This window comes from Rhizobium glycinendophyticum, from assembly GCF_006443685.1.
Lineage (GTDB): Bacteria > Pseudomonadota > Alphaproteobacteria > Rhizobiales > Rhizobiaceae > Allorhizobium > Allorhizobium glycinendophyticum.
Genome location: NZ_VFYP01000001.1, coordinates 2,076,998 through 2,191,236 on the forward strand (window position 1 = coordinate 2,076,998; position 114,239 = coordinate 2,191,236).

At 61.8% G+C, this 114,239-nt stretch carries 108 protein-coding genes, 1 tRNA gene and 2 pseudogenes (1 of these 111 cut by a window edge); 48 read left to right on the forward strand and 63 right to left on the reverse strand.

Translation table 11 applies throughout. The features are described from left to right. Positions 1-28: 28 nt before the first annotated feature. Positions 29-1,429: a MocR-like pyridoxine biosynthesis transcription factor PdxR gene (pdxR, locus tag FJQ55_RS10195; protein WP_140827650.1), complete on the reverse strand. Its 1,401-nt coding sequence runs from the start codon at positions 1,427-1,429 to the stop codon at positions 29-31. 64 nt (positions 1,430-1,493) lie between these two features. Here pdxR and FJQ55_RS10200 point away from each other — a divergent pair, with 64 nt between their 5' ends. Further along, positions 1,494-2,228 carry a pyridoxamine 5'-phosphate oxidase family protein gene (locus FJQ55_RS10200; RefSeq protein WP_140827652.1) on the forward strand — a complete coding sequence of 245 codons (735 nt, stop codon included), beginning with the start codon at positions 1,494-1,496 and terminating at the stop codon, positions 2,226-2,228. Between the two features lie 54 nt (positions 2,229-2,282). On the opposite strand, the gene FJQ55_RS10205 is transcribed toward FJQ55_RS10200, so the two are convergent. The 5 genes from FJQ55_RS10205 to FJQ55_RS10225 all read right to left on the reverse strand — a co-directional run bounded on the left by FJQ55_RS10205 (position 2,283) and on the right by FJQ55_RS10225 (position 4,897). Further along, positions 2,283-2,765, reverse strand: coding sequence for an SRPBCC family protein (locus FJQ55_RS10205; RefSeq protein WP_140827654.1), 483 nt, complete (start codon positions 2,763-2,765; stop codon positions 2,283-2,285). Continuing rightward, positions 2,762-3,073: an ArsR/SmtB family transcription factor gene (locus FJQ55_RS10210; protein WP_140827656.1), complete on the reverse strand. Its 312-nt coding sequence runs from the start codon at positions 3,071-3,073 to the stop codon at positions 2,762-2,764. Before FJQ55_RS10210 ends, FJQ55_RS10205 begins: the two co-directional genes overlap by 4 nt. Before the next feature lie 117 nt (positions 3,074-3,190). Then, positions 3,191-3,634: an acyl-CoA thioesterase gene (locus FJQ55_RS10215; RefSeq protein WP_140827658.1), complete on the reverse strand. Its 444-nt coding sequence runs from the start codon at positions 3,632-3,634 to the stop codon at positions 3,191-3,193. A 52-nt stretch (positions 3,635-3,686) separates the two neighbouring features. Further along, entirely contained in the window at positions 3,687-4,583 is an 897-nt protein-coding gene (locus tag FJQ55_RS10220; RefSeq protein WP_140827660.1) for a LysR family transcriptional regulator, read from the reverse strand. A gap of 59 nt (positions 4,584-4,642) precedes the next feature. After that, positions 4,643-4,897 carry a hypothetical protein gene (locus FJQ55_RS10225; RefSeq protein ID WP_140827662.1) on the reverse strand — a complete coding sequence of 85 codons (255 nt, stop codon included), beginning with the start codon at positions 4,895-4,897 and terminating at the stop codon, positions 4,643-4,645. A gap of 83 nt (positions 4,898-4,980) precedes the next feature. Between FJQ55_RS10225 and FJQ55_RS10230 the strand changes: the two genes are divergently transcribed. The 3 genes from FJQ55_RS10230 (at position 4,981) to FJQ55_RS10240 (ending at position 7,369) form a co-directional block, all read left to right on the forward strand. Beyond that, positions 4,981-5,208: a hypothetical protein gene (locus FJQ55_RS10230; protein WP_246085066.1), complete on the forward strand. Its 228-nt coding sequence runs from the start codon at positions 4,981-4,983 to the stop codon at positions 5,206-5,208. A gap of 320 nt (positions 5,209-5,528) precedes the next feature. Next, positions 5,529-6,554, forward strand: coding sequence for a GlxA family transcriptional regulator (locus tag FJQ55_RS10235; protein ID WP_140827664.1), 1,026 nt, complete (start codon positions 5,529-5,531; stop codon positions 6,552-6,554). Between the two features lie 533 nt (positions 6,555-7,087). After that, positions 7,088-7,369, forward strand: a complete 282-nt coding sequence (locus tag FJQ55_RS10240; RefSeq protein ID WP_140827666.1) for a ribbon-helix-helix domain-containing protein — start codon at positions 7,088-7,090, stop codon at positions 7,367-7,369. A gap of 92 nt (positions 7,370-7,461) precedes the next feature. Here the strand turns inward: FJQ55_RS10240 and FJQ55_RS10245 are convergent, their stop codons facing one another. From FJQ55_RS10245 to FJQ55_RS10265, 5 genes are all read right to left on the reverse strand, one after another. Next, a complete protein-coding gene (locus tag FJQ55_RS10245) occupies positions 7,462-8,454 on the reverse strand; it encodes a hypothetical protein (RefSeq protein WP_140827668.1) in 993 nt (330 codons plus the stop codon). 174 nt (positions 8,455-8,628) lie between these two features. Beyond that, on the reverse strand, positions 8,629-9,450 hold the full coding sequence (locus tag FJQ55_RS10250) for a sulfite exporter TauE/SafE family protein (RefSeq protein ID WP_140827670.1): 822 nt from the start codon (positions 9,448-9,450) through the stop codon (positions 8,629-8,631). A gap of 282 nt (positions 9,451-9,732) precedes the next feature. Beyond that, positions 9,733-10,149, reverse strand: a complete 417-nt coding sequence (locus FJQ55_RS10255) for a hypothetical protein (RefSeq protein ID WP_140827672.1) — start codon at positions 10,147-10,149, stop codon at positions 9,733-9,735. An 82-nt stretch (positions 10,150-10,231) separates the two neighbouring features. Continuing rightward, positions 10,232-11,044 carry a hypothetical protein gene (locus FJQ55_RS10260; RefSeq protein ID WP_140827674.1) on the reverse strand — a complete coding sequence of 271 codons (813 nt, stop codon included), beginning with the start codon at positions 11,042-11,044 and terminating at the stop codon, positions 10,232-10,234. A 154-nt stretch (positions 11,045-11,198) separates the two neighbouring features. Further along, positions 11,199-13,004, reverse strand: a complete 1,806-nt coding sequence (locus tag FJQ55_RS10265) for a methyl-accepting chemotaxis protein (RefSeq protein ID WP_140827676.1) — start codon at positions 13,002-13,004, stop codon at positions 11,199-11,201. Between the two features lie 182 nt (positions 13,005-13,186). On the opposite strand from FJQ55_RS10265, the gene FJQ55_RS10270 reads away from it, so the two are divergent. Beyond that, positions 13,187-13,588 carry an acyl-CoA thioesterase gene (locus FJQ55_RS10270; RefSeq protein WP_140827678.1) on the forward strand — a complete coding sequence of 134 codons (402 nt, stop codon included), beginning with the start codon at positions 13,187-13,189 and terminating at the stop codon, positions 13,586-13,588. A 33-nt stretch (positions 13,589-13,621) separates the two neighbouring features. Here FJQ55_RS10270 and FJQ55_RS10275 read toward each other — a convergent pair whose 3' ends face one another. Continuing rightward, positions 13,622-13,972: a DMT family protein gene (locus FJQ55_RS10275; protein ID WP_062284523.1), complete on the reverse strand. Its 351-nt coding sequence runs from the start codon at positions 13,970-13,972 to the stop codon at positions 13,622-13,624. 364 nt (positions 13,973-14,336) lie between these two features. On the opposite strand from FJQ55_RS10275, the gene FJQ55_RS10280 reads away from it, so the two are divergent. Beyond that, positions 14,337-16,310: a putative bifunctional diguanylate cyclase/phosphodiesterase gene (locus tag FJQ55_RS10280; RefSeq protein WP_246085067.1), complete on the forward strand. Its 1,974-nt coding sequence runs from the start codon at positions 14,337-14,339 to the stop codon at positions 16,308-16,310. Positions 16,311-16,350: 40 nt separating this feature from the next. Here FJQ55_RS10280 and FJQ55_RS10285 read toward each other — a convergent pair whose 3' ends face one another. After that, positions 16,351-17,175, reverse strand: coding sequence for a hypothetical protein (locus FJQ55_RS10285; protein WP_140827682.1), 825 nt, complete (start codon positions 17,173-17,175; stop codon positions 16,351-16,353). Between the two features lie 311 nt (positions 17,176-17,486). Between FJQ55_RS10285 and uvrB the strand changes: the two genes are divergently transcribed. Then, complete coding sequence (gene uvrB / locus FJQ55_RS10290) at positions 17,487-20,510, forward strand: excinuclease ABC subunit UvrB (protein WP_140827684.1); 3,024 nt, start codon at positions 17,487-17,489, stop codon at positions 20,508-20,510. A gap of 483 nt (positions 20,511-20,993) precedes the next feature. Here uvrB and FJQ55_RS10295 read toward each other — a convergent pair whose 3' ends face one another. Next, positions 20,994-22,454 carry a hypothetical protein gene (locus tag FJQ55_RS10295; protein ID WP_140827686.1) on the reverse strand — a complete coding sequence of 487 codons (1,461 nt, stop codon included), beginning with the start codon at positions 22,452-22,454 and terminating at the stop codon, positions 20,994-20,996. A gap of 1,245 nt (positions 22,455-23,699) precedes the next feature. Between FJQ55_RS10295 and FJQ55_RS10300 the strand changes: the two genes are divergently transcribed. Then, on the forward strand, positions 23,700-24,320 hold the full coding sequence (locus tag FJQ55_RS10300; RefSeq protein WP_140827688.1) for a hypothetical protein: 621 nt from the start codon (positions 23,700-23,702) through the stop codon (positions 24,318-24,320). 290 nt (positions 24,321-24,610) lie between these two features. Here the strand turns inward: FJQ55_RS10300 and FJQ55_RS10305 are convergent, their stop codons facing one another. Continuing rightward, a complete protein-coding gene (locus FJQ55_RS10305; protein WP_062281162.1) occupies positions 24,611-25,216 on the reverse strand; it encodes a J domain-containing protein in 606 nt (201 codons plus the stop codon). 492 nt (positions 25,217-25,708) lie between these two features. On the opposite strand from FJQ55_RS10305, the gene FJQ55_RS10310 reads away from it, so the two are divergent. Beyond that, complete coding sequence (locus tag FJQ55_RS10310) at positions 25,709-25,921, forward strand: cold-shock protein (protein ID WP_140827690.1); 213 nt, start codon at positions 25,709-25,711, stop codon at positions 25,919-25,921. Between the two features lie 81 nt (positions 25,922-26,002). Here FJQ55_RS10310 and dusA read toward each other — a convergent pair whose 3' ends face one another. After that, positions 26,003-26,989, reverse strand: coding sequence for a tRNA dihydrouridine(20/20a) synthase DusA (dusA, locus tag FJQ55_RS10315; protein WP_246085068.1), 987 nt, complete (start codon positions 26,987-26,989; stop codon positions 26,003-26,005). A 510-nt stretch (positions 26,990-27,499) separates the two neighbouring features. On the opposite strand from dusA, the pseudogene FJQ55_RS10320 reads away from it, so the two are divergent. The 9 genes and pseudogenes from FJQ55_RS10320 to FJQ55_RS10360 form a co-directional block, all read left to right on the forward strand. Continuing rightward, positions 27,500-27,620: pseudogene (locus tag FJQ55_RS10320) on the forward strand (ATP-binding protein); the annotation flags it as partial. Further along, a pseudogene (locus FJQ55_RS23670) lies at positions 27,607-27,741 on the forward strand (integrase); the annotation flags it as partial. The pseudogenes FJQ55_RS10320 and FJQ55_RS23670, both read left to right, overlap by 14 nt. Before the next feature lie 105 nt (positions 27,742-27,846). After that, on the forward strand, positions 27,847-28,521 hold the full coding sequence (locus FJQ55_RS10325; RefSeq protein WP_140827694.1) for a response regulator: 675 nt from the start codon (positions 27,847-27,849) through the stop codon (positions 28,519-28,521). 47 nt (positions 28,522-28,568) lie between these two features. After that, positions 28,569-30,485, forward strand: a complete 1,917-nt coding sequence (locus FJQ55_RS10330) for a sensor histidine kinase (protein WP_140827696.1) — start codon at positions 28,569-28,571, stop codon at positions 30,483-30,485. Positions 30,486-31,083: 598 nt separating this feature from the next. After that, positions 31,084-32,973 carry a mechanosensitive ion channel family protein gene (locus tag FJQ55_RS10340; protein ID WP_140827698.1) on the forward strand — a complete coding sequence of 630 codons (1,890 nt, stop codon included), beginning with the start codon at positions 31,084-31,086 and terminating at the stop codon, positions 32,971-32,973. Between the two features lie 100 nt (positions 32,974-33,073). Continuing rightward, positions 33,074-34,201 carry an alpha/beta hydrolase gene (locus tag FJQ55_RS10345; RefSeq protein WP_161596974.1) on the forward strand — a complete coding sequence of 376 codons (1,128 nt, stop codon included), beginning with the start codon at positions 33,074-33,076 and terminating at the stop codon, positions 34,199-34,201. A 34-nt stretch (positions 34,202-34,235) separates the two neighbouring features. Next, complete coding sequence (locus tag FJQ55_RS10350) at positions 34,236-34,514, forward strand: EF-hand domain-containing protein (RefSeq protein WP_161596975.1); 279 nt, start codon at positions 34,236-34,238, stop codon at positions 34,512-34,514. A gap of 34 nt (positions 34,515-34,548) precedes the next feature. Continuing rightward, positions 34,549-35,658: an efflux RND transporter periplasmic adaptor subunit gene (locus FJQ55_RS10355; protein WP_140827704.1), complete on the forward strand. Its 1,110-nt coding sequence runs from the start codon at positions 34,549-34,551 to the stop codon at positions 35,656-35,658. Positions 35,659-35,690: 32 nt separating this feature from the next. Then, entirely contained in the window at positions 35,691-38,822 is a 3,132-nt protein-coding gene (locus FJQ55_RS10360; RefSeq protein WP_140827706.1) for an efflux RND transporter permease subunit, read from the forward strand. Positions 38,823-39,196: 374 nt separating this feature from the next. On the opposite strand, the gene FJQ55_RS10365 is transcribed toward FJQ55_RS10360, so the two are convergent. From FJQ55_RS10365 to FJQ55_RS10380, 4 genes are all read right to left on the reverse strand, one after another. After that, positions 39,197-39,817 carry a tyrosine-protein phosphatase gene (locus FJQ55_RS10365; RefSeq protein ID WP_140827708.1) on the reverse strand — a complete coding sequence of 207 codons (621 nt, stop codon included), beginning with the start codon at positions 39,815-39,817 and terminating at the stop codon, positions 39,197-39,199. Positions 39,818-40,072: 255 nt separating this feature from the next. Further along, the gene (locus FJQ55_RS10370) at positions 40,073-40,510 is read right to left on the reverse strand and encodes a DUF1489 family protein (RefSeq protein ID WP_140827709.1); all 438 of its coding nucleotides are present in this window, start codon (positions 40,508-40,510) and stop codon (positions 40,073-40,075) included. 164 nt (positions 40,511-40,674) lie between these two features. Continuing rightward, positions 40,675-42,075, reverse strand: a complete 1,401-nt coding sequence (locus FJQ55_RS10375) for an L-serine ammonia-lyase (RefSeq protein ID WP_140827711.1) — start codon at positions 42,073-42,075, stop codon at positions 40,675-40,677. Positions 42,076-42,423: 348 nt separating this feature from the next. Continuing rightward, positions 42,424-42,606, reverse strand: coding sequence for a hypothetical protein (locus FJQ55_RS10380; protein ID WP_140827713.1), 183 nt, complete (start codon positions 42,604-42,606; stop codon positions 42,424-42,426). A gap of 55 nt (positions 42,607-42,661) precedes the next feature. Here FJQ55_RS10380 and FJQ55_RS10385 point away from each other — a divergent pair, with 55 nt between their 5' ends. The 3 genes from FJQ55_RS10385 (at position 42,662) to FJQ55_RS10395 (ending at position 44,971) form a co-directional block, all read left to right on the forward strand. Beyond that, the gene (locus FJQ55_RS10385) at positions 42,662-43,354 is read left to right on the forward strand and encodes a DUF599 domain-containing protein (RefSeq protein WP_140827715.1); all 693 of its coding nucleotides are present in this window, start codon (positions 42,662-42,664) and stop codon (positions 43,352-43,354) included. Positions 43,355-43,487: 133 nt separating this feature from the next. Continuing rightward, positions 43,488-44,480: an acetyltransferase domain-containing protein gene (locus tag FJQ55_RS10390; RefSeq protein WP_246085069.1), complete on the forward strand. Its 993-nt coding sequence runs from the start codon at positions 43,488-43,490 to the stop codon at positions 44,478-44,480. Between the two features lie 14 nt (positions 44,481-44,494). Further along, entirely contained in the window at positions 44,495-44,971 is a 477-nt protein-coding gene (locus tag FJQ55_RS10395) for a methyltransferase family protein (RefSeq protein WP_140827719.1), read from the forward strand. A gap of 32 nt (positions 44,972-45,003) precedes the next feature. Here the strand turns inward: FJQ55_RS10395 and FJQ55_RS10400 are convergent, their stop codons facing one another. Further along, positions 45,004-45,390 (reverse strand): MerR family transcriptional regulator, encoded by a 387-nt coding sequence (locus FJQ55_RS10400; protein ID WP_062278418.1) that lies wholly within the window; start codon positions 45,388-45,390, stop codon positions 45,004-45,006. Positions 45,391-45,457: 67 nt separating this feature from the next. Further along, positions 45,458-46,870 carry a magnesium transporter gene (gene mgtE, locus FJQ55_RS10405; protein WP_140827721.1) on the reverse strand — a complete coding sequence of 471 codons (1,413 nt, stop codon included), beginning with the start codon at positions 46,868-46,870 and terminating at the stop codon, positions 45,458-45,460. Between the two features lie 188 nt (positions 46,871-47,058). Between mgtE and FJQ55_RS10410 the strand changes: the two genes are divergently transcribed. Together FJQ55_RS10410 and FJQ55_RS10415 are read left to right on the forward strand one after the other, a co-directional pair. Beyond that, entirely contained in the window at positions 47,059-47,553 is a 495-nt protein-coding gene (locus FJQ55_RS10410) for a peptide deformylase (RefSeq protein WP_140827723.1), read from the forward strand. A gap of 70 nt (positions 47,554-47,623) precedes the next feature. After that, complete coding sequence (locus FJQ55_RS10415) at positions 47,624-48,121, forward strand: BON domain-containing protein (protein ID WP_140827725.1); 498 nt, start codon at positions 47,624-47,626, stop codon at positions 48,119-48,121. Between the two features lie 106 nt (positions 48,122-48,227). On the opposite strand, the gene FJQ55_RS10420 is transcribed toward FJQ55_RS10415, so the two are convergent. Next, on the reverse strand, positions 48,228-48,806 hold the full coding sequence (locus FJQ55_RS10420) for a transglutaminase-like cysteine peptidase (RefSeq protein WP_140827727.1): 579 nt from the start codon (positions 48,804-48,806) through the stop codon (positions 48,228-48,230). Between the two features lie 411 nt (positions 48,807-49,217). On the opposite strand from FJQ55_RS10420, the gene FJQ55_RS23870 reads away from it, so the two are divergent. Further along, the gene (locus tag FJQ55_RS23870) at positions 49,218-50,171 is read left to right on the forward strand and encodes a hypothetical protein (protein WP_140827729.1); all 954 of its coding nucleotides are present in this window, start codon (positions 49,218-49,220) and stop codon (positions 50,169-50,171) included. Positions 50,172-50,410: 239 nt separating this feature from the next. Here the strand turns inward: FJQ55_RS23870 and FJQ55_RS10430 are convergent. Beyond that, a tRNA-Leu gene (locus tag FJQ55_RS10430) sits at positions 50,411-50,495 on the reverse strand. Positions 50,496-50,708: 213 nt separating this feature from the next. On the opposite strand from FJQ55_RS10430, the gene lipB reads away from it, so the two are divergent. Continuing rightward, the gene (gene lipB / locus FJQ55_RS10435) at positions 50,709-51,425 is read left to right on the forward strand and encodes a lipoyl(octanoyl) transferase LipB (RefSeq protein WP_140827731.1); all 717 of its coding nucleotides are present in this window, start codon (positions 50,709-50,711) and stop codon (positions 51,423-51,425) included. Positions 51,426-51,442: 17 nt separating this feature from the next. Here lipB and FJQ55_RS10440 read toward each other — a convergent pair whose 3' ends face one another. Continuing rightward, positions 51,443-51,880 (reverse strand): helix-turn-helix domain-containing protein, encoded by a 438-nt coding sequence (locus FJQ55_RS10440; RefSeq protein WP_140827733.1) that lies wholly within the window; start codon positions 51,878-51,880, stop codon positions 51,443-51,445. 315 nt (positions 51,881-52,195) lie between these two features. On the opposite strand from FJQ55_RS10440, the gene FJQ55_RS10445 reads away from it, so the two are divergent. The 12 genes from FJQ55_RS10445 to FJQ55_RS10500 all read left to right on the forward strand — a co-directional run bounded on the left by FJQ55_RS10445 (position 52,196) and on the right by FJQ55_RS10500 (position 61,149). Further along, positions 52,196-53,128: a DMT family transporter gene (locus FJQ55_RS10445; RefSeq protein ID WP_140827735.1), complete on the forward strand. Its 933-nt coding sequence runs from the start codon at positions 52,196-52,198 to the stop codon at positions 53,126-53,128. A 108-nt stretch (positions 53,129-53,236) separates the two neighbouring features. Continuing rightward, positions 53,237-54,508 (forward strand): zinc metalloprotease, encoded by a 1,272-nt coding sequence (locus FJQ55_RS10450; RefSeq protein WP_140827737.1) that lies wholly within the window; start codon positions 53,237-53,239, stop codon positions 54,506-54,508. Between the two features lie 57 nt (positions 54,509-54,565). Continuing rightward, entirely contained in the window at positions 54,566-55,183 is a 618-nt protein-coding gene (locus FJQ55_RS10455; RefSeq protein ID WP_140827738.1) for a GNAT family N-acetyltransferase, read from the forward strand. Between the two features lie 100 nt (positions 55,184-55,283). Further along, on the forward strand, positions 55,284-56,411 hold the full coding sequence (locus FJQ55_RS10460; protein WP_140827740.1) for an S-(hydroxymethyl)glutathione dehydrogenase/class III alcohol dehydrogenase: 1,128 nt from the start codon (positions 55,284-55,286) through the stop codon (positions 56,409-56,411). Next, entirely contained in the window at positions 56,408-56,863 is a 456-nt protein-coding gene (locus FJQ55_RS10465) for a GNAT family N-acetyltransferase (RefSeq protein WP_140827741.1), read from the forward strand. Before FJQ55_RS10460 ends, FJQ55_RS10465 begins: the two co-directional genes overlap by 4 nt. A 166-nt stretch (positions 56,864-57,029) precedes the next feature. After that, positions 57,030-57,227, forward strand: coding sequence for a BrnT family toxin (locus FJQ55_RS23980; RefSeq protein ID WP_425467514.1), 198 nt, complete (start codon positions 57,030-57,032; stop codon positions 57,225-57,227). Continuing rightward, positions 57,193-57,450 (forward strand): BrnA antitoxin family protein, encoded by a 258-nt coding sequence (locus FJQ55_RS10475; protein WP_140827742.1) that lies wholly within the window; start codon positions 57,193-57,195, stop codon positions 57,448-57,450. The genes FJQ55_RS23980 and FJQ55_RS10475 overlap by 35 nt, the downstream gene beginning before the upstream one ends. Positions 57,451-57,454: 4 nt before the next feature. Continuing rightward, entirely contained in the window at positions 57,455-57,901 is a 447-nt protein-coding gene (locus FJQ55_RS10480) for a YaiI/YqxD family protein (RefSeq protein ID WP_140827743.1), read from the forward strand. A gap of 47 nt (positions 57,902-57,948) precedes the next feature. Beyond that, a complete protein-coding gene (locus tag FJQ55_RS10485; RefSeq protein ID WP_140827745.1) occupies positions 57,949-58,593 on the forward strand; it encodes a DUF1345 domain-containing protein in 645 nt (214 codons plus the stop codon). 26 nt (positions 58,594-58,619) lie between these two features. Next, the gene (gene fghA / locus FJQ55_RS10490) at positions 58,620-59,459 is read left to right on the forward strand and encodes an S-formylglutathione hydrolase (RefSeq protein WP_140827746.1); all 840 of its coding nucleotides are present in this window, start codon (positions 58,620-58,622) and stop codon (positions 59,457-59,459) included. 164 nt (positions 59,460-59,623) lie between these two features. Further along, a complete protein-coding gene (locus FJQ55_RS10495; protein WP_140827747.1) occupies positions 59,624-60,220 on the forward strand; it encodes a TetR/AcrR family transcriptional regulator in 597 nt (198 codons plus the stop codon). Further along, on the forward strand, positions 60,217-61,149 hold the full coding sequence (locus tag FJQ55_RS10500) for a DMT family transporter (protein ID WP_140827748.1): 933 nt from the start codon (positions 60,217-60,219) through the stop codon (positions 61,147-61,149). Before FJQ55_RS10495 ends, FJQ55_RS10500 begins: the two co-directional genes overlap by 4 nt. A 3-nt stretch (positions 61,150-61,152) precedes the next feature. Here FJQ55_RS10500 and FJQ55_RS10505 read toward each other — a convergent pair whose 3' ends face one another. The 9 genes from FJQ55_RS10505 to FJQ55_RS10545 all read right to left on the reverse strand — a co-directional run bounded on the left by FJQ55_RS10505 (position 61,153) and on the right by FJQ55_RS10545 (position 73,004). Then, positions 61,153-62,760 carry a glycoside hydrolase family 43 protein gene (locus FJQ55_RS10505; RefSeq protein ID WP_140827749.1) on the reverse strand — a complete coding sequence of 536 codons (1,608 nt, stop codon included), beginning with the start codon at positions 62,758-62,760 and terminating at the stop codon, positions 61,153-61,155. A 194-nt stretch (positions 62,761-62,954) separates the two neighbouring features. Continuing rightward, the gene (gene mgrA / locus FJQ55_RS10510; protein ID WP_140827750.1) at positions 62,955-64,007 is read right to left on the reverse strand and encodes an L-glyceraldehyde 3-phosphate reductase; all 1,053 of its coding nucleotides are present in this window, start codon (positions 64,005-64,007) and stop codon (positions 62,955-62,957) included. Positions 64,008-64,147: 140 nt separating this feature from the next. Beyond that, positions 64,148-65,281 carry a Gfo/Idh/MocA family protein gene (locus tag FJQ55_RS10515; RefSeq protein WP_140827752.1) on the reverse strand — a complete coding sequence of 378 codons (1,134 nt, stop codon included), beginning with the start codon at positions 65,279-65,281 and terminating at the stop codon, positions 64,148-64,150. Positions 65,282-65,308: 27 nt separating this feature from the next. Beyond that, on the reverse strand, positions 65,309-66,070 hold the full coding sequence (locus tag FJQ55_RS10520) for a sugar phosphate isomerase/epimerase family protein (protein WP_140827753.1): 762 nt from the start codon (positions 66,068-66,070) through the stop codon (positions 65,309-65,311). Positions 66,071-66,133: 63 nt separating this feature from the next. Next, positions 66,134-68,593: a beta-mannosidase gene (locus FJQ55_RS10525; RefSeq protein ID WP_140827754.1), complete on the reverse strand. Its 2,460-nt coding sequence runs from the start codon at positions 68,591-68,593 to the stop codon at positions 66,134-66,136. A gap of 63 nt (positions 68,594-68,656) precedes the next feature. After that, positions 68,657-69,745, reverse strand: a complete 1,089-nt coding sequence (locus FJQ55_RS10530) for an ABC transporter ATP-binding protein (RefSeq protein ID WP_140827755.1) — start codon at positions 69,743-69,745, stop codon at positions 68,657-68,659. Between the two features lie 4 nt (positions 69,746-69,749). Next, positions 69,750-70,709 (reverse strand): carbohydrate ABC transporter permease, encoded by a 960-nt coding sequence (locus tag FJQ55_RS10535; RefSeq protein ID WP_140827756.1) that lies wholly within the window; start codon positions 70,707-70,709, stop codon positions 69,750-69,752. Next, complete coding sequence (locus FJQ55_RS10540; protein ID WP_140827758.1) at positions 70,702-71,604, reverse strand: carbohydrate ABC transporter permease; 903 nt, start codon at positions 71,602-71,604, stop codon at positions 70,702-70,704. Before FJQ55_RS10540 ends, FJQ55_RS10535 begins: the two co-directional genes overlap by 8 nt. 164 nt (positions 71,605-71,768) lie before the next feature. Beyond that, positions 71,769-73,004 (reverse strand): ABC transporter substrate-binding protein, encoded by a 1,236-nt coding sequence (locus tag FJQ55_RS10545; RefSeq protein WP_140827759.1) that lies wholly within the window; start codon positions 73,002-73,004, stop codon positions 71,769-71,771. Between the two features lie 448 nt (positions 73,005-73,452). On the opposite strand from FJQ55_RS10545, the gene FJQ55_RS10550 reads away from it, so the two are divergent. Continuing rightward, entirely contained in the window at positions 73,453-74,484 is a 1,032-nt protein-coding gene (locus FJQ55_RS10550; protein ID WP_246085070.1) for a LacI family transcriptional regulator, read from the forward strand. 59 nt (positions 74,485-74,543) lie between these two features. On the opposite strand, the gene FJQ55_RS10555 is transcribed toward FJQ55_RS10550, so the two are convergent. The 10 genes from FJQ55_RS10555 to ccoN form a co-directional block, all read right to left on the reverse strand. Then, the gene (locus FJQ55_RS10555; protein ID WP_140827760.1) at positions 74,544-75,722 is read right to left on the reverse strand and encodes a GGDEF domain-containing protein; all 1,179 of its coding nucleotides are present in this window, start codon (positions 75,720-75,722) and stop codon (positions 74,544-74,546) included. 246 nt (positions 75,723-75,968) lie between these two features. Further along, complete coding sequence (gene gndA, locus FJQ55_RS10560; RefSeq protein WP_140827761.1) at positions 75,969-77,390, reverse strand: NADP-dependent phosphogluconate dehydrogenase; 1,422 nt, start codon at positions 77,388-77,390, stop codon at positions 75,969-75,971. Positions 77,391-77,487: 97 nt separating this feature from the next. After that, positions 77,488-77,643, reverse strand: a complete 156-nt coding sequence (gene ccoS / locus FJQ55_RS10565) for a cbb3-type cytochrome oxidase assembly protein CcoS (protein ID WP_140827762.1) — start codon at positions 77,641-77,643, stop codon at positions 77,488-77,490. After that, entirely contained in the window at positions 77,640-79,949 is a 2,310-nt protein-coding gene (locus FJQ55_RS10570; protein WP_140827764.1) for a cation-translocating P-type ATPase, read from the reverse strand. Before FJQ55_RS10570 ends, ccoS begins: the two co-directional genes overlap by 4 nt. Before the next feature lie 2 nt (positions 79,950-79,951). Continuing rightward, positions 79,952-80,440, reverse strand: a complete 489-nt coding sequence (locus FJQ55_RS10575) for a FixH family protein (RefSeq protein ID WP_140827765.1) — start codon at positions 80,438-80,440, stop codon at positions 79,952-79,954. Further along, positions 80,437-82,023, reverse strand: a complete 1,587-nt coding sequence (ccoG, locus tag FJQ55_RS10580; RefSeq protein ID WP_140827767.1) for a cytochrome c oxidase accessory protein CcoG — start codon at positions 82,021-82,023, stop codon at positions 80,437-80,439. Before ccoG ends, FJQ55_RS10575 begins: the two co-directional genes overlap by 4 nt. 178 nt (positions 82,024-82,201) lie before the next feature. Continuing rightward, positions 82,202-83,068, reverse strand: coding sequence for a cytochrome-c oxidase, cbb3-type subunit III (gene ccoP / locus FJQ55_RS10585; protein WP_140827769.1), 867 nt, complete (start codon positions 83,066-83,068; stop codon positions 82,202-82,204). Between the two features lie 3 nt (positions 83,069-83,071). Continuing rightward, positions 83,072-83,224 carry a CcoQ/FixQ family Cbb3-type cytochrome c oxidase assembly chaperone gene (locus FJQ55_RS10590; protein WP_062278494.1) on the reverse strand — a complete coding sequence of 51 codons (153 nt, stop codon included), beginning with the start codon at positions 83,222-83,224 and terminating at the stop codon, positions 83,072-83,074. A 10-nt stretch (positions 83,225-83,234) separates the two neighbouring features. Then, positions 83,235-83,966, reverse strand: a complete 732-nt coding sequence (gene ccoO, locus FJQ55_RS10595; protein WP_140827771.1) for a cytochrome-c oxidase, cbb3-type subunit II — start codon at positions 83,964-83,966, stop codon at positions 83,235-83,237. A gap of 14 nt (positions 83,967-83,980) precedes the next feature. Continuing rightward, positions 83,981-85,618, reverse strand: coding sequence for a cytochrome-c oxidase, cbb3-type subunit I (ccoN, locus tag FJQ55_RS10600; RefSeq protein ID WP_140827773.1), 1,638 nt, complete (start codon positions 85,616-85,618; stop codon positions 83,981-83,983). Positions 85,619-85,892: 274 nt separating this feature from the next. On the opposite strand from ccoN, the gene FJQ55_RS10605 reads away from it, so the two are divergent. Next, the gene (locus FJQ55_RS10605) at positions 85,893-86,423 is read left to right on the forward strand and encodes a hemerythrin domain-containing protein (RefSeq protein ID WP_246085071.1); all 531 of its coding nucleotides are present in this window, start codon (positions 85,893-85,895) and stop codon (positions 86,421-86,423) included. Positions 86,424-86,442: 19 nt separating this feature from the next. Here the strand turns inward: FJQ55_RS10605 and FJQ55_RS10610 are convergent, their stop codons facing one another. The 8 genes from FJQ55_RS10610 to hemN form a co-directional block, all read right to left on the reverse strand. Beyond that, positions 86,443-87,108 (reverse strand): PAS domain-containing protein, encoded by a 666-nt coding sequence (locus FJQ55_RS10610; protein ID WP_246085072.1) that lies wholly within the window; start codon positions 87,106-87,108, stop codon positions 86,443-86,445. Positions 87,109-87,345: 237 nt separating this feature from the next. After that, positions 87,346-88,269, reverse strand: a complete 924-nt coding sequence (locus tag FJQ55_RS10615) for a lipid A biosynthesis lauroyl acyltransferase (RefSeq protein WP_208758208.1) — start codon at positions 88,267-88,269, stop codon at positions 87,346-87,348. Positions 88,270-88,279: 10 nt separating this feature from the next. Beyond that, positions 88,280-89,308, reverse strand: coding sequence for a zinc-binding dehydrogenase (locus tag FJQ55_RS10620; RefSeq protein WP_140827779.1), 1,029 nt, complete (start codon positions 89,306-89,308; stop codon positions 88,280-88,282). A 162-nt stretch (positions 89,309-89,470) separates the two neighbouring features. Further along, positions 89,471-90,760, reverse strand: a complete 1,290-nt coding sequence (locus tag FJQ55_RS10625; protein WP_140827781.1) for a beta-ketoacyl-ACP synthase — start codon at positions 90,758-90,760, stop codon at positions 89,471-89,473. A gap of 12 nt (positions 90,761-90,772) precedes the next feature. Further along, on the reverse strand, positions 90,773-91,975 hold the full coding sequence (locus FJQ55_RS10630; protein ID WP_140827783.1) for a beta-ketoacyl-ACP synthase: 1,203 nt from the start codon (positions 91,973-91,975) through the stop codon (positions 90,773-90,775). A 104-nt stretch (positions 91,976-92,079) separates the two neighbouring features. Then, positions 92,080-92,553: a 3-hydroxyacyl-ACP dehydratase FabZ family protein gene (locus tag FJQ55_RS10635; protein WP_140827785.1), complete on the reverse strand. Its 474-nt coding sequence runs from the start codon at positions 92,551-92,553 to the stop codon at positions 92,080-92,082. Between the two features lie 27 nt (positions 92,554-92,580). Beyond that, positions 92,581-92,859: an acyl carrier protein gene (locus FJQ55_RS10640; RefSeq protein ID WP_027675812.1), complete on the reverse strand. Its 279-nt coding sequence runs from the start codon at positions 92,857-92,859 to the stop codon at positions 92,581-92,583. A gap of 105 nt (positions 92,860-92,964) precedes the next feature. Continuing rightward, positions 92,965-94,314 (reverse strand): oxygen-independent coproporphyrinogen III oxidase, encoded by a 1,350-nt coding sequence (gene hemN / locus FJQ55_RS10645; protein WP_140827787.1) that lies wholly within the window; start codon positions 94,312-94,314, stop codon positions 92,965-92,967. A 188-nt stretch (positions 94,315-94,502) separates the two neighbouring features. Between hemN and FJQ55_RS10650 the strand changes: the two genes are divergently transcribed. Then, a complete protein-coding gene (locus FJQ55_RS10650; RefSeq protein ID WP_140827789.1) occupies positions 94,503-95,228 on the forward strand; it encodes a Crp/Fnr family transcriptional regulator in 726 nt (241 codons plus the stop codon). 13 nt (positions 95,229-95,241) lie between these two features. Here FJQ55_RS10650 and FJQ55_RS10655 read toward each other — a convergent pair whose 3' ends face one another. The 5 genes from FJQ55_RS10655 to cobA all read right to left on the reverse strand — a co-directional run bounded on the left by FJQ55_RS10655 (position 95,242) and on the right by cobA (position 99,918). After that, complete coding sequence (locus tag FJQ55_RS10655) at positions 95,242-95,664, reverse strand: L,D-transpeptidase (protein ID WP_140827791.1); 423 nt, start codon at positions 95,662-95,664, stop codon at positions 95,242-95,244. A gap of 122 nt (positions 95,665-95,786) precedes the next feature. Continuing rightward, positions 95,787-96,761, reverse strand: a complete 975-nt coding sequence (gene cbiB, locus FJQ55_RS10660; RefSeq protein ID WP_140827793.1) for an adenosylcobinamide-phosphate synthase CbiB — start codon at positions 96,759-96,761, stop codon at positions 95,787-95,789. Positions 96,762-96,764: 3 nt separating this feature from the next. Next, entirely contained in the window at positions 96,765-97,763 is a 999-nt protein-coding gene (gene cobD / locus FJQ55_RS10665) for a threonine-phosphate decarboxylase CobD (protein WP_140827795.1), read from the reverse strand. Then, positions 97,760-99,064 carry a cobyrinic acid a,c-diamide synthase CobB gene (locus FJQ55_RS10670; RefSeq protein WP_140827797.1) on the reverse strand — a complete coding sequence of 435 codons (1,305 nt, stop codon included), beginning with the start codon at positions 99,062-99,064 and terminating at the stop codon, positions 97,760-97,762. The genes cobD and FJQ55_RS10670 overlap by 4 nt, the downstream gene beginning before the upstream one ends. Beyond that, complete coding sequence (gene cobA, locus FJQ55_RS10675) at positions 99,061-99,918, reverse strand: uroporphyrinogen-III C-methyltransferase (protein ID WP_208758194.1); 858 nt, start codon at positions 99,916-99,918, stop codon at positions 99,061-99,063. The genes FJQ55_RS10670 and cobA overlap by 4 nt, the downstream gene beginning before the upstream one ends. 107 nt (positions 99,919-100,025) lie before the next feature. On the opposite strand from cobA, the gene FJQ55_RS10680 reads away from it, so the two are divergent. Further along, entirely contained in the window at positions 100,026-101,156 is a 1,131-nt protein-coding gene (locus FJQ55_RS10680; protein ID WP_140827799.1) for a cobalt-precorrin-5B (C(1))-methyltransferase, read from the forward strand. Beyond that, positions 101,146-101,862, forward strand: a complete 717-nt coding sequence (locus FJQ55_RS10685; protein WP_208758195.1) for a cobalt-precorrin-6A reductase — start codon at positions 101,146-101,148, stop codon at positions 101,860-101,862. The genes FJQ55_RS10680 and FJQ55_RS10685 overlap by 11 nt, the downstream gene beginning before the upstream one ends. Positions 101,863-101,874: 12 nt before the next feature. Here the strand turns inward: FJQ55_RS10685 and FJQ55_RS10690 are convergent, their stop codons facing one another. Next, positions 101,875-105,306, reverse strand: coding sequence for a DUF3971 domain-containing protein (locus FJQ55_RS10690; protein ID WP_140827801.1), 3,432 nt, complete (start codon positions 105,304-105,306; stop codon positions 101,875-101,877). 122 nt (positions 105,307-105,428) lie between these two features. Between FJQ55_RS10690 and bcp the strand changes: the two genes are divergently transcribed. The 6 genes from bcp to FJQ55_RS10720 all read left to right on the forward strand — a co-directional run bounded on the left by bcp (position 105,429) and on the right by FJQ55_RS10720 (position 110,926). Next, on the forward strand, positions 105,429-105,896 hold the full coding sequence (gene bcp / locus FJQ55_RS10695) for a thioredoxin-dependent thiol peroxidase (protein WP_140827803.1): 468 nt from the start codon (positions 105,429-105,431) through the stop codon (positions 105,894-105,896). Further along, entirely contained in the window at positions 105,896-106,741 is an 846-nt protein-coding gene (locus tag FJQ55_RS10700; protein ID WP_140827804.1) for a ferritin-like domain-containing protein, read from the forward strand. Before bcp ends, FJQ55_RS10700 begins: the two co-directional genes overlap by 1 nt. A gap of 89 nt (positions 106,742-106,830) precedes the next feature. Beyond that, complete coding sequence (locus tag FJQ55_RS10705; RefSeq protein WP_425467532.1) at positions 106,831-108,177, forward strand: M23 family metallopeptidase; 1,347 nt, start codon at positions 106,831-106,833, stop codon at positions 108,175-108,177. 48 nt (positions 108,178-108,225) lie between these two features. Next, positions 108,226-108,849 (forward strand): LysE family translocator, encoded by a 624-nt coding sequence (locus FJQ55_RS10710; RefSeq protein ID WP_140827806.1) that lies wholly within the window; start codon positions 108,226-108,228, stop codon positions 108,847-108,849. Between the two features lie 145 nt (positions 108,850-108,994). Continuing rightward, a complete protein-coding gene (locus tag FJQ55_RS10715; protein WP_140827807.1) occupies positions 108,995-110,512 on the forward strand; it encodes a DEAD/DEAH box helicase in 1,518 nt (505 codons plus the stop codon). Between the two features lie 6 nt (positions 110,513-110,518). Further along, the gene (locus FJQ55_RS10720; RefSeq protein WP_140827809.1) at positions 110,519-110,926 is read left to right on the forward strand and encodes an NUDIX domain-containing protein; all 408 of its coding nucleotides are present in this window, start codon (positions 110,519-110,521) and stop codon (positions 110,924-110,926) included. On the opposite strand, the gene FJQ55_RS10725 is transcribed toward FJQ55_RS10720, so the two are convergent. The 5 genes in view from FJQ55_RS10725 to FJQ55_RS10745 are tightly spaced (at most 2 nt apart) and all read right to left on the reverse strand, a layout consistent with a single transcriptional unit that may run on beyond the window. Beyond that, positions 110,914-111,249: a TfoX/Sxy family protein gene (locus FJQ55_RS10725; RefSeq protein ID WP_140827811.1), complete on the reverse strand. Its 336-nt coding sequence runs from the start codon at positions 111,247-111,249 to the stop codon at positions 110,914-110,916. The two genes, FJQ55_RS10720 and FJQ55_RS10725, sit on opposite strands and share 13 nt — an antisense overlap. A 2-nt stretch (positions 111,250-111,251) precedes the next feature. After that, on the reverse strand, positions 111,252-112,907 hold the full coding sequence (locus FJQ55_RS10730) for an NTP transferase domain-containing protein (protein ID WP_140827813.1): 1,656 nt from the start codon (positions 112,905-112,907) through the stop codon (positions 111,252-111,254). After that, positions 112,904-113,611 carry an XdhC family protein gene (locus tag FJQ55_RS10735; protein ID WP_140827815.1) on the reverse strand — a complete coding sequence of 236 codons (708 nt, stop codon included), beginning with the start codon at positions 113,609-113,611 and terminating at the stop codon, positions 112,904-112,906. The genes FJQ55_RS10730 and FJQ55_RS10735 overlap by 4 nt, the downstream gene beginning before the upstream one ends. Continuing rightward, positions 113,611-113,940: an XdhC family protein gene (locus FJQ55_RS10740; RefSeq protein WP_140827817.1), complete on the reverse strand. Its 330-nt coding sequence runs from the start codon at positions 113,938-113,940 to the stop codon at positions 113,611-113,613. The genes FJQ55_RS10735 and FJQ55_RS10740 overlap by 1 nt, the downstream gene beginning before the upstream one ends. After that, a protein-coding gene (locus tag FJQ55_RS10745) for a vWA domain-containing protein (RefSeq protein ID WP_140827818.1) crosses the window boundary here: on the reverse strand, positions 113,937-114,239 show its end. 975 nt of this gene lie beyond the right edge of the window; 303 of the gene's 1,278 nt are visible here — the last part of the coding sequence; the start codon falls outside the window, past its right edge; the stop codon is at positions 113,937-113,939. Before FJQ55_RS10745 ends, FJQ55_RS10740 begins: the two co-directional genes overlap by 4 nt.

Genomic DNA, 114,239 nt, shown 5'->3' on the forward strand with positions numbered 1-114,239 from the left:
AAGCGGTCAAGATGACGTTCGCGGCCCCTCAAAGCCCCGCCACGAACCGCCGCGCCGCCTGCGCCAGCACTTGCGGCTCAAACCCCGAAAACCCCACCACCAGCCCCCGCCGCTCCGTCGGCCCGGCATAAAGCGGCGACAGCGCCTTGACCCCGAAACCGACGGCGCGTGCCTGATGCGCCAGCGCAACATCGTCTTCCGCGCCGTCGAGTTCTGCCACCAGATGCAGCCCCTGTTCCGGCACGCTCACCGTCAGCCGATCGCAACGCAGCGCCTCCACCAGCGCATCCCGCGCCGCCTTCACCCGCTTGCGCGCCCGCTTGATATGCGCCGAAAAATGCCCGTCGCGCAGAAATTCGGTGAGCGCATCCTCTGCCAGCGTCGAGGGAAAACGATCCGTTAGCCGGCGAATGGTCAGCACGCGCTCACGCAAGGCCCGGGGCACCACTAGATAGCCGATGCGAAAGCCGGGCAGCAGCGTCTTGGAAAACGTGCCGACATAGATCACCCGCCCCGAGCCATCGATCCCCTGCAGCGCGCTCAAGGGCGGCCCGGCAAAGCGGAACTCGCTGTCGTAATCATCCTCGATGATATAGGCGCCCGTAGCCCGCGCCCAGTCGATGAGCGCCAGACGCCTGGCCATCGATAGCGTCACACCCAGCGGATATTGATGCGACGGCGTCACATAGACCGCCTTCGCCTCCGGCCGCGCCGCAATCCCTGCGGCCACATCGATCCCCTCGCCATCGACGGGCACCGGCGTCACGGAGAGCCCCGTGCCCTCGAACAGTTCCCGCGCCGCCACATAACACGGATCCTCGATCCAGACGGGATCGCCGGGTTTCAAAAGCGCCCTGACCGCCAAATCCAGCCCCTGCTGCGTGCCCGCCGTCATGATCACCTGATCCGGCTCGCAATTCACCCCGCGCGCCGCCTTGAGGTAAGCTGCGACCTCGACCCTGAGCGCCAGGCTGCCGGCCGGGTCGTTGTAATGAAAATGCCGCGCCGATGGCTGCGTCAGATGCCGGTTCATCAGCATGCGAAAAATCCGGAGCGTCGTCTCGTCCGCCGTCGAGCAGCCGAGCGAACCGGGCAGCGGCGGCTTTGCCTCCTCGGCCTCGATCGCCTGCGGCTCGGGTGCTGCCGGCAACAACGGCACGGCCCCGGCCACATAAGTCCCCGCCCCCACCCGCGCCTCGGCAAAGCCGTCCGCCACCAGCATCTCGTAAGCCGCAACCGCCGCCCCGCGCGAAATGCCGAAGCGTCCGGCAATGTCCCGCGTCGTCGGCAGCTTGTCGCCGGGCTTCATCTGGCCGCTCTCGATCAGCCCGCGCAGCGCCCGATAGAGCGCCAGTCGCCTCGGTCCCTTGGCCGGCAGCATCGGCGTGCTGGCAGACCAGTCGGAATTGGTTCGCAGTTTTTGCATCATGGTGGATCTTCTTGGGACCAATTGATCCGACTATCCCTGCCGCATCAGCCGTCAGGAGGCAAGCATGAACGACAGACCCGATCCGCAATCCTTCCCCGTCACCCCGCGCAACCGGGCAAAACGCCTGCACGAGCGCGCAGCCTACGACCGTGAGGCCGTCTATGCCGTGCTCGATGCGGCCCTGCTCTGTCACGTCGCCTATGTCATCGACGGCCAGCCCTATTGCACGCCGACCATCCACTGGCGCGAGGGCGACTGGCTGTTCTGGCACGGCTCGTCGGCGAGCCGCATGCTGAAGAGCCAGAAGGCCGGTATCCCCGTCTGCCTCACCGTCGCCCATCTCGATGGCCTGGTGCTCGCCCGCTCCGGCTTCCACCATTCTGCCAACTACCGCTCCGCAATGTGCTTCGGCACCGCCCACATCATCGATGACCCGCAGGAGAAGGCCGAGGCGCTCAAAGCCGTCGTCGACCGCTTCTATCCCGGCCGCACCGCCGTTTTGCGCGAAAACGACCCGCAGGAAGCCAAGGGCACCATGGTCATCGGCATGCGCATCGAGGAGGCCTCGGCCAAGGTCCGCACGGGCGGTGTCTCCGACGACCCGGCCGATATCGACGCCCGTGTCTGGGCCGGCGTCATCCCGGTTGAGACCCGCCTGCGCGCCCCCGAGATCTGCCCCAAGGTCCCCGAAGGCGTGACTTATCCCGAGCACCTCGCCCACTTCCAGGAAGGCCGACGGCTGGACGAGGTCCTGGCGGAAAGTCAGGCGCTCTACGAAGCCGCCCTCGATCGCACATGAAAATCCCGGATGTGGCGGTTCTCGATGCCGCCCCATCCGACCCATGCGGCGCAATCAACCCCGCCCGGCAAACCCGGCATAGATCGCGAGCAGCCCCGTCCAGCCGCCCTCGGCCTCCAAGATCGTCCGCGTCCGCTCGGCGGCAGCGCCGAAATTCTCGATCAGCCGGTGTTCGAAATCGACCTGCGTCTCTTTCTCCGACAGCGCCGTGAACACCACCTCCACCTCGGTCAGAAGCTCAGGATCGAAGACCCAGTCGCCGTTGATCTGCCAGGAGAGCACCAGCCGCCCCGGCCGGTCGTAAACCAGCACCCGGCCCCAGTCGCATTCTTCGCCCTCGTTGCCGATCTCGTACCAGCGCCCGCCGGCGAAGGGCTCGATGACGACCGTCTTTGCCCCGCTCTTGGTCAGCGAATGCGTCTTCAGCCACCAGTCGCCCATGCCGGCGGAAAACACGTCGAAGGCCCGTTCGCGGCCCGCCTTGACGGTAAACCGCTTGACGATCGGCGCGGGCTTGATCTGCGGATGTTCGTTCATCTCTCGTCCCCTTCTTCGACGGCCCGTTGAAAGGCCGCCAGTTGCTGATCCCAGAACTGATCGAGCCAAGCGCGCAGCGGCCCGAGCCCGTTCGGATCGATCGCATAGATCCGCCGACGCCCCTCCGCCCGGTCCGCGACCAGCCCCGCCGCCTTCAAGACCTTGAGATGCTGCGACACCGCCGGCTGCGACACGGGGACGACCCGCGCGAGATCGGCGACGGTCTGTGGCCGCGCCGCGATCTTCTCGAACAGATCGCGCCGGGTATCGTCGGCCAGGGCCTGAAGGATTTTCAAATGATAAGCCATGACTTATAATAAGCATGAACTTATGACACTGGCAAGCCCCATGAAGCGGGCGGGCATCGCCAGACACCCAACCCTCTGATTGATAATGCGATCTGATTGATGACGAGGATGAAGGCGTTAAGCCTGTCCCGCCTGCATCCAGCTCTCGAGCTTCGCCCGCTGCGCCTGCGAAAACGCATGCGACTTGCGCGTCGTCTGGTCGAAATGCACCACCACGGTCTCGGCCGACGCACACAATTTGCCGTTCTGGAACACGGCCTGTTCCATGGTCACGGAAGATCGCCCGACCTTGGTCACCCGCGTGCCGATCTCCACCGTTCCCGGCCACAGCACCTCGGCGATGTAATTGATGTCCAGCTTGGCGAGCACGAAGGAAAAGCCCTCCTCCAGCAGCCTGGCATCGGCCTTGAAGATCAACTCCACCCGACCCGTTTCGAGGAAGGTCGCATAAACAGCGTTGTTGACATGCCCCTGCCGGTCCGTATCGCCGTAGCGCAGCTTGTCATAGGCCTGGCCGGCAAAATCCTCGAGCCGCAACCCCTGCCCCTTGTCATCCGTCATGCCCAGCCAAACCTTATTCGCTATTTCGCCAATTCCCGAACTGCCTTGCAGCTCACGCCGCCATGCCGATCATCTCGGAAAAGGCGTAACGCACGCTGTCGGCCACGGCCTGGATCGTCTCCGACGTGTCCTTGCCAATCAAAAGCCGGACCTCGAAGGAGCCGAGCTCCGGCAGGCCGTGTTTGGCCCCGAGCGCCGTCATGTCGTCGGTGAGGTAGCTGCGCGGCAGGGGCGCGACCGCCAGATCCGCGATCACCGCCGCGCGCTGCGCCATCGTATGGGCCGAAAGATAGGCGATCCGATACGGCCGCTTGTCCTTCTCCAGACGCGACAGAGCATCCGCCCGCCAGCAGCAGCCGTCTTCCCAGATCGATACGGGCAGCGGATCGCGCAGATGTGCGGTGCCGCATTTCGCACCGGCCCAGACCAGTTGCTCCTGATGGATCACCTCGCCTTCATGCACCACCGTTCCCGGCGCACAATTGACCAGCGTCAGATCCAGCCGCTGCTCGGCCAGTCGCCGGCGCAGTCCGCCTGATGTATCGACCGTCAGGTCGACCATGATCAGCGGATAGAGCTCGGCAAAGCGCCTGAGAATCGTCGGCATGAAGCGCTCGCCGATATCGTCGGGCGCGCCCAGCCGCACGACCCCCTTCATCTCCGGCATGCGAAACCGCCCGACCGCCTCGTTTGACAGCGCGAGCATCCGCCGCGCATAGGGCAAGAGCACCTCCCCGCTTTCCGTCAGCGTCACGGAGCGCGCATCGCGCAGGAAAAGCGTCACGTTCAGCTGCTCCTCCAGCTTCTTGATCTGCATCGACACTGCCGACGGCGTGCGGAACACCCGGTCGGCGGCCGTGGTGAAACCGCCGGTCTCGGCGATCGCAACGAAGGTCCGAAGCACGTCATTGTCAAGAAGCGGAAGCGGCTGGCGAAGCATCAGGGTCATGGCGGAGCGCCTTCAGAAAAATTGAACCTGAAGACGATACAATCGCGTTTGATTGAATGTCAATCCGGATGCAAGCTGTTTTCCATCACCCCAACAGGAGACCGGCCATGACGCACCAGACGCTTCTCCGCCCTGTCGCGCAGACTTTTCCCCAGACTGCCCCCCAGGCATTGTTGCATCTCTTCGCCGCCCTGGCACTCGACCGGGCGCAGGGTGTGGCAATCGATCAGATCAACGCCTTGCCCGGCCACCTGCGTCGCGATCTCGGCCTCGCCGACGCCCTTCAATCCATAACGTTTGCGAATGAACCGCATAAATAACATTCGTTGGAGTGATGGAACATTGAAGCGCATAACACCACCACCCGAAAGGGAATCCCAAGGAAAGGACGACCGCCATGACCCTGTTGCACTATGACACCCCCTTCCGCATCTCGCAGACCGCGCCATCCAGCGCATCCCTCGCCCGCCGCTGGGCGCACTTCGTCGTCCGCACCTTGGGCGACCTTGCCCGGCACGCAGCCGATGCGCAGCGTCGCCGCAGCGATCAGCGGGCGCTGGATGCTTTGCCGCTCGATCTTCGCAAGGATATCGGCTGGCCTGCAGGCGACATCCACCGCCTCTGAGTGGCAAAATCGGACAGGCCGCGACACGACCCGAGGGCCGCGTCGCAAAGGGACGAAATCCGCTTCAATGCCCCCGCAACCGCAGCGCTCCCCAAAAAGCTGATTTTTCAACGCACTTGCCGATCTTGATCGCCGTCAAGTCCGGCTTCATCCGGTCGCAGGCGGAAAGAATCCCGAAAATGTCGCTTTTTAGCGAAAAGGAATACTTCCGCGCCGCGCGATTTCATGACAATGTCGCAGAACGAACATCCCCGGACCCGTTTCCAGTCGAGCATGCGACAAAACACGGGAACGACCAAACGGGAAAACTGGGCACCATCATGAGCAAGCAACCGACGCAGACCAAGAAGCGTTCGCTCGTCTTCTTCCTCGTACCGCATTTCACCCTCCTGCCCTTTGCCGGCGCCATCGAGACGTTGCGCATCGCAAACCGCATGCTGGGTTATGCCGCCTATGAATGGCGCCTCGCCTCGGTCGATGGCCAGAAGGTCTATTCCTCTTCCGGCATCGGCATCGAGGTGAATTCCTCGCTCGCCGACGAGCGCCGCTTCCTCGGCGGCGAAAACCGCCCGAACATGGCGATCGTCTGTTCCGGCATCTATGTCGAGGAATTCAACAACAAGTCGGTCAATGCCTGGCTGCGCGAGGCCTATAACCGCAATGTCGCCGTCGGCTCCCTCTGTACGGGCGCCCATGTGCTCGCCCAGGCCGGCCTGTTGAACGGCAAGCGCTGCGCCATCCATTGGGAAAACCTGCCGGGCTTCTCCGAAACCTTCCCGCAGGCGGAAGTCTATGCCGACCTCTACGAAGTCGACGGCAATCTCTACACCTGCGCGGGCGGCACGGCCTCGCTCGACATGATGCTGAACCTGATCGGCCAGGATTTTGGCGAAGGCCTGGTCAACCGCGTCTGCGAACAGCACCTGACAGACCGCGTCCGCTCCGCCAACGACCGCCAGCGGCTTCCGCTGCGCGCCCGTCTCGGCGTGCAGAATTCCAAGGTGCTGCAGATCATCGAGCTGATGGAAGCCAATCTCTCAGAGCCGCTGTCGCTCCTGGAAATCGCCGACGACGCCGGCCTCTCGCGCCGCCAGATCGAGCGCCTGTTCAGACAGGAAATGGGCCGCTCCCCCGCCCGCTACTATCTCGAAATCCGCCTCGACCGTGCCCGCCATCTGCTGGTCCAGTCCTCCATGCCCGTCGTCGAAGTCGCCGTCGCCTGCGGCTTCGTCTCCGCCTCCCACTTCTCCAAGTGTTACCGCGAACTCTACAACCGCTCCCCCCAGCAGGAGCGCGCCGAACGCAAGCTCACCATGTCGAGCAATCGGACGGGGGTTGTGGTGTAAGCCGCAACACACCAAGGGCGCGCCGAGGTTAAGCCCTCCCCCTTGTGGGGAGGGTTTGGGAGGGGCCTTTGCCCGCAGCACCCACACCTAATCAGATTCTACGGGACGCGAAGCAGCCCACGTCACCCCTCATCCTGAGGTGCCCTGCGATAGCAGGGCCTCGAAGGACCGGGGCCCCGACATACCCCACCCGCCCTCGTCCTTCGAGGGTCGCTTTCGCTCCCACCTCAGGATGAGGGCTGACCGTTAGCGGCACCCGATCTCCCCCCTTGAGGGGGAGATGGCCAGCAGGCCAGAGGGGGGCACCCCACGGCAGGACGGCGCCCCCCCAACCTCCCCCTTGGACGGCGAGGTCGCGCGGAACGCGCGGGTGGGGTGACCTCGCGCCACCCACCACCGTTCACCCCACCCCGGAACTACGCTCCGACCCTCCCCCTCAAGGGGAGGGTGTCAGCCACCAGACTCCCCGCAACAGACTGCAATTCCCGCCGCAGCCATGCTACACTAAGCCGCTTACCGCATGGAGACCGGCCATGGCCCCCACTGAAAAACGCGCCTTCGACCTGCCACCCGAGCAGTCGGACTACATCGATCGCCTCGTCGAGTCCGGCACCTATGCCTCGGCGAGCGACGTGGTCCGCGCCGGCCTGACCGCCCTCCAGAACCAGCAGGAATCGCTCGAACACTGGCTCCGCGAAGATGTCGCCCCCGTCTACGACGCCATGAAGGAAAACCCCGACCGAGCCGTCCCGGCAGAAACGGTTTTCGCGCGGCTGAGGGCACGTCACGAAACCCGCGTGAAACCCTCAAAATGAAGCCCCGCGATGTCGTCTTCGCGCCGGAAGCGGAAGCCTCATCATCGTAAATCTTCAGATGAATCTTGCACTGTTTCTCTACTTTAAGGGACTTAGGGAACAGGCCGACACGCAGACTTTAACGGAAGACTATACATGGTACAGGAGGGAGCGATTCCGACTTGTTCGATAGCTGTTTCGCCAGGAATTTCGGCAAGTGTTCCATTTTCGAGCCTTATTAGCAGCCTTGAATCAGAGATCAAAGGGAATGCCGATGAAATCCAACTTGGAGATACAGGTTCGCCGTCCACAACCTCTGTGATTGACCAAGTTGTGCGATAGCCTCTGCCGTCGTCTCCACCGCCTTGGCCAATACAAAAAAATGTGCCACGAAATTGGTGATACTGGCACCCGACATACGAAAGTGAGCTGCTTAATTTCGACAATTTTCCCTTCGCATCAACTCCATAGAGGTTAGGCGAACGTCTCTCAAAGGGCACGGAAAAGTCTACAGCAACTATCGTCAAGCCGTCATGGCTGTCGTTCGACATACTGGATACGAGCAAGTCTGCTGAACAGCAGATCCGATTGGCACGCTCTCCTGAGATCTGCTGCAACTCGAATTTTCGCGGAAATTCCCCCACATCGCTGCGAAACAGATCCCTCGGGTCGTAACTGATGGCGTAGTACCCCTCCTCGGACGCCGAGATTTTGAAAATGGAATTCGCGAAAGTGCGCTCCGTTCGGCAATTTCCGCTGTAGTCACAAACATCAACTCTGTACTGACCTTCGCCCGATTGATTTTCACGCTTTTTGTTGTTCAGCAAAATGAAGATGCTGCTGTGGTTTGCGACCACTTGAGCAACCACAAATCCATCTGGGGAATAGGTAAACGCTCGTCCGCCTCGAAAAGGAGTAAAAGTCAGCATGTTGGTCGGGGGCTCGGCTTTGAACTCGTAGTCCACAATCATGCCGTCGATAATCCATGCTGATCTCAGCGATCGGATAATAGGAGAAAGGGGCTCAGGCGGCGGTGCGTCGAGCTGCATTAGAACGTAGAAGCTGAGGGAAACAGCAGCAACGAAGAACAAAAGATGCTTCTTCAAGACGTATCCCCTTCAGCAAAAGGATCACCAGCGTGCTGAATATGACTCACAAGCACGGTCGACTTCCACGATAGGACTAGCCCGACCAGCTACCGAAAATTTTACTTGTCAGATGAGCGCATTGTCAATCAAGCGCAACCTGGACGTTTTGGAGCTTGGATGGCGATCTCCCCCTCACCCCACCAAACTCCAGAAAAACCGCGCTGACACAAACAACAAAAACACCGCAAAGCCCACCTCCAGCTGCCGCTTCTTGAGCTTGTGCGCCAGCTGCGCGCCATAGGGCGTGACCAGCATGGCAATCGGAAAAATCACCGCAAAGGCGATCCAGTTGACGAAGCCGGTGGAAAAGGGCGGCAGGCCGGACTCGCCCCAGCCGGCATAGACGAAGCCGAGAAAGGCCGGGATCGAGATTAAGACGCCGACGCCCGAAGACGTCGCCACCGCCTGGTGGATCGGCCGTCCGTAGAGCGTCATGAAGGTGTTGTTGAACACGCCGCCGCCGACCCCCATCAGCCCGGAAAACAGCCCGATCGCGGTGCCGACGAGGAAACGCGAGGGCTGGCCGGGCAGCTCCGTGCCGAGATGAAACCGGTTGGAGAGAAAGAGCATGCGCGCCGCCAGCACCAGTCCCATGACCGCGAAGAACAGCCGCAAGCCCGCACTCGACACATAGGCCGCGACCACGGTCGCGAGAAGCGCCCCGAGCGGCACGGCAACCACCCAGCCCTTCAGCAGCGCCGTATCGACCGCCCCGCGCTTCTGGTGCGCCCGAAACGATCGGATCGAGGTCGGCACGATCAGGGCCGTCGAGGTGCCGACAGCGAGATGCATGATCACATGCTCGGGGATTCCGGCATAACCGAACACCTGGTAGAACACCGGCACCAGCACCGCGCCCCCGCCAATGCCGAACACGCCCGCCAGCAGCCCGGCCACGCCGCCGGCAATCGCCAGCATGGCGGCAAAGAGGAGAATATCGGCAATCGGTGGCATGGCACTCTCCGGCAGGAATCAAGACCATCCATCCGGACGGTCATCGGGACTGAGAGCCGCAAGGCGCGTCGCAGAAGCGGACGATGGACGCAGGGCTCGCGACACTCACGCCTCTAGTTGGCCCCGCCCCCGATCGCAAGCCCACCCACGCCCCACCCGGTACGCCTCCCGCCCGGGCGGTGACCACGTCGCCTCCACTTCCACCGCACCCATACGACCGGTCAGAGGTTTTCCACGCATCTTCCAGATCCCCAATCGCCGCCGCCTGCACCCGGCATGCCCTTATTCGATGATGAGGAAGACTTCTCCGATCCGCGTTGCAGGCTTGAGCACGAGCAGCGTCTCGGGCCCTATCTCTTCTCCGCGAAAAATGTCGAACATCCGCTGGTCTTGAAACGACGTTCGCGAACGCCCGGATCGGAAGGAACAGCCATCACCACAGTCAATTTTTAGATCACCGCTCTCGCGCGTGTCCTGCCAATGCAGCCGAACGGAGATTTCGACGCTTGAGCCCACGTCGAAAATAGGTTTGCACCACTGGTCGATCCGGCATCGGGCCACACCGACAATGGGATCCTCCATGGCATCTAACAGGACGACGGTCTGAACCCGCCGCTCAAGGCGGCCGATTTCCGCAGCGAGTGACCACGTCAGCCCGAAAGCGATACCGGCCACTACTACGAATAAAAGACGCAACATCAATAGTTTGCCCGCCGTCCGCGTACATTTCCAGATCCGGTCATGAAGCAAATTTGCTCAGTAGAAAATGGCAAACACCGGATCACCGGCAGTTCCGCTTGTCGAGATAGAGCGAACAGTCCTTGCCCGCCGGCGCGCGCGCAACCGATGGCGCCGCTGCCGCGCGCCGTGGCGTCACCGGTGCCGGATCACTCATCCCGGAATTGCCGCTATCGACCGAAAGCGGCAGGATCCCGCCCTCTTCGGGCGCCTCCGCCACGGCATCGGCCACCTGCACCGCCGCTGCCCTCGCGCCGGCCGGTGGCGCCCCGCTCGGCCCCGTCACGATCTCCGTCGGCTCGTCAAAACCGATACCGTCGACCACGGGCTGGCTCGTCTGCCCCTCGGCCATCGCCATCGCTCCGCCTTGCGTCACGATCTGTGGCTGCACGCCCTCCGTCTCGCGATACCCATCCGCCACGGCATCGCCGGACGACATCTCCGCCGAGGCAGAGTCGCTCGGCGCCTGGGCAACACCCAGCTCCCCGTCTATATTGACGCCGCCTTCAGGGATCGCCATCGCCGTCTGGCGCGGAGGCTCCGCAGCGATCTCCGGCTGTGCAGGCGCAGCCGCTGCCAGATTGGGCGTATTGAGATAATCGATCCCGGCACTTCCGCCATTCGCCGCCGTGGCGGGTGGCGCATAGGCGACGGCCTCGGGCGAAACCGCGCCCACCCGGCCGATCAGAACCCGTCCATCGCGCTTGTCAACGCGGCCAACCAAAACGTCGCCCTTTTGCGGCCCGCCGACATCGGCAAGCGGGATGCGGTCGCTGCCGGAACAGCCGGCAGTGGACAGGGCCAGAACCGCGACTGCCGTCAAGCGGCAGCAAAGGGACGAAAACACAGAACTCATTTCACCCTCGATGGCCCGCAATGGGACAACTACAGGCAGCATAATATAGACCGGCTTAACGCGCCATGAACGGAAGATGGCGGCCTATGGCGCAGCAAAAAGGGCCGGCAGATCGCTCCGCCGGCCCCCGTCCAGGCGCAAATTCATGCCCGCCTCAGGCGGCCTGCCGCGCCGCCTCACCGGCATTCACTCTGAGCCGCGACAAAAGCTGGCGCAGCTTGTGGCTCTCTTCCGCCAGCGATTGCCCGGCAGCCGAAGTCTCTTCCACCATGGCGGCGTTCTGTTGCGTCATCTGATCCATGTGGTTGACGGAGGTGTTGATCTCGGCAAGGCCCGTTGCCTGCTCTTTCGCCGCCGTCGCAATCGTGTCGACGCTGTCGTTCACCCGGTTCACCAGCTGCTCGATCTCCAGCAGCGCCTCCCCGGTCGCCCGCACAAGACCAACGCCGGTATCCACCTCATGCGCCGACGCGCTGATCAGCACCTTGATCTCTTTGGCCGCATTGGCCGAGCGCTGAGCGAGTTCCCGCACCTCTTGCGCCACCACGGCAAAGCCGCGCCCGGCTTCGCCCGCCCGCGCCGCCTCGACACCGGCATTGAGCGCGAGCAGATTGGTCTGGAAGGCGATTTCGTCGATCACGGTGATGATCTGGCTGATCTTCTGCGACGAGCCCTCGATCCGCCCCATGGCATCGACCGCATTGCGCACGATCTCACCGGAGCGGTTGGCGCTGGTCTTCGTCTCCGCAACCATCTGGCGTGCCTCATTGGCCCGCTCGGCCGCCGTCCGCACCGTCGCCGTGATCTCGTCGAGAGCCGCCGCCGTTTCTTCAAGTGCGGCCGCCTGCTGCTCGGTGCGCCGCGACAGGTTGTGGGTTGCCTCGCTGATGTGACCGGCGCTTGATGTCACCACGTCACTGCTCTGGTTGATCGACACGAGCACACTGCCGAGAGATTGGACCGCCCGGTTGAAGTCGGCCCGCAGCTTTTCATAGTCGGCACCGATCGTTCCGATCTGCACCGTCAGATCGCCGTCGGCCAGCTGCTCCAGGGCCGCGCCAATGGCATCGATCGCCTGGGCCTGCCGCTCTGCCGATGTCCGCAACTGCGCCTCGTTGCGCGCCCGCTCGCCGTTCAGGCTGTCCTGCTGGACCACCTCCCGCTCGCGCATCTCGATCCGCTCGCGCACACTGTCGCGCAGCACCTGCAGCGTCTGCGCCATGCCGCCGATCTCGTCGCTCCGTTCGGTATCGGTGATGGCGGTATCAACGCGTTCGCCGGCAATGTCGCTCATCGCGGTCTTCAGCCGATTGATCGGCTGCACCACGCTGCGCACCACCATGGCCGCACAAAACAGGATGGCAAGAATGGCAACCCCGATGATGACGCCATATTCGGTCGCCGTCTGGCGAAACAGCGCCGCCAGATCATCCGAATAGACGCCGGTGCCGACGATCCAGCCCCAGGGTTCGAAACCGATGACATGGCTGAACTTCTCGACTGGCGCCTCGAAACCCGGCTTCGGCCAGTAATAGTCGACGAAACCTTCCTTGTTGGCCTTCACCACATTGACGAATTCGACGAAGAGGTGCTTGCCGTTCGGATCCTTGTTCTGGCTCAGATCCTTGCCGTTCAGTTCCGGCTTGATCGGATGCATCACCATTTTTGGCTGCATGTCGTTGATCCACAGATAGCCGTCCGGAGCATAACGCATGGCCGCGACCACATCCTTCGCCCTCTCCTGCGCCTCGGCGCGGGTCAGGCTGCCCTCCTGCTCCATCTTGTAGTACTTGTTGAAGATGGCGATGGCATTGTCGTTGATCTGCGCCAGCCCCGCGCGCCGCTCATGAGTCAAAGCGTCATAGGCGTTGAACAGGCTATAGGTCAGCGTTGCAACGAGAACGCTTAAGGCAATGGCGACGAGAGCATAAAGTCGAACCGACAGGGATAGGGATTTCATCTGGACCTCGGGCTTTGCGTCAAAATTGCCTAAAGTGTTATATTTGCGCCTTCTGTTTCTCTAAATTTCTGACTGCGAATTCTGAGGGGTTCAAAGTGATGGATGAAAATTGACAGTTTGCGCCGATGAAGGGAGCGGTCTCTCCTCGGGGCTGCAAACACGATACAGGATTCGAACACACCATGACCCTCTCCTCCACCACCGCCGCTCCGAAAGGTGAACTCACCTTGCGCACACTCGCCATGCCGGCCGACGCAAATGCCGCAGGCGACATCTTTGGCGGATGGGTCATGGCGCAAATGGACTTGGCCTGCGGTATCCGTTCGGCTGAACGTGCGCGTGGTCGCGTCGTGACGAAAGCCGTCCAGGAAATGGCCTTCGCGCTACCGGTGAAGATCGGCGATACGCTCTGCGTCTATACCGACATCAGCCACGTCGGTCGCAGCTCCATGACGCTGAAGGTAGAAACCTGGGCGCAGCGTTATCTGACGCATGTGATGGAAAAAGTCACGGAAGCGACCTTCGTCATGGTCGCGCTCGATGCCGATGGCAAGCCGACGCCGGTGCCAGCGCTTCAAGTGTAAGTGGCGCGAACCCTCCGGCCCCCTCCGCCGTCATCACCCCCGGAAGACAAAAGCCGCCCCGGCCGCGATCAGCGCGAAGCCGATTGCGTGGTTGATCGTCAGGCTTTCCTTCAGGAAGAAGACCGAGAAGCCGGAAAACACGATCAGCGTGATCACTTCCTGCATCGTCTTCAGTTGCGCGGCCGAATAAACCTCGGATCCGATGCGGTTGGCCGGTACCGCCAGGCAGTATTCGAAGAAGGCAATGCCCCAGCTGGCGACGATGGCAATCCAGAGCGCCGACGTCTTGTATTTGAGATGGCCGTACCAGGCGAAGGTCATGAAGATATTCGAGGCGGAGAGAAGCAGGATGGGCCAAAGGGCAGCGGGAGAAAATGTGGGCATGTGAACACCGAGGCGGGAGTGGAGACACGTGAAAACGGCACTTGCCGAGTCTGGTTCCATCATCGCGGTTTTTGCAAGGCGGGCCAAGCAGGACCGCGGATTTTGCCCGTGTCGTTGCGCGGCCGCCGCTGACGCACCCCATTAGCGAGAAGGCCCCGTTTCGCCTGAGCCCGAACAACCACAAATGGTCTGCACCAAAGAAAGGTGCAAATCGGCCGCCCCAAGAATTGGTCCGTTATTTTTAGCAAAATACCGGACCAAGCTGTAACTGGCCGTTAAATCACTGCTGTTATTGCTTGATTATTGCGATTAGGTTGGGCGTTTGAGTATGGATTTTCGACGAAGCCGAACTGGCGAATTTCCCTTGGCGGTCCTGCAAGCGCAGGTGGCGGACATCCAGCGCGGCCATCGCTCCACCCTCCTCTACAACTTCATCTCCCTTACCTTCGTCATGCTGATCCTCCACCTCGACGGTGGTTTGGACTGGCCGGTCTTTGCCTGGTTTACCATCTCCCTGGTCGTTATCGCAGCGCGTGCCTGGCTGATGCGCGACCTCATGCGCAAGGGTCTCAGCCGGTCGGATCCGAAGCGATGCCTCGGCATCCTGTCATTCGGCGCCCTTGCCCTCGGCTTGTCCTGGGCTGCCCTTCCCTTTGTCCTTCCCGACTTCGCACCGCTCGGCCAGCACACACCGCTGATGATTATCATGGGTGGCATGGCGACCGGATCGATCGTCAAGCAGATTGGCTACACGCCGCTGGCACTCGCTTATGCCGTCCCGATCCTGGGTGCGCTGATCGTCAGCCTGCTGCGCCACGGCGAGCCGAATGACCTGCTCATCGGCGCCTGCCTGACGCTGCTGATCACCGTCTTCATCCGCCGCAGCATCTGGGCCCAGCACATTTTCATCAACAGCCAGGTCGCGCGTCATGAGGCCACCGCCCTCGCTGACAGCCTCACCCGGGCCAACAGTGACATCCTGCGCCAGAACACCCGCCTCGAGGCCCTGGCCAACCGCGACATGCTGACGGGACTGGCGAACCGCATGTTCTTCCATGGACGCCTACATGGCGACATCGCCCGTGCCGCCGTAATCGGCGAGACAGTGGCGCTGCTCATCTTCGATGTCGAACGCTTCCAGGCGATCAACGACACGCTCGGCCACAGTGCAGGCGACGCGCTCCTGCGTGAGATGGGGACAAGGCTGGAGAAAATCGTTGGCGATGGCAGCCTGATCGCCCGCCTCGGAGGCGACGAATTTGCGGTGATTGTCTCCGGTCAAGACGCTGTCCGACGCGCAAGGAGCCATGCTGCCCGTGTACTCGAAGAAAGCCGCAAGCCGATCAATTTTGGCAAACACCGCGCCACTGTCGGCCTGAGCGTCGGCTTGGCCGCATATCCCGACCATGCGGCAACTGCGGAAGAACTGCTCGTCAGCGCCGACATGGCTCTTTACGAAGCCAAGCGCGGCGACCGCCGCAAGCTTGGCGAATTCGATCCCGAACTCCGCCGCAATGCCGAGCGTAAGCGCCTGATCGAGCAGGACCTGGGAGCGGCGATCGAAACCGGCGCTCTCGGTGCCTGGTTTCAACCGCAGCTCGACCTCACCTCCCGCCGAATCACCGGCTTCGAGGCCCTGGTCCGCTGGCACCATCCGCAGCTCGGCTTCATCGCGCCACCTGATATCGTCAACGCCGCCCAGGCCATGCATCTCTCCGAACGCCTTACGGCCCGCATTGCCGCCGACGCCTGCATCCTCGCGCGACAGCTGCCGGCGCTGGGCCTGGACGGCGCGACGGTGGCCCTCAATGTTTCGCCACGCGAATTCGCCCTCTATTCCGTCGCCGACATGCTGGAGGAAGTGACCGCCATCCACGCAGTCTCTCCCTCGGCGCTGGAAATCGAAATCACTGAGGAAGCCATCCTCGACCCCGCCCTCGCCGATGCGCAGCTGAAAAGGCTCGAGGAAGCCGGCTACAAGCTCGCCGTCGACGATTTCGGCATGGGCCATTCCTCGCTTGCCAACCTGATCAGCCTGAAGGTCGACCGGCTGAAGATCGACCGAAGCTTCGTCAAGGACGTGGCGCGCAGCGAAACCAACCAGAAGCTGGTCACCGCCATGGTCAGCCTCGGCCAGTCTCTCGGCCTCGACATCGTCGTCGAAGGCGTGGAGACTGCCGAAGACGCCGCAGTTCTCGCCCGCCTCGGCTGCACCATGGCCCAAGGCTATCTCTTCGCCCGCCCCATGCCCCCCAAGGCGCTTTCCACCTGGATCGCCGAACACCGGGCAACGGTCGTCAAACGCCGGCGCAAGACGGGCCATCTGTCGGTGGCGTAAAACAACACTGGCTTCATTCGCACGCGGACACGCGGAAACTTCAGACGCGTCGTACGGCCGCAATGGCCTCGATAATTCCCACCAACCTTGACGCGAACGGTCGCAGATGTCGGTCGACATCAAGATCCCGCACTGGCCACTCCGAATCCCAGCCAAAGCGTGGTAACGGAAGCAGCACGAATGCATCCGATCCCCTGATCGCGACCTGCGGCAGATCCTCCAGCTTGAGTGTCAGCAGGGCATCGATCGCGCTTGCCAGGCCGGGCAATCGGATGCTGGCGGAAGCCCAATCGGTGGTGACGAAGTCATAGGCCCAGCGTCCAAGATGCGTCGTGTTGGGTATAGGTACCAGTCTCTCCGGCAGCACCGTGCCACGCCAGAGCGAGCGTTCGCGTAGCGGCCGTCGCAGTGCCGCGAAGTCGCCCGGAAACGCATTGGAAACCGGGGTCCAGATGATCAGGCCACGAAACGTTGTCTCTGGGTTATCACCCGGTGAATGGCTCAGCACCGCCTGTGTCACCGAGAAGGGAACGCCGCGCAGTGAGCCCTCGATGTGAAAATCACAGTCGGTCTTATCACGCGGTACGAGATAGTGACCCGGCATCCGCGCGATTTGAGGCGCCGGTTGCCTGGTGACGATCGACCATTTGTCGAGAGTCGGCAGAAGCAATGGCAAGATTGCAATGTACAAGTCGGTCTGGAGGCGCCGCTGCTTCGCCGCCATGACCATGAACAAGGGCATTACTCCTAGCAAGGCCGAGAAGACCGCAGCAAAAAAGATCTCCGGATCGGACCGGAGATAGCTTATCCCGAGGCCGACACCACACATCGACACGAAGACGCCCCAACCGCAGACCTGCAGCATCCGCACCTGCCGAAGCTGGATGGCCCGTTCCGCACTATGGTCGCCAACCGCCGACCGGACTGCAGCCCAGTCCGGTTGCGTAGAACTCGGGTGGTTCGAAGGCGAGTGAGCGGGATCTATGTGCGGGCTCCCTTGGGTTGCAGCCGCACTATGCGGAACCCCGCCAGGCTTCGCAACTGATCCTTGCGTCGATCTGGAGTTCACCCCTCCTGCCACCACCCTGGCAACAGCCCGCCATCCCGTTGCGTTTTCGTTCTGATTTCGCCGCCCCGCCCCTTCCCTTTGCCGCCGCCCTTCTCCATATTCCGGCCATGGCCAAATCTCCCAAATCCTCCGCCCCCTCGACTGGTTTCGAGGAAGCCCCGCAAGCCTCCTTCGAAGGCGCGCCCCTGTCGGGTTCCGTCTCCGACTGGGTGAAGCAATTGGAGGCTGAAGCGGAAGCTTCCACGGTCGAGAGCCAGCGTGAACTCGCCTCGAAAGCCGGCAAACATCGCAAGAAGATCGAGGTGGAAGCCCGCCGCCATGCGGAGAAGGTGGCGCTGGAGAAGGCAACCACCAAACCCACCGCCAAGAACACCACCGCGCAAAAAACCTCCCGCGGCGTGTCGATCGGCGCCTCCTCCGACCCCAAGACCCGCGCCGCCGCCGGCCTCAACCCGATCGCCGGCATGGACGTCTCCCTTGAGGAAGCCGAATCGCTCGCCCCCGGCGCCGTCACCGCCACGGTCGACGCCCTGTCCAAGCTGATCGAAAGCGGCAACCCGCTGTTCAAGAACGGCGAGCTCTGGATGCCGCACCGCCCGGCCCGCCCGGCGAAATCAGAAGGCGGCGTCAAGATCCGCATGGCCTCCGACTTCGAGCCCGCCGGCGACCAGCCGACCGCCATCAAGGACCTCGTCGAGGGCCTCAAGAACGACGACCGCACCCAGGTCCTGCTCGGCGTCACCGGCTCCGGCAAGACCTTCACCATGGCCAAGGTGATCGAGGCGACCCAGCGCCCGGCCGTCATCCTCGCGCCCAACAAGACGCTCGCCGCCCAGCTCTATTCCGAGTTCAAGAACTTCTTCCCCGACAACGCGGTCGAATATTTCGTCTCCTATTACGACTACTACCAGCCGGAAGCCTATGTGCCGCGCTCGGATACCTTCATCGAGAAGGAATCGTCGATCAACGAACAGATCGACCGCATGCGCCACGCCGCCACCCGCGCCATCCTCGAGCGCGACGACTGCATCATCGTCGCCTCCGTCTCCTGCATCTATGGTATCGGCTCGGTCGAAACCTACACCGCCATGACCTTCCAGATGTCGGTCGGCGACCGCATCGACCAGCGCCAGTTGCTCGCCGACCTCGTCGCCCAGCAATACAAGCGCCAGGACATCAATTTCGTCCGCGGCTCCTTCCGGGTGCGCGGCGACACGATCGAACTCTTCCCCGCCCACTTGGAGGATGCCGCCTGGCGCATCACCCTCTTCGGCGACGAGATCGAAAGCATCACCGAATTCGACCCGCTCACCGGCAAGAAGACCGGCGACATGAAATCGGTGAAGATCTACGCCAACAGCCACTATGTCACGCCGCGCCCGGCCCTCAACGGCGCCATCAAGGCGATCAAGGAAGAGCTGAAGCTCCGCCTCGCCGAACTCGAAAAGGGCGGCCGCCTGCTCGAAGCCCAGCGGCTGGAACAGCGCACCCGCTACGACATCGAAATGCTCGAAGCCACCGGCTCCTGCGCCGGCATCGAGAACTATTCGCGTTACCTCACCGGCCGCAAACCCGGCGAGCCGCCGCCGACGCTCTTCGAATACATCCCCGACAACGCGCTGCTCTTCATCGACGAAAGTCACGTCTCCGTCTCCCAGATCGGCGGCATGTATCGCGGCGACTTCCGCCGCAAGGCGACGCTCGCTGAATACGGCTTCCGCCTGCCCTCCTGCATGGACAACCGGCCCTTGCGCTTCGAGGAATGGGACGCCATGCGCCCGCAGACGATCGCCGTCTCCGCCACCCCCGGCAGCTGGGAAATGGAGGAATCCGGCGGCGTCTTTGCCGAACAGGTCATCCGCCCCACGGGCCTCATCGACCCGCCGGTCGAGATCCGTCCCGCAAAATCCCAGGTCGACGACGTGCTCGGCGAAATCCGCGAAACCGCGCAAAAGGGCTACCGCACCCTCGTCACCGTGCTCACCAAGCGCATGGCCGAAGACTTGACCGAATACCTGCATGAACAGGGCGTGCGCGTCCGCTATATGCACTCGGACATCGACACGCTGGAGCGCATCGAGATCATCCGTGATCTTCGCCTCGGCGCCTTCGACGTTCTCGTCGGCATCAACCTCTTGCGCGAAGGCCTCGACATCCCCGAATGCGGCTTCGTCGCCATCCTTGATGCCGACAAGGAAGGTTTCCTCCGCTCGGAAACCTCGCTGGTCCAGACCATCGGCCGCGCCGCGCGAAACGTCGACGGCAAGGTCATCCTCTATGCCGACCAGATCACCGGCTCGATGCAGCGCGCCATGGACGAGACCGCCCGCCGCCGCGAAAAGCAGATGGCCTACAACATCGAGCACGGCATCACCCCGGAATCCGTCAAGGCCCGCATCTCCGACATCCTGGACTCGGTCTACGAACGCGACCACGTCCGCGCCGACATCTCGGGGGTATCAGGCGGCAAGGGCTTCGCCGATGGCGGCCACCTCGTCGGCAACAACCTCCAGGCCCATCTCAACGCGCTGGAAAAGTCCATGCGCGACGCCGCCGCCGACCTCGACTTCGAAAAGGCCGCCCGCCTCCGCGACGAAATCAAACGCCTCAAAGCCGCCGAACTCGCCACCATGGACGATCCCATGGCGAGACAGGAGGCGAAGGCGGTGGAAGGTGGCAAGGGCCGCAGCACCCCCCTTCTCCCCGCTGGCGGGGAGAAGGTGCCCGATAGGGCGGATGAGGGGCAGCCCCGCATCTCCCCCTCCGGCCGCAACAAATCCGGCGCCCCCGAGGGCAAGGGCAGCTATTTCTCCAAACCCCATCTCGACGACATGGGCGCCGACGGCGCCGTACCCATGCCGACATCCGGCCCGGGAAGCTCCTATTTCCGCAAGAATACCCTCGACGAAATGACCGTCGGCCGCACCGAAAAACCGGTGACCGGCAAGATCCCGGAGAAGCCGCCAGGCACAACCAGCCCCCTCCCCCCTGTGGGGAGGGTTGGGGAGGGGAATCCCGACGACCCCCGCCCCATCATCCGCGCCCGCTCCGGCGCCGGCTCCTACGAGGACCCGGGCGACGGCAAGCGCAAGGCCAGGACGAAGGGGAAGACGGGGCGACCGGGGCGGTGACGTACTCTCCCCCCTTGCGGGGGAGAACGGAATTTCAGCATCTTAGCACAGCTAAGTGCTAGAAATTCCACGAGAGGGGCATAAGCGGTCACCATGCAAGACCTGGCAAGCCTGCTCTCTGATATCCTGAGCTAGATTACCGCCGGCTGGCGTAGGCCTTCTCGCAGCGTGAGGTGGACGGTGCGGGGTGTGACGGCGGCGTTGGTGGTTGGGTTTGTGTAGGTGCTGTGGGGGACGTAAATCGCATCACCAAAGATAACTTTTTCCGCTCCCGATAACTGGCTCCAGCCCGGCTGTTTAGCAGATACGGTTCTCAAAGCCCAACTTTAAGGAAGGCAGAATATATGATAGCAAATCTACTGACGAGCAAAAATAAGTAATGCTTGAAAAAACAGCCCTGTGCAAATAATTGATTTTCGTTCCATCTATCGACCAAAGAACATGTTGAAGCCGTTACATAATGCGCAAGAAATGAAATTCCGCTCAATCTGACTGCGATATATAATCAAATAATTCAGCTATTCTACCTTTGGCCTCTTCGCTCAAACTCATTTGCCACGAATCGATACCTCGATGGAGCTTTACGAGCGGGGAAAGATTAAAATTGAAATTGTCACACTGCTCTATCGTGTTTTCAAGCTTGCTCATTTCAGTCTCAAATTTTTCCTCCGATAGACATGCATAAATTAGACAATACATAGCGACGATGCTCACAGACATCGGCGTACCATGACGAATATCGAGGCTGCCAAGGAGATATTTCGCACCCTCAAGATCAGACGCTAAAAAACACGCCATAGCTTTGTTGATAATCGAAAATGGTCTTGAGGCGCCAGCTTCTTGAGCGCGGGAATAGTACTCAAATGCCGAAATTCCATCTCCTGATTCAAGAAATTCATTAGCTTTTCGCGTGAGAGTATTTGCCTCTGTGCTTTCACGCGAGATCTGGCTGCTATCAGAAGTCCCTTGCTCAAGCTGCTCGCGGAGCTTCAATGCAGACTGATTGTTAGGCTGCAAATCTAAAGCATACTCGACATCCAAAAGCGCGCCAGCTCGGTCACCCGAAAGGTACTTCGCTTTAGATCGACCTATATAGAGTGTATACATCGCAGGAGAATCTTCGATCTTTCGATCGTAAAGCGAAATGGCCTTATGATACTCGCCAATCCTGATTAACTGCCTAATAGAAAGCTCCTCATCTTCTGTTTCATCTTTATTTTTGCTTTTAATATTTTTCTCAATAGCTGACTTGGTCAACTCTTCCTGAAGCGACTCGATGATTGTGGTCTTTAACTTTTTGTCTTCGTCTTGGATCGCCTGAAATTCACGATCAGCAATCTCGAGCAGCCCAGCTAGTGCAATGAACTTTCTCTGAAGTGACGAAGGGAGCCCAGACTGATTTTTATATTGTATATCGTGTTCGATCTCGGCCCAAGCGTGTTGCAGGACAGTTCGAACTTGTATTTCACACTTCAAATCGGAGAACCTGACAAACTCTGGTAGTTTTATCCTCTCCGAGTCCAGCCTTACGATGAAATGGATGCTTTGGTAACCGAACTTACCATCCTTGAAGCGCTCCTCTCCGACGTCGCGCCGCTCCACTATCTCGAAGTGCCGGTCGATAAAACTGCATACAATATCCACATCCTTCAACGTGTAAGTAATAATCCTTACACCTGACAAGTCCGTGATTTCTCGGAATGGATCGCGATACCTTGGTCCATTGTCAGAGTTTTTCTTACGGGCCTTGCGCGAGAAACTGTCTACACTCTTCGCTCTGCCTTCGATGATATGTACTGGAATTCCTTCTTCCCTAAATGAAACCTCAATTATCCTTCGGGTCTCATCGCAAAGACTCACGTATTTGTGTCGCGCAGAAGTGTACTCCTCGATGGACCTTAGTACTGAAGCTTCAAAATCTCCGCCTGATACAATGCCGTCCATGTATTCCTCGCTAAATCTATTAGGATAAAATTAATCATAATCACTTCTTCGGGTCAACCTGTGGTTTATCTCTCTTGCCATCGATGTAAGTGACGCCAACCTTCCCCGAGCCCCATTTGCGAAATCTGAGGTTTAGCTCCGATCGGGCCAATTACTCTCAAAGCCTTAGCGCGAGGTCGATCTCCCAGCCCCCCTCATCCGCCCTTCGGGCACCTTCTCCCCGCAGGCGGGGAGAAGGCCGAGACGGCCACCGCTTGCGCCCCCCCCCCTCTCCCCGCCTGCGGGGAGAGGGCAGGGTGAGGGGCAAAGGCCACAAACGCGGCATCAGTGGCAAAAAAGGGGGACGACTTCGAGAGATTCCCCAACAAAATCAAACGCGCACACATTTTTTCATCCCCGCCCATTCTTCCTCCCGTAGACTCAGCTCCGTCCCGCCCTCGGATACACCTGACGATGCGATGTCAGGCGAGGCGGGGCCGGCGCCGGGGTGGAGGGTTGTCGCAGACCTGAAGTCCCGGCCCGCTGCAACGGTCTCCCTCTGGACGTGGGGCTGGATACGAAGATGACGGGGTCGGATGCCCCGGAGTTGGATACCCCGATCGGAAGGACGTGCCTCAGAGGCACACAGACAAGGCGCCAATGCTGTCGCGAACATCCAGACAGCGGGGCGAACAAAACGGCGGGGATGATGGACGATCGCCAATGATCGAAAAACATCCCCCGGGCGAGGGTCCCGGTCGGAATGGTGCACCATCCGGCGGGAACCTCCCGGGCCACCGGCCAGGCTGACGCAGAACACTCTTCGGAGGTGACTGCCAAGCCGGACCCTACGCCCGGTCGAACGTCGGACATCCTCGGGCCTGACCCGAGGACCGACGCCCGTCGCCGCCTTGCCAGAGAGACGCATGCAGCGGGAAAAGACGCCGAACGAGGCGCCGGAAGGAGCCACATAAACTACTTAGACAGGTTGCTTCTGGCGCCTCGTCCGAGACAAGTTTCAAGCCACCCGGAGGGAGACGATCCCGACCGGCGGCGAAGCATGCGGCGACCTATTTCCTCCCTCGCGGGGGGTGAAAGCGAAATCGAGGAATTGGCCCGATCAGGGCCAAATCTCAGATTTCGCAAGAGGGGGGCTCGGTAAGGTGAGCACCAACGGAACGCCGCCCCTCTCTTGGAAAATCAGAAGTTTAGGCGGCTTGCGCTCGCCTAAGCCTTCGACTTCCGTTCTCACCCGCAAGGGGGGAGATGAGCCCCGCCACCTTCCGCAATTCCCTATTTCGCCAATTCCCGAAACACCGAAAGGATCCCGACATGCCAGACCGACAAACGACCAAAGCGCCCGTCCCCGAACCGCTTACGCTGCGCCTGCTGCGCGACACCTTCGACAAACACGGCATCCCACTGCGCTGCCCGCGCCGCCAATGCCGGCGCAGCCGGCACTGCAGCGGCGCGGCACTCAGAACGGCGGCCCAGATCAACGCAGACGAAAGGCTGCCGCCCTGCGCCCTCAATGCCGACCCCGAGCGGCGCCGGCAGTTCCTGACCTGGGCAGCGGACATTCTGCCGCCACTTGATGACAGCACCGTCCCCGGCACATGGCCGGACGACACCAAAGCCGCCAACCACCTTCGCCAGGCGCTGGCGATCGTCGCGCGCATCCACAGCCGCCCCGGCCCGCATCCGGAGAGCGAAGGCAAGGCGCTGGCCGCCTGGCATGCCACGGACCCGGACCCTGAAGTCACCGCCCTCTGCCACCGCATCTGGCGCCACGCCAGGGTCGAGAACCGCTCAGCCGCCACATCGAGTGGTGTTCCTTCGCGTCGCCAGGATGCCTCCAGCCAGGCCCCCCAGGAGCCGCACGCATGACGGCGACGGTCCGACGCGCCCTCTCAAGGGAAGCGCGGTTTTTCGCCGCCGAGCCCCTCACCTTCGGGCGGGCGCGGCAGTGCCCCTCGAAGCACGCGGTCTCCGCTCTCCCCACCTGTGGGGGAGATGTCGGCGCAGCCGACAGAGGGGGGTATGCCGCAGGCAAGGGCTGCCGCCAACGGGACCGCCGGGCTAAGCCCTCCCCCTTGTGGGGAGGGTTTGGGAGGGGAAAGTGGGGAGGGTTTGAGCGGGGAAAGTGGGGAGGGTTTGAGCGGGGAAAGGAAGCCCCCCTACTCCGCCGCCTTCGGCAGATCCTCGGCCTCCACGCCGGGCGCCAGCGGCTCCATCTCGTAGGAATAGCCCTCCAGCATGGTATAGGCCCGCTCGATCGCGGCGATCTGCGCCTCGGCATTCTTGATCGCATCGGTAATCGACTGGGCCCGGGCGCGCAGCATCGAGCCGAGCACGTCGGCATCGGGCCGGCGGCCGAGCCGGTCGAGATGTTTGCGCACCCGCGCCCGGTGGCGCTCCAGCTCGAGAATGTGGAAACGGGCTTTGAGAATATCGTCGGTCAGCTTGCGGCGCAGGCCGGCCACCGGGTCGAAGGACCCCGGCTCGCGCTCGTCGAGGATCATGTCGTTGATCAGCGTCTCCAGGACCATGACGCCCTTGAGATCGGCGGGTTCGGCAAGCTGCGGATCATAACCCGTGTCGTCGAACACCCGCCGGCGTACCGGATCCTTCAACAGCTCGTAACAGGTGGAAATCTTCGCAAAGGCCTCGGCATCGCCGCCGCCATCGGGATGGGCGCTCTTGGCGAGCTTGCGATAGGCCGCCTTGATCGCGGCCTCGTCGGCATCGCGCGCCACGCCGAGGAGCTCGTAAGGGTCGATCATCGCGGCACCCGTTTTCGCCATACTCATCCACTCCCGCGTCCGCCCGGTTCTGCCCTGCCCCCGACCCATCCTCCCCTAAACCGGGATGGAGGCCGCTTCAAGACGGAACACCGCGCCGTCCCCGGCGGCGTTTGTGCCAGCCGAAGGTGGTCCGGTCCCGGAACGGCGGCGGCATGGCATCGTTACCACCCATCAAATCCCAAGGAATTCAGGTCCTTGGCGCAATTTTCCGCCCCGGACTGTGACTTTTCATACTTGCCAAGATTTCGAAATGACCCTACCTCTTATGGCGTTCGGGCAGCAATGATCCCGGAGACTGGACTGACTTGTATCGACCGCAGCTGCGGTCATGGGGGCCTTCTCCCGCCGGTAGACGTTCTTTCCCCGTTATCGCGATCCCTCGACGGTTCCGTTTCGGCGGAACTTCAACCAGCCGCTTCCGGTCCGCCGGCCGTGGCGAAGACGACCAACACGGGAATAAGGAACTCTCCCATGGCCACCAAGGGCACCGTTAAATTCTTCAACCAGGACAAGGGTTTTGGCTTCATCACCCCGGAAGGCGGCGCAAAGGACGTGTTCGTGCACATCTCCGCGCTCCAGGCTTCCGGCATGCAGACCCTGCAGGATGGCCAGCAGGTCACCTTCGACACCGAGCCGGATCGCATGGGCAAGGGCCCAAAGGCCGTCAACATCCAGTCTGCCTGATCCAAGATTTCGAATGGCGTCCCCCCGGGACGCCATTTTTGCTTCTGGGGCCAAAAAAACGCCGGAATGCAGGTCCAGAATCTATTCCGCAGCCGCTGGTCCGCTGGCAGCCATCTGTGTCTTAGGACCACCGGCAATGTCGACCGCCGCAAAGGCCTCGGCAATCAGTTGCGGCGACACGCCCGGCTTTGTCGCCTCCGACGACAGGATCTGCCGGTAACGCCGCGCACCCGCATAGCCCTGGAACAGCCCAACCATGTGCCGCGTGACGTGGTTCAGCCGCCCGCCCGACGCGATCACCCGCTCCGCATAGGCGATCATCGCATCGCAGACCCGGTCCCAGTCGACCGGCTTCGCCGGCTCCCGGTAGATGCGGGCATCCACTTCGGTCAAAAGCGTCGCATTGTGATAGCTCGCCCGCCCGAGCATGACGCCATCCATGACGGCCAGATGCTCTACGGCCTGATCGAGATCAGCAATCCCGCCGTTTATGCCGAGAAAGACGCCCGGGTTCTCCCGCTTCATCCGATAGACCAGCTCATAATCCAGCGGCGGAATCTCGCGATTTTCCTTTGGGCTCAGGCCTTTCAGCCAGGCCTTGCGCGCATGGATCCAGATCGCGTCAGCCCCAGCCCCAATAATCCGGGCCAAGAAATCGGGAAGCACCGCCTCCGGCTCCTGCTCATCCACCCCGATCCGGCACTTGACCGTTACCGGCACCGTCGCCACCTTCTTCATGGCGGACACACAGGCTTCCACCACCTCGGGCGTCTGCATCAGACAGGCGCCAAAGGTCCCCGACTGGACCCGGTCCGACGGGCAGCCGACATTGAGGTTGATCTCATCATAACCGTAATCGGATGCGATCTTCACCGCCTCGACCAGCTTGCCCGGATCAGATCCACCGAGCTGCAGCGCGACGGGATGCTCCTCGCGGTTGAACGACAGGAGCTTGTCGCGAGGCCCGTGAAGGATCGCATCTGCCACCGCCATCTCGGTATACAGGAGTGCACGGGACGAGAGCTGCCGGTGGAAGAAGCGGCAATGCCGATCCGTCCAGTCGATCATAGGTGCAACGGCAAAAACGGGAGCTTTGAAATAACTGGAGTTGTGTTTCACTACAGACACTTACGGCACTTTCTTTATCGTCTCATTTGCGCTTGTTCGGCGTCAATTCCGCCGATTTCGGTGCTAGACATTGGCACAATGTACCAATTCGTTTTCATCTACCAACTGAGGCGCGATCAGAGGCATTATCACGGCTCGCAAGCCAAGGATGGCAGCATCGGCCACATGGCACGAGTGCGGGTTGCCCGGGAAGGCCAAGCCTATCACGAGACCGAGACCTTTGACAGACGTCCGACGGCTGCAGCCTGGGTTTCAAGACGAGAACGGGACCTCTTCAAGACCCCGAGCCGTTGCCGATCTCAAAATGATGGTCCGACCACTTTGGCCAAAGCCACTGAGCGCTACACCGAAGAAACCATCAAGGATATTGGGCGCACAAGAGCGCAGGTCCTCACGGCGATCAGGAACGACGGCAATGCCGCTACGACACCGACCGGAAGAATGCGCCAGAACCTCAGCTTCAGCGAATGGCCTCTGTCTTCGGTGACGACAAAATGACGACCGATCTGTCGACCGCCTCACCCACCGTTGCCACATCCTCGAAACAGGAAACGACAACTTCCGCCGCAAACCGCGGCGTTCCTCTGCCCTAGACGATGCAGCAGTCGCGGCACCGATCAGTTCAACAGGCGACGATGGATTGCAATCACGCCCAGCGGTGCAGTGGCGAGGCGTCCCGCCGGCCGGCCTGACTTGTGCGGCTGCATAGCAGTGTCGATTGCCCCCATGTTCTTGGCTATCCTCACGGCAACATTTCCGAAATAATCGCCGGTGGCTGAAACGGGCGAGGACAGACATTGGCAGCAGAGACACAGAGCCGAAACGCAATCTCGGTCCTCATCGTTGAAGATGACGCACCGACGCGTCAACGGATCGTAAGCGCACTGAATGACAGTACCGATTTTGAGGTAAGGCAGGCTGCAACCTTCACCGAAGCCTGCGCCTGCCTTGCCCAGCAGTGTCCCGATGTACTCCTGACCGACATTCAGTTGCCAGACGGAAGCGGCATGGATCTCATTCGTCGAATCCGTCAGACATCCGAGCAAACGGAAATCATGGTGATTTCCATTCTCGGTGACGAGACAAGCGTCATTTCGGCCATTCTGCTCGGGGCCAATGGCTATATCCTGAAAGACGCGTTTCCAGCTGACATTGCTGATACCGTGCGCGACTTGCTGAAGGGCCACTCTCCGATTTCTGCCTCGATCGCCCGCTTCATTGTGCGTCGGACGCAATCGCAGGAGAGCGGCGCACCCCGATCTGACCTCAACACTGCCAAACTCACTGCGCGGGAGATCGACATCCTCTGGGGCATTGCCAAAGGCTACAGCTATGCAGATATAGCCGATCATTTGGGTATATCGCGGCAGACGGTACCTGGCTATATCAAGAATTTCTATCGCAAGCTTGACGTCAACACGCGCGGCGAAGCGGTATACGAAGCTCTTCAGCAAGGACTGATCCGCCTGTGAGGCCGTATCTGATACGCTCTGCACCTCCTCAACTTCGCCGCGTCGTGATGGCCGTCGGTTTTTTACTTCTGCAGCTGGCCATCGTCTTTATCTGCATACAGATCCGGCAAATTCCATTTCCTCGCCCTTCAGAAGCCTACCGCGTCGAGAAACTGTGGCGGGAAGAGGCCACGGACGACTGGCATCCTGTAATCCTGCCCGACTATCGGCCGACAGCCGGCATCACACCGACAAGCACGACCTATCGCGCACAGTTTCAGTGGTCGCCGAGCGATGCGGGAACGCCCATTGCGGTTTTTGTGCCACGCTTCACTACCACCATCGCAATTGCGATCAATGGCAGCATTATAGAAGACACCGCACGTGATCCCTCGAAACGGCGGCCGGATCGAAACACACCTGTGCTTGCACCAATTGCCCAAAGCCTCCTGAAACCCGGCAATAATCAAGTCACGATCACCTTGCAGGTCTGGGGACCGCTCCAAGGTTACCTCGACAGCCTCTATATTGGACCCGATCCCGTAATGCGGGCCGCCCATGATCTGCGGCAATTTCTGTTCGGGACCCTCCCTATGGTGCTTGGGGCTTGGCAGATCACCTTCGGTACAATTCTTGGTATGATCTGGCTCAATCGGCGTCATGACGCGATTTATGGCTATCTGGCATTTGCCACTGTACTGGGGGTCGTACAGCACTTCGCCGGCCTGCCTCGCTCTTCCATTGGGGCCGGGTTTCTGGGTGCGATGGGGCCGCTCGAAGCCGCGCTGATGCTTCACTACATATTGCTTTTGACAGGCCGGCCGATCCAGCGCTATCACGCATTGGCATTCTTGCCAGGTCTTCTGATCATCGTGGCGGCAGTATTGTTTTCCCCCCAGTATTTGCGCGTCATTTATCTTGTCCTAGGGCCGCCCTCGGTCGGCATCCTGATTGCCGCCGTTTGGCTCGTGCTGATGGCGGCGGTGTGGCAAGCGCGAACGCACGCCGTCTATCTCGCAACCATTTTCACAGCCGTGTTGAGTTGCTGGGCTCTCGACGTCATGACGTTGAACAATCTTATCGGCGGGGAACGTCTGTTTGTTGGACGCACCTCCTATTCGCTTGTGCTGATGGCACTGGGAGTATGGCTGATCTGGCGGTTCGTGCAGGCGCTCAAGGAGGCTGACGGATTCGCGGCAACCCTGGTGGAAAAAGTTGCAGAGGCTGAGAAGAAACTGCGCGCCAACTTCGCACGGGAGGAAGAGCGGGCGAGATCTGAAGCACTACTCGCCGAGCGCACGAGACTCATGCGTGACCTCCACGACGGGTTAGGCGGACAGCTGGTGAGCATCGTAGCGCTATCGGAACAGGCGAAACCATCAGGCGAAGCGATCGGCGATGCGGCTCGTGCGGCACTCAAAGACCTCCGACTGGTGGTCGACGCGATGGAGGAGATCAACGGGGATCTGATGTTAGCGCTCGCGTCATGGCGCGAGCGCATTGATACCCAGCTGCGTGCCCATCAGATGAAGCTCGATTGGGTAATTCGCGGTCACCAGGGTCTGCCGATCTTCAAGAACCTCCGATCCTGGCATGTCATACAGCTTATCCGACTGATGGATGAAGTGGTGACCAATGCAGTCAAACATTCAGGGGGGAAGCGAGTAGCGGTCATGATCGAGCCGGCCAGCGACGAGGCAGGACGGCCCGCAGGCCGCATCACCATTCAGGATGACGGCCATGGTTATGACGCCGAGAACCCGTCTTTGAACGGGAAGCCGCGAGCCCATGCAGGCCGCGGCCTCTTCAATATCCGCCGGCGAGCGGCGATGTGCGACATCCGAATGCTGATCCGGACAAGCGCGAGCGGTACGCGCATAGAATTGACACTCCCGGCAGAATTTCCAAAGCAGGTTGCCGAAGGCCATGGCGATGCGGCCCAACTCTTTGGGCCGACGCCTACGGCCCTACCCGGCGCATTTTAACGCTGAATTGGACTTTTGTATCAACGCACGCCGACACGATTGACCGGACCACCGCGGGTACCCGGGGCAACCCCAACGCCCGGAGCGCCAACCCCAGGCGCAACGCCAACGCCCGGGGCACCGACACCCGGCGCGCCCGCTACAGGCCGGGCTACGCAGCCAACTGGATAGCCTGGTCGCGTGCAATACACCGCTGTTCGCACCGCGGGACGGACAACACAACCTGCGGGGACACCAGGGGAAGTGCAATAGATGACCGCGACGGCCGGGGGGCGAACAACACAGCCCCTGGGTATGCCGACCGCCTTGCAGTATACGACGGCGGCGGCAGGCGCTGCAATCACGATCGGTTCTGAAACGGCGAAACCGGATGCAAAGGCGAGCGCGAGGGTTGCGCGGATAAGTACGGCGCGAGGGGCCATGATCATGTTCTCCAATTCTTCTTGTCGATGTTCGGTGCCTATCAGGGGCATCTGGACGACAAGTATGGACGCGAGTCTTGCGCCCGCACAGGCCATGATCATGGGGTAGAGGCGACGGCTCCCCCTCAGTACAGACAGGATCACACAGGCTGCTGCGCAAGGGGACAAGGCTTGCCATGATGATTGATCCAACGGCACAAGCAGCAACCTCGGCCCCGATGTCACTGGTCCCGCCAGATCCAGACCTGATCCAACACTTCGGTCGGCTGGTCGATCAATTCGAGAGCCGTATCCTGCAAAGCCTGCTGTCGGCGCCCCGCTTGGTTGCCGATCTGAGTGCCGCAGGCGCCCGTTTGCCGCTGGCCAATGACTTGCTTGTTCATTTGTTTGCGACCAGCCTGGTTCTCGTAGTCCTGTATTGCGGCGTTTCTTTCCTTAGCCGTTCACAGCGGCTTGCAGCGGCGCAAGCGCGCATTCCGGTCATCGCCATGTTACGACTGACGGCCTGGAGTCTCCTTCCGTTTCTGGTGACCGCGCTGGTGGCGCGCACCCTTCTTCTTTACGGCATGGCCGCTCCGGCGGAACAACATGCACTGGCGCGTGATATTGTCCTTGCGGTCGTCGTCTGGCTAGCTTCCGTCACCTTCCTCGATCTGGTCTTGCGCCCCGGTATTCCGCACCTTCGTCTCGTCGCACTGAACGAACAAGGGGCCCGGCGTGCCTTTTGCTGGGGTGCGGCGCTCCTCGCCTTTGCCCAATTTCAGGCAGCGTTACTCGAGACCATGGCTCTGGCTGGAATGCCCGTGTCATCGCTGACCCTGATGGCAGGCCTTGCGGCAACGACGCTTCTGGTTTTCGTGTTGCGCCTGCTGAGACGGCTGGGCCATGACGGGCTGCTGCCGCTCCTGCAGTTTGGCCTCGGCTGGGTCGCAATTCTCGGGGTTCTCCTTTGGATCGCCGGCTGGGTGATGCAGAACATGACGCTGTTCCAAGGCATGAAGGGACTGATCGTCGGCATCCTGATCGCACTGGCTTTCGACCGCTCGATCGCGCTCAGTATCATCCTGTCCCGCCGCCCGACGGTGATGCGGCTGTTGTTCGTCATCCGGGTTGTGGTGGACGCCGTCGTAATCGCTGTCATCCTGCGCGTGGTGGCCGGTTACTGGCTGGTCGGCAGTCTGTCCCTGGTCGATCCGGCACAATGGCCTGAATATTCCAGACGTCTCAACTTTGCCCTTGTCCTTCTTGTCTTTGCAGCGGGGCTTGCCGCACTCATTCACGCGATCATCGAAGCCCGCATCATGCCCCAGGAGGCACTCGGCTCTCTGGAAGACCAAGAGCTGCGCCAGGCGCGGGTTTCGACCGTCCTGCCGATCATCCGGTTCTCCCTTCTAGTGCTCATCGGCGGTGTCTTCTCGCTCGTTGCACTCTCCGCGCTCGGCATCGACACGACGCCGTTGATGGCAGGTGCAGGCATTCTGGGTCTCGCCGTCAGCCTGGGTTCGCAGGCCCTTGTCAAGGACGTGATTTCCGGCGTCTTCTGGATGCTGGACGATGCCTTCCGTCTTGGCGAAGACGTCGAGATCGACGGCAAGCCCGGTCGGATCGAACGCATCCAGATCCGCAGCCTGCGGCTGCGCGGCGGCGATGGTCGTCTTCACAGCATTCCCTATGGCCAGATCGAAGTCGTTGCCAGCCGCAGCCGAAGTTTGGCAACAGCCAGGATCACGATCAGGCTCAGTGAAAGCCCGAGCACCTCGCAGCAGGATCGTCTTCTTCGGCTGGTGGGATCGACGCTTCGCAGCGAACCTGCCATTCATACGGCGATTGTCGGCAAGATAGTGCTTTGCGAAGTTGTGAACGGTGCAGAGGCGCACGAGCTCGGTCTTAGCTTCAATCTATTGCGCGCTTCTGCGCCCGGGGTCCTCTCGCTCATCCCACCCCTCCTCCTTGAGGTCCTTCAGTCCACCAACTTTGCGCTGGCAGGGCGCACGGTCGACGTTCGTATGGTGGATACGCAGCCCAGCGAGGAGACGGCACTGCAAATAGCAGCGTCTACGCCATGATCATGGGATGGCGCCATGACGCGACCTGAACCAGGGTGCGCTCCACAATCGCACGGCGTCCGGCCGGATGCGCTTGAACTGGAGCAACGGAGTGCCCGTCTTGACGGCTGATCTTAGGGAAGCAAAGCAAGGGATTGCCAGCGGCATTGTGGTCCTGGCGCTCGTCCTTGCCGGGTGCTCTCCTGCAGATATGGGGCTATTGCAGCCGGTCCCTGCCGTTGATGCGCAAGCGCGGCAGCTGTCCATGCTGGCGGTCACGACGCGCAAGCCAGAAACCGACAAGAAGGGCTTTCTCTTCGGACACGAACGCGACAGCGCCGTGCACGTCGTTCGGTTGACGATGTCGATGCCGAAAGTTCGCAAGGCGGGCACTCTGCCGGTATCGGCCCGCGATCCCGATCCGAAAACGGAGATCACCCTCGTCACGGCGACACCGCTCACTTATGCCGCGTTCAAGGCCGAAGCGGCCTCACCCGTCGATCCTGCGCAAAAGACGACGCGCGCCATGATCTTTACCCATGGCTTCAATACCCGCTTCGATCAGGCCGCCGTTCGTTATGCGCAGATCATCGAGGATACTCACTTCGACGGTCGACCCATCCTGTTCAGCTGGCCCTCGGAGGGCAGTCCGACCGGCTATGGCTACGACAAGGATTCGGCCAATTACAGCCGCGATGCCTTGCAACAGCTGATCGATGGACTGGCTGAGGAAAAGAGCCTCGAGCGCATCGATATCTTCGCCCACTCCATGGGGACCTGGCTGACGATGGAGACGTTGCGCCAGATGGCGTTGTCGAAGGACAAGGCGGCGCTGGACCGGATCGGGACCATCATCCTGGCGGCTCCCGACATCGATTTCGATGTTTTCCGCACCCAAGTGAGCCAGCTCGGCCCGCTCGCCGGCCGCATCAAGGTCTATGTCTCGGCCGATGACCGCGCGCTGCAGCTGTCGCGCCGCCTTTTCGGCGGCAAGATCCGCGCCGGTGAGACGACCGATCTCGCCCAGTTCCGTGCACTTGGCATCGAAGCCTACGACATTTCCCAGGTGAAGGGCGGTTTCGGCAAGAACCACGGAAAGGCCTTCGGCGACGGCCAGACCATCGCCGGCATCGGTCGCACCCTGTCCAATCGCCCGGGTCCGATCACAACCGGCCTGCAGACACTCGTCGTCGCCGTGCCCAGGCTCGACGATGCCCTTCTGGCTGCGACCGACCAGAGCAGATTCTGAAACGCAAACCCCGTCTGACCAAGAGGAGAATTTCATGAAAACCCGCAACCTGATCCCCGCCGTCCTGTCTCTGTCCCTCTTCATGCCGCTTGCCGCCGAGGCGCAGCAGGAAGCCTTCATGGCGGCCGACAAGAACGGCGACACGCAGCTCGATTCCAGCGAGTTCAAGACCTTCATCGACGCACTGGCGGCTGCCGGCAAACCCATGGCCGTGAAGATCAAGGGGGCGGGACGTTATGGCATGGCCTTCGGCCGGATCGACAAGGACAAGGACGGCATACTGACGCCGACGGAACTTTCCGCGCTGAAGTGAGCCGTGCACACAGGACCTGCCTGGAGAGCCCATCATGAACCGCCTGATCGCCACATTCGCACTTGTGGCCTCCCTCATCCTTTCGACCTGCATGGCGCAGGCCGAAGAGGCGAAGCGCAAGGTCGTGGTCGAAACGCCCGAGAGTGTCGACATCACCCGATATCTGCAATCGACCGGATCGTTCAGCGCGGTCAACGCGGTCGACCTGGTCGCCCGCGTCTCGGGCACGCTTCAGGAGGTCCGATTCCGCGACGGGGATTTCGTCCGCAAGGGGGAGACGATTTTCGTCATCGAGCCGGAGCCCTATCGGATCAGCCTTCTGACGGCTGAGGCGGATCTGAAGCAGCAGCAGGCGAACCTCGAACAGGCGCAAGCGAATGCCGCCCGACAGGAAACCCTCTCGGCGCGGCAGGTCGTCTCCGAAAGCACACGGGAAAGCGCCGACACCCAGAAGCGGGTGGCCGAGGCACAGCTGACGGCGGCGGAGGCGAGGCTGCGCTCTGCCGCTCTCAACCTTTCCTATACCGAGGTGAAGGCTCCGTTCGACGGTATCTTGGGCGCGCGCTCGACGGATCCCGGCGCCTATGTCAATGCCGCCGCTGCACCGAGCCTGGCAACCTTGATCCAGCCCGACCCGCTTCATCTGAATTTTTCCGCCACGGAGCAGGAGGTCATCCTGATCCGCAAGGCGCTTGCCGGCCGCAAGATCAGCCCCAGCGAAGGCAATCCGATCCGGGTGGAAGCCGCTCTCTCCGAAGGCGGCGGATACGGCTATGCCGGAACGCTCGACTATATCGCGCCTGAGATCGACCGAGCAACGGGCACGCTCGGCCTTCGGGCGGTCTTTCCGAATTCGGACCGCTTCCTGTCCTCCGGCATGTTTGCAAGAGTGCGCATCCCTCTCGATACGCGCCGCGTGGTGACCGTTGCCGAAATGGCGATCACCAGCCTGCAGGGCACGCACAGTGTCCTCGTGGTGGACGATAAGGGCGTCGTCCAGCAGCGCAAGGTGACGCTCGGCGACAAAACGCCGGAGGGACGGCGCGAGGTTCTCTCCGGGATCGGCGAGGCGGACCGCGTCGTCACGCTCGGTCTCGGCGGCCTGCGTCCAGGACAGGCGGTCGAGATCGTCGACCAGATCTGACACTTCCCCATTCGTCTGACAGGGAGCCCCCAATGGCCCGGCTTTTCATCGATCGCCCGGTTCTGGCGAATGTGATCGCCATCCTGACGATCATCCTGGGGCTGGTGGCCCTCATGCGCCTGCCGGTCGCACAATATCCTGATGTCGTCCCGCCATCGATCCAGGTGACCGCGCGTTATCCCGGCGCCAATGCGGAAACCATCGTTCAGGATGTCGCGCTTCCCATCGAAAGCCGCGTCAACGGGGTCGAAGGCATGCTCTACATGCAGTCGACCGCGACCAGCGATGGTGCCTATACGCTGACCGTCACATTTGCGATCGGCACCGACCCGGACGAGGCACAGATCCTGGTGCAAAACCGCGTGGCCGGGGCCGTGCCGCTTCTGCCGGATGCCGTCCAGTCGCAGGGCGTCCAGACCGCAAAACGCTCGACCTCGATCCTGGCCATCGTCGCGCTCACCTCCGACAATCCCGATCACGACAGCCTGTTCATGGCGAATTACGGCACGATCAGCCTGGTGGACGAGATCGCCCGCGTGCCCGGGATCGGCGCCGTCAACGTCTTCGGCGCGGGCAGTTATGCTGTCCGCATCTGGATGGATCCGCAGAAGATGGCCGCCCGTGGCCTGGTGCCCTCCGACGTGATGTCGGCCATCCGCCAGCAGAGCCGGACCTCGTCTGCCGGACAGCTGGCGCTGCCGCCCGTGCCGGCCGGGCAGGAGTTTCAGTACACACTGAAGCTTGCCTCCAAGCTCGAAGACGTCGGTGATTTCTCCGGCATCATACTCAAGGTGGGCGACAACGGGGAGATCGTCCGGCTCGCCGATGTGGCGCGCGTGGAACTCGGCGCACAACAATACAGCCAGCAGTTCGCCATCGACGGCAAGCCTGCGGCGGGCCTTGCCCTGTTCCTTCTGCCGGATGCCAACGCGCTGGAGACGATCGCCGCCGTCAAGGCGCGCATGGCCGAGCTTTCGGCTCAGTTTCCGCAGGGCCTTACCTATTCCGTGCCCTTCGACACGACGCTCTTCGTCTCTGCCGCAATCGGCGACGTGTACCATACGCTGATCGAAGCCGCGGTGCTGGTGCTCCTGGTCATTCTGCTCTTCCTGCAGAACTGGCGCGCCACCCTGGTGCCGGCGACGACGGTCCCGGTCACCATCATCGGCGCTTTCGCGGCTCTCGCGCTGTTCGGCTTCTCCATCAACCTTTCCACGCTGTTCGCCATCATCCTTGCGATCGGCATCGTCGTCGATGACGCGATCGTCGTGGTCGAAGCGGCCGCCAAGCATATCGAAACAGGCGTGGCCCCGCGGGAGGCGGCCGCACGCGCCATGGACGAACTCTTCGGCCCGATCATCGGCATCACGCTCGTGCTGCTCGCCGTTTTCCTGCCGGCCTCCTTCCTGCCGGGTCTCAGCGGCGAGATGTACCGGCAGTTCTCGCTGGTGATCGCCGCGACGGCGCTGATCAGCGCCGTCAATGCGGTGACGTTGAAGCCGACCCAATGTGCCCTGTGGCTGAAGCCGCATGCGGAGGGACGGCGAAAGAACCTCCTCTATCGCGGTTTCGACCTTCTCTATGGCGGACTGGAGCGCCTCTATGTCCGTCTGATCCGCCGGATGCTGGACTTCAGCCTCATCCTCTCCGTTCTGGCGCTGCTGCTGGCCGGCCTTGCGGTAGCCTTACTCGCCCGCGTCCCGACCGCTTTCCTCCCGATCGAGGACCAGGGCTATTTTCTGGTGTCCGTCCAGCTTCCGGAAGGGGCATCGCTGGAGCGGACGTCGGCGGCGCTCGAGGATGTGCGGCGGCGCGTCGAGGACATGGAGGCGGTCGACACCGTGGTTGCGATCAGCGGACTGTCTGCCCTGAACGGCAATGCGAGTCTCGCCAATGCTGGCGTGGCCTATGTCATTTTGAAAGACTGGAGCGTGAGAGCCGAAGGCGAGGATTTGCTGTCGCTCTACACCGCCCTTCGCGAGCGGCTGGGCAACCTTCCCGATGGCCAGGCGCTCGTCCTGCCGCCCCCGCCGATCCAGGGGATCGGCAATGCCGCCGGTTTTGCCCTGCAGATCCAGTCGCGGGATGGCAACTTCGACTACGAGCGTCTTGCCGAAGTCGGGGCGAGCGTTGCGCGGATCGCAGCCGGCGATCAGACCTTTCGCGAGGCCTTTAGTCCCTTCCGGGCGGATGCGCCGCAATATGCGGTGCTGATCGACCGCGTGAAGGCGCATAGCCGGAACGTCGATGTCGGTCAGGCCTATGATACCGTCGGCCAGTATATCGGCTCCTCCTATGCCGGTCAGATCAATCTGTTCGGACGCGTCTTCCAGGTCTATGTGCAGGCGGATGCGGAGCGGCGCATCACCGTCTCCGATCTCGAACAGCTGCGGCTGCGGAGCTCGACCGGGCAGATGGTGCCACTCGGCGCCATCGCCGAGGTTCAGGCCGTGACCGGTCCCGCCCTGATCAGCCTCTACAACCTCTATCCCTCCGCGCAGATCATCGGCTCGCAGGCCACCGGCTTCTCGACCGGGCAGGCGCTCGACCGGCTGGACGAGATCACTCAGGACTTGCTACCGGACGGCTATTCGAAGGAATGGACGGCGGTATCCTACCAGGAGCGCGTGCTGGGCGGGCAGATCTATCTCGTCTATGCGCTGAGCCTGCTGCTCGTCTACATCGTGCTCGCCGGCCAATATGAAAGCTGGTGGGCGCCGGTCGGCATCATTGCCACAGTGCCGCTCGCGCTGATCGGCACCGCGCTGACCTTGCTGGCCGTGAATGCCTCGGTCAACCTCTATACGCAGATCGGCCTCGTCCTGCTGATCGCGCTGTCCGCCAAAAATGCGATCCTGATCGTCGAGACTGGACGTCACCTTCGGTTCAAGGAGGGACGGAGCATTGTCGAAGCGGCGCTCGAAGCGGCGGGATCGCGTTTCCGCCCGATCCTGATGACATCGATCGCCTTCATTCTCGGCGTGGTGCCGCTGGTGCTGCAGACCGGCGCCGGAGCCAGCGCCCAGAAGTCGATCGGCATTGCCGTCCTCACCGGCATGCTGGGTTCCACCTGCCTGACCGTCGTCTTCGTGCCGCCCTTCTTCGTCGTCCTGCAACGAATCGAAGAATTTTTCCGAAAGAAGCCGATGATGGTGAAGACGTGACGGCGGTTTCTGTCAGCTGTTGAGAGGCTTAAAGCGCGTGCGGCGCGCAGCGGCAGAAGCGATGATATCCTTGTCCGACATGAGCCAGTGGGCCGTCGGCCAGCGTCTTGCAGAGGTCGGCGCCCGTCGCGACCAATGATTCTGGCTGGCTCCATTCCGCCGATTCGGCGATCGCCATTTCCAGGGAAACACCATCATGACGGGCTTCGAGCGGAGCTGCTCCCAATGCGGTGAAGGCAGGTAGCGTTTCGGTGACATTTGTCCTGGTTCCGGCGATCCGTTGATCATGCAGCCCGTTTCGCTTCGCCGCATACGCTCCTGGCGGGTCTGCGGCAGGTCAGCATAGGTAAGAAGGGCATCAGCCAAGACGCCTCCTAGCTGTCCAGGCCGATCACCTTTTCCAGCTTCTCCCAGGTATCGTCCATCGCATAGGCGGCGAGAAACGGCAGGTTGATATGGCCGTAGAGGGGCGAGAGCTGCCATTCGGCCTCTTCCTCGTCGACGCCCGCCACCTGCTGGAGGAAGATGACCGAGGCAAGTCCGGTGCGGTCGGCGCCTGACATGCAATGGACGAGGATCGGCTGTTCGGCGCTCTTCAAAAGCGCCAGCAATTGCTGCGTTTTTTCCGGCGTCAGATCCTTGCGCGCGGACATGCCGAAATCGATATGCGTGGCGCCATGGGCCGCTGTCGCTGCGACCTCGTCGTCATACCAGCCTTTGCCGACACCTTCGCCGCGCAGGTTGATCACGGTCTTGATGCCGTAGCGGTCGATCTCCTCGCCGAGCCGCACGCCCGAGAGCTGGGCGGACCGATAGAACCGACCGGGAACGACCTCGTGAAAATTACCGGACAGGATGAGAATGCCGACATAGGCGCCGAAGAGCGCGGCCAAAGAGACAATCGAAAGGCCGGTGCGAAACACAACCCTGCGCCAGCGCGACCGATCCCGCACAGATCGGTCGGCAGTTTGGCCAGTATCGTCAAGCCCGCCCATCAACATCCTCATCATCCCGACAGCCTTGTTCGAAATCGGCCATGGAACTCAATTCAGACCTTTCGATGACGCCAAAAGCCGCCCTCTGTCTTGCATCGCCAAATGTGCTTCACCAGTTGCAGCCAGCGGAGCAGACGCGACAGCCCAAATACAACAGCACTATATTCCCTTGCGACATCTGATGAGTTTTCACACCCGCATCAGGAGGCTCGTCTATGCCGCGATGACAAAAGGGCAGCCGCGCTGCTTTCGGCGTCACAACAGCCCGAGTTCCGCCAGCTCCCGTTTCAGGTCATCGGGCATGTCCTCGATATTGGCGCCCGAGGCCGCAAGATCGCGCGGGGCGGCATCCGCATCGAGATAACGCCACCCCTGGAATGGACGGCGCGGCGCGGGGGCGACTTCGATGACCTCGGGTCCCAGGATCAGCTCGCAACGGGATATCCCGTCGCCACCTGTGAAGGTCTTGATGTCCAGGAGTTTTTGCCGGGCCGAGAGCTGACCCTTGATGATCCAGTAGAGCGAGCCGCCGTCGAGCAGTTCTTCCATGCGCTTCGGAACCATGCGGGTGACATGCGAAGAATGCGGCTCCAGCCCCGCCGCGACCGCCACGAGGCAGCGTTCGGCGACCCAGTCCCGCAGGTCGTCAATGGTGTCGGCTCCGACGCAGAGTTTTAGGAGATGGAGTGCCATGCTCTCCGGGATAGCGGGTCTGACCTCAGGGTCAAGGGCAAGGGTGTCGCAGGGGGGCGGTGCTCAACAGTTTCGGTGATTTCTCGACACGGCGTCATCCTCGGGTTTGTCCCGCGGATGACGCCGTAGATGGTATCACGACAGGAGCAAAGCCCCTGCCCGCTTCAACATTCGACAACGTTGACGGCGAGGCCGCCGAGCGAGGTTTCCTTGTATTTCTCGTTCATGTCGTTGCCGGTTTGACGCATGGTTTCGATCGCGGCATCAAGCGGCACAAAATGGACGCCGTCACCCTTGAGCGCCAGTGATGCGGCGGTGACGGCTTTCACGGCACCGAGCGCGTTGCGTTCGATGCACGGGACCTGGACGAGACCCGCGACAGGATCGCAGGTCATGCCTAGATGATGTTCAAGTGCGATCTCGGCGGCGTTTTCGATCTGCTCAGGGGTACCGCCCATGACGGCGGCGAGACCGGCGGCAGCCATGGCCGAGGCTGAACCGACTTCGCCCTGACAGCCGACTTCGGCGCCCGAGATCGATGCATTGTGTTTGATGATCCCGCCGATGGCAGCTGCCGTCAGCAGATAATCGCGAATGCCGTCCTGATCCGCGTCGGGATGGAAATGCAGGTAATAGCGGATGGTCGCCGGAACGACGCCGGCTGCCCCATTGGTTGGCGAGGTGACGACGCGGCCACCGGCCGCATTCTCCTCGTTGACCGCCATGGCATAGACCGACAGCCAGTCATTGGCGAGAACCGGGTTCAGGCGGTTGGAGCGCCACTCCTCCTGCAGCTTGTCGTGGATCGATTTGGCGCGCCGGCGAACTTTCAGGCCACCCGGCAGCTGCCCGTCCTGTCGCAAACCGCGATCGATGCAGCTGAGCATTGCATCCCAGATCCGGTCGAGCCCGGCATCAAGATCCTCGCGCGAGCGCACCACTTCCTCGTTGGCCCGCTTCATCTGCGCGATGGTGAGCCCGGAGGATGCGGCCATAGCCAGCATTTCCTTGGCCGAGGCAAAGGGATAAGGCACCTTCTGGCTCGAGGCCTGCTTCTTCTGCTTTTGCAGGGCAAGAAGCTCGGTATCGGTGACGACAAAACCGCCGCCGATCGAATAATAGATCTGGGTCAGCAGAACGCGGCCGTCCTTGTCGAGTGCCGACAGCCGCATGCCGTTGGCGTGGCCCGAAAGCGGCGTCTTCTTATCGTAGACGAGATCGTCCTTCGGCTGGAAATAATAGGAGGGATGCCCGGGGGGCGTGACGCGGCCTGTGCGCTCGACCTCGGCGATAATGCCCTCCATGCGATCCGGATCAATACTGTCAGGCGCCTCCCCCATCAGCCCGATGATCACGGCATTGCCGGTGCCATGGCCGATGCCGGTATAGGCGAGCGAACCGTGCAGACTGGCCTTGAGCGCCGCGACATGGGCGCCGGCCGGGCGAGGCCACTGGTCTGAAAGGATGAGGTCGAGAAACCGGTTGGCCGCCGTCATCGGACCCATAGTGTGGGAACTCGAGGGGCCGACGCCGATCTTGAACACGTCGAAAACCGAAAGAAACATGAGGCTCCTCGCATGCAGTCATCAAAGCGTAAACGCTAAAGCATCGCCTGTCACGAATGCGCCTTGCAATCGACATCGGCTTTCATGGCCGCGACATGACGGAGATGGTGTTCGGGAGCCTGAAAAGCAAACAGCGCGGTCGAGACGACCGCGCTGTTTGGAATGCTGCATGTGAAGTGTCAGATGCTGCCGAACAGATAAGCCAGGCAAAGGACGCCGGCGAAACCCATGAGAGCGCGAAATGTGACACCCCAACACGACTTCTGGAAACTGCTTTCCATGGAAACTCCAGATGAAGTCACTTGGTGATTAAAGCCGTCCCCCGACCGCTTTATGGACCCTCATGTATTAAAACCCGGCCCGTTTCGCAACTGCAAAAATGGCAAAAGCATGGCGCATTTTGCGCTGCAGGCATGCGTTGCGTGCATGGATATGTGAAATTACAATGTGATAGCCAGGGCGATCGTTAACAACATCCGCCTGATGGCCGCCCCAATTCGGGCCAAAATCTTGAAACTGGTTAATTGCCATTGTGGAGAACCGCGGGCGCGGGATAATTCCGCGAGCCAGAAGGGGGAATCGTTTGATGCTCGTCGCCGATTATGCTGCTCTCGCGCTGTTCGTGCTGCTCTGGGTTGCCTATGCCTGGATCACCGGCAGCCGCCGCATCCTGTCTCGCACCAGCCTGACCAAGGCCATGGCCGAACGGCGCCGGGACTGGATCCTGAATTCGCTTAACCGCGACCTGAAGATGATCGACACTCAGATCATGGGCGGATTGCAGAACGGGACGGCCTTTTTTGCTTCGACCACCATCTTTGCGATTGGCGGCTGCTTTGCCCTGTTGGGCGCGACCGAGCAGGTGGACGCGATCCTGAAAGACATACCCTTCATTGTTCAGGGCGGCCGGGCGACTTTCGAATTGAAGGTCTGCGGGCTGATCGCGCTGTTTGCCTATTCCTTCTTCAAGTTCGGCTGGTCCTATCGGCTCTTCAACTATTGCACCATTCTCTTTGGCGCCATCCCGATGACCGACGAGGCGCGCGAGCATCCGGCGCGCACCATGGCCGCGGCTGAGCGTGCGATCCAGATGAACATCATCGCCGCCAGCCACTTCAACATGGGCTTGAGGGCGATCTTCTACTCGATCGGCTATCTCGGCTGGTTTGTCAGCCCCTGGATCTTCATGCTGGCATCGGGCACGGTCTTCGTGGTGCTGATCCGGCGACAATATTTCTCGGAGGCGCGCCGCGCGCTTCTGAACGATCTGGCCGACTGACCGACAGGGCTTCAAGGAGACCGGGGACAACCTGCTGCCGGTCATGAAATCGCCGCCTTTGCACGATGAGCCACGGCCACGAGCGCAGGCCGCAGACATCGCGGCGATCAGTACGACCGATGGAGGACGACGCGTGCCAGACAGCATTCCGGACAACGCGCAGACTTCGCCCGAGATCACCCGCGCACGGCCCCGCCTGCTCTGGCTGGACGCGTTCCGCGGTCTGGCGCTCATCGCCATGGCGTCCTACCACTTCAGCTGGGACCTGGAATTCTTCGGCTATCTCGCGCCGGGCACCTCCACCGAAGGTTTTTTGCGGTTCTACGCCCGCTCGATCGCCTCTACTTTCCTTTTCCTCGCCGGCTTCAGCCTCGTGCTCGCGCACTACCCGAAACTGCGCGTTGAGGCTTTCCTGCGCCGCTTCGCGGTGATCCTCGCCGCGGCGCTTGCGATCACGGCAGCCACCTGGTGGTTCGTGCCGGATGGACTGATCTTCTTCGGCATCCTGCATGCCATGGCGCTCGGCAGCCTGGTGGGTCTGGTTTTCCTGCGCCTGCCGGTGATCGTCACGCTTGCAGTCGCACTTTGCGCCATGGTGCTGCCGAACGTCTATCGCTCGCCGATCTTCGACACGCCGCTTCTGTGGTTTGCCGGTCTCTCGGAACACCTGCCCCGCTCCAACGACTATGTGCCGCTCTTCCCCTGGATCGGAGCGCTTCTGATCGGGATTGCGGTCGCCCGCCTGCTGGTGGACTACAATCTGCTCGCCCGCCTGACGCGCCTGCCGGAAGGCCCCGCCTGGCTGCGCTGGGGCGGAAGGCATTCGCTCACCGTCTACCTGCTGCACCAGCCAGTGCTGATCGCGTTGGTTTTTGCCGCAAGCCAGGTCGTGCCGCCGCCGGCGCCGGATCCGATCGAATCCTATATCGGCAGCTGCGAGCCGGCCTGCCAACAGCAAGGAAATTCTGCCGAGATCTGCAAGGCTTTCTGCGCCTGTACGCTGGACCGTCTGCAGGCCCAGAGCCTGCTGGAACCGCTCCAGTCTGGCGCAATCTTGCCGGATCAGGATGAGCGTATTCTGGCGCTGGCCTCCGAATGCACAGCCAAGATACAGACCACGCCGTAACGGGGAAATTCATCATGAATGCCTACCGTGCGAAGCCCCTGCGTTATCCCTGGCCGCCGTTGATTTACGGTGGCGCCGTGACCCTGGCACTGGCCGCCGAACGGCTGGTTGTGCCGCTCCCGCTCTCGTCACCGAGCCCCGTCCTGCTGCCGATCGCCGGCTTTGCGCTCGCGCTTCTCGCCGTCAGCCTCGACATATGGGCGGTGAAGACGCTCCTGGAGCGGCAGACGGCCGTACTCGGCACGGGCTGCGCCCGACATCTCGTCACCTGCGGTCCCTTCCGCTTCACGCGCAACCCGATTTATCTCGGCTACACGCTGCTGACACTCTCGATCGGGTTGATCAGCGCCAGCGCCTGGTTCCTGCCGGCCGCGATCCTGGCCGCCCTCACCGCCCAATGGGCGGTGATCCGTTGCGAGGAACAGCACCTCGAACAGCGGTTCGGCTTCGACTACGAATGTTATTGCAAGCGCACCCGACGGTGGATCTGAACAAATGCGAGAGGAGGCCTAGAAGAGCTGTCTCAGCTGCCGACGCCGATTTCGACGAGGCGGGTCAGACAGGCTTCTTCGGCCTGATCAAGTTCCGTCAGAGTCTCGTCGATATCACGGCGCTTCTGGCGCAGGTCTTCGCGCTTCTCGTCGATCTTCTTCATCATCAGCTTGAGCTGGCCGATTTCGCCCGGCGGCTCCTTGTAGACGTGGACGATTTCGCGGATCTCGTTGATGGTGAAGCCGATGCGCCGGCCGCGCAGAATTTCCTGCAACAGACGCCTGTCCGCAGCACGGTATAGGCGCGTGCGACCGCGCCGCTCCGGATGAATGAGGCCTTCGTCTTCGTAGAATCGGAGCGTGCGCGTGGAAACGCCGAATTCACGCGTCAGCTCTGTTATGCTATAATACTTCTTCACGTCCGGTTCGTCCCTGTGCGTCGGGACATAATATTGACTTTTACGTACAAGTCAATTTTTGCGACAGTTACATGAACCACCAGGTGGCAAGACCGAGGAACGAGAAGAAGCCGGTGATGTCGGTGACGGTGGTGACGAAGACGGCAGAGGCCACGGCCGGATCGGTGCCGATGCGGTCCAGCAACAGCGGAATGAGGATCCCGGCAATCGCCGCCGCCATCATGTTGATCAGCATGGCGGCTGCGATGATGCCGCCGATATTGGGGTCGTGAAACCAGAAACCGGCAACGATCCCGATCAGCACGCCGAAGATCATGCCGTTCAGAAGCCCGACACCTGCTTCGCGTCGCACGACCCGGACGGCATTGTGAATGTCGAGATTGCGGGTGGCGAGCGCCCGCACCGTGACCGTCATGGTCTGCGAGCCCGCGTTTCCGCCCATGCCGGCCACGATCGGCATCAGGACGGCGAGCGCCACGATCTGCTCGATCGTCGCCTCGAACAGCGAGATCACGGAGGCCGCGAGGATCGCCGTCACCAGATTGACCGCGAGCCACGGCACCCGCGAGCGCGAGGTCTCAGCCACGCTGTCCGAGAGTTCTTCGTCGCCAACGCCGCCGAGGCGCAGCAAGTCCTCCTCCGCCTCTTCCTGGATGACGTCGACCACGTCGTCGATGGTCAGCACGCCGACGAGCCGGTCGTTTTCGTCGACGACGGCGGCCGACAGAAGGTCGTATTGTTCGAAGAGCTGCGCCGCCTCTTCCTGGTCCATTTCGGCCGGGATCGGGTGGTTGGTCTCGTGCATGATGCTCTCGATCTTCACCTGGCGCTTGGTGCGCAGGATCGCATCGAGCTTGACGGCGCCGAGCAGTTTGAAGGTGGGATCGATGACGAAGATCTGCGTGAAGTTTTCCGGCAGCTCTTCTTCCTCACGCATGTAGTCGATCGTCTGGCCGACCGTCCAGAACGGCGGCACGGCGACGAATTCCGTCTGCATGCGCCGGCCGGCCGAGCTTTCGGGATAATCCAGTGCCCGCCGCAGGCGCACCCGTTCGGTGAACGGCAACTGGGCGAGGATTTCCTCGCGGTCATCGTCGTCGAGGTCTTCGAGAATGTAGACGGCGTCGTCCGAATCGAGATCGCCGATCGCGGCTGCGATCTGCTCGTTCGGCATCTGGTCGACGATCTGCATGCGGATCGCTTCGTCGACCTCGGTCAGCGCCGTCATGTCGAAATCGTCGCCGAGCAGGCGCACGAGGGCGACGCGCTGGTCCGGCTGGATCGCCTCGATCAGGTGACCGAGTTCCGATTCGTGCAGCTTGGCCACATGCTGGCGCAGGAACAGCACATCACGATCGGCAATCGCTGCGCCGACCATGGTCAGGAACTCGTGGCGGATATAGCCTTCGTCGTCGTAGATGTCGGCCTGAACCTCTTCGGCCACCGGGCGGTCGAGGATGTCCTCTTCGGTCTCTGTCATCTGCCCGCCCTCGCCTGCCCTGAAGCCCTGGTTCGCTGCCCCGGAGAATGGCGGCAAAAATCCTCATGTCAACAATCGGATAGCGCGATACCGCAATGCCTGTTCAAAGCTGCGTGCATGCTGCTACCCTGATTTTATTGCCCGGTCCAGCCTACCGGGCAGAGCCGTCTCCAGAAAGCCTGAGCCCCGTGACCCTGCTGACCATCTGCCGTTATCCGGACCCCGCCCTCAAAACACTCTGCACACCGGTAGCCGACTTTGACGCGGCACTGGTTTGCCTGCTCGACGATCTCGATCAGACGATGAAGGCCGCCCCCGGCGTCGGCATCACGGCTGCCCATTGTGGCATATTCAAACGGGTCGTTGTGCTCGACCTGCCGGAGATCGGCGGACGGCGTGACTTCGTTAATCCGGAGATCCTGGAGACATCGGTCGAGACCATGACCCACGTCGAAGGCAGCGTCTCCATGCCAGGCTTCACGGAAGAGGTGACGCGGCCACGCCGCATCACGCTGCGCTACCAGACGACCGACGGCAGCGTGAGCACCGAAAACTTCGACGGTTTCCCGGCCATCTGCCTGCAGCACGAGGTGGACCAGCTGGATGGTATCTTCTGGATCGGGCGTCTGTCGCGGTTGAAGCGCGAACGGCTCTTGAAGAAATGGGAGAAGGCGAGCCGCTGAAGGTGGTGATGCCGAACAAAAGCGCGGCCAAGACGTTGATCTGCATCTCTCATGATGAAGGAGCCATGCCATGGCCAAGGATGACCGCAAGACCGACTTCTCCACCGAAGAGGAATTCCGCGACGACGACCAGCGCAACATTGCCGATGGCTGGCCCTATGCCGATGGCGAAGGCGCGACAGCGGCCCCGATCGCAAATCGGGGTTATGGTGAAACGGGTGCCAATTTCGACCAGGATCGCAACCAGGGCTTTCGCGTCGACAATGTCAACGCCGACGGCTTCGAGCCGGAGCCGGCGATCCCGGTCCTGCCGACCACAGACGGGCGCGAGGATGACGACCAACTCGAATCCGATGTGGCAACAGCGCTGGAAGACTTCGATGACGTGGTGCTGAACGGGCTGGACATCCACGTCGACGCTCATGTCGTGACCCTTCGGGGCGCAGTCGACACCGCCGAGGAGCGCCGCAAAATCGAGCTCAAGGTACTCGGAGTGACCGGCGTGAGCCAGGTCAAGAACTTCATCACTACGCTCGGCGTCGACAGCCATATCCCCGACGAGGATTGAGGGCAGCACTTTGCGCCGCCGAACGGATCAAACAAAAAGCCCGGCGAGAGTCGGGCTTTTTGTTTTCAACCGTGTCTATGAGATCCGGTGACCGCTGGACCACATCTCAGGACAAGACAAACTTTCCGGCGCGCGGACCGCTGAGGATCACCTGCCAGCTCCGCTTGTTGTCGAAGTTCTGCCGGGCAAGGAACGTATAGCCGGTGGATTTCCAAGATTTGACCGAGCCCGACAGGTTATCGAGAATGTAGTCCCCGTCGCTGAGACGGGCCATCAGGACTGCGTGATTGTTGCCGCGACGATCGAGCACGACGGTCATGGCGAGCTTGTTCGCCGGAAAGCCCGCATCGATCAGCTGCTTCTTCTTCGCCAGCGCGTAGTCTTCGCAGTCGCCGCGATTGTTGGTCGGCAGCACCCACTGATCCCGCCCCATGTCATGAACCGGACGAACGCGGGCATTGACCGCGCGGTTGACGGAAGCCAGCAGGTTTTTCGCCTCTCCGTCGGCCAGTGTCTTGCCGCCCTTGTTGGCACAGAGCCAGTTGTAGCGTGAGCAGGCGCCGGCAAAGCCCTTCGGCGCCATGATGGAGCGCTGCGCCGGAATGAACGAACCGGCATACCCGGTGGAAGCGGTGGAAACGAGCGTCGCCACACAAAGCGCGGCCGCCAGAAGCTGTTTTTTCATGTCGATCCCCTGTCCCTTGCGGCCATTTGGCCCGCTTGTTGTGGGGATGGTTGTAGCGCGGCACCCGTTCCGGTCCGGTGAAGTCGATCGATAAAAATTTATACAACGCTATTTTTCAAATTTCTTTGGATAGGAATCGACCAAAGGACATAAAAAAATCGCCTAGATTCAGGCAACGAAATAACAAATTATTTCCATCGAGAGTTATATTTCATCGAAGGCAATACAACAGCAAAAAACATCTGTCCTGATCGAAAACAGCCACCATGGGCTGTCAAATTAATAAACGTTTAACCGTTTACCACACGGATTTCATTTTGGTCTTACCCAAAAATGGTCTTTGTCAACAGCTGACGGATCACCTAACAGGGCACATTAGCAATTCATCAACTCTAACAGAGGGTTAACAATATGAAGAAAGTCGGCGTTCTGGTCGCCATCAAGATGGCTGCCCTGCTGGCTGGGACGGCACTGTCGTCCGGACCTGTTTCCGCGCAATCCGTCATCGACTGCAATGTCGTTAAGCCTGGCACTGTCGAGGCGGCCCTCTGTACGCCGACGGCGACCCTACCGAGCGATTTTGTCACCACCATCAATGACCGCGACGGCAGCAAGAACCGTTTGGTGCAGACGGTTGTGAAGCCGACGAAGCCCGGCAGTGAAGTCGAGATCCCGGTCGACGAAACGCCGGTTGACGACGGCAACGAGGAAGACCCGTCTGCTGACACGCCGCCTGTCGACACGCCTCCTGTCGAGACGCCGACATTCCCACCGGCGAAGCCGCCCTTCGAGGTTCCGCCGGCACCCCCTCTCGACCTGCCGACTCCCCCCACCGAGCTTCCGCCGGCACGCCCGGGCGATCCGCCGGTGTCTACGCCGGACCAACCGCAGCAAGAGGAGCCATCGGCGCCAGTCGAACACGGAAAGCCGGATGAAACCGGCCCGAAAGTCGAACACCCAAACAATGGTGCCGACAACAACACCGGAGAAAACAACGGTGGCGGTGACAACAACGACACGTCCGGCAGCCCCGGCAATAGCGGCGACACACCGGCCGGCAACGGCGGCAATGGCGGCAGTGGCGGCAATGGCGGCAACACCGGCGCTGACGCCGGCGGCGGGGCCGGCAATGGTGCCTCGGACAATGGTGGAGGGACAGGTGCCGGTGGAAACGCTGGTGGCAATAGCGGTGGAAACGCCGGCGATAATGCCGGCGGCACTGGCGCCGGAGCCGGCGGTTCCCAGGGCCAGAACAACAATGGCGGCCAGAACAACCAGGGCGCCAACAATCAGGGCGGCACGAACAACGCCGGCGGCACCGCTCCCGGCAACAGCGGCAACGCCCCGGGCCGCAACAAGAAGTGATTTGTTGGGTTATCGGCAAGCGTCATGCCCGGCTTCATAGCCGGGCATTTTGTTTGTTCATGTGCTAGAGCCGTTGATGAGCCAACGCGCAGGCTCGGCAAGGCGTCTGTGGGGCATGCTCCTGCGAGGCACCTCCGCCGACGCAAAGCGCGGCGGCGTTCGCAACCCGTGAAGGGAATGATATGGACGCGCATCCGAGACGCTAAAACAAAAAACCCGGCGCAAGCGCCGGGTTTTTTTGGTGCGGTCGAGAAGACTCGAACTTCCACGGGTTGCCCCACAGCGACCTCAACGCTGCGCGTCTACCAATTCCGCCACGACCGCATCGTGGTAGGCCGAATTGCTCCGGCGGGGGTGCATGTAGCAAAAGCATTCGGGGTCCACAAGCCCGCCATGACAGATTTTTGAAAATTCGTTCCAGCCGGTGGATAACCCGTCCGAAAGACCGGGCCGACCACTCTTGAACTGCCGCCTCTTTCTTGCCAAGTAAAAGGAAAACAAGGCTTTTCAGCCTTTCTCCCGGAAGACGGATTTCTCATGCAGCGCACCGATCTCGACCATCACATGTTTGCCCGCGAGGACTGTCCGCCAGTGCGCTGGCGGGTTTCCGACGGCCTCGTGGCTTATGACGATGCGGTCGCCGAAATGGAGCGCCAGGTGGGTCTGATTGCCGATGGTGCAGCCGACGAATTGGTCTGGCTGGTGGAACATCCGCCGCTCTATACGGCCGGCACCAGTGCCGATTCCAAGGATTTGATCGAGCCGGATCGGTTCCCGGTCTTTGCCACCGGCCGCGGCGGCGAATACACCTATCACGGCCCCGGCCAGCGGGTGGCCTATGTCATGCTCGATCTGAAACGCCGGCGCCAGGATGTGCGTGCCTATGTGGGGGCACTGGAAGAAGTGGTGATCCGCACGCTGGACAGCATGAACGTCAAGGGCGAGCGCCGCGAAGACCGAGTGGGGGTCTGGGTGCGGCGGCCGGAGCGGCCGCCCCTGCCCGATGGCACCATGGCCGAAGACAAGATCGCAGCACTCGGTATTCGCCTCAGGAAATGGGTGAGTTTTCACGGGCTTTCGATCAATGTCGATCCGGATCTCAGCCATTTTTCCGGCATCGTTCCCTGCGGCATCTCTGCTTATGGGGTGACGAGCCTCGTGGATCTCGGCCTGCCGGTGATGATGGCCGATGTCGACATGCGGCTGCGCGAGGCTTTCGAAGAGATTTTCGGCCCGACGGTCAGTGAAGCGTGACGGTCGCTGCCCCCCCCTCAGGCGCGGCCCATGACCGGGCCATTCAGATCGGGACCGTTTCCATCAGAAGCGGACTTGGCCTCGTAGCGGTCTATCTGACGCGCCATGTCCGCGATCAACCGCCCACATTCCTGATAGGCATCGGTCAGCCGCTGCAACTGAAGGCGCAGCGCCTCGAGCGGCATTTCGCTGGTTTCCTCGATCGGGCCTGAGCCGAGGCCCGTCATCAGCCACATCGGCGAGACGCCGAGAATGCCGGCGAGATCGACAAGCTTGGAAGGTCGCGGCTCAGCCCGATCGGCTTCCCAGGACAGCAGGCTTTCCTTGCGCACTCCGACGCGATTGGCGACATCGGCGAGCGACAGGCCGATGGCATCACGGGCGGTCGACAGGCGTCCGCCGAGCGTGTCGTCGCTCGCATCGGTCATCCGGGCAAAAATCCTGCGGGCGCTCATCGGCCGTCTCCTCTTGATCGACGTGGCCGGCGGCCACTCCTCTCCGCATCCCTTCCCGGCAGAATAGGTGAGGCTGAGAGATCTCGCCACCGCCACCGCGCCAAGGACGGGTGTGAAACCGTCGCCGCATCCTTGCTGATACGGGCATGCAAAAGCGTGTGAACGCGCAAAAGGACAAAAGGTTCCGCAGGTATCGGCGAATTGTCCGGGGAGCCGCCACCCGGTCCCGGGCCTGCCTTGATCAGCGCTGCCGCATGTGGTTGGTGGTGCAGGCGCCACGCGCCATCCGTCACTTCCCCGATTCTCAAGGTCCCCATGCAGCCGTCATCATCCAATCCCGTTCGTGGCATGGTCCTGATGGCCAATTGCATGCTGATCCTGCCGATCATGGATGCGATCGCGAAATATATGGCGAATGTCGAAGGCATGTCGCCGGGGCAAATCACCTTTTACCGCTTCTTTTTCCAGCTGCTCTCGGTGCTGCCCTTGCTGCTGCTGCTCAACGGGTCCCAGGCGCTCTCTGCCAAACGGCCGTGGATCAACCTCTTGCGGGGCGCAATCCATGGGGCTGCGAGCCTGATGTTTTTCATGGCGGTAAAATACATGCCGCTCGCAGACGTCTTCGCCATCTATTTTGTCGAACCCTTCATCCTGACTGCGCTTTCGGCCGTTTTCCTAAAGGAAAAGGTCGGCTGGCGCCGCTGGCTGGCGATCGCCGTCGGCTTTGGCGGTGCGATGATCGTGATACAGCCGAGCTACCAGGTCTTCGGACTGACGGCGCTGCTGCCGGTCGTCTGCGCCTTTCTTTATGCGCTCTACATGTTTCTCAACCGCGCCATCGGCGAGGCCGATACGCCGATGACCATGCAGACCATGGCCGGCATCGGCGGAACGCTGTTCATGGGCCTCGCCTTGCTGGCGGGCTCGAGCGTCGGCGATCAGGACTTCGTAGTCTCCCTGCCCGGCTCCCCGCTGGCTTGGGGCCTGCTCATCCTGCTCGGCACGATTTCGGGCTACATCCACCTGATCGTCGTTCGCGCCTTTCGGTTGGCTCCGCTCTCGGTGCTGGCACCTTTCCAGTATTTCGAAATCATCGCGGCAGTCGTTCTCGGTTACGCGCTGTTCGGCGAATTTCCGACGCTGTCGAAATGGCTCGGCATTGCGATCATCGTCGGCTCCGGCCTCTTCATCCTGTGGCGCGAGCGCAGGCGCGCAGGAAACAGCGTAGCCGTCGAACCCAGCCCTTGAGAGCAGGTTTCAGCCGCCATTTGCGCGGCATTTGAGCTTTTCTCTACACCGAATTCTAACGGGCGAACACTAGATTGCAGCTTCTTCACGCAGTCGGGGGACCGGAATTTGGCGACGCATCAGGCCGCAGTGTTTCTGCTTGCCATCAATCTCGGCCTGTTATGGCTGCTGATGGCGGCACCGCTCGGGCGGCGGACCCTGAAAGTCAGCCAGAGCCTGCGCGAGCGTGCCGAAGATGTCTGGAACATCACTCGGCCGGCAGGCGATATCACCGTCTGGCACCCGAACGTGATCGCGGTCTCGCCCGTCGATGGCCATCCCGACCTCATCGAATTCGCCTATCGCCACCCTGACCGCCATGGCCGCCCGAGCCGCCGCACCATGGTGGTCGACCGTGCTTCGATGACGGCAAGCGGCAGCTTTGCCTGTGAACTGAGAGTGGTCGCGGACAGCACGCTCGACCAGGCCTTCTGGAACGGCTTTACCGAGCGGCGCACTGTGCAACGCACTGCGACCGGCAGTATGGTGACGGTGGAGCAGACCGATACCTATCGCGGCCTCGCCTTCTATCTCTTCCGCCTGTTTCTGCTGCGGCGCGAGCTCGCGGCGCTGCGGGATCATCTGGAAGGGCGCCGCGGCTCCACGTTGTTTCGTCTCGAACAACCGCTCTGGCAGACGCTGCTGGTCATTCTCTCGACGCTGCTGCTCTGGCCCTTCTTCGGCCTCACCAGGACCGGGCTGATGATGTCGACCTTCCTCACCCTCGTCATCGTTCTGCATGAACTCGGCCATATGGTTGCCTATCGCGCCTTCGGTCATCCGAGCGCCCGGATGATCTTCGTGCCGCTGCTCGGCGGCATAGCAGTGGGCGGCCGCCCGTATAACTCGCTGTTCGAAGTGGCGAGCTGTGCCCTGATGGGGGCCGGCGTTTCGGCTTTTCTGGTGCCGATCCTGGTTGCTGCGCACGAAACGGTTCTCGGATTGCCGCATGCTGCAAGCGCTGAAGGCCCGATTCTGATCTTCCTGGTGATCCTAGGCGCGTTCAATCTCCTGAACCTGCTGCCGACGTTTCGTTTCGATGGCGGTCAGGTGCTCCGCCAGATCTTTCAGAATCAGACAATGCTGGCGCTGGCGAGCTTTGCCGTCACCGGCGTGGTTCTGTGGGCCGGGTGGAGGATCGGCCTTCCGCCGCAGACACTGGTCGTGGGACTTGCGGTTTTCACTTTGCTCAGCCTGATCCGCACGACGGGCGCAAGGCCCCGGGATGAACTGGTGACCATGACCCCGGCTGAAAAGCTCTTGACAGGATTCGGCTATTACGCAGCGCTCGCCATGCATGTCTATGCGGTGATCTATGCCTGCGACAGGCTGTTTGCCTGACCATAAGGGGCATATCAAGCGCTTGACAGCGACCGTGCCGCGCGTTCCAAAAGGCGCATGGATACCAGCACCACGCCCCTCCCCGCCGGCTACCACGACGTAGCCGACACCATGCTCGCGACGATCGTGACCTGCCTTGAAATGACAGCGAGACCCGCTCCACGCGCCAATCCGCCGACGGATGGATTGACGGTCGAGCGCTGGCATTCGCCGTCGCTCGACGACTATCGCGCGCTCTATCGCCGGGTCGGCGAAGACTGGCTCTGGGTCTCGCGCGCAGTCATGGCCGACGATGCTCTGCTGGCGATCATCGAAGACCCCGCAGTCGAGATCTATGCCATGATGCGAGATGGCGAGCGCTTGGGCCTGCTGGAACTCGACTTCCGCGAGGCCGGGCAATGCGAACTGTCCTTCTTCGGGCTTGACCAGAGCCTGATCGGCACTGGCGCAGGGCGCATCCTGATGAATGTCGCGATCGAGAAGGCTTGGGAGAAACCCATTCAGCGATTCTGGGTGCACACCTGCCATCTCGACCACCCGGCCGCCCTTGCCTTCTACCAGCGCTCAGGCTTCAAACCTTACAAGCGCATGGTCGAGATATTCGAAGACCCTCGTCAGACCGGGAAACTGCGGGCGGATGCAGCTCAGCATTTCCCGATCCTGAAGTCTGAATAGACAAGAAAAATCAGACTATTGAGAAAATCCGGATCACCCCTTGAGCCGGACGTCAAAGCCGTGCGAAAGTCCGGCCAACGATTTGTCAGGGAGAAAAACCATGGATGTCCGCGCCGCCGTTGCCGTTCAGGCTGGAAAGCCGCTCGAGATCATGACCGTTCAGCTGGAAGGCCCTCGCGCCGGCGAAGTGTTGATCGAAGTGAAGGCGACAGGCATTTGCCACACGGATGATTTCACCCTTTCGGGCGCCGATCCGGAAGGTCTCTTCCCGGCGATCCTCGGCCATGAGGGTGCGGGTGTGGTCGTCGATGTCGGCCCGGGTGTCACCTCGGTGAAGAAGGGCGACCATGTCATCCCGCTCTACACACCGGAATGCCGCGAATGTTATTCCTGCCTGTCGCGCAAGACCAACCTCTGCACGGCGATCCGCTCGACCCAGGGCCAGGGTTTGATGCCGGATGGCACGAGCCGTTTCTCGATCGGCAAGGACAAGATCCACCACTATATGGGGTGCTCGACTTTCTCGAATTTCACGGTTCTGCCGGAGATCGCGGTTGCCAAGGTCAATCCGGACGCACCCTTCGACAAGATCTGCTATATCGGCTGCGGTGTGACGACCGGCATCGGCGCTGTCATCAACACGGCCAAGGTCGAGATCGGCGCAACCGCTATCGTCTTTGGCCTCGGCGGCATTGGTTTGAACGTCCTGCAGGGCCTCCGCTTGGCCGGTGCCGACATGATCATTGGCGTCGACATCAACCCCGACCGCAAGGAATGGGGCGAAAAGTTCGGCATGACCCACTTCGTCAACCCGAAGGAAATCGGTGACGACATCGTGCCCTATCTCGTCAACATGACGAAGCGGAACGGCGACCTGATCGGCGGCGCGGACTACACCTTCGACTGCACCGGGAATACCAAGGTGATGCGCCAGGCGCTGGAAAGCTCGCATCGCGGCTGGGGCAAGTCTGTGATCATCGGCGTCGCCGGTGCCGGCCAGGAGATCTCGACCCGTCCCTTCCAGCTGGTCACCGGCCGCAACTGGATGGGCACCGCCTTCGGTGGCGCGCGCGGCCGCACCGACGTGCCGAAGATCGTCGACTGGTACATGGAAGGCAAGATCCAGATCGACCCAATGATCACCCACACCATGCCGCTCGAAGACATCAACAAGGGCTTCGACATGATGCACAAGGGTGAATCGATCCGCGGTGTCGTGGTCTATTGATGTCCGTCGCCTATAGCGTAGACGTTCGGCGGATCGACGAGTTCTCCGCCGCCGACCTCTACGACATGCTGAAGCTGCGCGTCGATGTCTTCGTCGTCGAGCAGCACTGCGCCTATCCGGAACTCGACGGCAACGACAAGGACTGCCTGCATCTGCGGCTGCTGCAAGACCGCGAACTCCTGGCTTGCGCAAGGCTCTGGCGTCCGACACCGGCGCATCATCCTCGCATCGGACGCGTCGCGGTCTCGCCCGATCATCGCGGCAAGCGGCTCGGCGAAGCGCTGATGCGCGAGGCGATTTCAGAGGTGGAGAAGCGCCATCCCGGCGAGCCGATCGAGATTTCGGCGCAGAGCCATCTGCAGAAATTCTATGGCTCGCTGGGCTTCGAGGTGATCTCGGAGGAGTACCTGGAGGACGGGATTCCGCATGTGGATATGCTGCGACGAGTATAAACCTTCAGAGCGGCGAAACATGCGCCACAATGTCTGCGGGAACATCATTGCCGGTAAATGCATTTGTGGCTACAATTCTCTTCGAATGGGATGACGACAAGAATGCGATGAATGTCGCAAGCATGGTCTGAGTTTCGATCGGGCCAGCCGGGTCTTTGACGATGTTGTGGTTACCGTTCAAGACGGCCGCCGCGACTATGGCGAGACGCGCTTCAATACGATCGGAACGATTGATGGCATTGTTATCATCGTCGTCACCGATACGGACAGAAATGGTCGGATCCGGCTGATTTCAGCCAGACCAGCCAAACGAAGGGAAAGGGAGCGTTATGCAGAAGCGCTTCGACAAAGAACTCAGCCTTGAGGAACTCGCCAACCTCGACGATGACGCCATCGACACCAGCGACATACCGGAACTCGACGAACATTTCTGGCAGAATGCTGTGATCGTCGAGCCGGAAGGAACGGAGCAGATCACGCTCCGAGTCAAAAAGTCTGTGCTGCAGGTCTTTCGTTCAACAGGCAAGGGCTACCAGACCCGCATGAATGCCGTGCTCGAATCCTATGCTCGCAGCCTCAAGAAGTAATAGCATGCCTGAAATTTATGTCGATGCCGATGCCTGCCCGGTGAAGCCGGAGATCCTGAAGGTTGCCGAGCGACATGATCTGCCGGTGACCTTTGTTGCCAATTCCGGCCTCCGCCCCTCGCGCGATCCGATGGTGAAGAATGTCATCGTGTCAGGCGCCTTTGACGCAGCCGACGATTGGATCGCCGAGCGCTGTGGCGAAGGCGATATCGTTGTGACAGCCGATGTGCCGCTGGCCGGCCGATGCGTTGCCGCCGGCGCGCTGGTTACCGGTCCGACGGGCCGGATCTTCGACACGGCCAATATCGGCATGGCAACGGCGATGCGCGACCTTGGGGCACATCTTCGGGAGACAGGGGAAAGCAAGGGCTACAACGCCGCCTTTTCGCCGCGCGACCGCTCCGCCTTTCTTGAAACGCTTGACAGGCTCTGCCGGCGGATCAAGAAGTAGTCCCCGTTCAACGGCCAGCTGGGCGGCATGACGCTTTGAAAAATCTGATGAATTCCGTTCTCGATCACCGCTATCGCTCCTTCATCGTGGCGGGTGGGATTGCGCTGACCGCCCTGCCCTTCGTCGCGATCTACCAGCCCTCGGTGACGATCGAGCTGCCGGCCATCCTCTTCTTTGCCGTCTATCTGACGCTGTCTTTCCTGCGGCTGAGGCGTCTCACCGCCACCTATCTGAAACAGCGCGCCGATGTGGCGGATGCACCGGCCTTCGTCATTCTCGGTGTCACCACGCTTGCGATCACCGCCGCCGTCGGCGCGCTTTTTCTGGCACTCAACCGGGAGCAGACGGCAGGCTTGCCGGAACTGGCAATGGCTTTTGCGGCCGTCGTTCTGGGCTGGCTGACGATCCACACCATGGCCGCGATGCACTACGCCCATGTCTACTGGCGCCCCTCCCGCACGAAGGAAAACGGCAGGCGCGGCGGGCTGGACTTTCCGGACACGCCCGACCCCTGCGGCCATGACTTTCTCTATTTCTCGCTGGTCATCGGCATGACGGCGCAGACCTCGGATGTGGTGATCAGCTCGACCGCGATGCGCAAGCTTAACCTCGTGCATGCCACCGTCTCCTATTTCTTCAACACCGTGCTGGTGGCCGCCGCCGTCAACGCGGCCGTCTCGCTCGCCGGCTGAACCTCTGCAGACAAGGACCTGATCCCATGAACATCCTCTCCCAGAACACCGCCTTCGGCGGCATGCAGGGCGTCTTCTCGCATGCGTCGGACGTGACCGGCACAGAGATGACCTTTGCCGTTTTCGTACCGCCCCAGGCGATCGCCGAAAAGAGACCGGTGCTCTGGTATCTCTCGGGGCTGACCTGCACCCATGCCAATGTCATGGAAAAGGGCGAGTACCGCCGCATGGCCGCCGAGCTCGGCCTGATCGTCGTCTGCCCGGACACCAGCCCGCGCGGCAATGACGTGCCGGACGAACTCACCAACTGGAAGATGGGCAAGGGTGCCGGCATGTACCTGAATGCCACCGAGGCACCCTGGGCGGAAAATTTCCAGATGTATTCCTATATCACGGAGGAATTGCCGGCGCTGATTGCCGAACAGTTCCGCGCCGACATGAACCGCCAGGGCATATTCGGCCATTCCATGGGCGGTCATGGCGCGATGACGATTGCGCTGAAGAACCCGGACCGTTTCCAGAGTTGCTCGGCCTTCGCGCCGATCGTCAATCCGCTGACTGCCGACTGGACGCAGGATGCCTTCGAGAAATATCTCGGGGCCGACCGGGCAAAGTGGCGTGAATACGACGCCTGTGCTCTGGTCGAGGACGGCGCCCGCTTCCCGGAGTTTTTGATCGACCAGGGCAAGGCCGACAGTTTCCTTGAGACAGGCCTCGCACCGTGGAAGTTCGAGGAGGCGGTTAAGGGCACGGATATCAGCCTGACGCTGCGCATGCATGAGCGCTACGACCATTCCTATTACTTCATCTCGACCTTCATGGACGACCATCTGAAGTGGCATGCGGCGCGGCTCGAAAGCCTCTGAACCATATGGCAGTCGGTCACGCTTCCGATTCCACGGGCCATACAGGTAGCGCGGGATTGCCTGTCCCTCAGCATGCGCCGGGAAGCGTTCAGGCCAATTTCGTTCCGCCAACTTGACCTACCGCCAAAATAGGTAGAACAGTCTACCTAACTGGAGGTGGTTGGATGGGCGCGAGAGAATCTGTACGGACGCGGCTTTTGACGGCAGCAGCGGAACTGTTTTACGCCCAGGGTGTGGGCGCGACGGGGATCGATACGATCACGGCCCGTGCCGGCGTGGCGAAAATGAGCCTTTACAACAACTTCGCCTCGAAAGCGGACCTCGTTCAGGCCTATCTGCAGAACCGGCTCGACGAATGGCAGCAGCAACTGACGGAGGCCCTGGCATCCGCGTCGACGCCGGAAGAACGCGTACTGGCCGTGTTCGATTCCTATGTTGGTTATGCCGGTCTCGCTTACGAATGGGGATTTCGCGGTTGTGGGCTGCTGAATGCTGCAGCGGAGCTTTCCGTCGGCGATCCGGCCCGCGCGATCGTCGCATTCCAGAAACGCAAGGTGGAGCGGCTTTTCAGCGAGGCACTCGAGGAACTCGCTCCGCAAAATCCGGAACGCGTCGAAGATGCGGCGGCACATCTCTCCTTCGTTCTGGAAGGCGCCATGGCACGGGCAGGACTCGACGGCGATGACACCTGCCTGAAGACGGCAAGGCGGATCGCGGTTTCGCTCCTGCGGGACTTGCGAAACGGGCCTGCCGCAGAATGACCGATCATTCCCCGGCGGCCGCGCCCTCCTCACGGCTCGCGGCACTCTTCCTTCTTCTCCTCCTGGAAACAGGCCTCATCATCACCTGGAGCGCCGGCTTCATCGGCGTACGCTTCGCAAGCGATCACGCCCCGATCTTCCTGATCCTCTTGTGGCGCAGTCTCGTATCGGGCCTCTTGCTCCTCCCGCTCGCTCTGACCTGGGGGCCGGGACTGCGCTGGCGCCATGTGATCCCGCAGATGCTCTATGGGGCGCTCGCCATGTCCGGCTATCTCGCAGGCTTTGCGCTGGCGATCGGCTTCGGCGTACCGACCGGGCTGGTGGCGCTCATCACCGACATGCTGCCGCTCGCCGTCGCAGTTCTGTCCTGGCCGATCCTCGGTCAGGCTCTGAACGGGCGGCAATGGCTGGGTTCGCTGATCGGCTTCGCAGGGGTCCTCATCGCTTCGGCCCACTCGCTGACGCTCGGCACGGTTCCCCTCTGGGCCTATGGCCTACCCGTGCTTGGCACCTTGTCTCTCGCGGTGGCAACCCTCTTGCAGAAGCGCAGCCCCACCATCGCCATGCCTGTGCATCAGAGCTTGTGCATTCAATGCCTGTCGGCCGCCGCCATCTTCTCCGTCTTTGCTGGCTACGAAGGCAGCGTCCTTCCGGTGATGAACGCTGGCTTCATCGGCGGCGTCCTCTGGCTGGCGCTGGTCGCAACCCTCGGCTCCTGGACGCTCTATTACATGGCGCTCCGCCGCTCTTCGCCAGCCCGCGTCACCTCGGTCGTCTATCTGAGCCCGCCCGTGACGATGATCTGGGCCTGGCTGATGTTCGGCGAACCGCTCTCGCTTTCCATGGCAATTGGGCTTTTCGTCTCGCTGGCAGGCGTCATCATCGTCGCGCGGGCACAGCCGAAGACGGGTGTCCAAGGCCACGGCTGACGCTCAGTTCCGCCGATAGACGAACCGCTCGAAATCCGCAGCCTTGCCGCGCCCGGTGATGTCGAAGGCGAACATGCCGGCAAAGGCGCCGGTGAAGGATCCATGTTCGCCGAAGCCGCCTTCGTCGGAGACGACCCCGCCGTCGAGGACGGGGCCGATGGCCTCCCATTCGCCCTCGCCTGCCACCCGCCAGAAGAATTGCAGGTCGTTGTCGGTGATCTCCATGGCGAGATCGATCGCGCCATCGGGGATCGATTGGCCCATGCCGATGGGGAAGGTAAGATCACCGGATGGATAGTTGCCGGGGCAGGACAGGATGATCAGCGAACGGCCGAGCTTTTCGTCCGTCGAGATGCCGAGCGCGTGGAACTTGGTGCGGTTGTAGTAATGGGTGAGGCCAGCGACCTGCTGATAGGTCTCGGGCGAAAATTCCAGCCGCGTTTCGGCGCGGAAGCGGTGATGCTCCTGACGGCGGGCGACCAGCGACTGTTCGAACCAGGAGCCGATGCTTTCGCGACCGAAGAGGCGCAAGCGCCCTGCCCGCTTTGTGAGGCTGAAAAGACGCTCCGGCTGCGGTGTGCGCAGCCACTGGAATTCGGAGGGGAAGTCGGGGCTGTCGAAGGTTCTGACGATCTCGACCGGTTCCTCGCGCTTGACGGCACCATTGGGTGCCGGCACCTCGACTGCGGGTACAACGCCGCCCTGTTCGAGATAGAGCCAGCCGTCGTCCTTCCAGACGCATTTTTGCAGGCCCGTTTCGCGGCCGAGCGTGCAGCGACGCTTGGGTGGCATGGGGCGGCCGCAGAGATGGGTGTGATAGACTTGGCCGTCCGGCGTTTCGACATATTGGCCGTGGCCGGCGCGTTGCAGCACGGCTTCCGGGTTGTGCTTCGAGGTGATGAGATGGGTGTTCGGATGCATCTCGTAGGGGCCGTCGATCGCGCGGGAACGCGCCATGGTCACGACATGGTCGTAGCCGGTGCCGCCCTCGGCGGTGGTCAGATAATACCAGCCATCGCGCTTGAAGAGATGCGGACCCTCGACGAGCCCCTGTTTGCTGCCCTCGAAGATGTTCTTGATCGGGCCGGTGAGCTTTTGCGTCTTCGGATCCCATTCCTGCAGCAGGATGCCGTCGAACTTGGCATGGCCGACGGTGTTGCGCGCTTCGGGGCGATGGTTCCACTGCATGTTGAGGAACCACTTGCGGCCATCGTCGTCATGAAAGAGCGAGGGGTCGAAGCCGGAGGAATTGACATAGATTGGGTCCGACCACGGACCTTCGATCGAGGTGGCCGTGACGATGTAGTTATGCGCGTCCTTGAAAGAGCCTTCGAAGCGCTTCACGTCCGTATAGACCAGCCAGAACAGGCCGTCGGCATAGGACAGGCACGGCGCCCAGACGCCGCAGCTGTCGGGATTGCCGCGCATGTCGAGCTGGCTTGCGCGGTTCAGAGGACGGGTGACGAGGTCCCAGTTTACCAGATCGCGCGAGTGATGGATCTGCACGCCCGGATACCATTCGAAGGTGGAGGTGGCGATGTAGTAGTCCTCGCCCACGCGGCAGATCGAGGGATCCGGATTGAAGCCCGGCAGGATGGGGTTGATGATCATGGCGTGTGTTCTCCTGCCTGATGGCTTATTTTACGTGAAGGATGCCCCTCATCCCCCTGCCGGGATCTTCTCCCCGCAGGCGGGGAGAAGGCGGAGACGCTCACCGCTGTGCCCTTCTCCCCGCTTACCGGGAGAAGGTGGCGGCAGCTCAGGCGCAGCTTGCTGCGCCGGGGATGACGGGCAACTCTTCAGCTTTACTTCTTCTTCCGCGGCGGGCCTTTGCGCTCGGCAGAGGCCGCCCAGAGGTTGATGTCGGCGTCCTTGGCGAAGACGTCGATTTCGGCGAGCTCCTCCGCGGTGAAATCGGGCGTTTCGATCGCCTTGACGCAATCCTCCACCTGCGAGGGCTTGGACGCGCCGATCAGCGCCGTGGTGATGTGGCCGCCGCGCAGCACCCAGGACAACGCCATCTGCGCCAGGGTCTGGCCGCGCTTCTCCGCGATGCGGTTCAGACCCCGGATGTTTTCGATGTTGCGCTCGTTGAGGAAATTGGGGTCGAGCGACTTGTCCTGCGCCGCGCGGGTGCCTTCGGGGATACCGTTCAGATATTTCGACGTCAGCATCCCCTGCGCGAGCGGCGAAAACACGATCGAGCCGACACCGAGCTCTTCCAGCGTGTCGATCAGCCCGTCTTCCTCGATCCAGCGATTGATCATCGAATAGCTCGGCTGATGGATGAGAAGCGGCGTACCCAGGCTCTTCAGGATCTCATAGGCTTCGCGGGTGCGCTTCGAATTGTAGGAGGAGATGCCGACATACTGCGCCCTGCCCGAGCGTACGATGTGATCCAGTGCGCCGCAGGTTTCCTCGAGCGGCGTGTCGGGATCGAAGCGGTGCGAATAGAAGATGTCGACATAGTCGAGGCCCATGCGCTTCAAGCTCTGATCGCAGGAGGCAATCAGATACTTGCGGCTGCCCCATTCGCCGTAGGGACCGGGCCACATGTTGTAGCCGGCCTTGGACGAGATGATCAGCTCGTCGCGATAGCCCCGGAAATCGGTCTTGAGGATCTCGCCGAAGGCTTCCTCGGCCGAGCCGGGCGGCGGGCCGTAATTGTTGGCGAGGTCGAAATGGGTGATGCCGAGGTCGAAGGCCTTCTGGCAGATCGCCCGCTTGGTGGCATGCGGCGTGTCCTGGCCAAAATTGTGCCAGAGGCCGAGCGAGATTGCCGGCAGCTTCAGCCCGCTCTTGCCGCAGCGATTATAGGCCATCCGCTCATAGCGGTTTTCGGCGGGGGTATAGGTCATGGATGGTTCTCTCCCAGATGCAGACGCTTCATACTTGCCCCTCATCCCCCTGCCGGGAGCAAGACGCCGGCCACACCGGCCTTCTCCCCGCTTGCGGGGAGAAGGTGGCGGCAGCCGGATGAGGGGCTAAGACACGAACCTTATCTAAGCAGAGCCTGCGCTTCGTCGATACCCAGAGCCGCCGGTTGTGTGCAGGTTGTTGACAGAGTGACAAATTCACCCGTCTCGCCGGACTTCAGGATCGAGACCATCACATCGACACCGTGCAGGGTACGATCGAGCGAGCAGCGGGCATCGCGGCCGTCGAGGATCGCGACCGCCATGTCGGCGAGGCCCGCCGTGCGGTAGTTCGCACGCGGCCCCTGCGGGCTTTCCTGATTGTTGCGGCCGAAGGGATGGTCCCAGGCTTCCAGCGGCTGGATGTCCTTGTTACGACCGGAGGCCTCGACGACACCGCCGAAGAAGTTCGGATCAGGTACGTAGAGGGAACCATCGGTGCCGTAGAGTTCCATATTGGCGTGGCGGTGGCTCCAGACATCCCAGCTGGCCGACAGCGTGATTGTCGCACCGTTCTGGAATTCCAGCAGCGCGTGGATATTGGTCGGCGTCTTGACCGGGATCGTTTCCCCGTTGCGCGGCTGGCTGGTGATCGTGCGAGTATCGTTGGCCATTGAGGTCAGCGCCGCCACGCGCTTCACCGGGCCGATCAGGTTGATCAGATTGGCGATATAGTATGGGCCGAGGTCGAGGATCGGGCCGCCGCCGGGCAGGAAGAAGAAGTCCGGGTTCGGATGCCACATCTCCATCCCCGGGCTCATGACATGGCAGGTGCCGGAGGTGACACGGCCGATTCCGCCCTTGTCGATATAGGCGCGCGCCAGCTGATGCGCACCGCCGAGGAATGTGTCCGGGGCGCAGCCGACCGAGAGGCCCTTCGCCTTGGCAATCGCGCGCAGGTCCTCCCCCTGCTCGAGCGAGAGCACCAGCGGCTTTTCCGAATAGACATGTTTGCCAGCTTCGAGGATGCGCTTGGACACCGGATAATGCGCGTCCGGAATGGTCAGGTTGACGACGATGTCGACCTCGTCATTGGCCAGAAGCTCATCAATGGTCTGGGCCTTCACGCCATATTCGGCGGCCCGGGCTTCCGCTGCCGCCTGATTGATGTCCGCGCAGGCGACGACCTTCAGGCCGCGAAACAGCGGCGCCAGCGAAAAATAGGTGGTGGAGATATTGCCGCATCCGATGATGCCGACGCCGAGTTCGCGTGCCATGGAAATGTCCTGCTTGCTGCGATTGGATCAATAGGTGTTGAAGGAAGCGATCGAACGGGTGATCAGCCGGTCGATGTCCTTCGGGTTGTCGTGCTCGACGACGAAATGCTTGACGCGCGTGGTCTTCAGCGCCGCGATCAGGCCCTTCCAGTCGACGGTGCCATGGCCGACATCGGCCCAGCCGTCTTCGTCCGTGTTCTCACCTGATGGTGCGATGTCCTTCACGTGCACGGCGCTGATGCGCTTGCCGTAGCTTTCGATCCAGGCGAAGGGATCGGCCTTGCCGCGGATGACCCAGGCGATATCGGCCTCCCAGTCGAGCTCGGGACCACCGGCGAAGATCTGTTCCTGCGGGGTCGAACCATCCGGCAATGCCGCGAATTCGAAGTCGTGATTGTGCCAGCCGAAGACGAGGCCCGCCTCGCGCAGCGGCTTGCCGGCGGCCTGCAGGCGCTGGCCGAAGGCAAACCAGCCGGAGGCATCCGTGGGCCGCTGGTCAGGCATAAGGTAGGGGCAGTAGACGGCCTCAATGCCGAGCGTCTTGGCGATCTTGATGACGCGGGCCGGATCGTTCTCGATCATGTCGAGACCGAAATGGGCGGTCGGCATGGTGAGTTGGTTCTGGTCGAGCTCCTTGCGGAAGGCGTCGAGCTCGCCATCGGCAAGCGACGCATAGAGGGCACCGTATCCCTCCACCTCGCCGTAGCCGGCGGCTTGGAGCTTCGGATAGATGCCGCTGAAGGGCTGGAAATTGCGGGCGCTGTAGAGCTGGAAGCCGAGCGTGGTCATGGGGGTAGTCTCCTCCTCGTTTTCCCTGGTTCGGGGGGCCCAGGGACATAATGTTGCGGTCCGTCAGTCCACCGACTGGCAGGTATAAAGATCGTAGATGCGGAACTCCGGCACGGTTCCGGCCGGAAGCCCGGTGTCCGGTGTAAAGTAGATCCGGCGGCTTTCACCGGCCGAAAGGTCGAAGGCGTTGTCCGAATAGCGGCCGGCGGTGCGGCTCTCAAGCATGACGAAGAGCGCGAGCCCCTTGGCAGTGACCGTGATTTCGAAGCCGCCGTCGACGGTCGGGGCGACCGTGGTCTCAAGCCGCGAGGGCTCGAGCTCGAGCGCCTTGTAGGTGCCGTTGAGGAAATGTCCCTCCCCGCTCATGCCGTTGGAGGCGATGAAGCTCCAGGCCAGCAGACCGTCGGCGGGGATTTCGCTGGCGTCGAGCGTCACCAGCACATCGGCGGCATCAGGACCGCAATCGCCCTGTACGCTCTTCAGCGGTATGCGGTCACCAGACAGCGTCAGCACGAAGAGATTGGCGTCGATCGTCACGGTATCGAGCGTATCGTTGACCATCGACAGTGCAATCGTCGTGCCGTCTTCTGACGGGATCGCGGCGACGGCGACCGGCTGGAAGAAGCGGCGTACCATGTAATGCATGGCCTTCCAGTCGCCGCCGTAGTCGAGGCTGGACCAGGAGGCGACCGGCCAGGTGTCGTTGAGCTGCCAGTAGATCGTGCCCATGCAATGGGGCTTGAGCGAGCGCCAGTATTCGACCGCGGTCTTGATGGCGAGACCCTGCTGGATCTGGCTCAGATAGACGAAATTGGCAAAATCCTTGGGGAAGCGGAAATAACGGAACATGGTGCCCGCGATCCGCTCATTGCCGCCGGCATTCTTCTGGTGAAGCTCGATCACCGGCGAGGCGATGTTCATGTCCGCCTTGTCGGCAAAGCTCTCGATGACCGGCAGCGAGGTATAGGACTGAAAGCCGAATTCCGAGCAGAAGCGCGGCCTGACAGTTCGGTAATTATCGAAACTCTTGTTTTCGTGCCAGACCGACCAGTAATGCATGTCGCCGGAACCATCGGCATGCCAGGCGTCACCATAGTCGAGATAGCCGGAGGCAGGGCTCGACGGCCACCAGATACCCTGCGGAAAGGTCTTCTTGACGCCCTGCTCGATGACGCGGTTGAGCCGGTCATAGGCGACGAGATAGCGGTCGCGGTTGTCGCGAGATTCCGGGAACCAGGTGAGCGCACCGACAAGCTCGTTGTCGCCGCACCAGATGACGATGGAGGCATGGCTGGAGAGCCGCTTGACCTGATATTCGACCTCGTGGGCGACATTGTCGAGGAAGTCGTCCGTACACGGATAGAGGTTGCAGGCGAACATGAAGTCCTGCCAGACCATCAGGCCGAGCCGGTCGCAGAGGTCGTAGAACCAGTCGGCCTCGTAGAAGCCACCGCCCCAGATGCGGATCATGTTCATATGGGCGGCGACGGCCGAATTCAGGAGATCGGTCGTCTTCTCCTCCGACGAGCGCGAAAACAGCGCATCGGCCGGGATCCAGTTGGCGCCGCGGCAGAAGATCTCGCGGCCGTTGACCTTGAGCGCGAAGCGGCTGCCGGCCTCGTCCGGATCGGTCAGCAGTTCGACGGTGCGCAAGCCGATCTGGCGCGTTACGGTTTCCGTGGGGAGATCGACGGTCAGCGTATAGAGCGCCTGCTCGCCGGAGCCCGCCGGCCACCAGAGACGCGGGTTTTCGATCTCAAACACATGCACGACCTTCGTCTCGCCGGCGGCAATGCCGACATCGAGACGCACACGCTCGCCATCCAGTTCGAAATGGACGGGCACGACGGCAGGCTCGGCGGCGTAAAGCGTGGCCGTCACCTTGAGGTCGACGCGGCCATCTGCGTGATGCACCTGCTCGGTCTCCACATGCTCTATGCGGGCGGGGTCGAGCTTTTTAAGCGACAGGATGCCGTAGACCCCGAGCGGCGCGATCGCAATATTCCAGTCCCAGCCGAAATGGCATTGCGGCTTGCGCAGCATGTTGCCGTTGGGGATCGGGCAGTTGCCGGTCGAATAGGGGATGTAGAAGGGTTGACGCGCCTGGCGTTCGGCGCCGGCGGTGATGTTGGAATGGAAGTGGATGCGAATGACATTTTCGCCGGGCTGCAGAGCTTGCGCGACATTGGGGCGATAGCGCCGGAAGCAGTTGTCGGCGGAGAGTACCGGAACGTCGTTGATGAAGACGACGGCGACGGTATCGAGGTAGTCGATGTCCAGATACCAGTCGCCCGAGATGTCAGAGAGCACGAAGCGCCGCTCCAGCGACCAGTCGCGCTCGGCAACCCACTGGACCACTTCCTCGTTGCGGCCGAAATAGGGATCGGGAATGACGCCAGCAGCATGGAGTGCGGAATGCACGTCGCCCGGCACGGCCATGGCGGCCTGATGATCCCCCTCGCCCGTGGAAATCTCCCACATCCCGTGAAGATCGATGACGCTGCCGCTTGCCGTCTCACTCATGCTAACAGTCCTTACTGAATAAAAAGACGCCCCGACCGAAGCCGGGACGAGAGGGGGAGCTTGTCAGATGCGCTCTTCGGTCTTGGCGTCGAACAGGGAGGCAACGCTCATGTCGAAACCGAGGCGGACTTTCGCGCCAGGTGCATAGCGGCGGGTACCGCTGATGCGAACCGAAAGGGTATGGCCCGCATGGTTCAGCCAGAGCAGATTGTCGGCGCCCATCGGCTCTTCAATGTCGACCGTCGCCTCGTGCAATTCACTGATGCCGTTTTCCTCATCGACCTTGATATGCTCGGGCCGGACGCCGAGGATGACCTTGCGACCGCCTGAGAGTGGCTCCTGAGCCTGATAGCCGTTCATCGAGAACAGGACGTCATGGGTGCGGAAATAGACCTGGCCGCCCTCGTTGATCAGTTCGCCATGCAGGAAGTTCATCGACGGCGAGCCGATAAAGCCCGCAACGAAGAGGTTCTTCGGCCGGTTGTAGATCGTGCCGGGATCGGCGAGCTGCTGGATGACGCCGCTCTTCATGATCGCGATGCGGTCGGCGAGCGTCAGCGCCTCGATCTGGTCGTGCGTGACATAGATCATCGTGTTCTTGAGATTGTGATGCAGGCGCTTGATTTCGACGCGCAGTTCCGAGCGCAGCTTGGCATCGAGGTTGGACAGCGGTTCGTCGAACAGGAAGACGTCGACGTCACGCACCAGCGCACGCCCGATGGCCACGCGCTGCCGCTGGCCACCGGAAAGTGCCGAGGGCTTGCGATCGAGCAGCGGACCGATCTGCAGGATATCGGCAGCCCGCTGGACGCGTTTTTCGATCTCCTCCTTCGGCATCTTGGCGACCTGCAGGCCGAAGGAAAGGTTCTTCTTCACCGTCATCTGCGGATAGAGCGCATAGGACTGGAACACCATGCCGATGCCGCGGTCCTTCGGCTCCTCCCAGGTGACGTTTTTGCCCTTGATGTAGATCTGCCCGTCGGTCGGCTCAAGCAGGCCGGCGATGCAGTTCAAGAGCGTGGACTTGCCGCAGCCGGACGAGCCGAGCAGGACGAGAAACTCGCCCTCCGCAATATCGAGGTTGAGATTTTGCAGGACCGTGACGGCGCCGAAGCTCAACGAAAGGTCCTTGATCGATACACTGTGCGACATGAGCTTAACCCTTGACTGCGCCGGCGGCGATGCCCCGGACGAACAGGCGTCCGGAAATGAAGTAGACGATGAGCGGAACGGCGCCGGTGAGCAGCGTGGCGGCCATGTTGACGTTGTATTCCTTCACGCCCTGCACCGAGTTGACGATGTTGTTGAGCTGGACCGTCATCGGATAGTATTCGGGCCGCGTGAACACGACGCCGAACAGGAAGTCGTTCCAGATGCCGGTGATCTGAAGGATCATGGCGACCACGAAGATCGGCAGCGACATCGGCAGCATGATCCTCAGATAGATCTGCCAGAACCCTGCCCCGTCGATGCGGGCGGCCTTGAACAGCTCTTCCGGCAGTGAAGTGAAGTAGTTGCGGAAGAGCAGCGTCAGGATCGGCATGCCGAAGATGGTGTGCACGATGATCAGGCCGCTGAGCGTACCGTAGATGCCGAGTTCGCGCAGCACGATGACGATCGGGTAGATCATCACCTGGTAAGGGATGAAGGCGCCGATGATCAGGATGGTGAAGAACAGGTCGGCACCCTTGAAGCGCCAGTTGGCGAGCGCATAACCATTGACCGAGGCTATCAGGATCGAGATCAGCGTCGAAGGGATCGTGATGCGCACCGAATTCCAGAAGCCGCGCGACAGACCATCGCAATTGAGGCCCGTGCAGGCGGTGGCCCAGGCCTTGACCCAGGGCTCGAAGGTAATCTCGACCGGCGGCGAGAAGATGTTGCCGAGCCGGATTTCCGGCATGCCCTTCAGCGACGTCACGATCATCACGTAGAGCGGCAGGAGATAATAGAGCGCAAAGAAGATCAGCGCGCCGTAGAGCATGATGTTGCGGCCGGAAAAGACGCGCTTGGGACGAGCCCCGCGCGGCCCGGAGGCGCCGCGATCGGAGGCCACCTTGTCAGAGACGGCGTCGAAGCCGGCGGCGGTGGTGTTGAGAGAACCGGGATTAGCCACGTTTCTTGCCTCCGAATTCCAGATAGGCCCAGGGGATGATGACGATGGCGACGGTGAGCAGCATCATGGTGGAGGCAGCGAAGCCCTGGCCGAGGTTCTGGGCCTGGAACATGTAGTCGTAGACATACTTTGCCGGCACTTCCGACGCGATGCCGGGGCCGCCGCTGGTCTGGGCAACGACGAGGTCGTAGAGACGAACGATGCCGGAGGTGATGATGACGAGCGTGGTGATGAAGACCGGCCGCATCATCGGAATGATGATGAAGAAATAAGTCTTCCACATCGGAATGCCATCGACGCGCGAGGCTTTCCAGATGTCTTCGTCGATGCCACGCAACCCGGCAAGCAGCAGGCACATGACGAGCCCCGTGCCCTGCCACAAACCCGCGATCAGAATGCCGTAGATGACAATGTCGGAATTGTAGAGCGGATTGAAGACGAAGCTTTCCCAGCCGAGGGACCGCACGATCGACTGCACCCCGAAATCCGGGTTGAGGATCCATTGCCAGACCAGGCCGGTGACGATGAACGAGAGCGCAAAGGGATAGAGGAAGATCGTCCGGAAGGCGTTTTCAAAGCGGATCTTCTGGTCCATCAGGGCGGCCAGCAGGAAGCCGATGACCAGGCTGAAGATCAGCGACAGGATGCCGTAAATCGCGAGGTTGGAGATGGACATGACCCAACGTGGTGAATCCCACAGTCGGTCATACTGGTCGAGCCCGACGAATTTCAGCCGCGGCAAAAGCTTGGAATTGGTGAAGGAATATATCACCGTCCAGATGGTCCCGCCGAGAAAGATGACGAGAGCCGTCAGGATCATCGGAATGGAAGCAATCTTGGCGTTCAGATTGCGAAACAGTTTGCTGGGTCGCCCGGCATGCACACGCGTCGCCATGGGTCAGTCCTCCTGGTCCTGGACACGGGGGGAAGAAGACGGCGGAACGGCACGGCGCGAAACGCCTGCGGCCACCATGACGATCGGCATCGTCCTCCCGGTCAAGTTGCTGGCAGCGACCGGTCGGAACCGCTAGGCTCCGGCCGGTCGTGTCACCATTCAGCTCAATCGGCAGACCCGATGATTTCGGCGAAGCGCTTCTGCGCGTCTTCCGGAGTCATGGATGCATTGGCGAAGAATTCGGAGAACAGATCTTCCTTCTGCTTCTGGCTGTCGGCCGAAAGCAGCTGGTCGGTTCCCTCGATCACGTTCCCCTTGGCGAGGATGTCGAGACCTTTCTTCATGCAGTCGTTGGCGGCAGCCAGATCGACGTCGCCGCGAACCGGCAGCGAGCCCTTCTTCAGGTTGAACGCAACCTGCGTTGCCGGCGCCAGAAGCGTGGCAGCAAGAACGTCCTGAGCCTTGGACTTTTCCTCGTCCTTCAGAACCGGGAAGTAGAAAGCGTCACCACCGGTCGAGATGATCTCGTTGACGCCGAGACCCGGAAGGCAGGTGTAATCCTTGCCGGCAGTCTGGCCGGCGAGCGCGAATTCACCCTGGGCCCAGTCGCCCATGATCTGACCGGCAGCCTTACCGGTGATCACGAGGTTCGTTGCCTGATTCCAGTCCTGAACGTTCGAGCCCTTGGACATCTTGCGGGCGTCGTCGGCAGCCTTGAACACCTTGGCGATCTCGGGGCCTGCAGCGACGTCGGCGTCCTTGTCCTTGAATACCTTGTAGAAGGTGTCCTTGCCGGCGATGGCAACCATCAGAACGTCGAAGGCGCCAGCCGACTGCCAAGGCTGACCACCCACGGCGAGCGGGATGATGCCGGCCTTTTCGAGTGCCGGAGCGGCTGCGACGAACTCGTCCCAATTCTTCGGCACGGGCACGCCGGCCTTTTCGAAGGCCGGGTTAGACAGCCACAACCACTGCCAGGAGTGGATGTTGACAGGCGCGCAATAGATCTTGCCGTCGATCGTGCAGCTGTCGAGCAGGCTTGCCGGCTTGACGATCTCTTTCCACTTTTCCTTTTCGGCGACAGCCGTCAGATCCTTCATCAGACCAGCTTCGACCAGTTCCTCGGCCTGACGGCCGTGGTTGAACTGGGTGGCGCCCATCGGATCGCCGCCGGTGATGCGGCTGATCATGATCGGACGTGCGGTGCCGCCCGAACCGGCGATGGCGCCGTCGACCCATTTGTTGCCGGTGGCATCGAAAGCCTTGGCCAGCTCGGCGACCGCTGCGGCTTCACCACCGGACGTCCACCAATGCGTGACTTCGAGATCAGTTGCCTGCGCTGCTGCGAATGGCATGACGACGGTTGCGGCCAAAGCTGCCGCGAAGCTACGGTAATTCATGAGTCTCCTCCCTCACTGAAACGTTGCCGGAAAAACTTATGTCAAAGATTTTTGAAGCGCAACCACGTGTTCAAGAAAAAATGTCGGCATGCAGTGATCCGGCCGGAAAAGCGCTTTCAGGCAACCAATTCAAAACGCTTTGGGAAGAATAAACATTGCGCTGCAGCAGAAAAATAGTGCTTGTTTGGGAGGATGTTAGGCGACTTTGCGCATGAATATGCTGCAAAACGGTAGAAACGTGTGGATCATCCCGTCGCTCGGCCCTCACCCGCAGATCACCCACCTTTGGTTGAACACCTTCGCAGCGCAGCATAAGAAAGGGCTCGACAAACGGACTGTATCGTTTCAGATTTTTCGCCTGCGTGATCGGGAGGAGCTCCGGGACCGTGGGTTTGCAGTCGGGGAAAAGCCAATTATAAGCGGGGCTTATGCTGATGGCGGGGACACGATGACAGAACAGCAGGCAAGCGGGGTCATGGACCGGTCGACGGCGCCGAAGGAACGACCGACGCTGAAAACGATCGCTTTCATGACGGGTCTCGGCATCACCACTGTGTCTCGGGCGCTGAAAGACGCGCCTGATATTGGCGCGGAGACGAAAGAGCGCGTGCGCATGGTGGCCCGGCAGCTGGGCTATCAGCCTAACCGTGCGGGTGTGCGCCTGCGCACCGGAAAGACCAATGTCATCGCGCTCGTTCTCGGCATTGACGAGGAAATCCTCGGCTTCTCCAACCAGATGGTCGTCGGGATTTCGGAGGTTCTGTCCGGCACGCCCTATCACATCGTGGTGACGCCGCATGCCCATACCAAGGATCCGATGCTGCCAGTCCGCTACATCCTGGAAACGGGGTCGGCGGATGGCGTGATCATCTCCCGCACCGAGCCGGACGACGCGCGGGTTCAGTTGTTGATGGAGCAGAACATGCCGTTCGCCACCCACGGGCGGACGAACATGCGCGATGCCCATCCCTATCACGACTTCGACAATGAGGCCTTCGCCTTCAGCGCCGTCGAACGGCTGGTGAAGAAGGGGCGCCGGCGGATTGCGCTTCTGCCGCCGCCGAGCAAGCTCACCTATTACGAGCACACCTTTTCCGGCTTCATGCGCGGACTGCGTGCTTTCGACGCCGACGAAGTTCCCCTTCATATCAACATCGACGCGCCGCTGGATCAGATCCGCGCCCGAGTGCAGGATCTGATGAGCGGACAGGATGCACCAGACGGCCTGATTTCGTCCTCCGGCAGTAGTGCGATTGCGGCCAATGCCGGGATCGAGGCGGCGGGCCTGCGGGTCGGCCGTGACCTCGACCTGGTTGCGAAGCAGGGCACACCGATCCTGAAATGGATCCGGCCAGAGATTATCGTTGCCCAGGAAGACGTGCGCCAGGCAGGCCGTGAACTCGCCAAGGCGGTAATCGCCCGGATCGACGGCGTCGAGCCGCAGCTTTTGCAGAGCATCAGCGAGCCTCGCTGGGACTGATCCCTTCAAAGGCTGCATGTCGCGAAGGGCGAGGAGGACCGGCCCCTGCCCTCGACCGGTCATGCATAAGACGGCCGTTCGCCCTCGTGCCAGACGACGACAGAATTGCGGCCATTGACCTTCGCCGAGTGGAGAGCGGCATCGGCGCGCTTCAGCAGCTCGTCAGGCGTCACCTGCACGGCGCCATGGGCGACGCCGACGCTGACGGTCACGCTGACCAGGGCATCCCCAAGCGCGAAGATCTGCTGGGCGACACTTTCGCAGATCACATGCCCGAGAGCTTCCGCCTTTTCCAGGTCGCAGAAGGGGATGTAGGCGGCGAATTCCGCGCCGGCGAGGCGGCCGAGAAGCGCATGGGGCGGCAGTTCGCGCGCGATGAGGTCGGCGCAGGTTTTGAGCACATGATCGCCACCGGAGTGACCGAAACGATCATTGATTCTTTTCACGTGGTCGACGTCAACATAGAGGAAGGCCCCCTCGCCACGGACCTTCATCGACAGGGTTTGCAGCATGTCGAGGAACGTGCCGCGATTGACGAGACCGGTCAGCGTATCGGTGGCAGCCGCCCACTGGTTTTCGAGCTGCAAGCGCTCCTTGAACAGGATGGGGAGAGACATTCCAGTCACGATGCCATGCAGGAGAAGTTCGAGCGCCAGAAAACCGAACCAGAGCGACTGCTCCGGCAAGGCGCCCCCCTCGCCCGTCAACGACCAGCCGAGCGCCGCGAGCGCACCAAGAAGGCTGATGCCTCCATGCGCACCGAACCAGGTCATCATCATCGGGCGGCTCGGCAAATGCTCCTCGCGCACGGAGACGCGCAGTTCATGCACGACGAGGCCGGCATAGATGGCGGTCAGGACGCCCCAGAGGACCAACGGCGCGAGGACACCGGCGTGGAAAACGGGAACGATCGTCGTCAGAGCCATCCACAGGAGCGGACCGGCGGACGCCAGATTGAGATCGACGTCGCGGTGATCGAAGCGCCTGAACCCCTGCCAGGCAAGCCCGAGGCTCATCAGCATGAGGCCGGGGCCGATGGTCACACTGCCGAGACCATAGGTGCCGGTATAGAAGGCCGACAGCAGAGAACCTACAGATGCAGTACCGGCGGAGGCGGACCAAATGAGAGATTCCTGCCGACCCGGCTCCGTGCGCCAATTGCGCCAGAACAGCAATGCGAACGTCGCCTGAACGACAAACCCGCAGAGCATGATGGTGGGAACGTTTACAAAGGACATAAAGAAAAGCCTCGATTGCGCACAACAAGATTAACCGTGCGACAACGCTAGGCCGCAGGCTTTAACCACTCCTCAAGGCAATCATTAGGATTTGAATGATCCCGGCTTCTGCACAGCCATCTCAGGCGCAATCAGGGCGTGTCGCGAGATCCTTTAGACCAGATGCCACCGGTTCCACACGCCCGGCACGAAAAAGCCCGCCCCCAGCTGGAGACGGGCTTGTAACGGACAAAAGAGTCCGGGCTGTCAGAATTGACCGGCCCAGGGGCCGTGATGGATATCCTTGCCGTCGAGGCGGTCGAAGCCATGGGCGCCGAAGAAATCGCGCTGGGCCTGAATCAGATTGGCCGTGCCGCGCCCACGACGATAGGTATCGAAATAGGAAAGCGCCGAAGAAAGCGCCGGGATCGGCAGCCCTGCCAAGGCGGCATGGGCCACGACGCGTCGGAGCGCCCCGTCGGTATCCTTGACGATTGACGCAAAGGCCGGCGTCACCACAAGGTTCGGCACGTTCGGGTCCTTGGTGAAGGCCGAGGTGATCTCGTCGAGGAACTGCGAGCGGATGATGCAGCCGGCGCGCCAGATGCGGGCAATCGTCGGCATGGGAAGGGACCAGCCGAACTCACCGGATGCGGCCGTCATGACGGCAAAGCCCTGGGCATAGGCGGCGACCTTGGCAGCCAGCAGCGCGTTTTCGAGATCGGCGATGAAGGCGGCGCGGTCTTTGGGTGCTTCAACGGCGGCAGGCAGACCGAACAGCTTTTCCGCCGCCAGACGTTCCTCACGCAGTGACGACAAGACGCGGCCGGCAACGGCGGCTTCGATGCCGGAGGCGGCGACGCCGAGGTTTTGCGCCTCGATCGCCGACCACTTGCCGGTGCCCTTCTGGCCGGCGGCATCGACGATCACGTCGACCATCGGCTTGCCGGTCTCCGGATCTGTCGCCTTCAGCACCTTCTCGGTGATTTCAATGAGGTAGGAGTTGAGGCGGCCCTTGTTCCACTGGCCGAAGATCTCGCCGATCTCCTGGGCCGAGAGCTTCAGACCATCGCGCAGGATGCCGTAGACTTCGGCGATCATCTGCATGTCGGCATATTCGATGCCGTTGTGGATCGTCTTGACGAAGTGCCCGGCGCCATCGGTGCCGAGCCAGGCGACGCAGGGGTCACCGTTGAACTTGGCGGCGATCGAGGTGAGCACAGGCTCGACGCGCTTCCAGCTTTCTTCGGTGCCGCCGACCATGATTGACGGGCCATGGCGGGCCCCTTCTTCACCGCCGGACACGCCCATGCCGATGAAGGTCAGGCCGGTGCCGGCGAGCTTTTCGAAGCGTGCGACCGTATCGTGGAAATTGGCATTGCCGGCATCGATCATGATGTCGTTCTGAGCCAGATGCGGCATCAGCGCCGCCATCTGCTGATCGACGGCATCGCCGGCCTTGATCATGATGATGATCGGACGCGGCGGCCGGATGGCAGCGACGAACTCTTCGATCGTGTGGCAGCCGATAATCTGTCCGGCCAGATCGCCGGCCTCGCCAAGGAATTCGTCGGTGCGCGCCGGCGTTCGGTTGAAGACCGCGATCCGATTGCCTTTCTCGGCAATGTTGAGCGCGAGATTGGAGCCCATGACTCCGAGACCGATCAGTCCGATTTCTGCCTGCTGCACGACGAGACCTCACTATGCAAATACAAGAACGCGGGCTTTCTCGCATTCATAGCGCTTTGCGGCAAGGCAGAAATTTGATCAGACGGTAAAGGACCTGTCACAAAGCCGGCTTGTCTTCGTCGTCGGTGATGACTCGCCAGGCGGCGCCGTCGAGGTCATCATACTGGCCGCTTTTCAGCGACCAGAGGAAGGCAAAGAGACCGAGACCGCCTAGGAAGAGTGCGATCGGAATGAGGAAGATCAGCATGTTCATGCGGCAAGCCTCGGCTGTGCGGCGGGGCCAGTTACGCGCGTCCCCGTTTCGGCTTCTCCGCTTGACGCCTCGTCGAGGGCCAGGCGATTGAGTCGGAGCGCATTGGCAACGACGATGATCGAAGAGGTCGACATCGCGACCGCCGCGATCAACGGAGTTGCGTAGCCGAGCAATGCGATCGGCACGGCAATGACGTTGTAGCCGATGGCGAGTGCAAAGTTCTCGCGGATCAGCCTCCCGGCGCGGCGTGACGCCTCGATGGCGAAGGGCACGGCCTCCAGCCCATCACGCATGAAGACGAAGTCCGCAGCCTGACGGCCGACATCGGCGGCCGTGGCCGGTGCCATGGAGACATGGGCGGCCGCAAGCGCCGGCGCATCATTGATGCCGTCCCCGACCATCAGCAGCTTGCTCCCTTCTGCGGCAGCCTCCGCACAGCCTTCCGCTTTCTGGCGCGGGCTCAGTCCCGAGCGCCAGCTGTCGATCCCGAGCTCACGCGCAATCTTGGCGACGACCACCGCCCGGTCGCCAGACAGGATGCCGAGCCGGAAGCCGGAGGCCTTTAGCTGCCGAACCGCAGTCTCGGCGCGCGGACGCAGAATGTCCTCGAAATGGAAGGTCGCGATCTCCGCGCCATCGCGCGACAGCACCACTTCCGAATACGGATTGGGGATAAGTTCGGCCTGCGCCTCGCCGCAGGCGAAGGCGCGATGTCCGAGCCGCCAAGTGCCTTCTGAGGTTGCGGCCTCGACGCCGGCGCCCGGAACCTCGCGCACACCGTCGAAGCTGCGTGGCTGAAGCGAATAGGCGCTCCACAAGGCACGCGACAGTGGATGGCGCGAGTGGGCGGCAAGACCTGCAGCGATCGCAAAGGCTTCGGCCGTGACAGCCGGTCCATCGACGAGGCGCGGACGGCCGAGGGTGAGCGTTCCGGTCTTGTCGAAGGCGATGGTGTCCACCTGCGCCAGCCTCTCCATGGCCGAGCCATCCTTGACCATGATGCCGGCCTTGAACAGCCGGCCAGCGGCCACGACCTGCACGACAGGCACGGCGAGACCGAGTGCGCAGGGGCAGGTGATGATCAGGACAGCGATCGCGACCATCATCGCATGCTTCCAGTCGCCGTCGTAGAGGCCCCAGGTAACGAAGGAGGTGATGGCGAGAAGGTGCACGGCGGGCGAATAGAACTGGGCAGCCCGGTCGGCAATCCGCCGGTAATGAGCTCTGCCCCCTTCGGCGGCTTCCATCAGGTGGATGATTTCCGCGAGGAAGGAATTGGTGACGGTGGCGGTCGCCGAGATGGTCAGCGAGCCAGTGAGGCTCAAGGTGCCCGCCTGAACGGCGCTGCCGGGCGCCACGGATTGCGGCGCGCTTTCACCGTTGACAATCGACACGTCGAGATCGCTTTCGCCCGCAATCACCACCCCGTCCACCGGAATGCGGTCGCCTGCGGCAATCGCGATGCGGTCACCGACCTTGATGTCTTCAACGGCGCGGTAGTCCTGGGTGCCGAATTCGCCGATCACCATCGCTCCGCGAGGGCTCAGACGCGCGAGGCCTGATATGGCCGAGCGAGCCCGGTCGCGCATGACGTGGTCGAGCGTGCGACCAATGAGAAGAAAGAAGAGAAGAGAGGCCGTCGCATCGAAATAGGCGTGTTCGCCGTGATGGATGGTTTCCCACAGCGAAGCGGCATAGGACAGCGTAATGCCAATGGCGATCGGCACATCCATGTTGGTACGGCCGTGTGTCAAGGCGCCCCAGGCGGATTGATAAAAGAAGCGGCCGGCATAGATCAGCGCGGGAGCCGCAATCATTGCCGAAATCCAGTGGAAAAGGTCGCGTGTCGCGGCATCCGCACCCGACCAGACGGAGACGGAGAGGAGCATGATGTTGGTCGCAGCGAAGCCGGACACGGCAACGGCACGGATCAACTGATTGCGCAGTGAATCGGAGGCCTCTTCGACCGCCGTGAACAGATGCGATTCATAGCCGGTCGCGGCGATGGCGCGGGGCAGTGCGACCGGATCGGTCTCCACCCCGTCGACACTCTCCTTCCAGACAACCGAGACGCGTTTGGTCGACAGGTTGACCCTGGCACGCTCGACCTGCGGCAGCGCTTTCAGCGCATGCTCTACCGTGGTGATGCAGGTCCCGCAGTGAACGGCCGGCACACTCAGATCCACTTGCCAGAGGCCCGGGCCGACGGCGCGGCTCGACAGTCTGAGTTCCTCGGCGGACGGCAGCGCATGCCCTGCCCGCTCAATATCGAGTGCCCCTTCCGATCCGGCTGCACAGCAACTCATCGTCATTCTCCCGAAACGGTGATCCGGTGGGCTTCGTGCATCACGAGCTTGCCGTCCTTCTCGGCCTTGATCTCGACGATCCAGCTCCCGGCGAGCACCTCACGCTCGGCCAGATAGACCCCGTCGCCCGCCGGCGTCAGCACCTGTTCGAAATCCTGATGTTCGCCGACCGGACGCTTGAAGTGGGCAATGACGCTGTCGGCGACGACGGGCACGTTGCCGGGTAAGGTCAAGTGATAGCGGATGCCGTCGCGCTTGACGGCGAGTTCGCCATTGATGCCTGTCGCCAGCATCTGGCGGATGGCCTCGGTCTTGCCATTGAACTGCTGGCTGGCGACATAGGTGTTGGCAACCACCAGACCGCTCCAGGTCGACGTCGCGAGATAGGCCATGGTGAAGTTCACCGCGATGATGATACCGAAGAAGGCGACCATGACGGCCAGCATGTGGCGGCCGGTGAAGGTGAAGGGCTTGGCGGCTCTGGCGGTCATTTCTTGGCTCCCGGGGCATTGAAGATGGCAGTGTAGCTGTCCTGCTCGGCGCTGTCCTTGTCCTTCGCGATGAAGGTGACCTCCTGGGTCTCGGACTGAGCGAATTCGGCAGGCAGCGTGACGAAGACTTTTAGCGTCGTCGCTTCATCCGGTTCGACGGAAACGGTGAAAGTGCGAGCCGGCGGCTCATTCACGCCATTGATCTTCATGACCGCCTCCGGAAGATTGTCGAGCGTGACCTCGATCTCGCGCGGTGTCGCGATCATGTTGAGCAGGCGAACCGTGTAGCCGTTGCGGATAGAACCGTCCGATTCGAGCACGTATTGCGGATTACGATCATGCAATACGTTCACCTCGAGCCGGTCGCGACCGACGAGAGAAATCAGAAGCCCGATCCCGACAGCGCTCCAGACACCCATATAGAGCAAGGTGCGTGGCCGAAGAATCACCCGCCAGTCGAAGTGGCGGATCTTGTCCGAGAAGGATCCGTCGGCATTGCGAACCTTGGACGGCTGGATGGGTGTGGTATTGCCGTTGGTGGCGAGCGCCATGTTCGACTGGTATTCCTCGAGCGTCGCATAGGCGATCAGACCGCGCGGCTTGCCGGTCTTGTCCATGACGCTGTCACAGGCATCGATACAGAGTGCGCAGGTAATGCATTCGAGCTGCTGGCCGTCCCTGATATCGATACCCATGGGACAGACGACGACGCAGGCATTGCAGTCGACGCAGTCGCCGACCGGCTCACCGGCCGCGATCGCCTTTTTGGCATGGCGCGTACGCGGTTCTCCACGCCAGTCGTTGTAGGTGACGACGAGCGACTTCTCGTCGAGCATCGCCGCCTGAATGCGGGGCCAGGGACACATGTAGATGCACACCTGCTCGCGCATCAGCCCACCGAAAACATAGGTCGTGGCCGTCAGGATGGCGACGGTGATATAGGCGACCGGATCGGCCTGACCGGTGAAAAAATCGACGGCAAGTGACGGCGCATCGGCAAAATAGAAGATCCAGGCACCACCGGTCGCGACCCCGATGGCAATCCAGGCGATATGTTTGCTCAAGCGCTTCCAGATCTTGTCAAAGGTCCACGGAGCGCCTTCCAGCTTGATGCGGGCGTTGCGGTCGCCCTCGATGAAACGTTCGACGACGAGGAAGAGATCGACCCAAACGGTCTGCGGACAGGTATAGCCGCACCAGGCGCGCCCGACCGCCGACGTGATCAGGAACAACCCGAACCCCGCCATGACCAGCAGACCGGCGACATAGATGAACTCCTGCGGCCAAATCTCGATGAAGAAGAAATAGAAGCGGCGATGAGCGATGTCGATCAGCACGGCCTGGTCGGGCGCATAGGGGCCGCGGTCCCACCGCAGCCAAGGCGTCAGATAGTAGATGCCAAGCGTGATCGCCATGACGATCCACTTGAATTGCCGGAACTGGCCACTGGCCCGCTTGGGGAAGATCTTCTTGCGCGCTTCGTAGAGCGGCTTGCGATTCTTCGCCGACATGACCGCCTCGGCGTCATGTCTTTCGATCTCGACCGGATCAACGGCACTGTTCTGATCGGCATGCATGTTCATGAGAGGAGAACCCTTTTCTGATGTTCGCCTTTTCCCACCTCCCCCGCCACCCCGCCTTGACTTAAGTCAAGCAGCGGCGAAGCGCCGCAATCCAAGCCACGGAACCGACGCAAGCAGAAACGACAAAGGCCGCATCGGGGATGCGGCCTTCGACTTGGTCTGATCAATGGAGCGAGACCTACTCGCCGCCACCCAGCGAATGGACGAAGACGGTGAGCTGCTTCACCGTGCTGTCGCCGAGACGTGCAGTCCAGGCCGGCATTACGCCATGGCGCGGCTGGCGCACCTGGGCGGCAATTCCCGCTTCGCCGTCGACCTTGAGCCAGATGGCGTCGGCGAGGTTCGGCGCACCGAAGTCGCGTCCACCCTTGGCATCTTCGCCGTGGCAGGATGCGCAGTTATCCGCGAAGACCTGCTTGCCCGGTTCCACCAGAGCGGCATCGCTCGGCGTGCCCGTCAGGCTGATGACATAGGCTGCCACCTGCTTGATCTGATCGGCGTCGAGGATTTCGCCGAAGGCCGGCATTTCCGACACGCGGGTGTCCGCATCGCCGTCATAGCGGATGCCGTGGGCAATCGTGGTGTGGATCGATTCGAGGTCACCACCCCAGAGCCAATCGTCATCGTTGAGGTTCGGATAACCGGGGCCACCGGCGGCACCAGAACCATGGCAAGGCGCGCAGTTGACCTTGAAGGCGGCAGCCCCGCCGGCGATGGCAAACTGGTTGAGCTCCTTGTCAGCGACGATCTGGTCGAGCGGAAGTGCTGCGATCTTGTCCAGATAGACCATCTGCGAGGTCTTGGCGGCCGCCAATTCCTGCGCCACCTCGGCGCGGCTGGAATAGCCCAGCAGGCCCTTGGTGTTGGTGGTCAGCATGGGCCAGGCGGGATAGAACACCGTATAGGCGATCGCCCAGAGAATGGTCACGTAGAAGGTATAGACCCACCAGCGCGGCATCGGATTGTTCAGTTCGCGAATGCCATCCCATTCGTGACCGGTGGTTTCGACGCCACTGATCTCGTCGATGTGTTTCTTGTCTGCCATTTTTCAATCCTCCTTGAGAGGGATGCTGGCTGCATCATCGGCGGACTTCTTGCCGCCCGGGCGGAGTGTGAAGACGACGACGCCGGCGAAGAACAGGGCCATGGCGAGCAGGCCCCAGCTGTCGGCGAAGTGACGCATGGCGGTATAGGTTTCCATGGGCCTCTCCTCAGCGGTAACCGGTCGCGTCGTCATAGGTGGAGAAGTCCACCAGCGTGCCGAGCATCTGCAGATAGGCGATCAGCGCATCCATTTCGGTGAGCTGGGCCGGATTGCCGTCGAAGTCACCGACCTTGGCCTTCGGATAGCGGGCAAGCAATCCTGACGTGTCGGCGTTCGGATCGGCCTGGGCGGCGAGATCCGCAGCCGCCAGCTCGACCATTTCGTCCGAGTAAGGCACGCCGACCATGCGGTTTGCCTTCAGGTCCATCTGAACATTCGTGACCTTGAGCGGGGTCTCCTTCAGATAGGAATAGCTCGGCATGATCGATTCCGGCACGACGTCGCGCGGCTCGCTCAGATGCTGGACGTGCCACTCGTTGGAGTAGCGGTCGCCGACGCGGGCGAGATCCGGCCCTGTGCGCTTGGACCCCCACTGGAACGGATGGTCGTACATCGACTCCGCTGCCAGCGAGTAGTGACCGTAGCGCTCGACCTCATCCTTGAACGGCCGGATCATCTGGCTGTGACAGACATAGCAGCCTTCACGGACATAGATGTTGCGACCGGCCAGTTCGAGCGGAGAGTAGGGGCGCATGCCCTCTACCTTTTCGATTGTGTTCTCGAGGTAGAAGAGCGGGGCGATCTCGACGATGCCGCCGATGGTGACCACCAGAAGCGAACCGAGGAAGAGAAGGCTCGTGTTCTTCTCGAGGATTGCGTGTTTATCAAGAATGGACATGAAAACCTTCCTTCTCATTCAGCCGGAACGGCGGCGGGAGCGACCGAACCGGGGATCGGGGCTTCCTGGCGCTCATAGCCGAGGATGGTCATGAGGATGTTGTAGGCCATGATCAGGCTACCCAGCAGATACATGCCACCACCGACAGCTCTGAGGACGTAGTAGGGGAACATGGCAGCGACGGACTCGGCGAACGAGTAGACCAGGAAGCCCTGGGCATCATATTCGCGCCACATGAGACCCTGCTGGATACCGGCGACCCACAAGACGGCGGCGTAGACGACGATACCGAGCGTGGCGAGCCAGAAGTGCCAGTTGACCAGACGCAGCGAGTACAGGCGATCACGGTTCCAGAGCTTGGGCGTCAGGTAGTAGACGGCACCGAAGGTGATCATGCCGACCCAGCCGAGTGCACCGGAGTGAACGTGACCGATGGTCCATTCCGTATAGTGGCTGAGCGAGTTGACGGCCTTGATGGACATCATCGGACCTTCGAAGGTCGACATGCCGTAGAAGGCAATCGCGATGACCATCATGCGGATGATCGGGTCGGTGCGGATCTTGTCCCAGGCGCCAGACAGCGTCATCAGACCGTTGATCATGCCGCCCCAGGAAGGCATCCACAGCATGATCGAGAAGACCATACCCAGTGTCTGCGCCCAGTCCGGCAGAGCGGTGTAGTGCAGGTGGTGCGGGCCGGCCCAGATATACATGAAGATCAGGGCCCAGAAATGGATGATCGACAGGCGGTAGGAATAGACCGGACGACCGGCCTGCTTGGGCACGAAGTAGTACATCATGCCGAGGAAGCCGGCGGTGAGGAAGAAGCCGACGGCGTTATGGCCGTACCACCACTGCGTCAATGCATCCTGGACACCGGAGAAGACCGAGTAGCTCTTCACGCCGAGGAAGGAGACGGGCACCGCCAGATTGTTGACGATGTGCAGCATGGCGATCGTCACGATGAAGGCGAGATAGAACCAGTTGGCCACATAGATATGGCTCTCCTTCCGGGTCATGATCGTGCCCATGAAGGTGATCAGATAGGCGACCCAGACGACGGTCAGCCAGAGGTCCACATACCATTCCGGCTCAGCATATTCACGGCCCTGCGTGATCCCCAGCAGATATCCGGTAGCGGCCATGATGATGAAGAACTGATAACCCCAGAACACGAACCAGCCGAGCGAACCGCCGAACAGGCGCTGGCGGGAAGTGCGCTGGACCACATAGAAGGAGGTGGCGATCAGCGCATTGCCGCCGAAGGCGAAAATGACGGCTGAGGTGTGCAGCGGACGAAGCCGGCCAAAATTCAGATATGGCTCAATGTCGAGATCGGGAAAGGCGAGCTGCAGCGCGACGACCACGCCAACGAGGAAGCCGACGACGCCCCAGAAGACCGTGGCAATGACGCCATAGCGCACAACCTCGTCGAAATATTCCGACTTGGCCTTGGCCTCGACAGCCTGAGTGGCGCCCACCTTCGACGGCGCGAACTGCATCCGCCGCAGCATCACGATCGTGCCGGCGGTGAGCACGAAGAACGCAACCCACATATGGGCTGCGAAGAGGCTGTCCTGGGTGAAGGCCACCCCGAGCAGCGCGGCGAAGGCGAGGACCGCCATCACCAAAGTCTCGACAGTATAGTTCATTGTTGGAATCCCCCAACGGCTTGCTGATCTCATCGCGATACGTCCGCTCCGTCTGGAGAATCCTCTCGCGTCGACTGCACCATTCGCATCGGCAGGGGCAAAGCACCTTGATCCAAGTCAATGCGCATTCGCTGAAAATTGGCGACCTTCTGCTTCGCATCCGGGTTAGCGACCTCTCGGGCCGGCTTCGGGCAGTGCACGAGTGACGGCCCGGCACGCGTGTCTTGGGAGTGCTGGCATGCCGCCGACCGGTGTGCCGTTGGAGATATCGGACATGCTGACCACAACGACGACTGATATGGCGGGGCCGAATGCGGCGAAGACGGGAAATGCCCGCCTGGACGCCGGCAAATGGGGGCTGGACTGGCTGCACCGCGCCCAGGAGGAGCAACTTGCCCTCTGCCACGAACTGGAAGAGATTGCCGATTCGCTGCCGGGCAGCGTCAATCGCCAGAAATGCATTTACGCCGCAAAGGCGCTCGGCCCCCTGATCAAGGGGATCCATCACTACGAAGAAACCGTGCTCTTCCCGCAACTGCAGGCGGCAGGCGAAGCCAACGATCACCTGGCTTCGACGCTTGAACGGTTGAAGTTCGAGCACTGCGAGGATGAGTGTTTTGCCGAGGAGCTGACGGATGCGCTGCTGCGCCTGGGTTCGGGCTCGGCGGTCAACATGGAGGCTGTGGGTTACATGCTGCGCGGCTTCTTCGAGGGGCTACGCCGCCACATCGCCTTCGAGCGTGAGCATTTGCTCATGGGTGTCCGCCCCGATGACGCCCCAGCGCCGGCCGATCAGGTCAGCTGAACCGGTTCATGACTGCCGATCAGGCGGCGATGCCGCCGACCATCGGTTCGTCCTCGCCAAAGGTCAGGACCGCACCGTTGATCACGCCCTGAGAGGCCCGCAACGGGCTGTAGCGCGCGCGCAACATCACCGCGCCATCCGCCATCGATCGGAAGACCGCCGAGATGGAACCGGTGCGACCGGCAAAGGCGGCGTCAAGCGCTTCTCGCAGGTCCTGGCGCATATCGGGGTCGGGACAGATATCAAGCACACTCCGGCCGATCAGGTCCATCTGCGGCGCGCCCAGCATACTGGCCATCGGCGGGTTGGCGAAGAGATACCGGTAGTCCCGCGTGACCACCGCAATCCGCTCCGGCAGATTGTTGAGGATCGTCTCATTGAGCATTTCGTCGTCATCGGAACCGGACGTTTCCGCGCTGATCGGCACATGCATCGGCGGAGCCGCCTGCCCGCGTCTCGGGCCGAAATAGCGTTCGACAAGCAGGGACAGCATGGAGGCGTGGCGCAATACGCAGGCCCGATCGTCAGCGTCCTCGCGGATCAGCGACGTCACCAAGCGCATCTGCAGGTAAATGTCGTCGGTATCGGTCGCCCGGTAGCTGACAAGGTCGGTCAACAGAGGTTCGATCTCGCGGTCGATGGCACGCACCAGCTCATCATTTCCGCTGCGAATGGCCTGCTGCAACAGACGATTCTTCAGCGATATGCTTTCTGACAGGACGCGTAGATTTGCATCTCGAAATTCGCCGAACGACATTCTTCACCTCACCAGCGGTGTGACGAAATTCAGGAATCCATCACACGGTTCTCGTGTGGAGCCGTAACATGAGGTGGCATCACCTTCAATTCCAGCGAGCGGTCGGCAGTGCTCAGCCCAAAAAATGTTACGCTTGAAACGCTCACAACCGTCAGAAATGAGGGATTAAATCTTCCGCTTAATATTCCAGCGGTCATGGTACCAGAGCCATTGCTCCGGTAGCTCGCGCACCCATGATTCAACCTTGTCATTAAGCACCTGCGAAGTGGCGTTGACGTCGATCTGCCCCTTTTCGTTGCGCGGCAAGGTGATAGCCGGTTCGATCTCCAGGCGGAAACGGTTGCCCGGCAGTCGGATGCAGCGAGCCGGATAAACCTCACATTCGAACTGGCGTGCGAGCTTGGCCAGTAGCGGATTGGTCCGCACGGGAGTGTTGAAGAAGCGGGTCTCGACACCCTTCTTGAACTTCTGGTCGACGAGAACGCCGACGCCGCCGCCATGTTCGAGCTGCCGTGCAAGGGCAAAGGAAGAGCCGGCATGGGACGGCACCAGCTTGCCCATTCGCTTGCGGCGGAAATCGAAGACCTTTTCGGCGACGTAAGGGTTGTTCGGCGGCCGAAACAGCACCGTGACGTAAAGGCCGAAGGCGGCACCAGCCACGGGCAAAAGCTCAAAATTGGCCGTGTGGGCGGTAAAGACGATGAAGGGCCGCGGATTGTCGCGCAGGTCCAGGAACTGCTCGACGCCGGAGACCTCGACCCTGCCCTCGCCCGGCCGCTGCGGGTCAAAGTCAAACAGCCTGTCGAGGAAGACATATTCGGCTGCAAGCCGGCCCATATGGCCCCAGCTTGCAAGCGCGATGGCCTCCCGCTCGGCCGCGGATTTCTCTGGAAACGCGTTGCGCAGGTTGACCTGCATGAGGTGGTGGCGCTTCGTCTTCGGACCGATCCAGCGCATCAGCCGATCGGCGAAGTTGATCGCCGCGTCAGCCGGGAAGATCTTGAGCGCCGTCAAAAACCCGAAGGCCAATTGCGCAATGGTCCAGTGATAGGCCTTGCGCAGGAAGAGCACGATGCGGGTGATGAACATCCGCACCGGATCAATCCATCTTCAGGATGATCTTGCCGAACACCTGGCGACCTTCCATCCGCGACAGAGCTCGATCGATGTCATCAAAGGAAACCTGCGTATCGATGACCGGATGGACGATGCCGCGCGCCATCTTCTGCATGGCGTTCGCCATGTTTTCCATGCGGCAGCCGAAGGAACCGAGCAGCTTCAACTGTTGCTGGAAAAGCATCATCAGGTTCATGTCGGTCGAAACACCCGAGGTCGAACCGCAGGTGACGAGGCGGCCACCGCGCTTCAGGCAGAGCATGGAGCCGGCCCAGGTGTCCTTGCCCACATGTTCGAAGACGACATCGACGCCCTTCTTCTTGGTCAGCTTGCGCACGACACCTTCGAAACGATCGGTGCGGTAGTTGATGACATGATCGGCACCCAGCGCCTTGGCCGGCTCGATCTTGTCGTCGGAGCCGACGGTGGTGATGACGGTGCAGCCCATCTTCTTGGCCAGCTGGATAGCGGCCGTGCCGATGCCGGAACCGCCGGCATGAACGAGGATGGTCTCGCCCGGCTCCAGCTTGGCATTGTCGAACAGCATGTGTTCGACCGTGCCGAAGGTCACCGGAGCAAGAGCCGCACCGATGGCGTCGACACCCGGAGGGGCCGGCACCAGCAGACGGGCCGGCAGGTTGATCTTCTCCTGGGCGAATCCATCGAGGTGGAAGCCGTGCACGCCTGAGACGTTTTCGCAGAGATTGTCGCGGCCTTCGCGGCAGGGCTTGCAGAGACCGCAGGTCCGCGCGCCGTAGACGGCGGCGAGCTGGCCCGGCAGGATATTGCCGACACCGGGGCCAATCGCCTCGACCACGCCGGAAGCTTCCGCCCCGATGACAAGTGGCATCTTGCGCTTGGCGAAGGCCATGCCGCGCCAACCCCAGACGTCAATGTGGTTCAGCGCGACCGCTTTGACGCGCAGAGTCACTTCGCCCGGACCGGGCGCTTCCGGCTCCGGCAGATCGACAATTTCGAGCTTGCGGTCTTCGACCAGTTGCAATGCGCGCATGACATCTTTCCTTCAGGGCTTAGGGCGGATGAGGCGTCGTCACGCTCTCATCATCATGCCCGGGCATGTCCCGAGCATCTGCCGACCTTCATTGTTCTTTGCGAGGTTCGTGGATCCTCGGCTTGAAGCCGAGGATGACGTCCCGCCTTGTTGGCGCAGGCCTTAGACCGGATCCCGCGTCATGACAAGGCTGGCATTCTGGCCGCCGAAGCCGAAGGAATTGGAGAGAACGGCCGACACAGACGCCTCCCGCTTCGCATTCGGCACAACGTCGAGCACGATCGAGGGATCGGCATTGGCGTAATTGATCGTCGGCGGCAGCGTGCCGGTCAGCATGGTCTGGATCGAGAACACCGCCTCGACCGCACCGGCGGCGGTCAGCGTATGACCGATCATGGACTTGTTCGACGAGCACGGTATCGCGTCCTTCAACCGGTCACCGAAGACGGACAGCATGGCGCCATATTCCATCTTGTCGTTTTCAGGCGTCGAGGTGCCATGGGCATTGATATAGCCGATTGCGTCCTCGGAGAGGCCAGCATCGGCAAGTGCTGCCTTGATCGTGGCAATCGCCGGGCCGCCGTCGGGGGACGAGCGGGTGCGGTGAAAATAGTCGGCCTTTTCGCCGCAGCCCTTGATAACGCCGAGCACCTTGGCGCCACGGGCCACTGCGGACTCCAGCGATTCCAGAACGAGGGTGGCTGCCCCCTCGGCGATCACGAAACCGTCGCGCTCCTTGCTGAACGGCTTGGATGCCTTTTCAGGCGGATCGTTCTGGGTTGAGAGCGCCGAGAGCAGCGAGAAGCGGATGACGGATTCCGGGCTGATCGAACCGTCGGTCGCGACCGTCAGTGCACGGTCGGTCCGCCCCTGACGGATCGCCTCGACGCCGAGCTGGATTGCGGTGGCGCCGGAGGCGCAGGCCGTCGACAGCGTCACCGGCAGGCCGCGCGTGCCGAACTTGTCGGCGAGGCGCTCCGAGATCGAGCCGAACTGTACGGCTTCAAGGAAGACCGGATCCGGCTTTTCGCGCATGGCGGCAAGGAAGCGCACATAGGCGTCGCTCGGCTCGGTCGACGGCGGCGCGCGCTCTGCTAGCGCAAAACGATCGTGCCATTCCGGCTCGACCGGCGGGGCGGCGAGAAACAGCGGCCCGTTGAAATCACCGTTGAGGCCAGCCTGGGCGAGCGCTTCGATCGTGGTTTCGCGCGCCAGCGCGTAGGAACGCTCGACAGCGTTGTTGGCCGGCACCGCGATGAAATCGACGGTACCGCCGATGCGGGTTGACATGCCCTCGGTTTCGAAGCGCTTGATGTAATGAATGCCGGACTGGCCGGACGTCAGCTTCGCCCAGTTGTCGGAAAGCCCCTGGCCAAGCGAGGTGATCACGCCCATGCCGGTAACGGCGACGATCGGGCGGCCGAGGTGATCCTTGAAACGTGTGTCAGTCATCGAACGATCTCCTCACGCATCGGCCGAGAGCACGGCAAGGCCCTCGCCCCGCACATAGCCGACGGTGGTGACGATGGCATGCCGCGCGGCGGACGCTTGCGCGGTCTCATGGGCGGCATCGAAGGCGGGAACGATCGCACCGGAATCGATGGCAAGTGCCGCAAGAGCAAGCCCCGCCGGGAACTGCGCTTCCAGCGAATGGCCGATCGAACCGGCAAAGCCGCGAACAGGCATGCCGGAGAAACGTTCCGCAAGGGAAGCCTTCTCACGTCGCGTAAGGTCCGCGAGGCCCGACGCCCCGGAAAAGACGATGGTGTCGTCAGCCGAAAGCGACGAGGCTTCGGGCGCGATGCGGTTGAGGCGCGCCTCAAGCTTGCCCTCATCGCGGCTGCCACGATCGCCTTCGACAGCGTCGAGCACGGCGTAGATATGTGCGCCCCGCGCTTCTGCATGCTCACGGGACTCAAGCACCAGAAAGGCCCCGACCGTTCCAAGGATCATGCCGCCGCCCTCAGAGCCATCGCGCGCCCAAAGCGGCTGCCATGGACCCGTCTGGTGGGCGCGGATTCCCTCGACCAGGAGCAGGATATCGGCGCGCTCGGCGATGAAGGCGCCGCCGACCAGGGTGTGGGTCGACTGACCGGCCTTGATGCGGGCAAAGGCGGTCTCTATGGCGGATATGCCGGCGGATTCCTCACCCATGAAGGTCCGCGACGATCCGGTGACCTTGTGCACGATGGAAATATTGCCAGCGAGCAGATTGGACAGCTGTGCGAGGAAGAGCGTCGGGCGAAGCTCGGTGGTCAGCTTTTCGATCAGCAGCCGTTCGCGGTCGTTGCGCTTCAGCGCCTCGTCAACGATCAGGCTGTCGACCGCGATGTCACGTTCGCCACCGCCGGCGGCCACGATCAGGTCCATCGAGCCACAAGCCTCGACATCGTCCTTCATGCCGGCATCATCGAGCGCGAGGCCCGCCGCAAACACGCCGAGGCGCTGCCAGTTTTCCATCTGCCGCTGGTCTTTGCGACCAATCTGGGCAGACCAGTCGATCTCAGGCAGGCGGTGCACGACGTAAGGGCTGAACTTCTCCGTCTCCAGCACCGGCTCCGGTGCCTGGGGAGAAGACAGGAGGGCGATATGCGGCTCCTTGCCCGTGCCATGGCAGGTGACGATGCCAATCCCGGTGATCACCACATCATTCGGCTGTTTGACCATATGCAATCCTCTCGCCGACGGGAGGGTCGGCGTTAAAAAGCGGGTTTTCCCGAATAAGGCCCGAAGGTCAAGAGGCGATTGCGTCAAAGCGCAGGCTGAGGCCTTTAGCCCTGTGCAGCCATGGCAGCGACGAGGCCGACTTCCTCGGCACGCTTGCGCACGATCGGCGCCAACGGCACTTCGGAAAAGGGCACGGTGCGCAGCTTTAGCTGGGCATCGCAGACCTTCTTGCCGGCGCTGGTGATCCTTGCCTTGGTAACAGCAAAGCCAGATCCGTCGTGTTCCAGCTCCGCCTCGATATCGAGGATGGCGCCCGGCTCGACGAAAGTGCGCATCTTGGCACCATCAACCGACATCAGGAAAGGCATGGCGGAAAAATCCTTGACCGCGAGCAGCAGCATGCCGGAGGCCTGCGCCATGGTCTCGATCAGGAGAACGCCGGGCACCAGCGGCATGCCGGGGAAATGACCCTCGAACACGGGGCTTTCCATCGGCACGACCGACTGGGCCTTCAAACGACCAAGGCCGAGATCCACGCTCTCGACCTTGTCAATCATCTGGAAATATTCAAGCAGCATGACGATTTCCGTCCTTGAGAAGACGGATCAGCCCTTGGCGGCCTTCAGTTCGTCGATCTTGGCACAGAGGTTCTTCAGGACGAAGTATTCCTCGGTCGAAACCTTGCCTTCGTTGACTTCCTGCGTCCACTGCTCAAGCGGGATCTTGATGCCGAATTCCTTGTCGATCGCGAAAACGATGTCGAGGAAGTCGAGGCTGTCGATGCCGAGGTCGTCAATCGTGTGGCTTTCCGGCGTAATCGTCTCGCGATCGATTTCGCTGGTGTCAGCAATGATGTCGGCAACTTTGTCGAATGTAGCGGTCACGCCAGTACCTCATATGTCTCAAATTCTGTGTTCCACATAGGGAAAACAGGGGGAAATGCCAATGGCCGTTTTTCGCGGACGCAACATTTGGCCCCGAGGTGTTGCCTAAACAGCAATGGAATGCCGGCCCTTGCCGTTGGCGAGGTAGCTGTCGAAGACGGCCGCAATCGTGCGGGCGAAGGGTCGGCCAGCCTCCGTGATGGTGAAGCGATCGCCCACCAGCCGACAGATATCATCCTGGTTCGACGCGGCGAAGCTACCCGCTTCCCCGACGATTGCCTCCGCGTCCGCACCGAATTCGGCCCGTAACGCGTCGAAGGAGAGTTCGAAGCGGCACATGATTTCCTCGATCACCCGGCGCCGCATGCGGTCGTCATCGGTGACGGCCACGCCGCGCACTGCGGCGAGCCCCCCGTTATCAGCCATGCGCTGGTATTCGCCGGTCGCTGGCATGTTCTGCACATAACCCTGAGGCAATTGCCCGATCGAAGAAGCCCCGAGCCCGATCAGCGCGTCGGCTGCGTCGACCGTGTAGCCCTGGAAATTGCGGCGCAGGCGCCCTTCCCGCTGGGCGATCGCCATGCTGTCGGTAGGTCGAGCGAAATGGTCGATACCGATCGGCTCGTACCCCGCCTCCACCAACATTCGGGCTGCCAGGCTCATCTGGGCAAAACGCGCCTCGATGCCGGGCAGCACGTCCTCCCTGATCATTGTCTGGTGCTTCTTCATCCACGGCACATGCGCGTAGCCGAAGAGCGCGATCCGATCGGGAGAAAGCGAGAGAATGTCGCGCACCGTATCGGCGAGCGTCTCCTCGGTCTGATGCGGCAGGCCATAGAGGATGTCGCAGTTGACCGAATGCACGCCCCGCACCCTGACGGCATCGACCACCGACTTCGTATGTTCGAACGTCTGGATACGGTTGATGGCGCGCTGCACGTCAGGGTGGAAATCCTGAACACCGAGACTGGCACGTGTCATCCCGATCCGCGCCAGCGCATCGTAGCGCGGTTCGTCCAAATCGTTCGGGTCCATCTCGACGCTAATCTCGACCTCATCCGAGAAACGGAAGGCGTCGCGCAGCGCCGCCATCAGATCGACGAGATCGTCCGGCCGCACCATGGTCGGCGAACCGCCACCAAAATGCACGGCAGTCACGACCGCATCGCGGTTTACGAGCTTTCCGACGGCCGCGATTTCTTTTCTTAAAGATTCCAGATAGATCGCGATAGGTTCATATTTCAGTGTATGCTTTGTGTGGCATGCGCAGAACCAGCAGAGCCGGTCGCAATAGGGAATATGGAGGTAGAGGGACAGCGTCTGCTCGTCGGTGATTGCCTGCAGCCATTCGGCATAGACGCCCGTATCGACCCCCTCGTGGAAGTGCGGTGCCGTTGGATAGCTGGTATAGCGCGGCACGGCCCCGGAATATTTTTTGAGAAGTGAATCTGGCATGATCTGCGTGGTCCCGAAGCTGTGTCGACTACGACCAAAGATAGCGCCGTGCGACAATGCGGCCTTTGACTTCGATCAATTTGATGTTACATTTCTCAAGTAAGTTCTACGGAACTCAGAGGCCGAAAAGGCCATGCAGGTCGTTCGATGCGGATCGTTGTCGCACGGCCTCCCAGGGCGGCGTGATCATGGACACCTATCTCAAACATTTGCCGGAATGCGAAGCCCCGGGCGTTTGTCGGGCTTGCGAGGCGCGTCACGGCGGGCTGTGCTCGGTATTGACCGCGAACCAGCTCACCGAACTCAACCGTCACTCCATTCGCCGGCGAATCGACGCGGGCAATGAGGTGATCGGTCAGGGCGAGACGGTCGGCAGCTACAGCAACATTCTCAAAGGTGTGATCAAGCTTTCCAAGATGATGGCGGACGGCCGCCAGCAGATCGTCGGCCTGCAGTTTGCGCCCGATTTCCTGGGCCGCCCCTTCCTTGGCGAAAGCACCATCACGGCAGAAGCCGCGACCGACACTGAAATCTGCACCTTCCCACGCAATGTCGTCGACCGCATGGTCAGCGAAGTGCCGGACATGGAACGCAAGCTGCACAACCAGTCGCTCAAGGAACTGGACGAGGCACGCGAGTGGATGCTGACGCTTGGCCGCAAGACGGCACAGGAAAAGGTGGCCAACTTCCTCTACCTGATCGCCACGCATATCGATCCGGATCGCGGCAATGCCCAGACTTTCGATCTGCCACTGTCACGCGCCGATATCGCGGACTTTCTCGGTCTGACGATTGAGACGGTGAGCCGTCAGATGACCAAGCTGCGCAAGGACGGCGTCATCGTGATCGAGAACAATCGTCACGTCATCGTGCCGAAGCTGGAGCGCCTGCGCGACGCCGCCGGAATCGATTGACCTTCGGCTCGACCTATTGCGAGATCATGATCCTCGTGTTGCCGAGCCCGTTTCGACGGGCGAGCTGGTAGAATTGCGCTGCATTGTCGGGGTGGAGTCGCACACATCCATGGGACGCCGGGTGCCCGAGATGCTTCACGTCGAAAGTGGCATGCACAGCATATCCGCCATTAAAGAAAATGGCGTAAGGCATGGGCGCATTGTCATATTTGCGCGAGCGATGATGAAGCGACGCCCATTTGGCCCGCCAAGAACCGGTTGGCGTTGAATAGCCCGACCTTCCCGTCGAAACCTTCCAGCGGTACCGAACGACGCCGTCCTCGCTCACCGTCATCGTTTGCGCTGACAGGCTGACGCGCGCGACGAGCGACTTGGCGTTTGCCGACAGCGGCAACAACGCAATGATCAATGCCCCCAACGCTGCCGTGGTGCGCATAATTACCCCCGAAGGGCACCCCTTTGCCCGGGGACATTTTAGGTTGCGCCGAAAAAAAGAAAACACAGACAGCGGCGCCGCCCAAAAAGGGTCACCCGCCTGGTTAGAGCCATTCCGGTCGCTTAGAGGTAGGAGACGAGCGCTAAAATGGCAGCCAGCACCGCAAGAAGGCTGCAGGCCGAGTAGAACACTGAGATACCGGCGACGATGTCAGCAAGAATTGCCGCGGATCTCCCGGCGGCATGCATCATGGGTTCGCTGACACGCACCCCGCCATAGACGCGAGGACCGGCGAGTTGAAGGTCAAGGGCCCCGGCCATGGCCGATTCCGGCCAGCCTGAATTGGGTGAGCGATGCAGGCCGCTGTCGCGCAGCGCCGCAGACAGGGATCGACGTCCGGCAGCGGGGCCGAGCCTTATGGCTGCAGCAGCGGCAATCAGCAGCGCCGAGAGCCGGGCAGCCGGCCAGTTGGCGAGATCGTCGAGCCGCGCCGAGGCCCAGCCGAACTCAAGAAAACGCTCGTTCTTGTGGCCGACCATCGAATCGGCCGTGTTGAGCATCTTGTAGGCGAGGAGCCCCGGCAGACCCGCGATGGCGTACCAGAAGACCGGCGCGACCACGCCATCGGCAAAATTCTCCGACAAGCTCTCGATCGCCGCGCGGCAGACACCGGACTGGTCCAGCGTGTTCGGGTCACGCCCGACAATCATAGCAACGGCCCGGCGCCCGCCGGGAAGCCCATCGGACCGCAGCCCGTTGGCCACGGCAAGCACATGATCACCGAGACTTTTTTGCGCGAGGAACACCGCCACCACCACGATCTCCAGCACCGAACCGAATATCCCGAGCCTGGACGCCATGTTGGAGAGGACCGCCCCGCTGGCTGCCGACAGCAGCAGAAGCGCGAGGATGGTGACGACGCCGTTCAGCCGCCGCCCCTCGGGGGTGAACCCCTTGCCATTCAGACGCTGCTCAAAGGCGTCGATCCCCTTGCCGAAGACCACCACCGGATGCGGCACCTGCCGCCACAGCCAGGGCGGGTCGCCGATGATGCGGTCGAGAACAAGGGCGAGAAAGAGAAGGACGAGATGGATCATGGCTCAGGCGTTACGCCACATCTTCAGCGCCTCGGCAAGCCGGCGGTCGCCGTCCTGGTCGGGAGACAGCCCGAAGCGGAGCCAGTCCGGCCGGTAGTCGAATCTGCGGGTCAGAATGCGATGGCGGCAAAGATGGGTGTGCAGGTCCCCTGCCCTTGGATCCTCGACCAGCGTCAAAAGTCCGGCATCCCCCCGAATGAAGAGGCCGGCATCTCGAAGCACGGCATGAAGAGTCCGACAGCGCTCGCCAATCCCTCTCCGGATGTGTTCGCTATCGGCAGTGAGCAACTGCGCCGCAATTTCGAGCGCCGGACCGGACACCGCCCAGGGGCCGAGCCACTCCGCAAACTGATCGGTGATGCCGTCTTCCGCGACGAGGAACCCGAGGCGGATACCGGCAAGGCCGAAGAATTTGCCGAAAGACCGGAAGATGATGACCGCGGGATGCCCACTCCCCGCCATGCTCAACTGAGGAAGCATGTCCCCGAAGGCCTCGTCGATAAGGAGTAGGCCGCCTGTACGGCCGACGTCGTCTGCAAGCCGCATGAGGCGTTCGGGCGGAATCGCACGCGCATCCGGATTGTTCGGATTGACCACGACGACCATGCCGTGGTCCGGCGTGATGGTATCGAGATCCACGATCCGATCGATGGGCAAGCCCGCCTGCTGAAAGGCCCGGGCATATTCGCCATAAGTCGGCGACAGGATGGCAACGCGGCTGCCCGGCCGCACGAGGCGCGGCAGAAGCTGGATGACCGATTGCGTGCCAGGGACCGGCAGAGGCAGCCGATCGCCAGAGCGATAATAGCAACGCGCAGCGTTGCGCGCAGCCTGCTCGCGCTCGAGGTCCGGCAGGCGGTGCCAAGCGCGAGGCGAAATCTCTGGCAAAGGCGGCGGGCACGGGTTGATGCCCGTCGACAGATCGAGCCATTCTTCAATTCTTCCGCCATAGAGTTCGGCCGCCGCTGCAAGGCCGCCGCCATGCTGAATGGGCGCGATCATGCACTATCTCCCATGCGATCGATCAGATGCATGTAGGATCCGCATACCTTGCCGCGGCACAGTCCGAACGCGCCGAGCGCCTCGCCCATTGCATCCTCCGCCTCGAAGAGACGTTCGGCAGCGCCCTCAGACACCACCGTCGAATAGTGGAATTCATGGGCGGAAAAAGAACCGGGCAGCAGATCCTGCGCCAAGGATCTCAGCCGACGATAGCCGAGGTGACGGGCGCGGGCCGCATAGCTGGTGACAAGCGGCAACAGCCCGAGCATCTGATGTTGCTCGCCTGCGGCATCGACGAGTCCCTCGCCGAGAACCATATAGCCGCCGCATTCGCCATAGACGGTCACACCTCGGCTGACCGCCCTTTCCATCCCGGCTTTGAAGGTCTGCGCTGCAGCGATCCGGCCGGCATGCAGTTCCGGATAGCCGCCAGGCAGATACACGGCACCGGCATCCTGCGACGGCGCCTCGTCGGCGAGCGGCGAGAAGAAGGATAACTCGGCGCCCTGGCGTTGCCAGCCGTCCAGCAGATGCGGATAGGAAAAGGCAAAGGCAATGTCGCGCGCGACCGCGATGTGTTGGGCGAATGGGGCGATCCCGACAACGACGGGCGAAGGCTGCGAGACGGCCGTGGTCGCTGCTAGCCCCGTCAGCGCCGAAAGGTCACATCCTTCTTCGATCGCATCGGCAGCCGCTTCGATAAAGGCTTCGAGCCCTGCGTGCTCGCTGGCTTGCACCAGGCCAAGATGCCGTTCCGGCAGGCGCAGGTCGGGGTTGGAACGCAATACGCCGACAACCGGAAGGCCAGTGCTCTGCAGTGCGGCGCGCAGCATGGCTTCGTGTCTGGCGCTGCCGACTTTGTTGAGAATGACGCCCGCCACCTGCACATCGGCACGGAAACGAGCAAATCCGGTCGCCATGGCCGCAACCGATTGTGACATTCGAGCGCAGTCGATCACAAGAACGACGGGCAGTGACAAGAGAGCGGCGAGATCAGCGGCGCTACCGGTGCCATCGGCAGCCCCATCGAACAGGCCCATCATCGCCTCGATCATGAGAAGGCCTACCTGCGACGAGCGCTTCGCCTGATCTCGCAGGGCGGCAGGACGCATGGCCCAGGGATCGAAATTGAAGCAGGTAAACCCCGAGGCCGCCGCATGAAAGGCAGGGTCGATGTAATCGGGGCCAGCCTTGCCAGGGGCCACTTTGATCCCGCGCCGCGACAGCGCCCGCATCAAGCCGAGCGTCACCACCGTCTTGCCGGAACCGGAGGACGGCGCGGCGATGACGAGCCCGCTCATGCGGTGTCTTTCCGATCCACGGCAAATGGGTCGGGCAGGAGTTTGCGGCCCGAAAGCGCACCCAGCCAGTCGAGCGAGGGGCGCAGCCGCACGACTTCGCCGATCACCACGATGGCCGGCGGCTCGATACCGGCAGCCACCATGTCGGCCTCTGCGCGGCCAAGCGTCGTCTCAAGCACGGTCTGTTCCGCAGTCGCGGCATTGCAGACGAAGGCGACAGCCTCATCGGCACGTCGCCCAGCCGAGACCAGATTGGCCGCAATCTGCCCGATATGCTTCATCGCCATATACATGACGATGACGGGTGACCCGCGACCGATCGCGTCCCAGTCGATCCGATCGGGCACGACGCCAGAGGAATCATGGCCCGTCAGGAATGTGACGGCGTGGTTGACCTCGCGGTGGGTGACCGGGATGCCGGCATAGGCGAGCCCGCCGATACCGGCGGTAATGCCCGGCACGATACGGAAGGGAACGCCGTGTTCGATCAGGGTAAGAGCTTCCTCGCCGCCACGACCGAAGACAAAGGGATCGCCGCCCTTCAGCCGCAGGACGCGGTGGCCGGCCTTGGCCAATTCGACAAGTCGGAGCGAAATATCGCGCTGCTTGGCAGACGGCTTGCCGCCGCGCTTGCCAGCGTATTCGAGGATGGCCCCGGTGCGCGCGAGCTTCAGGCATTCTTCATTGACGAGGGCGTCGTGCACGATCACATCCGCCTCGGCCAGTCCTTTCGCCGCGAGCAAGGTCAGTAGCCCGGGATCGCCCGGACCAGCGCCCGCAAGCCAGACATGGCCGGGCTCGATGGCCGGCAGGTGCATGGGCAGGGCAAGACGCGTCGTGTCACTCATAGCCATGGTCTAGGCTCCGGCCCTTCAAATTGCAATTGCGCCGTGCCGGCTTTCCGCCACTTCGCGTCCGCCCGAGCCTTCCTCAGCGCGCGCGGCTCGCCTATAAGCGAGCCATGAGCGAAGCGGATGACCAGCAACTGGGCGCAGAAGGCGGACGGGTGGACAAGCCCGAAGGTGGCGGGTTGCGCAGCGGCTGGACCACCGGCGCCTGTGCGACCGCTGCAACCAAGGCGGCCTTCACCGCGCTGCTCACCGGTGACTTTCCCGACCCCGTGACCATCACCTTGCCGCGAGGAGAGATGCCGGCCTTCGCGCTCGCCTGCGAAGGCGTCGACAGCGGTGCGGCCTTTGCGGGCATCGTCAAGGATGCAGGCGATGATCCGGATGTGACCCATGGTGCAACCGTAATCTCGACGGTCCGGCGGCTCGCTCCCGGAAACGGCATCCGCTTTGTGGCGGGCGACGGTGTTGGCACGGTGACCAAACCCGGCCTGCCGATCCCCGTGGGAGAAGCCGCGATCAATCCCGTGCCGCGGACCATGATGACGGCGGAGATCGAAACCTTGGCAAAGGCACATGGCGTCACCCCCGATGTCGAGATCACGATCTCGGTTCCGGGCGGCGACGTGCTGGCCAAGGAAACCTGGAACCCGCGCCTCGGTATTCTCGGCGGCATCTCGATTCTGGGCACCACGGGCATCGTGCACCCCTTTTCCTGCGCGGCCTGGATTCATTCGATCCACCGCGGCATCGATGTGGCGCGCGCGGAGGGCCTGACCCATGTTCTGGGCGCGACCGGATCGACCTCGGAAAAGGCAGCACAGACCTTCTACGGCCTGCCGGACGGCGCGCTGCTCGACATGGGCGACTTCGCCGGCGGCCTGCTCAAATATCTGCGCGCTCACCCGGTTCCAAAGCTGACGATTGCCGGCGGCTTCGCCAAGATGACGAAGCTCGCCCAGGGGGCCCTCGACCTGCATTCCGGCCGCAGCCAGATTGACAATCTTCATTTTCTTTCATTGCCTTGTGCTGAGAACCTGACTCAGATTGAGCGGGAGCGGATTCAGAATGCCAACACCGCCCTGGAGGTTTTTGGAATCATGAAGGAACTTGGTCTCGACGTGGCATCCGACATCGCTGAAGCCGCACGTCGCACGGCTGTGTCGGTTTTGCGCGATGCGCCAGTAACGGTGGACATCATTGTCATCGACCGCAGTGGAAACATTATCGCCCATGCCAGGTAAGCCAAGCGATCCGCCACCGGCGACTTCAAGCGCCATGCCGCAGAAGATCCTTATTCTTGGAGGTACTGCCGAAGCACGGGAACTCGCCAGCCGTCTGGTGGACGAGGGCCATGCAGTCACCACCTCGCTGGCCGGGCGCACGCTGGACCCGATCCTGCCGCGCGGGGAGGTCCGCATCGGCGGCTTCGGTGGGGCCGACGGTCTTGCTGCCCATATCCGCGAACACGGCTATGACCGCGTCATCGACGCCACCCATCCCTTTGCCCGGCGCATTACCGAGAACGCCATCAAGGCGACAGCTGCGACGGGCATAGCGCTTGAGCAGAGACTGCGTCCGCGCTGGCAGAAACAACCGGGCGACCGATGGCGGTCGGTCGGTTCGCTTCAGGCGGCAGCAAATACCCTACCCGCCGGCGCCACTGTGTTCCTGGCTCTCGGTCGGCAATATCTCGATGCGTTTGAGACCAGAGGCGACTGCCGTTTCATCATCCGGATGGTAGATGCCCCGGAGGCGGCGCTTCCCATCCAGGACTACACACTGGTGCTGGGGAAGCCGGCAAGCGATGCCGTGCGTGAGGCGGACCTCTTCACCGCCCATGGTGTGACCCATCTTGTCTGCCGCAATTCGGGTGGACCGGCCGGATATGCGAAACTGATTGCGGCGAGACAGCTGGGCCTGCCGGTCATCATGCTTGAACGCGACTGAAGAAGCCCGAAATCAGCGGAATTCGAAGATCTGGCGGAAAACGCCGGGCGCGATGATCGACAGCGGGTTGATGACCAGATTGGGCTTGGCGCTTGCACCGGTCAGCTTGAAGGTGATGCCAAGCAGTCCACGGTCGCGACCATTACCGAGAATGGCGCCGATGACCGGCAATTCGCCAAACAGGCGGTTGAGACCATAGGCCGGCATGAACGTGCCGGTGAGGTCGATCCGCCCTGCCCGGTCACGGACGATCCCCTGGAACGTGGCCCCGATCTGCTCGCCGCGCACGATGCCGTTCTCGACGCTCAAGGAACCATCAACCACGGAGATGCGGGCAAAGGCACGCTGGAAGCGGGCCGAACTGACATCGATGTCGCGTCGCACGGCGCTGTTGAGGCTGCGTCCATCAGCGCCGGCCGGCGTCGAGACGATCGACTGCAGACGTTCTTCATTGTTAACCTGGACATTCCGCACATCGAGATTGCCGCTCCACGAACCGGGGCGGATCTCGGTCAGTCTCAGATTGGCAAGCCCGCCGCTGAGACGGTTATAGACATCGAGGAAGCGGACGACGGCGCCAAGGTCGCTGCTGGTAAAGGCCAGTTCCCGCTGCCCCTCCGGAGAGCGCAGCTTGGCAACGACCGCCTGACCGCTTCCGGTGACTCCGGAGAAGTCCACCGCATTCACCCGGCCTTTGCTGCCGGAATAGACCAGCGACACGCCCGATAGCGCCTCGTTGCCGAAGCCGACCACGCGATCGAGCTGGCCGTCGATCCGCACTGCGGGGCCAGAACCACCACCGCCCGCAGCACCGCCGCCATCCTCACTTGCGTCGGGCTGCTTCAGGATCGAGATCAGCGAGCGGGCATCGAAGGCGCTGCCGTTCGCCTTGACGGAGTACACGCCCTTGGCGTTGCGCACGGTAAGCGCGATATTGTCATCGGGCGCCAGACGAACCTTTGAGAAATTGGCGGCCTGCAGGCCGTCCCGATTGATCGACAGCTCGCCTGCGGCCCCGAAGCCATCGCCGGCCAGGATGAAGTTTTCGATGGTCGACTGATTATTCTCGCCGCTGATCAGGTCAAACTTGGCAGTCGCGCCGATACCCTGCCCCTTGCTCCAGCCGACCCAGGGGACGGTCAGCGTCGCAGCTCGAAGATCAACCGAAACCCCCTGCCTCTTGTCGCCAAGCCAGGTCATCTCCACAGAAACGGGGCCATCAAGGATGGTGCCGAGGCCGGGCACCAGCTTGTTGCGCGCGGCATTGTCCAGTTTCGCGCTGATCGTCCGCTCGCGCGCGACGGCATCCGGTCCCGACTGCACCGGCTCGGTCGCCCTGATCTCCATCGGAACGTCTTCGACCTTCGCTGTCGCCTCAAGGCGCGCCGCCTGCGGGTCGACCAGCAGTTTCCCCGTCACATCCGTCACGCTTCGCCCGTCAAACGGCTTTTTCACGTCGACCTGATCGAGGTCGACTTCTGCCTTCCAGACCGGCGGTGGCGGCTTTTGATCAGCAACCAGACCGAACCTCGCTTCGACATGCCCCTTCACCTGACCGGCGAGATCGGCGGGTGCGAACTCGGTCCTCTGCAACGCCTCGATCGGCTTGAACGACACCAGTTCCGCCACGGCATCAGCGGTGCCGCTCACGTCAACGCTGAGATCCGCCATCAGCGGCTTGTCATAGGCTTTCGCCAGAACCAGCGTACCGGCATCCAGCTTTACCACGCGGCCCGACGGAAAATAGGACCCCGCCGATCGGATCTTCACTTCGACCCGTTCGCCGACCATGTCGATGCGCCCATAGACGTCCCGCAGCGGCGGGATCGTACCGGTCAGGTTCATCCGGGCATCGTCGACATCCAGACCGATGCGCAACTCGTCCTCCCCAAGGCGCACGGACTGCGGCTCGATCGATAGGCGGTTCTGCGGGATGAACACGTCGATCGTGCCACTCGGGATAACGCCGCCATAGATGTTTTCGAGCACCCAATGGCGCGGCTTGGAGGCGATCCAGTAAGGCCAGAGCTGCTTGAGCGCGGTCGTTTTCAGGTTCTTGACGGCCGCGTTAAAACGAATTTCGGGGCCGGTGCCGCCGAACCGGATCTGCAGCTTGCCCGCGAGATTACCATGGGGCGTGGACGCATCGACCGCGTCCAGCTGCAGCAGCTTCTCGTTGACGAGAAAACGGCCATAACCCCTGAGCGAAAACGGAAACGGCGTCTCTCCGGCATCGGGCACGTCAGCTCGTCCATTGGAGACCAAAAGGTCGATGCCAAACCCCTTGCCGAATTCCGGACCCTCCGGCAGTCGGTCGAGATCGATCAGACCGCCGGAGATCGGCAGGATCGTCCGGTCCAGCTGCGCGAGCGAATCGGCGGTCTCGATCGTATTCTTGGTAAAGTCGTAGCCGAAATTGAGGTTTGCCCTGGTGATTTCCTGCGGCTGACCATCCGAGTAGAAGGTCCCGCCCTGCATGTTGACGGCAAGGTTCAATGCAGGGGCTTCGGAAGCACCACCGCGTTTTGCCGAGAGCAACAATTCTGCAGAACCGTCGATCCCCTGCCGGGCGTCGCCGTTCTTTGATCGGCGAAGCAGGAACGGGGTGAGCCGGAAATCGGCGATGCGCATCGTCAGAGATTGCGCCTGTCCCCCGACATTGGTGGTCAACGCGGTGAGTTCCGTCTGCTGCCCGTTGACGGAGATAGCACCAAAGATCGACAGCGAATCATCTGCCCCACGCTCCATGGCGATATCATCGACAGCGAGCGTCAGCGGACGTCCGCTGGCGGTGGTCGCGGCCACTTCGAGCCCGCCGATCCGCAGCCGGTCGAGGCCGCCCCGGGCGAAGAAAGACTGGATCCGGTCGAGTTGCTCGAAGGCGCCCGCCAGAACGTTTGGCATCGAATCGATCCGTACCGTGTTCAGGTCTAGCGGCTCACGCTTCGGCAACAGTCGGGCATCGAGGCTGATGCCTTCACTGACAACTTCGCGCACGGAGAAGCGCCCGCCGAGCAAGGCGAGCGGCTCAACAACGAATTTGACCGATTGCGTCACGGCCACCTGCTGGCCCAGTTCGGCCTGGGTGAGCTTGACGTCATGGGCCTCGACGGTCAGTTCCATGTCGCCGGAGAAGCGCACTTCCGTGGACCCGACCACCGCGCGAAACTGCGGAGCAACCGCCTCGTCCAGGACACTTTGCGCGCGGCGCGCCAACGCCTGATCGAGAGCACCGCTTTCCACGACGGCATATACACCCATCAAAACGACGAGCCAGAGAGCCGAGAGGCCGCCGAGAATACGGAAGATACGCCGCAGCACGGATCGCCGCGGCGGTGGCGTGTGCACAATGAGGGGATCCTCGACCTGCGCGGACGGGAGGGCATGCAGCGGCACGATGTCCCGCTTGCGAAACCGTAGCTTTTCGCCCCGGATCTCCGACATGTCCTGGTGATTGTCTCCGTCGATCGATGCCGCTATCAAGTCGCTCTGGACGACCTCCAAGCGGACTATATATCGAGTGCGCCGACAATCACCCACAAAACAGGCAAAAGAAAGGTTATCCCATGACGGAATTGACTGCCGGGGACAAAGCCCCCGATTTCTCCCTGCCCGCCAATGGTGGCGCCACCGTTTCGCTCGAGCAATTCTCCGGCAAGCCGCTCGTCCTCTATTTTTACCCGAAGGATGACACCAGCGGCTGCACGGTCGAAGCCGTTGACTTTACGAAGCTTTCGGCTGATTTCGCAGCAATTGGCGCGACCGTCGTCGGGGTCTCACCCGACTCGGTGAAGAGCCACGACAAGTTCGCTGCCAAGCACAATCTCTCCGTCCTCCTGGCCGCCGACGAAACCCATGCAGCCCTGGAGGCCTATGGTGTGTGGAAGGAAAAGAGCATGTACGGCAAGACCTATATGGGCGTCGAGCGCACCACCTTCCTGATCGACGGCTCCGGCAAGATTGCCGAGGTCTGGCGCAAGGTGAAGGTGCCCGGCCATGCGGAGGCGGTTCTGAAGGCAGCCCAGGCTCTCTGATGTCCGAGATAGCGGTGAGCCAGCCGACGACACCCTTTCATTCGCTGCGCGGGGCAGCCACGCTCGCCATCCTGAGCGCCGACCTCGACGAGAAGACGGCGCTGGCGCAGGCGGCGGCGGTCCGTTGGCAGGAACGGCGTCTGTCGCTGCGCTCGCCGCTCGATCCGGCCCTGCCCGAGCGGCCGGGTCGGCCGGTGAAGCCTGAACTCGTGCCTCCGAAGGCCGTGGAGAAGCGCTCCCTCCACACGCTGCCGGGGCGCATAGCCCTCCTCCATGCGCTGGCGCATATCGAACTCAACGCGGTTGATCTTGCGCTCGACATCGTCGCACGCTTTGCCAGCGAACCGGTGCCCCATTCCTTCTTCGATGGCTGGATGAGGGTCGCCTTCGAAGAGGCCAAGCACTTTCGCATGGTGCGCGACCGCCTGCGCGATCTTGGTGCCGATTATGGCGACATGCCCGCCCATGACGGCTTGTGGCAGGCCGCCCATTCGACCCGCAACGACCTCACTGCACGACTGGCCGTCGTGCCGCTCATTCTGGAAGCCCGCGGCCTCGACGTCACCCCGGCCCTGCAAGACAAGATGCGCCAAACCGGCGACCTCGAAAGTGCCGAGGTTTTACGGGTGATCTATGAGGACGAGAAGGGGCATGTCGCCGTCGGGGCGAAGTGGTTTCGATTCCTCTGCGCCCGCGAAAAGCGGGATCCGGCCGCCACCTTTCAGGATCTGGTGCGGGCGAATTTCCGCGGCCAGCTGAAGGCGCCCTTCAACGATGTGGCGCGCGCCGAGGCTGGCCTGACACCGTCATTCTACCGGGTTCTGTCTTCGAAAAACAACTCGTGAGGGGCACCTGATCCGAGCCGTCTGAACGCTTTGTTAACCCTAATTATGCGTAATTCCCTGGGCGAGACGACATGAGACGACTCGCCATCATGCCGCCGCCCAAGGGCTTAAGGCGTGGTCGGACGGGAAGGGGAACGGGCGTGGCAGCGGGCACCAATAACCAGGTCTTCGGTAGGCGGAAGGAGCCGCATGTCGTCATCTTGGCGAGTGGCGACCGCATCCGCCATATGACCATCAGGCCTTGGATGACGCTGCTCACCGTCTGCTTTCTCGGGATCCTTGCGCTCGGATATCTCGGCGCCACCACCTATCTCGTTTTGCGCGACAACCTGATCGGCGCCACCATGGCGCGCCAGGCGCGCATGCAGCATGAATATGAAGATCGGATCGCAGCGCTCCGTGCTCAGGTCGATCGCGTAACCTCCCGGCAACTGCTTGATCAGCAGGTTGTCGAAGACAAGGTCGAAAAGCTGCTCGAACAGCAGATGGCGCTCACCTCTCGTCACGGCAAGATCGATGCTCTCCTGCAGGGTGCCGGTGCTGACACGGACCTCCCCGGCGACGGCCCCGTGCCGACAGATAGACCGAAGAAGGACGGCAACGAAGCCTCGCTGCCCAACAAGTCAGCTCCGGCCTTTGCCTCCCTGCTTGGCTCGGCAGGCAAGCAGGAAGCAGCATCGAACCTGGCGCTCGGCTACGTGCCGATGACACAGGAGAACGTAGCCGACCGCGCTGACCGGTTGTTCTCTCATATGACCTTGTCTCTGAAGGAAATCGAGGCGGAGCAGCTCGAACGGATCGACGAACTGGCAAGCGGCGCTTCCGCAACCGCCGACAAGATCGCCGGTATCCTGAAACGCCAGGGCGTTCCTGTCGACGAACAGGCGGCGGTCCAAACACAGGACGCCGTCGGCGGTCCTTATCTCGCCCCCCGTTCCGAGCAGGATTTTAACACCTCGCTGAACGAGCTCGATGCGGCGCTGACCCGGCTCGAATCCGTGCGCGATACCGCGCGCCGCCTGCCCTTTGCCAATCCAGCGCCTGGCCGTGACATCACCAGCCGCTTCGGCAATCGACCAGATCCGTTCTTCGGTGGCCTTGCCATGCATGCCGGCATCGATTTCCGCGCCCCGACCGGCACCGAAATCCGCACGACCGGCGCAGGCAAGGTAATCGCGGCAGGCCAGTCGGGCGGCTACGGCAACATGGTCGAGATCGACCACGGCCTGGGCATCTCCACGCGCTACGGCCACATGTCACGCGTTCTGGTGAAGGTCGGCGACGAGGTGGCGACGGGAGACGTCATCGGCCTCTCCGGCTCGACCGGTCGCTCCACCGGCCCACATCTGCATTACGAAATCCGCCGCAATGGCGATGCCGTCGACCCCATGCAGTTCCTCAATGCAGGCATGAAGCTCACACCGCTGATCAATTGACGTGAATTCATTTTCCGTTCAACGTGATGGTGAACAGGAAACGATCTTATGGATGCAGCGTCGCTTGTGGCTTTTGCCCTCGCATTCTTCCTATTCGCTGCGAGTCCGGGCCCTGATAACATGACCATCGTCGCCCGTACGCTGTCGCAGGGCCCTGCGTTTGGGTTTGCCTATGGCGCGGGCACGCTGGTCGGCATTCTGATCTATCTCGCACTCGCCGCCTTCGGCCTGTCCCTGCTTGCACAGGAGATGGGGATCGTCATGGTCATCCTGCGTTATGCGGGTGCTGCCTATCTCATCTACACCGCCTACCGGCTGTGGACCGAAACGCCTGTCATTCCGGAAACCACACGCCAGGCCGACCGGCGGGGCCTGTCGACGACCTTCCTGACGGCGATCGCGCTCAACCTCGGCAATCCGAAGATGCCGTTGTTTTATCTGGCTCTTCTGCCGGGCTTCGTCGGTTCGACCTTCGGCATGGACGACTATGTCGCGCTCGCTTTGGTGATCCTTCTCGTGGAGATCGTGGTGGTTGGCGGTCATGTCTGGATTGCCGGGCGCGCCCGCTCTCTGCTGCGCATTCCGGCCGTGGTTCAACGGGTGAACCGGATTGCCGGAACCGCCATCGGTCTTGCCGGGATCCAGATCCTCTGGACAACCAGGTTGAATTAAACATGCGCTTTAAGCCTTTGTAGGGTTAAATCCGCCTGTTTCCTTGACTTTCGGGCCGTTTCCCACTATTCGCCGCAACCATTCGAGCCCATATCACGGGCGACTCATGGATGTTCGCGAGAACAGGAACGGAAACTACTTCCCTTTGACAACTTTTGCTGACCTTGGCCTGAGCCAGAAAGTCCTTTCAGCCGTCACCGATGCCGGCTACACGACCCCGACCCCGATCCAGGCAGGCGCGATCCCGCCAGCCCTGCAGCGGCGGGATATCTGCGGCATCGCACAGACGGGGACCGGCAAGACTGCGTCCTTCGTTCTTCCCATGCTGACCTTGCTCGAAAATGGCCGCGCCCGCGCCCGCATGCCGCGCACATTGATCCTTGAGCCGACCCGAGAACTGGCTGCCCAGGTCGCCGAGAATTTCGAGAAATACGGCAAGAACCACAAGCTCAACGTGGCCCTCCTGATCGGCGGCGTCTCCTTTGAAGAGCAGAACCGCAAGCTGGAGCGTGGCGCAGACGTCCTGATCTGCACCCCCGGCCGCCTGCTCGACCATTGCGAGCGCGGCAAGCTGTTGATGACCGGCGTAGAAATCCTCGTCATCGATGAAGCCGATCGCATGCTCGACATGGGCTTCATCCCGGATATCGAGCGCATCGCCAAGATGATCCCGTTTACCCGCCAGACCCTGTTCTTCTCGGCTACCATGCCGCCGGAAATCCAGAAGCTGGCTGACCGCTTCCTGCAGAATCCGGAACGCGTCGAAGTCGCCAAGCCATCGTCGACAGCACTCACCGTGACGCAGCGTCTCGTTGCCTGCCACAACAAGGACTACGAGAAGCGCGCCAAACTGCGCGAGCTGATCGGCACCCAGAGCGAGTTGAAGAACGGCATCATCTTCTGCAACCGCAAGAAGGACGTCGCCGACCTTTTCCGGTCGCTGGAACGTCACGGCTTCTCCGTTGGCGCGCTGCATGGCGACATGGACCAGCGCTCGCGCACCAACATGCTGGCCGGTTTCAAGGACAACCAGATCACGCTTCTGGTCGCCTCCGACGTTGCCGCCCGCGGCCTCGACATCCCCGATGTCAGCCATGTCTTCAATTTCGACGTACCCATCCATGCGGAGGATTATGTCCACCGCATCGGCCGCACCGGTCGTGCCGGCCGTTCGGGCGCAGCCTTCACCCTGGTGACGCGCAGCGACACCAAATTCCTCGACGCCATCGAGAAGCTGATCGGTCAGAAGATCGAATGGCACGACGGCGACATCTCCGCGCTTCCGGCTCCGGCGGAGAGCCATGACGAAAGCCGTGGAAAACGTGGTCGCGACAAGGGTCGCGAGCGGCGCGGCGGTCACAAATCGGATACGCGCAGCGAGTATACCAAACCGGTAGAGGAAGAAGTGGTGGAAGCAGTGAAGGTTGAGGCGGTAAAAGTGGCAGAACCGATGAAGGCCGAGCCGGTGGCAAATGATCGTCGCGGCGACAAGCGTCACGGCAACAATCCGCGCAACAACCGCAGCAGCCAGGCACCGGCGAACGATGATAATCGTGATCGTCGTCGCAACCGCTACCATGACCACGACGACGGCCCGACCCCGGTCGGCTTCGGCGATGACATCCCCGCCTTCATGCTCGTCGTGGCCGCTGCCAAGGCCTGACCGTTCATGGGTTTGCCCGGCATTGATTTTCCTGGCCTCGGCGTCGGTCTTGCCATCCTTCGGGATGGCAAGTTGCTTTTGTGCAGACGCATGAAGGCGCCCGAAGCCGGGCACTGGAACATTGTCGGCGGCAAGGTCGACCATATGGAACCGGCAGCAGACGCGGCGAAACGTGAAGCCGAAGAAGAGACGGGCCTGACGATCGGTCCCATCACCTATCTCGGCGTCACCGAGCAGATCATAAAAGCGGACGGCCAGCACTGGGTTTCGCTGCTCTACAAGGCAACCGAGACGACAGGCGAACCGCAGCTGACCGAACCGGACAAGCTCTCGGAAATAGGGTTCTTCGAGCTGGACAACCTGCCCCAGCCCCTCTCGGTCTTCACCCGCGCCGTTCTTCCCTATTTGCGCTGATCGGCGCCTGTGATCCTGACGGCCGCCTCGAAAGCCAGCCGCGCCCATTTCGCCATTATATCCGGGTCGTCATAGGCCTCATCCGGCACGGTCCAATACGGCATGGCGACAGGCTTGCCACCTTTGCCTTCATAGACCCAGCGCTTTGCGCCGGCAGCTTCCAGCAGTGGCGCGCTTTCGGGATCGCCCTTCAGCATCAATTCGTCGCGGAGTTCCAACGCGAAGATGATGCCATGGTGATAGATGCCCTTGCCGCCGAACATGCGCCGGATGCTGACCGGGCCGACCGCCTCGAACATTTCCTCGATCGCAGCATTGTCCATCGTCAATCCTTCAAGATGCCACCGGCGGCGATAACGGCTTCCGGTGTATCGACATCAAGCCGAGCAGCAGCCCCGATTTCGACATCGATAACGGGAATGTCAGCGCTCTCGATCACCGCCCGCGCGCCGATATCACCTTCCAGCGCCTTCAGTACCTCGAAAGTGTGCGCCGGCAGGATGACCGGATTGCCACGCTGGCCGTCAGCCACAGCCCGGATGATGGCCGGTGATTCCGCATCGCGCAAGGTCTCTGCGAGGCGCTGTATATCCTCTGTCGCGACACCGGGCATGTCCGCCAGCAGCACCATGATCGCCGGCAAGCCCGCAGCCTCGGCGGCCAGCAGGCCCGCGCGCAAGGAGCTCGCCATCCCGGTATGGTAAGCCGGATTGTTGACGAGTTCGACGTCAAGACCTTCCAGTGATAGAGCAATCTCGTTTGCTCTGTGGCCGGTGACGACGAAGACTGGACCGCAGTCGGCTTTCACGGCTTGACGCACCACCCGCCGCACCAGCGCCTCACCTTCAAACGTCGCCAGCAATTTGTGCGACCCGCCCTCGCCCATGCGGCTGGCGCGACCGGCCGCGAGAACGACAATACCGAGAGCGGGGCGTTCAGTCTCGGCTCCTGCGCCAGCGACAGCGAGACGCGGCAGCGGCCGGCTCGGAATTTCCATCAGAAGGCCTCCCACCCCCCACCCGGCCATCTCGTCAGAGGATGGCGGCAGACCGGACAAGATACCATTCAGCACCCAGTCGAAACCATTGTCTTTGGGCGAACGGGCGCAGCCCGGTGCACCGATGACCGGCACCTCGCCGATACGACCTAGCACCAGCAGATTACCGGGGTCGACGGGAAGGCCGACCCGCTCGACGGTGCCGCCCGCAAGCCGGATGGCCTTGGGGATGACATCCTCGGCATCGCAGACGGCGGATGCGCCGAAGATGACGACAAGCGGCGGCAGCTCGAGCGTCTCGCCATCTGTCTTGCCAAGCGCAGCACTTAGCGCCTCCGCGACCGCTTCAGCGTGATGCGGCACGCGACGCTCACTGACGAGACGGCTCGACGAACGCTGAAGCCGCGCGTCCAGCACCCGCGCCGTCTTGTCCATGACGGATCGCTTCAGCGATGGCAGCTCGGTCGCGATCAGATGCACGGCGTGAGGCTGGTAGGCGCGAACCGAAAAAGCCTCACCCGCTTCCAGCACCTTTGTCGCCGCGTCCAAACTGGCCGCGGAAACGGCAAGCGGATTGATCTTGATGGTCGCCACCAAATCGCCGGCCCGCACGTCGCTGCGATCGGCGAGACAGGCGAGTGTCATGGCGGGATCGACGCGGTTGAACCGATCGACCACAGCCTTGTCCGCGGCGAACAATCCGTTGGCGACGGCATAGAAATTGACGCGGCCAGTTGCGGCCGGCCCTTGCTCCAGCCCCGGGCCATGGATGGCCTCAGCCAGCAGAGCAGCAGCCTCATCCTCCGTACGATCTCCCGCCTCAAGCCTGCGTACGATGACCTGCTCTACCCCTCCATTGCGCAATCGCTCCAGATCACCTGCACTCAGCCGGCGTCCCTTGGCGAGTTTTCCGGAAGCAAGCGGGATGGAATGAGCGAGAATGGCGCCCAGCGCTTCATCAAGCGGCAGCGGCCCGAAGCTCATGCGGCAGGCCCCAGATGATCGGCGAGCGTCCGGCGGCGCAGCGACTGGATGATATCGGCGAGTGTGGCGACGGCGATCTCGGCCGGTGTAGCAGCTCCGATGTCGAGGCCAATGGGCGCAGAGATCCGATCGGTCTCTGCAGGACCGAAACCTTCGGCGGCAAGACGTTCAACGCGTTTCGCATGGGTTTTGCGGCTGCCGAGCGCGCCTATGTAGAAGCAGCCAGCCTTCAGCGCTGCGATGATACCTGGATCGTCGATTTTCGGATCATGGGTGACGGCAACGAGCGCTGTAAACCGGTCGAGCGGCTGCTCAGCCAGAGCATCCTGTGGCCACTCTGCGACGAGATCGACATTTGCAAACCGCTCCGGCGTGGCAAAGGCGGTGCGCGGATCGATGACTTGCACGGAATACCCAGCCAATGCAGCCATCGGCACGAGTGACTGGCTGATATGCACTGCACCGATCACCACAATGCGGGGCGGCGGCAGATGCGCGTTGAGGAACCACGAGCGGTCGTCAACAGTCCCAATGCCGGACTTTCCGGACCGCAAGCGCTGGGCGATCTCCTCCGACAAAGGTCCCTCCACCGGATCGCCCTCGACCACCAGACGGCTCAGACCGCCGCCAAGATCGGTCAAGACGACAGCGGCCCGTCGGGCCTGCCGCGCCGCATTCAGCGCCTTGAGCAGCGAAATTTCCATCACCCGAGCCTTTCGACATAGACCCGGATGCGCCCGCCGCAGGACAAGCCCACACGCCAAGCGGTCTCATCCGCCACCCCGAATTCCAGCATGCGGGGAGTCCCGCTAACCAGCACATCAAGCGCTTCGGTAATGACCGAACCTTCTACGCAGCCACCCGACACCGATCCTTCGAAATTTCCATCCGCATCGATCACCAGATGGCTGCCGACAGGGCGCGGGGCCGAACCCCAGGTCTCGACGACGGTCGCGACGGCGACGCGGCGCCCTTCTGCCTGCCAGTCCTCCGCCAGCACCAGCGGGTCGCGCATGGCTGTCTCCTGGCTCATGATGTCATCCTTCCCTTCATGACGAGGCGCCCTGTGTCGAGCAAACGACGCGGATCACAATCTCGATCCAAGGGTGCCGACAGCGATTTCACGAGATCGCTGAGCGCATTCAGATTGTGCACCGATCGCAATTCGTCAACATGCGGCAGCATCGCCCGCACGCCGCGTGCCCGCGCCTCGAAGCCGGCAAAGCGCAAGAGCGGGTTCAGCCATACCAGCCGCCGGCAGGACCGGTGCAGCCGGTCCGTCTCGGTCGCCAGCAGGTCGACGTCATCGCGCTCCAGCCCATCGGTGATCAA

Coding starts and splice junctions, on each gene's coding strand:
- pdxR (WP_140827650.1), bottom strand. CDS start 1,429: ATGATGCAAAAACTGCGAACCAATTCCGACTGGTCTGCCAGCACGCCG.
- FJQ55_RS10200 (WP_140827652.1), top strand. CDS start 1,494: ATGAACGACAGACCCGATCCGCAATCCTTCCCCGTCACCCCGCGCAAC.
- FJQ55_RS10205 (WP_140827654.1), bottom strand. CDS start 2,765: ATGAACGAACATCCGCAGATCAAGCCCGCGCCGATCGTCAAGCGGTTT.
- FJQ55_RS10210 (WP_140827656.1), bottom strand. CDS start 3,073: ATGGCTTATCATTTGAAAATCCTTCAGGCCCTGGCCGACGATACCCGG.
- FJQ55_RS10215 (WP_140827658.1), bottom strand. CDS start 3,634: ATGACGGATGACAAGGGGCAGGGGTTGCGGCTCGAGGATTTTGCCGGC.
- FJQ55_RS10220 (WP_140827660.1), bottom strand. CDS start 4,583: ATGACCCTGATGCTTCGCCAGCCGCTTCCGCTTCTTGACAATGACGTG.
- FJQ55_RS10225 (WP_140827662.1), bottom strand. CDS start 4,897: ATGCGGTTCATTCGCAAACGTTATGGATTGAAGGGCGTCGGCGAGGCC.
- FJQ55_RS10230 (WP_246085066.1), top strand. CDS start 4,981: ATGACCCTGTTGCACTATGACACCCCCTTCCGCATCTCGCAGACCGCG.
- FJQ55_RS10235 (WP_140827664.1), top strand. CDS start 5,529: ATGAGCAAGCAACCGACGCAGACCAAGAAGCGTTCGCTCGTCTTCTTC.
- FJQ55_RS10240 (WP_140827666.1), top strand. CDS start 7,088: ATGGCCCCCACTGAAAAACGCGCCTTCGACCTGCCACCCGAGCAGTCG.
- FJQ55_RS10250 (WP_140827670.1), bottom strand. CDS start 9,450: ATGCCACCGATTGCCGATATTCTCCTCTTTGCCGCCATGCTGGCGATT.
- FJQ55_RS10255 (WP_140827672.1), bottom strand. CDS start 10,149: ATGTTGCGTCTTTTATTCGTAGTAGTGGCCGGTATCGCTTTCGGGCTG.
- FJQ55_RS10260 (WP_140827674.1), bottom strand. CDS start 11,044: ATGAGTTCTGTGTTTTCGTCCCTTTGCTGCCGCTTGACGGCAGTCGCG.
- FJQ55_RS10265 (WP_140827676.1), bottom strand. CDS start 13,004: ATGAAATCCCTATCCCTGTCGGTTCGACTTTATGCTCTCGTCGCCATT.
- FJQ55_RS10270 (WP_140827678.1), top strand. CDS start 13,187: ATGACCCTCTCCTCCACCACCGCCGCTCCGAAAGGTGAACTCACCTTG.
- FJQ55_RS10275 (WP_062284523.1), bottom strand. CDS start 13,972: ATGCCCACATTTTCTCCCGCTGCCCTTTGGCCCATCCTGCTTCTCTCC.
- FJQ55_RS10285 (WP_140827682.1), bottom strand. CDS start 17,175: ATGCTGCAGGTCTGCGGTTGGGGCGTCTTCGTGTCGATGTGTGGTGTC.
- uvrB (WP_140827684.1), top strand. CDS start 17,487: ATGGCCAAATCTCCCAAATCCTCCGCCCCCTCGACTGGTTTCGAGGAA.
- FJQ55_RS10295 (WP_140827686.1), bottom strand. CDS start 22,454: ATGGACGGCATTGTATCAGGCGGAGATTTTGAAGCTTCAGTACTAAGG.
- FJQ55_RS10300 (WP_140827688.1), top strand. CDS start 23,700: ATGAGCCCCGCCACCTTCCGCAATTCCCTATTTCGCCAATTCCCGAAA.
- FJQ55_RS10305 (WP_062281162.1), bottom strand. CDS start 25,216: ATGATCGACCCTTACGAGCTCCTCGGCGTGGCGCGCGATGCCGACGAG.
- FJQ55_RS10310 (WP_140827690.1), top strand. CDS start 25,709: ATGGCCACCAAGGGCACCGTTAAATTCTTCAACCAGGACAAGGGTTTT.
- dusA (WP_246085068.1), bottom strand. CDS start 26,989: ATGATCGACTGGACGGATCGGCATTGCCGCTTCTTCCACCGGCAGCTC.
- FJQ55_RS10330 (WP_140827696.1), top strand. CDS start 28,569: ATGGCCGTCGGTTTTTTACTTCTGCAGCTGGCCATCGTCTTTATCTGC.
- FJQ55_RS10340 (WP_140827698.1), top strand. CDS start 31,084: ATGATGATTGATCCAACGGCACAAGCAGCAACCTCGGCCCCGATGTCA.
- FJQ55_RS10350 (WP_161596975.1), top strand. CDS start 34,236: ATGAAAACCCGCAACCTGATCCCCGCCGTCCTGTCTCTGTCCCTCTTC.
- FJQ55_RS10355 (WP_140827704.1), top strand. CDS start 34,549: ATGAACCGCCTGATCGCCACATTCGCACTTGTGGCCTCCCTCATCCTT.
- FJQ55_RS10360 (WP_140827706.1), top strand. CDS start 35,691: ATGGCCCGGCTTTTCATCGATCGCCCGGTTCTGGCGAATGTGATCGCC.
- FJQ55_RS10365 (WP_140827708.1), bottom strand. CDS start 39,817: ATGGGCGGGCTTGACGATACTGGCCAAACTGCCGACCGATCTGTGCGG.
- FJQ55_RS10370 (WP_140827709.1), bottom strand. CDS start 40,510: ATGGCACTCCATCTCCTAAAACTCTGCGTCGGAGCCGACACCATTGAC.
- FJQ55_RS10375 (WP_140827711.1), bottom strand. CDS start 42,075: ATGTTTCTTTCGGTTTTCGACGTGTTCAAGATCGGCGTCGGCCCCTCG.
- FJQ55_RS10380 (WP_140827713.1), bottom strand. CDS start 42,606: ATGGCAATTAACCAGTTTCAAGATTTTGGCCCGAATTGGGGCGGCCAT.
- FJQ55_RS10385 (WP_140827715.1), top strand. CDS start 42,662: ATGCTCGTCGCCGATTATGCTGCTCTCGCGCTGTTCGTGCTGCTCTGG.
- FJQ55_RS10395 (WP_140827719.1), top strand. CDS start 44,495: ATGAATGCCTACCGTGCGAAGCCCCTGCGTTATCCCTGGCCGCCGTTG.
- mgtE (WP_140827721.1), bottom strand. CDS start 46,870: ATGACAGAGACCGAAGAGGACATCCTCGACCGCCCGGTGGCCGAAGAG.
- FJQ55_RS10415 (WP_140827725.1), top strand. CDS start 47,624: ATGGCCAAGGATGACCGCAAGACCGACTTCTCCACCGAAGAGGAATTC.
- FJQ55_RS10420 (WP_140827727.1), bottom strand. CDS start 48,806: ATGAAAAAACAGCTTCTGGCGGCCGCGCTTTGTGTGGCGACGCTCGTT.
- FJQ55_RS23870 (WP_140827729.1), top strand. CDS start 49,218: ATGAAGAAAGTCGGCGTTCTGGTCGCCATCAAGATGGCTGCCCTGCTG.
- lipB (WP_140827731.1), top strand. CDS start 50,709: ATGCAGCGCACCGATCTCGACCATCACATGTTTGCCCGCGAGGACTGT.
- FJQ55_RS10440 (WP_140827733.1), bottom strand. CDS start 51,880: ATGAGCGCCCGCAGGATTTTTGCCCGGATGACCGATGCGAGCGACGAC.
- FJQ55_RS10445 (WP_140827735.1), top strand. CDS start 52,196: ATGCAGCCGTCATCATCCAATCCCGTTCGTGGCATGGTCCTGATGGCC.
- FJQ55_RS10455 (WP_140827738.1), top strand. CDS start 54,566: ATGGATACCAGCACCACGCCCCTCCCCGCCGGCTACCACGACGTAGCC.
- FJQ55_RS10460 (WP_140827740.1), top strand. CDS start 55,284: ATGGATGTCCGCGCCGCCGTTGCCGTTCAGGCTGGAAAGCCGCTCGAG.
- FJQ55_RS10475 (WP_140827742.1), top strand. CDS start 57,193: ATGCAGAAGCGCTTCGACAAAGAACTCAGCCTTGAGGAACTCGCCAAC.
- FJQ55_RS10480 (WP_140827743.1), top strand. CDS start 57,455: ATGCCTGAAATTTATGTCGATGCCGATGCCTGCCCGGTGAAGCCGGAG.
- FJQ55_RS10485 (WP_140827745.1), top strand. CDS start 57,949: ATGAATTCCGTTCTCGATCACCGCTATCGCTCCTTCATCGTGGCGGGT.
- fghA (WP_140827746.1), top strand. CDS start 58,620: ATGAACATCCTCTCCCAGAACACCGCCTTCGGCGGCATGCAGGGCGTC.
- FJQ55_RS10495 (WP_140827747.1), top strand. CDS start 59,624: ATGGGCGCGAGAGAATCTGTACGGACGCGGCTTTTGACGGCAGCAGCG.
- FJQ55_RS10500 (WP_140827748.1), top strand. CDS start 60,217: ATGACCGATCATTCCCCGGCGGCCGCGCCCTCCTCACGGCTCGCGGCA.
- FJQ55_RS10505 (WP_140827749.1), bottom strand. CDS start 62,760: ATGATCATCAACCCCATCCTGCCGGGCTTCAATCCGGATCCCTCGATC.
- mgrA (WP_140827750.1), bottom strand. CDS start 64,007: ATGACCTATACCCCCGCCGAAAACCGCTATGAGCGGATGGCCTATAAT.
- FJQ55_RS10515 (WP_140827752.1), bottom strand. CDS start 65,281: ATGGCACGCGAACTCGGCGTCGGCATCATCGGATGCGGCAATATCTCC.
- FJQ55_RS10520 (WP_140827753.1), bottom strand. CDS start 66,070: ATGACCACGCTCGGCTTCCAGCTCTACAGCGCCCGCAATTTCCAGCCC.
- FJQ55_RS10525 (WP_140827754.1), bottom strand. CDS start 68,593: ATGAGTGAGACGGCAAGCGGCAGCGTCATCGATCTTCACGGGATGTGG.
- FJQ55_RS10530 (WP_140827755.1), bottom strand. CDS start 69,745: ATGTCGCACAGTGTATCGATCAAGGACCTTTCGTTGAGCTTCGGCGCC.
- FJQ55_RS10540 (WP_140827758.1), bottom strand. CDS start 71,604: ATGGCGACGCGTGTGCATGCCGGGCGACCCAGCAAACTGTTTCGCAAT.
- FJQ55_RS10545 (WP_140827759.1), bottom strand. CDS start 73,004: ATGAATTACCGTAGCTTCGCGGCAGCTTTGGCCGCAACCGTCGTCATG.
- FJQ55_RS10550 (WP_246085070.1), top strand. CDS start 73,453: ATGACAGAACAGCAGGCAAGCGGGGTCATGGACCGGTCGACGGCGCCG.
- FJQ55_RS10555 (WP_140827760.1), bottom strand. CDS start 75,722: ATGTCCTTTGTAAACGTTCCCACCATCATGCTCTGCGGGTTTGTCGTT.
- ccoS (WP_140827762.1), bottom strand. CDS start 77,643: ATGAACATGCTGATCTTCCTCATTCCGATCGCACTCTTCCTAGGCGGT.
- FJQ55_RS10570 (WP_140827764.1), bottom strand. CDS start 79,949: ATGAGTTGCTGTGCAGCCGGATCGGAAGGGGCACTCGATATTGAGCGG.
- FJQ55_RS10575 (WP_140827765.1), bottom strand. CDS start 80,440: ATGACCGCCAGAGCCGCCAAGCCCTTCACCTTCACCGGCCGCCACATG.
- ccoG (WP_140827767.1), bottom strand. CDS start 82,023: ATGAACATGCATGCCGATCAGAACAGTGCCGTTGATCCGGTCGAGATC.
- ccoP (WP_140827769.1), bottom strand. CDS start 83,068: ATGGCAGACAAGAAACACATCGACGAGATCAGTGGCGTCGAAACCACC.
- FJQ55_RS10590 (WP_062278494.1), bottom strand. CDS start 83,224: ATGGAAACCTATACCGCCATGCGTCACTTCGCCGACAGCTGGGGCCTG.
- ccoO (WP_140827771.1), bottom strand. CDS start 83,966: ATGTCCATTCTTGATAAACACGCAATCCTCGAGAAGAACACGAGCCTT.
- ccoN (WP_140827773.1), bottom strand. CDS start 85,618: ATGAACTATACTGTCGAGACTTTGGTGATGGCGGTCCTCGCCTTCGCC.
- FJQ55_RS10605 (WP_246085071.1), top strand. CDS start 85,893: ATGCTGACCACAACGACGACTGATATGGCGGGGCCGAATGCGGCGAAG.
- FJQ55_RS10615 (WP_208758208.1), bottom strand. CDS start 88,269: ATGTTCATCACCCGCATCGTGCTCTTCCTGCGCAAGGCCTATCACTGG.
- FJQ55_RS10620 (WP_140827779.1), bottom strand. CDS start 89,308: ATGCGCGCATTGCAACTGGTCGAAGACCGCAAGCTCGAAATTGTCGAT.
- FJQ55_RS10625 (WP_140827781.1), bottom strand. CDS start 90,760: ATGACTGACACACGTTTCAAGGATCACCTCGGCCGCCCGATCGTCGCC.
- FJQ55_RS10630 (WP_140827783.1), bottom strand. CDS start 91,975: ATGGTCAAACAGCCGAATGATGTGGTGATCACCGGGATTGGCATCGTC.
- FJQ55_RS10635 (WP_140827785.1), bottom strand. CDS start 92,553: ATGCTGCTTGAATATTTCCAGATGATTGACAAGGTCGAGAGCGTGGAT.
- hemN (WP_140827787.1), bottom strand. CDS start 94,314: ATGCCAGATTCACTTCTCAAAAAATATTCCGGGGCCGTGCCGCGCTAT.
- FJQ55_RS10650 (WP_140827789.1), top strand. CDS start 94,503: ATGGACACCTATCTCAAACATTTGCCGGAATGCGAAGCCCCGGGCGTT.
- FJQ55_RS10655 (WP_140827791.1), bottom strand. CDS start 95,664: ATGCGCACCACGGCAGCGTTGGGGGCATTGATCATTGCGTTGTTGCCG.
- cbiB (WP_140827793.1), bottom strand. CDS start 96,761: ATGATCCATCTCGTCCTTCTCTTTCTCGCCCTTGTTCTCGACCGCATC.
- cobD (WP_140827795.1), bottom strand. CDS start 97,763: ATGATCGCGCCCATTCAGCATGGCGGCGGCCTTGCAGCGGCGGCCGAA.
- FJQ55_RS10670 (WP_140827797.1), bottom strand. CDS start 99,064: ATGAGCGGGCTCGTCATCGCCGCGCCGTCCTCCGGTTCCGGCAAGACG.
- cobA (WP_208758194.1), bottom strand. CDS start 99,918: ATGGCTATGAGTGACACGACGCGTCTTGCCCTGCCCATGCACCTGCCG.
- FJQ55_RS10680 (WP_140827799.1), top strand. CDS start 100,026: ATGAGCGAAGCGGATGACCAGCAACTGGGCGCAGAAGGCGGACGGGTG.
- FJQ55_RS10685 (WP_208758195.1), top strand. CDS start 101,146: ATGCCAGGTAAGCCAAGCGATCCGCCACCGGCGACTTCAAGCGCCATG.
- FJQ55_RS10690 (WP_140827801.1), bottom strand. CDS start 105,306: ATGTCGGAGATCCGGGGCGAAAAGCTACGGTTTCGCAAGCGGGACATC.
- bcp (WP_140827803.1), top strand. CDS start 105,429: ATGACGGAATTGACTGCCGGGGACAAAGCCCCCGATTTCTCCCTGCCC.
- FJQ55_RS10700 (WP_140827804.1), top strand. CDS start 105,896: ATGTCCGAGATAGCGGTGAGCCAGCCGACGACACCCTTTCATTCGCTG.
- FJQ55_RS10705 (WP_425467532.1), top strand. CDS start 106,831: ATGCCGCCGCCCAAGGGCTTAAGGCGTGGTCGGACGGGAAGGGGAACG.
- FJQ55_RS10710 (WP_140827806.1), top strand. CDS start 108,226: ATGGATGCAGCGTCGCTTGTGGCTTTTGCCCTCGCATTCTTCCTATTC.
- FJQ55_RS10720 (WP_140827809.1), top strand. CDS start 110,519: ATGGGTTTGCCCGGCATTGATTTTCCTGGCCTCGGCGTCGGTCTTGCC.
- FJQ55_RS10725 (WP_140827811.1), bottom strand. CDS start 111,249: ATGGACAATGCTGCGATCGAGGAAATGTTCGAGGCGGTCGGCCCGGTC.
- FJQ55_RS10730 (WP_140827813.1), bottom strand. CDS start 112,907: ATGAGCTTCGGGCCGCTGCCGCTTGATGAAGCGCTGGGCGCCATTCTC.
- FJQ55_RS10735 (WP_140827815.1), bottom strand. CDS start 113,611: ATGGAAATTTCGCTGCTCAAGGCGCTGAATGCGGCGCGGCAGGCCCGA.
- FJQ55_RS10740 (WP_140827817.1), bottom strand. CDS start 113,940: ATGAGCCAGGAGACAGCCATGCGCGACCCGCTGGTGCTGGCGGAGGAC.